This is a genomic window from Pararhizobium sp. DWP1-1-3, assembly GCF_049896125.1.
In the GTDB taxonomy this organism is placed as follows: Bacteria; Pseudomonadota; Alphaproteobacteria; order Rhizobiales; family Rhizobiaceae; genus Pararhizobium.
Genome location: NZ_JAFCTR010000006.1, coordinates 1 through 115,343 on the forward strand (window position 1 = coordinate 1; position 115,343 = coordinate 115,343).

Sequence of the window (115,343 nt, forward strand, 5' to 3'; positions counted from 1 at the left end):
CCCGTTCCCATTCCGAACACGGCCGTGAAACGCCCCTGCGCCAATGGTACTCCGTCTTAAGACGCGGGAGAGTAGGTCGCTGCCAGGTCTGCTAAAGGCAAGAAAAATACCAAATACACTCTCTTCTCCGAACAAACGCCGGCCCAGCCGATAAAACAGGCCGCCCTCAAGCGGCCTTTTTGCTTCGCTACAATGCCCGATAATGGAATACACGTTCAAAGGCGGTCTTCTCGCTCGAAGGCTGCCGGTTCCGCTAAAGGCCTCTGCCTGATACGGAACATCAAGGCGACAAATTCTGCGAATTTGCGCTGAAATGAACAAGGGAAGGCAAATACGGCCCAACCTGTAAGCGACAAACCTTCGGTTTGCGCTATTGACGAAAACCGCCATAAGGCGGTTTCCTTGTCGCGATATTCGGCTTCGCCGAATACGCTGGTGACGCGACAAATCCCGAAAGGGATTGCACGGTTCCGACATTCTGCCGCGCAGAATGCAGAGATACACAGACGCGATTTTGCTAACGCAAAACGCTGGTAACGCGACAAATCCCACAGGGATTTGCACGGATAACGCGGGGTGGAGCAGCCCGGTAGCTCGTCAGGCTCATAACCTGAAGGCCGCAGGTTCAAATCCTGCCCCCGCAACCAAATCGATACGAAAAACACACAAAAAGCCCGCCATCCGGAAACGGAGGCGGGCTTTGCTGCGTTCGGAGGATAAGCGAAGAGGCCGAAGGAGGGCAAAGGGCAGCGGAAAAGGATCAATCGCCTTTCAAGCCACCGAACAGACATAGCGTCTCGCACCCATCCCTCCGTCAGCGCCCGACAGGCTCACGCCATAACCCCACAAATGCCGCTGATGGCCGAGAAGGACGTTCGGCGGGGCAGGGGACGTCGGCAGTGCTGGTTTGCCAAGGGGTCCGTCTCACCTCAGTTGACGCGCGGTGTCCTGAGCGGAGAAACCGAACGGCGTTTGGATTTCGGTAGATCCCGACGATATTCGTCATCAGCCTGACAGACCGTAGAGGTTTTCAAGTTTTTCCCAATTCGCGTCCATCGCATAGGTCGGCGAGAGGAAAGGAATGCTGAAATGGCCGAAGCGGATCGACAGTTGGCGTTCGGCCGTATCCTCGTCTGCGCCGGCAATCCGGTTCAGATAGAGCACGGAGGCAAGACCGGTCCGGTCGGCGCCCGATTTGCAATGGATGAGGATGGGTTTCGGCGCATCGCGCAACAGGGTGACGAGGGTGTTTGTTTCCTCGATCGTCAAGGCTTGGGTGGCCGACATCCTGAAATCGATATGCTTGATGCCGAGGCTGCGGGCTGCCGCAACCTCATCCTTATACCAGGCCGCCCCCTGGCCACTTCCGCGCAGGTTGACAATGGTCTTGATGCCGTAGCGCTGCGCATAATCGGCCACATTCAGGGCCGTTGGCTGGTTTGAACGATAGAGTGCGCCCGGCACGACTTCGGCAAAATTACCGGTGGCCTGAATGGCGAACAGATAGGTTCCAAGCCCCACCGCTGCGGCGCAGCCTGCCATCAAAGCCGGCTTCCAAAATCCGTGCATCAAATCCACCAGCGGCCGTTGCGATGGGATCAGCTTTGCCGTTTGGGCTGACAACAGCCTGAACGGCGTGCGATGACGGTGGAAGTGGCGGTTTTGCAGTGGTCCGGCGAATGGGTTGGGTGTTTGCAGCAAACGCGCAGGATTTCGCGTTCTTCACAGCTAGGGCATCCGAATGTGTGAAATATATTTCATAGTATGAATTATATTGACTTTGCTCGGTTGTTGCGATTATCTGCCCATACCGGACTTCGAGGAGGAACTCCGGTCTTCATTGGATCATCGGGCCGCCGATCAGGCGCCGCCGGGTATTTGGGAGGGGCTTCGGCCTCAAGGAGGAATCTTGCGCAAATTTCTAAGCTCGACCGCATTGGCGGTCCTTGCATCGACGCTTTTCGCCGGCGCTGCCGCTGCTGAAACGGACAATCCGTTCCGCTGCAAGCCGGGCGAAAAATACGTCATGAACGTCATGGTCTCGGGCGTCGAATACTGGTTCCCGGTCTATGAAATGTTCAAGCAGGCGGGCCAGCAGCTCGGCTGCGAGACCGCCTATACCGGCACGCCGGAATATGACGTCAACAAGCAGATCGCCACGTTCGACCAGGCACTGGCCCAGAACCCAGCCGGTATCCTCGTCCATCCGATGAACTCCGACCCGTTCATCGAGCCGATCAACCGGGCGATCGACCAGGGCACGGCTGTCGTTACTTTCGCCGCCGATGCGCCGCTTTCCAAGCGCATCTCGTTCATCACCTCGGACAATACCCGCGAAGGCACCTATGCCGCCGACGCGATCGCCGAGAAGATGGGTGGCAAGGGCGAATATGCCGTTTTGGAAAATCCGGGCCAGGACAACCATGACAAGCGCATCGCCGCCTTCATCGCCCGCATGACTGAAAAATATCCGGACATGAAGCTGGTCGGCCGTGCTGCTTCCAACCAGGATCCGACCAAAGCCTATCAGGCGCTTTCGAGCCTCATCCAGGCCAATCCGAACCTCGGGGCCGTGTTCATGCCGGAGGCCAACTCGGCCATCGGCGCGTCGCAGGCCAACAAGGAAAGCGGCGGCAAGATCCTGGTGATGTGCGCGGACGTCAACGCCAACATTCTCGACATGATCAAGGCGGGCGAAGTGTTTGGCTCGATCAACCCGAACCAGGGCATGCAGGGTTACATGGGCTTCATGCTGCTCTGGCTTGCCAAACACCCGGAACTGATCGACCCGATGAACGACGCCAAGCGCGTCGGCTTCAACCCGATGAGCATTCCCTTCGTCGATAACGGCCTGTCGATCGTCACCGCCGACAATGCCGACGACTTCTACTGGGACAAGTACCTGAAGCGGCGTGGTACGAAGGGCATCGAGGAGTAAGCCCACTGCATAATCCTTAAATCGGTATCGATTTAAGGACAAATTATGCAGCAGGCCAAAGCGTACAGCGACCTTTGCGCGTCTGAAAGACGCGCGGCGCTGTAGGTGCCGGCTGTCCGGGGCTTCATGCCCCGGACAGCCGCCGCAAACGTAGGGAGAAGCATGCCATGGCGCCGATGCCGGTTCTGGAAATCCGCAATGTCAGCAAGCATTTTGGTGCTGTGAAGGCGTTGACGGACGTGAGCTTCAGTCTGGAAAAGGGCGAGGTTCATGCGCTGTGCGGCGAAAACGGCGCGGGCAAGTCGACGCTGATGAATATCATTGCAGGGGTGTTGCAGCCGACCGAGGGTGAAGTGCTCGTCGATGGCGCGCCGGTCAAGGTGACCTCGCCGGCCGTGGCGCAATCGCTCGGACTTGGCCTCGTGCATCAGGAAATCGCGCTCTGCCCCGATGCGACGGTGGCGGAAAACATGTTTATGGCGGCCACCAACCGCCGCCGCTCGCCGTTCATGAACTATGGCAGGCTGGAGCGGGAGGCTCAAGGTGTGATGAACCGCCTGGCGCCGATCGACGTGCGCCAGAAGGTGGCTGAGCTACCAATTTCCAGCCAGCAGCTGGTCGAGATCGCCAAGGCGCTGACGCTCGACTGCCGCGTGCTGATCTTCGACGAGCCGACGGCCGCACTAACGGAATCGGAAACCCAGGTGTTGTTCGGGATCATCCGTGATCTGAAGGCGCAGGGCATCTCGATCATCTATATCAGCCACCGCATGGCCGAAATTTTCAGCCTGTGCGACCGGGTGACCGTGTTTCGTGACGGGCGTTACGTCTCGACTGAAAAAGTCGCCGATCTGACGCCGGATGATATCGTCCGCCGCATGGTCGGGCGCGAGATCACCCAGCTCTATCCGGAAAAGCAGGCGCTGGCCGAGCAGACGGACGAGACCATTTTGAGCGTCCGCAATCTTGGTGATGGCGATCGCTTCAACAATGTCAGTTTCGAATTGCGCCAAGGCGAAATTCTTGGCGTCGGCGGGCTGATCGGCTCGGGCCGCACCGAGATTGCCGAGGGCATTTGCGGATTGCGGCCGGTGAGGGAAGGCGAGGTGCAACTGCATGGGCAGCGGCTGCGGGCGCGGTCCTATGCGCTGGCCGTACAGGCGGGCGTCGTCTATCTTTCGGAGGACCGCAAGGGGTCCGGCGTCTTCCTGGAGCTGTCCATCGCCCAGAACATTGCCGTGCTCGATCTGAAATCGCTGACCGGGCCGCTCGGCCTGTTGAATTCGAAGGCCGAGGCGGATCGTGCGCGGGATTTAACCAGGCGGCTCGGGGTGCGGATGGGCGGCATCGACATGCCGGTCTCGTCGCTGTCGGGCGGCAACCAGCAGAAGGTGGCGATTGCCAAGCAGCTGGCGGTCAATCCCAAGGTCATCCTGATGGACGAGCCGACGCGCGGCATCGATGTCGGCGCCAAATCGGAAATCCACCGGCTCTTACGCGATCTCGCCCGTTCCGGCATCGGCATCGTCGTCATCTCGTCGGAACTGCCGGAGCTTCTCGGTCTCTGCGACCGGGTACTGGTGATCCGCGAGGGTACGGTTGCCGGTGTGGTCGGGGGCGAGACGATGACCGAAGAGGCGATCATGCGGCTGGCATCGGGTGTCGGCGCTCACAATAATTCAAAGGCATCAGAGCATGCCGCATAAAGAACAAGCAGGGGCAGGAGACAAGGTCATGGCGGACGCTACGTTGGCAACGGCACATCAGGCACGGGCGCCGGGCTGGAAACGGCTGGGGACGATGCGCGAGGCGGGACTGATCGCGATCATCCTGGCGCTCTGCATCGCCATGAGCTTTGCCTCGCCGCATTTCCTGACGCTCGGCAATTTCCGGGCCATGCTGATGTCGTTTTCGGTGGAAGGCATCGTCGTCGTCGGCATGACCATCCTGTTGATCGTCGGCGGTATCGACCTGTCGGTCGGCTCGGTCGTCTGCTTTTCGATGGTGCTGTCGGGCTCGCTGTTCCTGATGGGGCTCGATCCCTGGAGCGCATCGCTGATCGGCATCATTGCCAGCGGCCTGATCGGCTGCGTCATGGGCTTCTTCGTCACGGTGGTGGGGCTCAACCACTTCATCACGTCACTTGCGGCGATGGTGATCGTGCGCGGCATCTGCCTGATCATCACCAAGGGCACGCCGCTGTCGCTGTTTACCTTGCCGCCGTCGTTCAAGGCGGTCGGGCAGGGGACGTTCTATGGTATCCCCTATGTGATCCTGATCTTCGTCGCCGTCGTCGTGCTGTTCGATTTCCTGCTGCGCCGGGCAACCGCTTTCCGCAAAGTGTTCTATACCGGCAGCAACGAGAAGGCGGCGCTCTATTCCGGCATCAAGACCAACCAGGTAAAATTCTGGGTGACGGTGCTCTGCGCCACATTGTCGGGTGTAGCAGGCGTCATCTACATGTCCCGCTTCGGGGCCGCGACCCCGACCTTCGGTGTCGGCATGGAACTCAACATCATCGCAGCTGCAGTGATCGGCGGCGCCTCGCTCAACGGCGGCTCGGGTACGATCCTCGGTGCGATCCTCGGTATCGCTCTGCTCTCGGTGGTTACAAGCTCGCTGATCCTGCTCGATGTCTCGGTCTATTGGCAAGACATGATCAAAGGCTGCATTCTGCTCGCTGCCGTCTCGATCGACCATTTCCTGCACAAGCGGAAGGCTGCCTGATATGTCGCCCAATAGGCCCATCGCCAAGCTCAAACCCGCCAATGCGCCGCGCGAGGAAATCGTCATCGCCCGGCAGATGCACCAGGCCCTGGTCCTGCATTTCCTCGAAGGCCTGACGCAGGCGCAGATCGCCGATCAGCTCGGCATCTCGCACGCCACCGTCAACCGGCTGATCAAGCGCGGCCGCCAGCTGGGCCTGGTCGAGATCAAGATCAAGTCGCCGGTCGAGCCGCTGGTCGATATGGAAGAGCAGCTTCGGGCATTGGGCGGCATCAGTCGCGCCGTGGTGGTGCCGACCGTATCGGACAATCCGCAGACGGCCCTTCAGGCAGTCGGCGAAGCGGCAGCCCGGCTGTTGCTGGAGGAAATCACGGACGGCGATACGATCTGCATTACCGGCGGCAAGGGCGTCAGCGCCGTGGTGGCCGGATTGCAGGCGCAGCGCCGTTTCGATGTCGAGGTGATCCCAGCGACCGGATGCGTCCAGGGCAAGCACTATACCGACGTCAACCACGTCTCGACGATGATGGCCGATCGGCTCGGCGGGCGCTCCTACCAGATCCATGCGCCACTGTTTGCCGATAGTGCGGCCGAGCGCGGCATGCTGATCAACATGCGCTCGGTTGCCGACGTGTTCAAACGGGCGCGCGAGGCAAAGATCGCGGTGGTCGGTATCGGTTCGATCCTGTCGGACGACTCGAGTTACTACGACCTGCATCCGTCCTCGAGCACCGACCGTGCCGCCATCGAGCGTTCCGGTGCATCCTGCGAATTGCTGGCGCATCTGCTCGATAACCAGGGGCAGGTTTGCGACTACAGCCTCAATCGGTCGCTGGTATCGCTGACGCTTCCGGAATTTGCCTCGATCCCCACCAAGATCGGTGTGGCGAGCGGGCCGAACAAGGCCGGGCCGATCCTCAGCGTATTGCGGGGCAATCATCTGGATACGCTGGTGACCGACGAGGCGACGGGTGCGCGGGTACTGGCATTGGCGAATGGCGAAGGAAAATGGGCATGAGCGGGCAACAGTTGACACGCGAAATCGGCAAATCCGGCGTTTCCGCCTCAGCGGTCGGGCTTGGAACCTGGGCGATCGGCGGCTGGATGTGGGGCGGGACGGATGAAAACGAGTCCATCGCCGCGATCCAGGCCTCGCTTGAGGCGGGCGTGACGCTGATCGATACGGCACCGGCTTACGGGCTGGGGCGCTCGGAAGAAATCGTCGGCAAGGCACTGGCTGGCCGCCGCGACAAGGCTGTGATCGCCACCAAATGCGGCCTTGTCTGGCATACGCAAAAAGGCCGCCATTTCTTCGATCAGGACGGCAAGCCGGTCCACCGCTATCTCGGCCGCGATGCGATCATGCACGAGGTCGAGGAAAGCCTGACGCGGCTCGGAACCGATTACATCGACCTCTACATCACCCATTGGCAGGACCCGACGACACCGGTCGAGGAGACGATGCGGGCGCTGGAAGATCTGCGCACATCCGGCAAGATCCGGGCGATCGGGGCGAGCAATGTCAGCAAGGACGATCTCAACGCCTATATTGCTGTTGGTGGTCTCGATGCGATCCAGGAGCGGTTCAGCATGATCGACCGTGAGATCGAGGTGGATCTGCTGCCGCTGACCCAAGCCAATGGCATTGCGACGCTCAGCTATTCGTCGCTGGCGCTGGGGCTGTTGTCCGGCGCCATCGGCCCGGACCGGGTATTTTCCGGCGACGACCAGCGCAAGGACAATCCGCGCTTTTCGGTCGGCAACCGGAAGAAGGCAACGGCGCTTGCCGATGCCATCCGGCCGGTCGCGGACAAACACGGCGCGAGCATCGCCCAGACCGTGATTGCGTGGACGCTGGCCCAGCCGGGGGTGACCTTTGCGCTCTGCGGGGCGCGCAATCCGGCGCAGGCAATCGACAATGCGCGGGCCGGGACCATCCGGCTGGATGCGGCCGACCTTGCCGCCATCGATACGGCCATAGCGGCGAAACTAACTGATATGGACAGGTAGCGGATCGCCATCATGGAACGTCAAGAGATATTGGACGGGCTGCGCCAAAGCCCGAAGGTGGACGTGTGTGTCATCGGCGGCGGCATCAACGGCATCAGCGTCTTCCGGGAGTTGGCGCTGCAAGGGCTCAGCGTGCTGCTGGTCGAGAAGCACGACTACTGCTCCGGCGCCAGTTCGGCACTGTCGCGCATGGTGCATGGCGGGCTGCGCTACCTGGAAAACGGCGAATTCAAGCTGGTGCAGGAATCGCTGGTCGAGCGCGACCGGCTGTTGCGCAACGCGCCGCATTACGTCGCGCCTTTGCCGACGACGGTGCCTGTCTTCGATATCTTTTCCGGCCTCGGCAATGGCATCGTCCGGTTTTTGGGCCTCAGCCGCCGTCCGAGCCGCCGCGGTGCGGTCGCCATCAAGGCAGGCCTGAGCATCTATGATTTCCTGACGCGCAAGAGGGCGATGATGCCGCGCCATCAGTTTCGCGGCCGCCGCACGACGCTTGAAAAATGGCCGGCACTGCATCCGGGCATCAAGAGTTCCGCCACCTATTTCGACGCCTGGGTCAGCCATCCGGAACGGCTGGGCATCGAACTGCTGCAGGATGGTCTTTCAGCAAAGTTCGGCGCGGCGGCACTGAACTATGCGAAGCTGCGGCGCACGGACGATGGCCGGTATCGCGTCGAGGACCAGATCGGCGGCACATCCGTTTCCGTCGAACCGGCGCTGATCATCAACGCCACCGGCGGCTGGATCGATATCGCCAATCAAGCGCTGTTTTCGCCGGGTGCGCGCCCCGCACCGCTGATGGGCGGCACCAAGGGATCGCATCTGATCATCGACAATGACGCGCTGCGCGATGCCCTTGCCGATCACATGATCTATTACGAGAACGAGGACGGGCGCATCTGTATCCTGTTTCCCTATCTCGGCAAGGTTCTTGTCGGCTCCACCGATATCCGCGTCGATGATCCGGAAACGGTGCGCTGCGAGGCGGATGAGCGGGACTACATCCTGCAGTCGCTCGCCTTCGTGCTGCCGGACATCAAGATCTGGCCCGAGGAGATCGTCTTCCAGTTTGCCGGCGTGCGGCCATTGCCGGCCAGCAAAGACAGCTTTACCGGCCGCATTCCGCGCGATCATTTCTGCACGGTCGTCGAGCCGAAAGATGGCGGCCCGCCGGTGCTGTGCATGATCGGCGGCAAGTGGACGACGTTCCGGTCGTTCGGGGAAATGGCGGCCGACATGGCGCTGGAAAGATTGGGCAGGCAGCGGCGTGTTGCGACAACCGACCGGCCAATTGGCGGCGGGCGGGCATTTCCTGCCAACGCACCGGTCTGGCTTGCGAGCGTCGCAACAGCCAAGGGCATTTCCGGCGAGCGTATGGCTGAGCTGTTTCGCCGGTACGGTACCGATGCCGAGGCCGTCGCCGGTTTTATCGCCGCAGGCCCGGATACGGCACTGCCCCATGCCGGTTACTCGGTGCGCGAATTGCTGTTTCTGATCCGCGATGAAGCCGTCGAACATCTCGACGATCTGCTTTTGCGGCGCACGACGTTGGCTGTCTCGGGCGAGCTTTCACTCGACATGATGGACGCTGTGCTTGATCTTTTGGCGCAGGAAAAGCGCTGGACACCAGCGCAGCGCGCCAGCGAGCGCGACCGGTTTCTCACCCTTCTCAACGGACGCCACGGCGTCGATGAAGACATGCTTTCCGCAAGGAACGAACCAAGGAGTACACAATGCGACACAACAGCAAAGTCCGGATGAACCGGCTGTTCGGCAACGGCCGCTGCCTCGACGTGGCGATCGATCACGGCGTCTGCAACGAGCCATCCTTCCTCAACGGATTGGAAGACATTCAGGCGGTGGTCAAGGCGCTGGTGTCTGCGGCACCCGACGCGATCCAGATGAATTACGGCCAGGCGGACCTGTTGCAGGACGTGCCAGGCAAGGACAAGCCGGCGCTGGTCATGCGCATCGACATGGGCAATCCCTATAACCGCATCCGCCACCGCGACATGTGGGCGGTGCTGCAGAACGAAGCCGAGCCGCTGATCGGAGCGCTTGAGATGGATGCGGCCTGCGTCGTCGTCAACCTGTTCATGCTGCCGGATGAGCCGGACCTGTTTCGCCAATGCGTGCAGAACATTTCCCGCGTGCGGGCGGATTGCGACAAATATGGCATGCCGCTGATGATAGAGCCTTTGGTGATGAAGCCGGTCACCGAAAAGGGCGGTTACATGGTCGATGGCGATGCCGACAAGATCGTCACCTTGACGCGGTTGGCGCGCGAGATGGGCGCCGATATCGTCAAGGCCGACCCGACCGACAATGCGGAGGATTTCCATCGCGTCGTCGAGGCAGCCCGCTGCCCGGTTCTGGTACGTGGCGGCGGTAAGGAAGATCTGCGTGCGGTGTTTGACAAATCTGCTGCCTTGATGCGGCAGGGCGCAATGGGCATGGTCTATGGGCGCAACATCTATCAGCACGCCAATCCGAGTGCCGTGGTGCGCGGGCTGATGGCGATCATCCATAAGAATGCCAGCGGCGAAGAGGCTTTTGCGGTCTATCAGCAGGGTTGATTGCGGCGCGTTTTTCTTCTCCCCACCGGGGAGAAGTGCCGCGCGTATGCGCGGCGATGAGGGGGCGGCGAGTTCAGAGCCTGTCGCGCCCTCATCCGGCCCTGCTGGCCACCTTCTCCCCGCTGGGGAGAAGAGGAAGTCAGGTCTGTGTTTTCGGCCGGAATCGCGCAAAACTCTGTCAGAACCTTGGGAGGGGTTTGGAATGAAGCAATATCTTTTGGGGCTGGATGCCGGAAACACGGTCATCAAGGCGGTGATTTTCGACCGGGCGGGCAACGAAATCGCGGCTGCGGCCGAAGAGGGGCATAGCCGCATGCCGAGCCCAGGGCATGTCGAGCGTGGTCTGGACGAGCTTTGGACCAATGCACGGCAGGTTATCCGTGCTTGTATCGAAAAGGCAAAGATCCAGCCGGACGAGATTGCCGCGATCGGTTGCGCCGGGCATGGCAACGGCCTCTATGCGCTCGATCGCGATGGTGCCCCGCTGCTCGGCATCCAGTCGATCGATACGCGGGCGGCCGGGCTGGTTGACGAATGGCGCGAATCTGGCGTCGGCGACCGGACCTATCCGATTGCCCGCCAGCGTCCGTGGCCATCGCAGACCCCGACACTGCTTGCATGGCTGAAGCGCCACCGGCCGGAGCAGTTCAGCCGGATCGGAACGGTATTCTTTTCCAAGGATTTCATCGTCAACCGCCTGACCGGCGAGCGTGTCAGCGAGGTGTCGGACATGTCCGGCGCCGGGCTGCTCGATCTTGCGGAGCGCCGTTATGACAAGGCGCTGATGGAGGCCTATGGCCTTGGTGATTGCATGGATCTCTTGCCGCCGCTGATCGAAAGCGCTGATATTGCCGGTACGGTCACCGAAGAGGTTGCCAAGCAAACCGGGCTTGCCGCCGGCACGCCGGTGGTCGGCGGGTTGTTCGATGTCGTCGCTTCGGCCCTTGGCTCGGGCGTTACGCGCACCGGCAGCGCCTCGATCATTGCCGGTACCTGGAGCATCAACCAGGTGATCATCGACGGTCCCGACCTCGATGGGCCGGTGTTCATGTCCTCGACTTTCGATCGCAGCCGCTACATGGCGATGGAAAACAGCGCCACTTCGGCCGCCAATCTTGAATGGCTGGTCAGGGAGTTCTTTGAGGGCGAGCATGGGGAAGACGTTTCGCCCTTCGATGCGGCTTGCGCGCTGGCAGGCGCAGTCGAGCCATCGGCAGACGATCCGCTCTACCATCCCTATCTCTACGGCGCCCAGCAGGATGGCCACGCACGCGCCGGGTTCTACGGCATTGCCGGCTGGCACACCAAGGGGCATCTGGTTAGCGCGCTGCTTGAGGGTGTTGCCTTCGGCCATCGCCATCATATCGAGACGATCCGCAAGGCGGGTGCGGTGTTCAACGAAGCAGTTCTCTCCGGCGGTGGGTCTCGCAGCCTGATCTGGCCGCAGATCTTTGCCGATGTGCTCGGCGTTCCCGTGACCGTTGCCCGTTCGCGGGAAACCGGTGCCCTGGGGGCGGCGATTGCCGCCGGAACCGGCGTCGGCATCTTTGCGGATTTTGAAGCGGGTGCGGCGGCCATGGTGCAGACCGAGCGGCATTATCGTCCGAACGTCTCGCTTGAGGCGCATTATATCAGGCGCTACGCTCTCTTTACGGATATTGCCGAAGCGATGGCGCCGCTCTGGCGGCGTCTGGCGGCGGTGCAGCCTGTTGGTGCTGGAGTGGCGGCGTGACCATGCGTGTGAATGATGCAGCGATCGATGCGGGGCGCTACGATTTCATCGTCGTTGGTGCGGGATCGGCGGGATGTGTTCTGGCCAACCGGCTTTCCGCCGATCCGAAGAACCGCGTGCTCTTGCTCGAGGCCGGCGGCAGCGACCGGTATCATTGGGTGCATGTGCCGATCGGTTATCTCTACTGCATGGGCAATCCGCGCACCGACTGGATGATGAAGACCGCAGCCGAAGCCGGATTGAACGGCCGGTCGTTGCCTTATCCGCGTGGAAAGGTGCTCGGCGGCTGCTCGTCGATCAACGGCATGATCTATATGCGCGGTCAGGCAGCGGATTACGACGGCTGGCGGCAGGCGGGCAATTCCGGCTGGGGCTGGGATGACGTGCTGCCCTATTTCCTCAAATCCGAGGATAATTATCGCGGCAAATCGCGGGTGCACGGGGCAGGCGGCGAATGGCGGGTGGAAAAACAGCGGCTGTCATGGCCGATCCTCGATGCGTTTCGCGATGCTGCCGAAGAACTCGGCATTCCGAAAACCGACGATTTCAACGATGGCGACAATGAGGGCTCGGGTTATTTCGAGGTCAACCAGCGCGGCGGCCTGCGCTGGAATACCACCAAGGCCTTCCTGCGCCCGGCGATGAAGCGGGCCAATCTGCGCGTGCTGACCGGGGCCGAAACCGAGCGGCTGGAATTCGACGGCAGGATGGTGACCGGCGTGCGGTTCCAGCTGAACGGACAGACCCATGTCGCCCACGCCAACCGGGAGGTCGTGCTGTCGGCAGGAGCAATCAACTCGCCGAAAATCCTGGAGCTTTCCGGGGTCGGCCGTCCGGATGTGTTGTCCCGTGCCGGAATCGAACCAACCCATGAACTTGCGGGTGTCGGCGAAAATCTGCAGGACCATCTGCAGATCCGCACGGTGTTTCGCATCGAGGGCGCCAAGACGCTGAACCAGCTCTATCACAACCTGTTCACCCGGGCAGGCATGGGGCTCGAATACATGCTGCGCCGGTCCGGGCCGCTGTCGATGGCGCCGAGCCAGCTCGGCATCTTCGCCAAGAGCGATCCCGCCTTGGCGACGGCCGACCTCGAATATCATGTGCAGCCCCTGAGTACCGACCGGCTCGGCGAGCCGCTGCATAAATATCCGGCCGTCACCGTTTCCGTCTGCAACCTGCGGCCGGAAAGCCGGGGGACGGTGCATGTTGCGGGGCCGGAGCTTTCCGCTGCCCCGGACATTCGGCCGAACTATCTTTCCACTGCCGGGGACCGGATCGTTGCGACCAATTCGATCCGCCACGCCCGGCGTCTGATGGAGACCGGTGCGATTGCCAAATACAGGCCGCAGGAGATGCTACCCGGCACGGAATACCAGAGCGACGAGGAGTTGATCCGCCGCGTCGGCGATATCGCCACGACGATTTTTCATCCGGTCGGCACCTGCAAGATGGGCAGCGATGCGATGGCCGTGGTCGATCCTCAATTGCGGGTGCATGGGCTGTCGAAATTGCGGGTGGTCGATGCGTCGATCATGCCGACGATCGTCTCGGGCAATACCAATTCCCCCGTGATCATGATTGCGGAGAAGGCGGCGGAGCTGATTGTTTCCGGCGTTTGAGGAGACCCGGCTGCAGGCGGCGGCGCTGCTTCAGTCCGGCGGGGACACAGGCAAACCTGATGGGCCGGAATTATACGGCATACCGGAAGTGTCGTCGAAGCTTCGATAGGCCATGCGTTTATACGCCTCGACCAGCGCGCGCCCTTCCGTTTCGCCGGTCGAGAGCGCCAGCCGCATGACGCATTCGCCGAAATACATCACCAGCAAGGCCGATACCTTGAGCCGGTCGAGATCTTCATCCGGCAAGGCGCGCTTCAGCGCTGTCGCGAGAAGAATTGCATTTTGCCGGCTTTCGACCAGTTCGATCTCCCGCAGGCTCTTGTCTGCCTGCATCGCCGACCAGATGTCGCGGATCACCGGCTCGGCCAGGAAGATGTCGTAATATTCGTCGATCAGCACGGAGAAGGCCTGACGCAGATCTTCAACCGTCTTCACATGGGCAAGGCCATCGGCGATGCAGGCGCGCGAGACGGCATTGTAGCGCTCGGCCAGCGTGCGGATGATTGCAGCCTTGTCGGGAAAATACTGGTACAGCGAGCCGATCGAAATGCCGCTCAATTCAGCGACTTCGCTCATCCGCATCGTGTCGCTGCCGCGCTCGGCAATCAGCCGGGAAGCGCTCGCCAGAATATGCTCGACCCTCTCGCGGCTGCGCTTTTGCGTCGGTGATTTGCGCATCGCCCCTTCCTCCTCCTGTGCCGGCGAGGGCGCTGTCTGGTCCACGGCCAAGATCTGTCCTTTCAGGTTTTCTTTGATCGAAATTTCGCTTGACGATCAAAATACGAGGGTTTATCACATTTGGCAAATGTGAGTATCACTCATATTGTTGAGATCAGCGGGAGCGAGACGATGAGCAACGAAACGATTTTGATCCTGGGTGGCAGCGGCAAGACCGGCCGCCGTGTGGCGGAGCGCCTGACGGCAGCAGGCAAAGATGTCCGGCTGGCGTCGCGCTCGACTGTTCCTGCGTTCGACTGGACAGATCCGTCGGGCTGGGCACCGGCGTTTGAAGGGGTCGATGCCGCCTATGTCAGCTACCAGCCGGATCTGGCCGTGCCGGGTGCCGTCGAGGCGATTGGTGCTTTGTCCCGGCTTGCGCTCAAAAAGGGCGTCCGGCATCTGGTCCTGCTTTCGGGACGTGGAGAAGACGAAGCCCTGGCGGCGGAAGAGGCATTGAAACAGTCCGGTATTGGCTACACCATCATCCGTGCCAGCTGGTTCTTTCAGAATTTCAGCGAGGCTTTCCTGCTTGACGGCATTCAGGCGGGTGAACTGGTTCTGCCGGTCGGCAATGTCAGGGAACCGTTCATCGATGCCGATGATATCGCCGATGTTGCGGTTGCGGCTTTGACGGGACCGGGACATGCCGGAAAAACCTATGAGGTGACGGGGGCGCAGTTGATGACATTCGGCGAGGCAGTGGCGGAGATCGCCCGGCAGACCGGACGCGATATCCACTTCACCACGGTCGATATCGGCGACTATGTCGCCATGCTGGAAGAAGCGCAGATTCCGGCAGATTATATCTGGCTGGTGCGATACCTTTTCACCACCGTGCTGGACGGCCGCAACGAGAGCGTGACGGATGATGTCCTGCAGGTGCTTGGCCGCCCGCCGCGCGGTTTTGCTGATTTTGCGCGTGAGGCTGCTGCAACGGGTGTCTGGGAGGGCCAGAAATGATTGCCGCACTTTTTCCCTGGCTGGTCTTTTCGGCCGTAATCGGGGCAGGGCTGAATGCGGGCCTGTTCTTCATCTTCTCGGTCTGCATCATGGCGGCGCTCGCCCGCTTGCCAGCTGAGCAGGGCATTGCCGCGATGCAGGCGATCAATGTGGTGATCCTCAATCCCTGGTTCCTCACCGCCTTCATGGGAACGGCGGTGCTGTCGCTCGTCCTCGCCGCCGGCGGCTTCGTCCAAGGCGGGCCGGCGCGTTTTTATCTGATTGCCGGTGGGCTGCTGTTTCTCGGTGGCGTGATCGCGGTGACGATGATCGTCAACGTGCCGATGAACAATGCGCTTGAGGCGTTGCAGCCGGGCAGCGAAGAGGCTGCTCGCCTGTGGACATCGACCACTCTCGTCGACTGGGTCCGGTGGAACCACGTGCGCACATTGTCGTCGATCGGCGCACTGGGGTGCTTCGTCCTGGCTTTTCGCGCGGCCTGACCATCAGCATAGTTTCCATCCCATTAAGGTTGGTTGTATTGCTGGCATTTTGGGAGGCATGAGTGGTTTTTGGTAAGGGGCAAAGCGCGGACACGAACGGGGGGTGGCGAAACCACTATCGGCGCATGCGTAGATGGGAAACGCGAAGTCTGGATGCCCTCCGAAATCGAGCTGAATCCGATTTTCATGAAACCATGGATTTTTCGTTGGCCTACTTTCTATGGTCTCACTCGTTGTTTGAATGGCTCTACGAAGACGGTGCCATGGATAAAGCAGAACTGTCTGAAAAGCTCAATCGCTATCCGGTATGGCCGCTTTGCAGAGATATCGCCAACCGAGTCCGGCATTTTGATCTTCGACACAGACCTACAGACAAGCACTGGTCCGCATATCGAGAATACTTGCCTTTTGAATCTCAGGTCGAGGGATGGGAGAAACATGCAGTCAATATCATGTTTGATGGAAGAAAATGGCGCATTGACGAAGCGATTTTTGCAGCGTCAAAGATGTGGGATGAAATACTTCAGGATCTATTGAACGAACCGCGTGTAGACGCGTGAGGGCAGAAGCGCGTCACGAAGGTTGAGCATATCGATTATCTTTTCCGTCGGCTCTTCAGCGTTACTCAGGTAATTCTCCGAGTGAATAATGGGATTTGCCTAGGGCAATACGCCTTGGAAAAGGTCGGCAGATTTGAAATTAATGTATCACACGTCAGTCCAGCGCATTGGCCCGCGTCTTCAGGATGGCCGAGAAGCGCGGGTCGAAGGCGCGGCTGATCGGCTCAGCCGCTGCACCCAGTGCGACGGACCACGGATCTGTCATGCCGAGTTGAAGACGGGGTATCGATCGGCCCGGGCGGTTGGCGTTGGATGGAAGCAGCGGGTGGATGGCCTGCAGAAGCTTGCGGGTCAGCGCCTCCGGTCCTGTGGAGCAGAGGATGACGGTCTGCGGATCGAAGACCGTCTCGATGATCTGCACGCCCCAGCGCAATTCTTCGGCGGCGGCATCGATCCATGAGGCCAAAGCCGGATCGCCGGTATTGACCAGCATGGTCAGCCGTTCCGGCAGGCCGGGATCGGACGGGTCGGCGCCGAGATGCTGGTAGAGCGAGGCAAGCGACGCGCGGTGTTCAAGCGACGTCTGGTCCGGACGCCGCAGTGTGGGGGGTAAAAGCACCATGCCGATTTCACCGGCATTGCCGTTGGTGCCGGCATAGAGTTCACCATTCAGAATGAGGCCAGCGCCGATACCGTAGCCGACATAGAGGCAGACGGCGTGATCGAGGCCGTGGGCGGCACCCACCATGCGCTCGGCGGTGGCGCAGGCGGCGGCGTCGTTCTGCAACGCCACTTCCAATCCGGTGCCGGCGGCCAGCGTTTCGAGCAGCGGAAAATTCTGCCAGGCGGCCATCATCCACTGATCGTCATTGTCGGTCGCAAGGCCAAACGGACCCGGCATGGCGACGCCGAGACCGACGAGCCGCTTCTCTGCCTGTTCCGCACTGCCGGCAAGTTCGGTGCGGACCTGTTCGATCAGGTCGAGAATGACCTTGGCGCCGGTGGCCGGGCCGCCCGGCGGCAGGTTGGCGTGGGCGCGCACCAGAACGGTGCCGACGAGATCCACCGCGATCGCCCGTGTCACGTGCCGGTCGATCTGCAGGCCGATGGCAAAGGCGCCGTCCGGCACCAGCCGGTAGGGGGTCGAGGGCTGGCCACGGCCGTTGCGCACGGCGGTGAGCGATACCACCAGTCCGTCCCGTTCCAGATCCTCGATGATGTTGGACACGGTCTGCTTGGTCAGCTTCGTTGCGCGGGCAAGATCGGCGCGCGACAATTGCCCGTTCAGCCGCAGCGCATCGATCATCACACGGCGGTTGTGGGCGCTGGTGCCCTCCTGATTGGTGCCGCTTTTGGCCCGGATCGGTCGCATCTCATTCATCCCGCGAAATCCTCTTGACACCATTAGATTATTCAACAAGACTTAAGTCAACGCAATTGACTTAATAAAGAAGCCGCAGAGCTTTTAGGGAACAAACGGCGGCACGGGACCAGTCCTAGTGGCCGCGCAACACTTCGACAAGGCATGCCGTAGACCGCTTTCAAGCGGTTTGGCGGAAAGGCGGGTGTTTTCGCGCGCCGACGAGACGACTGTTGTTATCACTGGAGAGAAGAACATGCTGAAAGCCAAACGCAATGCGCTGATGGGGGCCGCGCTGGTCGGCGCCTTTTTTGCAACAAACGCCTATGCCGAAACGACGCTCAATGCGTTGTTCATGGCGCAGGCCGCCTATAGCGAAGCCGATGTCCGGGCCATGACCGACGCCTTCGCCAAGGCCAATCCGGACGTCAAGGTCAATCTGGAATTCGTGCCTTACGAAGGCCTGCACGACAAGACCGTGTTGGCGCAAGGGTCGGGCGGCGGCTACGATGTCGTGCTGTTCGACGTGATCTGGCCGGCCGAATATGCCAGCAACAAGGTTCTGGTCGACGTGTCCTCGCGCGTCACCGACGACATGAAGAAGAACGTGCTGCCCGGTGCCTGGACGACGGTTCAATATGACGGCGCCTATTACGGCATGCCGTGGATTCTCGATACGAAATACCTGTTCTACAACAAGGAAATCCTCGAAAAAGCCGGCATCAAGACGCCGCCGAAGACCTGGGACGAACTGGCCGAACAGGCCAAGACCATCAAGGACAAGGGCCTTCTCGCCACCCCGATCGCCTGGAGCTGGTCGCAGGCGGAAGCGGCTATCTGCGACTATACCACGCTGGTCAGCGCCTATGGCGGCGATTTCCTGAAGGATGGCAAGCCCGACTTCCAGACCGGTGGCGGCCTCGATGCGCTGAAATACATGGTGTCGAGCTATTCCTCCGGCATCTCCAACCCGAATTCCAAGGAGTTTTTGGAGGAGGACGTCCGTAAGGTATTCGAGAACGGCGAAGCCGCTTTCGCGCTGAACTGGACCTACATGTACAATCTCGCCAATGCCGGCAAGGACAGCAAGGTTGCCGGTAAGGTCGGCGTCGTTCCGGCGCCGGGCGTTTCCGGCAAGAGCGAGGTTTCGGCCGTCAACGGCTCGATGGGCCTTGGGATCACTGCCACCAGCAAACATCCGGACGAGGCCTGGAAATACGTCACCTTCATGACCTCGCAGGCCGTGCAGAACCAGTATGCCAAGCTCAGCCTGCCGATCTGGGCATCGTCTTATGAAGACGCGGCCGTCAGCAAGGATCAGGAGGAACTGATCGCCGCTGCCAAGCTGTCGCTGGCTGCCATGTATCCGCGCCCGACGACGCCGAAGTACCAGGAGCTTTCCGTCGCGTTGCAGCAAGCCATCCAGGAAGCGCTGCTTGGCCAGACAAGTCCGGAGGATGCCCTGAAGACCGCCGCCGAGAATAGCGGTCTCTAAGACGCCGGGTCCGCCCTTCGTCTCGCATCCACCGATCTCCGGGCGGCACCCTCCCTGCCGCCCGGACCCCTTGATCGCCCCTTGTATCCCATGATTTTTTCAGGAAGAGTTGCCCCATGTCCGGGACATCGATGACCACACGTGCATGGCTGCTGATGCTGCCGCTGCTCGCCGTCATGATCGCCGTCATCGGCTGGCCGCTCGCCGATACGGTCGGGCTTTCCTTCACCGATGCCAAGCTGGTCGGCACGGCCGGCAATTTCGTCGGCGTCGACAATTACGTGAAGATGCTGACCAGCGCAAATTTCCAGCGCACGCTGACGACGACAACGATCTTTGCAGTCGTCTCGGTCTTTGCCGAAATGGTTCTCGGTGTTCTGGCGGCCCTTCTGCTCAATCAGCAATTTTACGGCCGCACCGTGCTGCGCGCTTTGATGATCCTGCCCTGGGCATTGCCGACCGTGGTCAATGCCACGCTCTGGCGGCTGATCTACAATCCGGAATATGGCGCGCTGAACGCTGCCTTGATGCAGATCGGCATGCTGGATGCCTACCGTTCCTGGCTGGGCGAACCGGGCACGGCGCTTACGTCGCTGATCATCGCCGATTGCTGGAAGAACTTTCCGCTGGTGGCGTTGATCGCGCTCGCCGCCCTGCAGGCCGTGCCGCGCGATATCACCGCCGCTTCGCTGGTCGATGGCGCTGGGCCGTTTGCCCGTTTCCGCTTCGTCATCCTGCCCTATCTCGCCGGACCGCTGATCGTGGCGCTGGTGCTTCGAACCATCGAGGCCTTCAAGGTGTTCGACATCATCTGGGTGATGACCCGCGGCGGACCCGCCAACAGCACGCGCACGCTGTCGATCCTCGTCTATCAGGAGGCGTTTTCCTTCCAGCGGGCAGGCTCCGGTGCCTCGCTGGCGCTGATCGTCACGCTCCTGGTGGCGGTTCTGGCGGCGGCCTATGCCGTGCTTGTCCGGCGAACTGCGGGGAGCACGGCATAATGGAGCGCAAGAGTTTTCTATTTTCCGTCTTCCTCCATGCCTGCGCGCTTTTGCTGGCGGTCATCATCCTTGCGCCGGTCGTCTGGCTGTTCATCATGAGCATCTCGCCGGCTGGCGATCTCACGGCCAAGCCGCTTGTCTGGTGGCCGCAGACGGTGGATTTTTCGCGCTATGGAATATTGCTGTCCAGCGTCGAAAACAGTGCCGGGGCTGCCTTCGTCGCGTCGCTGGTGAACAGTATCCTGGTTTCCGGCATGGCGACCTTTGCGGCGCTGGCGCTTGCCATTCCGGCCGCCTGGGCGGTGTCGCGGACGCCGTCGGTCGGCTGGTCGCTCTATATGGTGATCGCCACCTATATGCTGCCGCCGGTGGCGCTGGCGGTGCCGCTTTATTTCGGGCTTGCGCATCTCGGCCTGCTCAACAGCGTTTTCGGTCTGGCGCTGGTCTATCTGACCATCCTTGCGCCATTTACCACCTGGCTGATGAAATCCGGCTTCGATGCCATTCCGAAGGAGATCGAGGCGGCGGCGATGATGGATGGGGCGGGGTTGTTTGCCACCCTGCGGATCATCACCTTGCCGCTGGCGGCCCCTGTCATGGCGACGTCGGCGCTATTTGCCTTCCTGCTCGCCTGGGATGAATTCTTCTACGCGCTGCTGTTCACCTCGGACCTGCGCGCCAAAACGCTGACCGTTGCCATCGCAGATCTCGCCGGTGGCCGCGTTTCCGATTACGGACTGATCGCAACTGCGGGCGTGCTGGCCGCCCTGCCGCCCGTGGTGATCGGTCTTGTCATGCAACGCGCCCTGATTTCCGGGCTCACCAGCGGCGGCGTCAAGGGATGAACATGACCTCAAACGATGACCGCCCGATCGGGCTTCAGGCGATCGATCGCGAAATGGCAAGGCAGAATGCTGATGCCATCGCGTCCTTCGAGAGCGCAGACGACAGAGCCAAGGCGATCGCAAAATCGTTGCGCGAAACCGGCGGCCTGCTTTTGCTCGGCATGGGAGGGTCGCATGCCGTCAACCGGGCTGTCGAGCCGCTTTACCGGGCGCTTGGCATCGAAGCGATTGCCGTCACCCTCTCCGAACAGCTGGGTATGCCGCTTGCGATCGAAGGCCGTACTGTTTTGATTACCTCGCAATCGGGCGAGAGTGCTGAAGTTCTGCGCTGGTTTTCGGAAACCGGTGGATCGGAGGATACCTTCGGTCTGACGTTGGAAGGCACATCCTTTCTGGCTGGAGCCGCGCCTTGCCTCGTTGGCGCGGGCGGCACGGAACTCGCCTTTGCCGCGACGCGCAGCCTGACGGTCAGTTTCGCGCTGCATTTGGCGGTGCTCTCGGCGCTCGGGGAAAATCCGGCACCGGCGCTGGCCGTGCTTGCGGCGCCCGCCACCAACGATATCATCGCAGCGCTTGCCGCTTTTGAAAATGTCGCAACCGTGGTCACGTCGGGCCGCCGTCTGCAGGGGCTGGCGGAAGCGCTGGCATTGGGGCTGACCGAGCTGTCGCGCTATCCCTGTTTTTCGCTGGAGGGCGGACAGCTTCGGCATGGCCCGATGGAAATGCTCGGCCCGAAGGTCGGCGTCGTGCTGTTGCGCGGCAATGATGCGACCGCCGATCTGGTGACGGCGATGGCTGTGTCGGCGGTGGAGACGGGGGCTCCGGTCATCATGTTCGATGCGTCCGGTCAGCCGCCGGTGGAGGGGGCGACGACACTCAGCTTCGCACCGGCAACGGGGCTTGCGGCAATCTTCGCGATGCTGCCGGTGGCCCAGCGCTTCATGATCGCCTTTGCCGAAGCCCGCGTCGACAATGCCGGAACGCCGGTGCGTTCCACCAAGATTACCCGGAGCGAATGACATGCGTCCGCTTGCCGTGATCGGAAACGTCAATGTCGACCTGATCCTCGGGCCAGCGGAGCCCTGGCCGAAGGCCGGAACGGAGATCATCGTCGATCACGACGAATTGCGGGTCGGCGGCTCGGCTGGCAATGCAGCTCTTGCCTGGAAGGCGCTCGGGGTCGATTTCGATATCGCCGCCAATACCGGTACCGACGAATTCGGCCGCTGGCTGCGCGAGGCCTTTGGCCGCCAGGCGGAGAAATGGCCGATCCGCCCGGAGGGAACGACGCTCTCGGTCGGCATCACCCATCCCGACGGCGAGCGGACGTTTTTCACAACGCGCGGACATCTGCCGCGGTTTTCGCTCGATTGCGTGTTCGCAACTCTCGACGGTGTCCGGCTGTCCGGTGGCTTCGCGCTGCTCTGCGGCTCGTTCCTCACCGACGATCTGACCACGGATTACCCCTCTCTATTCGATTGGGCCGACACGCATAACATTACGCTGGCGCTTGATACCGGCTGGCCGCTCGATGGCTGGACGGAGAAAAACCGGCAGGCGACGCGCGGCTGGCTGTCGCGCTGTGGCTGCGCGCTGTTGAACGCGGTGGAATCGACAACACTGTCCGGCCTTGACGACCCCATTGAGGCCGCCCGTGAACTCAAGCGTCATATGCCGGCGAATGCGATCGTCGTCGTCAAGCGGGGTCCGGATGGGGCGTTGGCGATCGGTGCCGATGGCGCGCTGGTGTCCGTGACGGCACCGAGCGTTGCGGTTGTCGATACAATCGGCGCCGGTGATGTCTTCAATGCGGCGTTTCTGGCGGCGCTGGCAGACGGCAAGCCGCTTGCGGATTGTTTGCAGGCTGGAACAACTGTCGCCTCGCGCGCAATTTCCACGCTTCCCCGCAACTATGGTGGCCCTTTGGCGACTGCTACCGGAGAGACCGCATCATGAGCGCGCTCGAAATCGAGAATATCCGCAAGACCTATGGCGCCCTCGAGACCCTGAAGGGCATCGACATCTCGCTGGAAAGCGGCGAGTTCCTGGTGCTGCTTGGGTCGTCGGGTTGCGGCAAGTCGACCTTGCTCAACATCATCGCCGGCCTTGCCGACGCATCGGGTGGCGATATCCGGATCGGTGGCCGCTCGATCCTTGGGGTGCATCCGAAGGACCGCGACATCGCCATGGTGTTCCAGTCCTATGCGCTTTATCCGAACCTCTCCGTTCACCGCAACATCGGCTTCGGGCTGGAGATGCGCAAGGTGCCTGCGGCAGAGCGGGAGAAGGCAGTGCAGGAAACCGCCAAGCTGCTGCAGATCGAGAATTTGCTGGACCGCAAGCCCGGCCAGCTTTCCGGCGGCCAGCGTCAGCGCGTGGCGATCGGCCGGGCGCTGGTGCGCAAGCCGCAGGTCTTTTTGTTCGACGAACCACTGTCCAATCTCGACGCCAAGCTGCGGATGGAGACGCGCACCGAGCTGAAACGGCTGCACCAGATGCTCGGCACCACGATTGTCTACGTTACCCACGACCAGATCGAGGCGATGACGCTGGCGACGCGGATCGCGGTGATGCGCAACGGCCGGATCGAGCAGCTCGGCACGCCGGAGGAGGTCTATGACCATCCGGCAACGCTTTATGTCGCCGGTTTCGTCGGCTCGCCGCCGATGAATGTGCTGGATGGCGTGGTCACAAGCGAAGGCGTGCATCTGGACGGATCGGGTGCCATCATCGCCCTGCCGGCCCGGCTCAAGAATGCAGCACCATTGGGACGGCGGGTCAAGCTCGGCGTGCGCCCGGAAGCGCTTCAGCTGACAGGGGACGTGTCCGAGAGCCCGGTGCTCGACGTCGAGATCGAGGTTGTCGAACTGACCGGCCCGGAACTGGTGGTGACGGGCCGCGTCAGCGGCCAGCGGGTCACCGCTTGCCTGCCGCCGCGCACCAAGCTTACGGTCGGCATGAAGCACGCTTTCGGCTTCGACGAGGATGCGCTGCATCTATTCGACGCGCAGACCGAACTGGCGCTCGGCTGACCGGGGCTGCCGGTCCGCGCCGGTTGCAAACAACGCTGCAGGCCCGGTTCCCAAGCGTGATGCTATGTTCTAGAAACGCATCTGATGAAGATCGCATTCTATAGTCCGCTCAAATCCCCCAATCATCCCGTTCCCTCCGGCGACAGGTTGATGGCGCGCCTGTTGATGGCGGCGCTGGTTAAGGCGGGGCACGAGGTGGAGATCGCTTCGGAGCTGCGGGCTTTTTTGCCGGATGCTTCGGCGGATGCGATCGCGGCGCGGGCTGCGGCGATGAACGCGGAGCGGGCGCGGATTTCGGCGCTGTGGCGAGAGCGTGGCGCCCCGGATCTGTGGTTTTGCTACCATCCCTATTACAAGGCGCCGGATCTGCTTGGCCCGGAACTCGGCCGCGAATTTGGCCTGGGCTATGTCACGGCGGAAGCGTCCTATTCGGCACGGCGCAACAACGGGTTGTGGGCGGAGATGCAGCAGCATGTGCTGGATGCCGTGCAGCAGGCTGCGGTAAACATCTGCATGACCCGGCGTGATTTCGACGGGCTTGCGGCAGTGGCGCCCGAGGCATGTCTGGCCTTGCTGCCGCCGTTCATCGATCCGGCCTTGTTTCTCGAAAAACAGCCTAAGCCTGAACCCAGGCGGCTAATCACCGTGGCGATGATGCGGTCCGGCGACAAGATGGACAGCTATGTGATGCTGGCCGCTGCCCTGTCGCGGTTGAAACATCTGCCATGGCAATTGTCGGTGGTCGGTGACGGCCCGCGCGCTGCCGATGTTCGCGCCTTGTTTGCCGGGTTCGACGAAGACCGGGTCATCTGGCGTCGCCAACAGCCGGCAGCCGAGATCGCCGAGCTTCTGTCACGCTCTACGCTCTATGTCTGGCCGGGCTGCGGCGAGGCCTATGGACTTGCCTATCTCGAGGCGCAGGCCGCTGGTCTGCCCGTTGTCGCGCAAGAGATTGCCGGTGTGCCGGAGGTGGTGATACACGGCAAAACGGGCCTTTTGACACCGGTGGGGGATGTTGATGCCTATGCGCAGGCGATCGAGCGGCTGTTGACGGCTGATGATGAGCGGGCAGTGCTTGCACGTGCGGCAAGGTCCTTTGCCGGCGAGGAGCGTTCGCTCGACCGGGCGGCCGTGCGGTTGAGTGCCATTCTGGACGGATACATAGAACGGGCACAGCATGATGGATGAATTCAAAACAGTGATTGGCGGGGAACTGGACCGCTGGCACCAAGCGGGCAAGGTTGCGCAGTTCTGGCTGCGGGATGACGATGCCATCGAGCCGACTGGGCCGCTTGACCGGTTGCTGGACATATCGGCCGCGTTCGCCGTGCCGCTCACCCTGGCCGTCATTCCGGCTCATACCGGCGAGGCGCTCGCCGATAGGCTGCGGCGGGAACCGTTATGTTCCGTCGCAGTGCATGGCTGGTCGCACCGGAACCACGCAGGACCTGATGAAAAAAAGCAGGAGCTTGGCCGGCATCGCCCGGCGGCTGACGTGCTTGCCGAGTTGAAGCGGGGTTTTGATCAGCTCGCCGAATTGCACCGCGAGCAGTTCGTGCCGATGCTGATCCCGCCGTGGAACCGGATCGACGCGGCGCTGGTGCCGCAACTGACCGGGCTCGGCTATAGTGCGCTCTCCGTCTATGGACCGGAAAAGCCGGCTGCGTTGCCGCTGGTCAATACGCATGTGGATGTGATGGACTGGCATGGCACGCGGGGCGGGCGCGATCGGCAGGCGCTGGCCGTCGAGATCGCCGCGCGCTTGCGGTTCATGTTCGATCATGGCGGGGCGATGGGGCTTTTGACCCATCACCTGGTTCATGACGAAGCTGTCTGGGATTTCATGACGGCGCTGTTTACGGTGACGGCGGATCATCCCGCCTGCCGCTGGACGCCGGTTGCGGAAATCCTGCGACAACAGCACACGCCAGTCGGGTAAAATCGCCGTCTCAGAGATCGATGACCTGACCGTCGCGGGCGGTGATGGCGCCGGCGAAATCCTGTTCGGCGAGCCTCTGGATTTCGTCAAGCTCGCTGTCGGTGCGCAACGGCGAATGGTGGATGAAGGCTACCCGCTTGGCCTTTGCCGTCTTGGCAAGCCGGATGGCCTGCTGCCAGGAGGAATGGCCATAGCCGACATGGCGATGCATTTCATCGTCGGTGTACATGCAATCGTAGAGGAAGAGATCGGCGCCATCGATCAGGTCGAGCACGGCGGGATCGAGCGTGCCGGGCTTGTGTTCGGTGTCGGTGACGAGCGCCACCGCGCGGCCACCCCATTCGACGCGGTAACCGATCGCGCCGCCCGGATGGTTGAGGCTGCCGGTGCGGATCGTGACGCCGGGATAGGGGACCAGCGCATCGCCGGAGCGGAAGTCGCGACAGTTGATGCAGGCGCGGCAGATATCCGGTTCGACAGGGAACCATGGCGGCCGCATGAACTCGCCGATCATCTGGCGGGTGGACATGCGTCCGGCCAGGTGCCCGGACCACAGGGTCACCGAAGCATGCGGATCAAACAGGGCCGGCAGATAGGGCAGGCCGACAATATGGTCGTAATGGCAGTGGGTGAAGAACAGATTGAAATCGGAGACACCCTCGGACTTCAAGGCCTGGCCGGCGGGCATCAATCCGGAGCCTGCGTCGAACAATAGCCTGTGAGGACCGCATTGCATCTCGATGCAGATGGTGTTGCCGCCATAGCTCTGGAATTCGGCACCCGAGACCGGGAGGCTGCCGCGCACTCCCCATAACCGCACCCGAAACACGTTTTCGTTCACTCTCTCGCCTCAGTCACGAAAAGCCGTTTTGCCTTTCCGTCTGCAACTGTCCCATTTAATTCTTAAGGTCGTCTTTTTACCGGGCCCGATTAACCAAGCCTCATTTCCGCCATGTTAGCCAAACTGCCTGGGTTAAGCGAGACATCAATTCGCTTTTTCTTTCCATATGTGCCAGAGACGACAGGAAACGAATCCGGTTTGAACACGCAGACGGAAAATACTGAAAGAAATGCTGCCCTTAGAGTATCCGCGCATTGCCGTTATCGCCGACGCGCATTTCCATGATCTCTATGCCGATTACGGCTTTCCCGGCATTGCTCAAGATGATCGCCGGCTGACGTTCAGGCTGCTGGCCGACACGGCCCGCTCGACGCGCGTTTTCAACGAGAGCTACTTCGCATTCCACCACGCGCTCGACGATGTCGCCGAACGCGGCATCCGCCATGTCGTGCTGCTCGGCGATTATTCCGACGACGGACAGGTGGAGACCGTCAGCGGCGTGAAGCGGGTGCTCGACAGTTATGCGGCCCGGTTCGGCATGCGGTTTTATGCCACCGTCGGCAATCACGATATTTTTGGGGCGGACGGACGCCACCGTTCCAAGCGCTTCCTCAACGAAGACGGTGGCTACAGCATCCTCAGCAGCGACCCGCATCTGCGCGACCGTGGCGCGCATACAGTCATCGCCAGCGACCGGATGTATTGCAAGGGTTATCCGGACGGGCTCGATGCCATGGCGGATTTCGGATTTTACCCGCGCACCGGCGACCTGCATTGGGAAACGCCTTTCGGCATCGATGGCGATCCGGCGGCGCGGTTCTATGAGGTAAATTCGCCGGATGGAAACACCACGCGCCGGCTGATGGATGCGTCCTATCTGGTCGAACCCTTTGCCGGTGTCTGGCTGCTGATGATCGATGCCAATGTTTTCGTTCCCGTCGATGGGGTGACGCCCGGCGAGGAGGGCGATCTTGCCGACAGCACCGGTGCCGGCTGGAATGCGATGCTGGTTCACAAGCGGTTCGTTCTCGACTGGATGGCGGATGTTGCCCGGCGCGCGCGGCTTGAAGGCAAATGCTTGCTGGCGTTTTCGCACTATCCCGTTCTCGATCCGCTCGATGACACGGTCGAGGACGAGGTGGCGCTGCTCGGCCGGACAGGCATGGTGGAGCGCATTCCAAAGATCGATGTGGCAGAGGCGCTGATCGCTGCGGGCATCGATATCCATTTCAGCGGGCATCTGCATGTCAACGACACGGCGCAGTACCGCAGCGGCGGCCGTTTCCTGACCAATGTCGCCATGCCGTCGCTCGTTGCCTTTCCCGGAGCCTACAAGGTGCTGACGATCGATGATAAGCGTATCGATATCGAGACGGTCGGGATCGAGGCGATGCCGATCGATGACGATTTGCGGCAGGGCTATCGGCGGGAGGTTTTGCCGTCGCGGCTGGAAGCGGGCGGTTTGCTCGAGGTCGATGACTACGGCGGTTTCCTGTTCGCGCATCTCGGTCATCTGGTCGGACGGCGGTACCTCAAGCGGGAATGGCCGAAGGATATCGCAGCGATGATCCGCGCTCTCGATCTTGCCGATCTGGCGACGCTGGCGCTGATCGAAGAACCGGTGGCCGCTGTGGACGCAATGGCGGCAATCGCCGCTGCCCGCACGGACATGAGCCTGCAACAGCGGCTTTCGGCGCATTTGCTGAAACACGGATCCGAGATCGGGGCGCTGCACGGAATTTCCGCACTGGAATTTCTCGCGGACTGGTACCGGCTGCGGATGGGCAGCGAACTGGCGCTGGACTGGATCAACGAGCAGAAGATCGCGTCCTATCTGGCTGTGGGAAACCTGTTTGCCGATCGCGACGGAGACGGGCCGGATGCGGTACAGGCGCAGTTCACCCTGATATTCCGGATGTTCTCGAACTATATCTCCGGCCTGCCGTCGCGCAATTTCAGCATCGACCGTATCACCGGGGTGATCGAACCGACTTTACGGACATCCTAATCGGCCTTGCGTGCGCGGCTGCGGGCTTCGGACAGTTCGCTGGTCGTGTGGCTGAGGCGATCGGCCAGAACCCGCATGATCTCGATGGTGATTTCTGGAAAATCGGTAAGCAGCTTGAGGAAATGCTCCTTGCGGATGCGCAGGGCTTCCAGCGGCGTCGTCGTTTGCACCGTGGCTGTTCGCGACACGTCGCAGAGAATGGCGATCTCGCCGACGATGGAATTGGTCTCAACTTCGGCGATCTTGATCGGGCCAGTCGAGGAATCGACCAGGATATCCGCCTTGCCGGCCAGGACGACATAGGCCGCGTCGCCGGTATCGCCCTGATGGAAGATGGCTTCGCCGGGATCGTAGCTGACACGGTCGGACGTGAACGCGAGAAGCTTCAGCTTGCCCGGTTCGACATTCGAAAACAGCGGCACGCGCCGCAGCATTTGAACTTCATCCTTCAGAAGCATAATCGTGCCCATTCCCCATTTTCTTCCTCCCGGGTCATTCACTGGCGATGGTCGCCATCACCGTCATCGGGAAGACCGTCCTTGCCTGCATCCCCATCGCACGCATGGACTTCTTCACTGACATTATGATGACACAAGCTCTTTAAAGATACCGTTATTCTCGACCAGCGCTGCATGTGTTCCTTCTTCCACAAGGAAGCCCCTGTCGAAGACCAGAACACGATCGAACAGGCTGGAAAGTGCCGTGTTCGAAAGGACCCAGACGACAGCCGGATCGCGGCCGTCGCGGCGTACCAGCTTGAGCACATCGCGGACGATCTCGTCCTGCAGGCGATGGTCGAGGCCGGGCAGGGGCCTGTTGAAGATGTAATATTCCGAACGCCGGATCAGGGCGCGTGCCAGATTGAGTTTCTGGCGCTGCACCGCCGTCAAACGCTTGCCGCCGGCGCCGAGATTGAAATCGAGCCCGATATCGATGACCCGCTCCAAAAGGCCGAGAGAATTCAAAAGCGAGGTGACGATGGAGCGAATGCGCTTGGATCCGTCGGTATGCTTGTGGCTGATGCGGCCGAACAGGATGTTGTCCATCAGGCTTGCCGACGCCAGATAATGTTCCGGGTCATAGCGCTCGATATCGCCACGCATATTCTCCGGCAGCCCGTCATGGAATTGACGGCGGACATCGACGATCTTGGCCATCAGCTCGTCGGTCAAAAGACCGAAACGATGCCGTGGCTCGATATAGCGGAAACTCAGGCGAATGATCTGGCCGCGATCATCTTCGGATGCCGCGTCAAAGCCCTTGCCCTTCAGCTTCTGCAGCAGCAACTGGTATTCGGGAATGTCGTCCGCCGTCATGAAGGTCAGCTGCTGGAAGAACGGATGATCCGGCGGCAGATCGGCGAAAAGCTCGACCGCATTCTCGGCGATGCTGTAACCCATGTCGAACAGGATGCGATCGAGACCGGAGCGGCCGACGACGGATCGGAAATACGCGTTCTTGCCGATGGCCTTGCCGATCAGCGCCGGCCCGGTTGCCGTGCCGAACAACAGGTTTTCGCCGACCGTCGCCTCGGTATTGTAGGCACCCGGCTCGAACGAGACGACGAGGCTGCTGAGGCCCGCTTCTTCCAATTCCTCGCGAAGGGCGTGGCGCATCTCGACGATGCCCTCGGTCAGACCCGGATACTCGTTCGGAGACACGGTGCTGCGCAGGGCAAGGTCGAGAATGTCCTTCGACAATTGAACCGTATCAAGCACCGAGAGAACCGGCGCGAACAGATCGTCGCGGTTCGTCGCATTGGCCGCATCGTAGTCGATCCAGTCGCTGTTGACGTCATAGTCCGGATTTCCGGCCAGTTTCGCCTCGTTGATCTGCCATTTGCGATGCGCAGCGCCGCTGCCCTCATACACGGCGTCCTTCAGCGGCGCATGTTTGAGGCCGTAAAGCAGGTTGTCCCGCAAGCTGCCGTAGAAGAAATAGGCGTCCGAGGAAACATAGGAGATCGCCCGTCCGGTCACCGATTCCGGCAGTTCCAGAAGGTCCTCGCCGCCTGCCGTCACCTTGCCGCTCTCCGGCCATGTGAGGCGCGCGAACGCTTCCGCCAGCATGTCGCCGCCGCCGGCGGCGCCGCCGACGATCGCGACGGTCTCGCCGGGATGAATCTGCACCGACACCCGCTCCAGAAGCTTGGCGCCGCTATCGTCGGCAAGCGACAGATTGACCGCTGCCAGGGGGGGCTTCAACGAACCGGCATTCTTGATGGCGATCGCCTGAATGGCCGGGTCGATGGTGTTGTCGACGCTGAACTGCTCGACCACCTGGACATATTTCACCTGGACGTCCTGGCGGGTCTGGTCCCAGTCGATCAGGTCCTTCAGCGGACCGGGCAGGTCCTTGTAGGCACTGATCACGGCGATCAGCTGGCCGATATCGAGACGCCCCTGCAGCGCCAGATAACCGCCGATGCAATAGAACAGGAACGGGGTGAGCTGGGCGAGGAAGTTGTTGATGAACTTGACCAGGAATTTCCACTGGTAGAGGTCGTAGCGGATCTTGAAGATGCGGCCGAGACGCGAGGCGATATCGGCGCGCTCGAAGTTGGATGTGTCATAGGCGTGGATCGTGCCGATGCCATCGACGATCTCGCTGACCCGGCCAGCCAGTTCGCGGGCGGTGATCTGGCGTTCGCGGCCGAGTACCAGCAGGCGCCGGCGCATGCGCGGAATGATGATTGCCTGGACGCCGACCATGACGGCGGCGATCAGGCCGAGCCAGGTATTTTGCATGAAGATGAAGAACAGGGCCGTCAAGGCCTGCCCGCCGAGCAGCGCCGGCTGGACGAAAGCATCGCCGGTGAAGCCGCCGAGAGGCTCCACTTCGTCCTTGACCATGCTGGACACTTCCGCGCCCTTCATGCGTTTGAACTGGCCGGGCGGAAAACGCAGGATCCGGTCGACGAGTTCGAAGCGGATGCGGCGCAACAGGCGCTCGCCGAGCCGGCCCTTATAGGTGTTGATATAGAACTTGAAGAGACCGTTGATGATCACCAGCAGCAGGAAAACCATGCTGAGCGCAAACAGGGTCTGCATGCGGGTCAGATCGACGCCGTCAAACAGCGTCACGGTTCCAAGCCATGGCAGGTCGAAACTGATATTCATGAAGGTTTGGGTGGCGCCCGGCTGGTCGAACCCCTGGCCCTGGATCGGCCCGTTGACGATCTGCTTGGGCAGGTCGAACGACAGGAAATAGGGGATCATCGAGACGGCGACGACCAGAAGGATCCAGAGCTGCTGGCCTCTTGTGTGCGTCCAGATGTAGCGGGCTATGCTTTTTTCCATGGGGAGATTCAACTGGCCGTGTAGCGGGTGTCAAGGACGTAGAAGCGCCGGGCAGCATAGGGCGTGCCGGCGATCTCCGGGTCGTGCAGGTGAAGATCGAACTGTCCGCGGATCGTCACGGCCGGGCGGCTGACGATGTGCGGCACTTGGGAGGCGGCGCGTTCAAGCTCCGGCGCGTATTCGATCACGACGGTCTTGGCGTTTTCGATCAGCGAAAACAGCAGATCGCCGAGCGGATCCTTGCGGCCGAAGGGTTTTAGCGAATAGCCGAGCAGGACGAGCCCGTAGCTTCCCGGTTGATAATGATAGTCGATCTGCTGGAACTTGGCCGGAATATGCCGGACATGGCATTGTTGTCCGTTCAGTTCGTTCGCCTCATAGGCCTCGGTCTTCGGATCGACGGAGGTGACCGATAGCGGATGGTGGGTCAGATAAGGGGTGATGGGCCGGATATGGCCACCGATTTCCAGGATGTGCGGGCAGTCGCGCATGAAGTGGGCGGCAAAGACCTGCCGCATGGTTGCCCCCAACCCTGCCAGATGCGGTATGTCCTTTCCCGCCTCCATGGGCGGGGAACCGGAGGCGGCATCCTTCAGGTTGACTTGCATTCCTTGCACTCCAGAAAAGTCCAGACTACAACACGCGCATGATGAAAACCACCCGAGCAAACGAAGCAAACACAACAGATTGGCACGAGAGTGCCTTCGATATTATCCGCGGTCTGTCCGCCTATACGGGAAGCTCTCTGATAGAAGGCCTTGCGAAAGTGATCGCCAAATATCCGGATGCGGACCTCGGCACGGCCTTCAACCACAAGCAGGTTGGAAGCAAGATATGGGCACGTGAAAAGCTGTTTGAAAGCCATGGCGGAAAATATAAACACATCGTCCTGCTCGGTGGCTGGTACGGCGTGCTTCCGGCCATGTGTTTCGATGACAGCCGTTTCGACATCGACCTGTTCGAGAGCATCGACATCGACCCGCAAGTCGGCGAAATTGCCGAAACGCTGAATGCCAAGGCAGGTGAGCGTTTTCGCACGGTAACGCAGGATATGTATGCGCTGGATTACAGTACCCTCGGTGCCGATCTGGTCATCAATACCAGCTGCGAGCATATTGCCGATCTGCCGGGGTGGCTTGCGCTCTTGCCGCGCGGCACACAGGTTCTGTTGCAGTCGAACGACTATTTCAGCGAACCGACCCACATCAACTGCGTGCCGTCGCTGGAAGCCTTCAAGGAGCAGACATCGCTCAGGCATCTGGCTTTTGCCGGATCGCTGAAGATGAAGAAATACACCCGTTTCATGGTGATCGGCACGGTTTGATCCGTGATCAGATCAGTCCGCGCAAGATTTCGGCGGTGCGATGGGCTCCGTCGAGATCGAGGCTGTGGGGCGGGCGGTCCGTTGCTGCGAGCGCTGTTTCGATTGCCCGCGTCATGCTGTTGGCCGACAGATCGTCTTCCGTCAGCACATGCGCCAGTCCAAGCTTCTCAAGACGCTCGGCCCGAGCCGTCTGCTCTGTTTCACCACCGGCGGTGAAGGGGATGAGCAGGGCATGGCAGCCGGCGCGCAGAATATCGCACACCGTGTTGTAGCCGGCCTGCGAAATGGACAACCGCGCGCCAGCCAATAGGCTCGCGAAATCCGAACGGAAGCGGGTGACGCTGACATGGGCGGGCGCGTCGGCCGAAATCGCATCGAAATCGGACTGCGGCAGGTTGGGGCCGGTGATCAGCGCCCAGGACAACGGCTTGCCGATCCTCTTTGCCGCTTCCAGTGCTGCGCGGATCAAGGCATTGCCGACGGCGCCACCACCGGCCGAGACGATGACGTCGAAGCGGTCGGTTGGCTGCTGAGGGGCCGGGGCTGCCACCAGCCCGGTATAGATCACTTTATCGACGATATCGGCGGCCAGCGGAAACGTATCTTCCAAACGGGCGAAGTCCGGGTCGCCATGAACCAGTACCCGGTCGAAATATTTTTTTATGAGCGCAACGGTTTCCTCGTCGCGGCCCGGCTTGGAGCGCTCCTGCAGGATATCGCGCAGCGAGGTGACGACCAGCGGCTTGTCATCCATCGCCGCGAGCGCCTCAAGCAGCGGCAGAAGTTCGAAACGGACCTGGCGGCGGCCGAAGGGAAAGGCTTCGATGATGACGATATCGGGCTGACTTTGGTGAAAGGCAGCAAGTAGCCGTTCCTTGCGATTGTCCTTGAAGGCGTCATCGACCGGATTGCCGTCTATATCGGCGAGGCCTGAAAAACCGGCATCACCGGCGGTGATCGGCGGCAGGGCGACGTGATGGACGAGCGGGCCGGGAAACCCGGTGACTGGTGTGCCGCCTGTGACGACGGTCACATCGAAACCGTCTTCTGCCAGCGCGCGGGCGATGCGGCTTGCACGGGCAAGATGGCCAATACCCAGCAGGTGCTGGACGTAGAAAAAGGCGCGGGGGGCTGTGGGCTGGCTATCGGTCATTGCACACTCCGCCATTCACTCTCGAACAGGCCTTTCAGCTGGCGGATGCTGGTTTGATGATCGAAATGGCCGCGCACCTTGCGTTCGGCCGCTTCTCCAAGCTGCTTGCGCAGGGCCGGATCGCGGATGGCCTTTTCAAGCGCTGCGGCCAGCGCCTGCGGGTCTTCCGGCGGGACGACAAAGCCGTTTTCGCCGTCGGCGAGAAGCTCGGGTATGCCGGAAATATTCGTCGATAGGCAGACCAGCGCCTGGCTCGACGCCTCGACAATCACGTTCGGCAAGCCATCGCGGTCGCCATCGGCGGTGATGCGGCAAGCCAGCGCGAAGATATTGGCATCGCGATACTGTTGCAGCACTTCGGTTTGCGACAGCGATCCATGCCAGACGATTTTCTCTGCGATACCCAGCTCCGATGCCAACGCCTGCAGTGTCTTCAACAGATCGCCGCCGCCGATATGCACGAAACGCCAGTGGAGATCGGCAGGCAGAAGGCTCAGCGCCCGCAGCAGGATATCGAAGCCTTTCTTCTCGACTGCGCGGCCGACGCTGACGACGGTGACAGGGTGAGCCGGATCCGATCCGTCGGAGGCTTGGCGGTTGCCCTCGAACGGGCCGAAACGGCTGAGGTCGAGGCCGTGATAGCTGAGATGCACATGCGGCTTGCCGCCGGCAAGGTGGCGCAGGTGCTCAAAGCCGGTCCGCGTGCAGGTCACGGTCCAGCGGGTGCTGGCGAGTTTGCCGGCCAGCTCCCATTCCGGCGACGTCCAGATGTCCTTGGCATGAGCCGAGCAGGTCCAGCCGATGCCGGTGATCATGCTGGCATAGCGGGCGACGGAGGCCGGCGTGTGGATGAAATGCGCATGCAGCCATTCGCCGCCCTTTGGCCATTCGGTCGATAGCACCATCGCCTGGCCGAAGCGGCGAACCCGGTTGCGGGTCGGGTCGCGCCAGAGATCACTGAAGAATGCAGGCAAAGCGCGCCAGAAGCCCGGCTTGGGCAGGCAGCGGAGAAGCGCTCGAGCAACCCGGGCCGGCTCCTCGTGCAGATATTCCGGCAGGTAATGGACCGGCGCCTTGATTTCGTCATGGATGGGATGGCGCTTCTTGTCTGTCGGCTTGCGGAGCGCCACCAGTTCGAGGTCGAAGCCTGCCCGTTCCAGCCCAAGCAGTTCCTGGGCGATGAAGGTTTCCGACAGGCGCGGATATCCCTTCAGCACCACGACGATCTTGCGGCGCTCCGTCAATTCTGGCTCGATCCCTTGACGACCGTCAGGTGCTCGCGGTTGCGGCGGCCGAGCCATTCCCCGACGATCTGCGATATGTTCGCCAGGCCTTCGAGCGTCATGCCCTTGGCGCTCTTGGAGGGCGGGTCGCGATCCGGCAGTGCCTTCAGTGCGGCCGCAAAGCGCATGGGGTCGGCTGCTTCCTCCGGCAGAAGCATGTCGATCAGTCCAAGTTCTGCGGCGCGGCTGGCCCTAATAAGCTGCTCTTCGCGCGGCATCACTCTGGGAACAATCAATGCCGGTTTATCGAAGGACAGGATTTCGCAATAGGTGTTGTAGCCACCCATCGCCACAACGGCCTTTGCGCCGGCGATCAGTTCTTCCATGCGGTTGTCGAATTCGATCACCTCGAGATAGGGGATCTTCGCGCATTTCATCAGCAGCTTGTGGCGCTGCTTGACCGGCATATAGGGGCCAAGCACGATCAGCGACTTGTGCGTCAGGGTCGGGTCTTCCTGGTAGGCATCGACGACATCGTGGATCAGATCGGAGCCGTCGCCGCCGCCGCCGGTGGTGATCAGAATATAGTCGCCCTTCGGCTTGTGTTCGGATTCGACATCCTGGGAGACGCTTCTCTGCAGGAAGCCGACGAAATCCATCTTGGCACGCACGGCAGGGGGCACGTCGAGGCCGACCAGGGGATCGTAGAAATCCGGCGGGCCATAGACCCAGACGCTGTCGTAGAACTGGCCGATCTTGCGCATCACGTCGTTGCGCTTCCATTCCGCATCAAGTAGATGCGGCGCGTCCATGACCTCGCGCAGGCCGAGAACCAAGGTGGTTCCCTGTTTTTTCAGATAGGCGAGCGTCTCTTCGACTTCACCCTGAAGGCCCATCGGTTCCTTGTCGACGATGAAGATGTCAGGCTGGAAGGTCTCCGCCGTGTGGCGGATGATCGACCGGCGCATCTTCATCGTTTCGTGCAGGTCGATATGCCTGTCCATCGATGTGTATTCGCCGTTGCGCAGCTTGATGACGCTGGGGATCTTCACGAAATCGACGCGCGCCCGGTAGTCGAAGGCCCCGGCAATGGTCGCACCGGAGATGATCAGGATATTGACGCCGCGATAATCCTCGACCAGCGAGTGCGCGATTGTCCGGCACCGCCTGAGATGGCCAAGGCCGAACGTGTCGTGGCTGTACATCAGGATGCGGGCGTCTTCGATCCGGCGGGTCATGAGCGAAGCCTCTTGTCTCCCATGGCGTTGCCAATCTCCGCAAGGAGTGTCCTTAGCATATCGGTATCCACTTCACTTATACGGATCGGCAGCATCGCGCAGCCCGTCGCCCAGGAAATTGAACGCCAGAATCACGAGAATGACCGGAATGGTTGGAAACAATAGCCAGGGATAAAAAGCAATGACGCTGACGCTGCGGGCTTCGGTCAGAAGAATGCCCCAGCTGGTGATCGGCGGGCGAAGGCCAAGCCCGAGGAAGCTCAACGCCGTCTCGCCGAGGATCATGCCGGGAACAGCCAAGGTCGCCGTTGCGATCAGATGCGACATGAACCCGGGCACGAGGTGACGGCCGATGATGCGTCCCGAGCCAGCGCCCATCAACTGGGCCGCCTGCACATAGTCCTCTTCGCGCAGCGCCAAAAGCTTGGAGCGCACAGCGCGCGCAAGTCCTGTCCAGTCGAGCAGGCCAAGAATGGCGGTTATCCCCAGATAGATCAGGATCGGACTCCAGGTGACCGGCATGATGGCCGCAAGCGCCATCCATAGCGGAATGCTCGGTATCGATTGCAGCACCTCGATGATGCGCTGGGTGATAAGGTCGAAGATGCCGCCGTGATAACCCGCCAGCCCGCCGATGGTGATGCCCAGCACGAAGCTCATGGTGATGCCGAGCAGACCGATGGTCAAGGATATCCTCGCTCCGTAAAGGATACGTGACAGCACGTCGCGGCCGAGGCGGTCGCTACCCAGCAGGAACAGTTGTCCGTCCTTGGCGGGGCAGGCCAGATGGACGTTGGTCTCGACGAGCCCCCAGAATTTATAGCCATCGCCGCGGCAGAAGAAGCGGATCGGTTCGATCTTGTCGGGTTGCTCGGTGTAGATCCGGCGCAGCGTATCCATGTCGAGCGTCATCGTACGGCCATAGACAAACGGCCCGACAAATTTTCCGTCGTGGAACAGATGGACGCTTTGCGGCGGCGAATGGATGAAGTCGACGTTGCGGGTGTGCAGATTGTAGGGTGCCAGGAACTCGACGATGGCAATGGTCGCGTAGAGGAAGACAAGGAAATACAAGGAAAACAGCGCAAGCCGGTGTTTCTTGAATTTCCACCACATCAGCCGCAGTTGCGAGGCCTGATAGATCTTCGACTGCTCCTCCGTCATCACATCGACGGAATGCGGATCGAACGGTGCCGTCGAAACGTAGTGTGAAAGCGGCTCGCCGGATTGGGGAAGGGATACCGTCACTTGGTGCTACCGCCTTGCAGTCTGATGCGCGGGTCGAGGAATGCGAGCGCGATGTCGGAAATCAGCACGCCGATCACGGTGAGGAATGCCAGGAACATCAGGAACGAGCCGGCCAGGTACATATCCTGACTTTGCAACGCTTTTATCAGCATCGGTCCCGTCGTTTCGAGCGAAAGCACGATGGCCGTGATTTCGGCCCCGGAAATGATGGCCGGCAGGATCGAGCCGATATCCGAGATGAAGAAGTTGAGTGCCATGCGCAGCGGATATTTGACCAATGCCCGGAACGGATGCAAGCCCTTGGCGCGGGCGGTCACGACATATTGTTTTTGAAGTTCGTCGAGCAGGTTGGCGCGCAGGCGGCGGATCATGCCGGCCGTACCCGCCGTACCGACGATCAGCACGGGTATCCACAAGTGTTCGAGAATGGACTTCGCCTTCTCCCAGCTCATCGGTTCGGAAAGGTATTTCTGGTCCATCAGGTGGCCGATCGAGGTGCCGAACCAGATATTGGCGAAATACATCAGGATCAGCGCGAACATGAAGTTCGGAATAGCGATGCCGATCAGGCCGACAAATGTCAGGCCGTAGTCACCCCAGCTGTATTGATGGGTGGCGGAATAGATGCCGATCGGGAAGGCAATCAGCCAGGTGAACAGGATGGTGACGAAGGAGACCAGAACCGTCAGCCAGAGACGGTCGCCGACCACTTCATTGACCGGCAGCTGATATTCGAACGAATAGCCGTAATCGCCCTGCAGCAAGCCCGCGGCCCAATGGAAGTAGCGTATCACCGGTGGCTGATCGAAGCCGTACTCCTTGCGCAGCGCATCGATCTCAGCGGTGTCCACGGCTTCGCCCTGGGCGCGCAGTTCGGCAATATAGCTCTCGAAATAATCGCCAGGCGGCAATTCGATGATCGTGAACACCAGCGCGGAGATGATCACGAGCGTCGGGATCATCGCCAGGATACGCCAGAAAATGTAACGCACCATGCTCAGCTAACCTCTTCGCTGTACCAGAACGTATCTGGCATGTAGACCCCGAGATAGCAGGTCGGGTCGAAGCCGTAGAGGCCTTTTTCGGGAATATTTTGAATATGGGCAGAATGCATGACCGGCTGCAATGTTGCGTTGACGATGCCGATCGAAAAGACATTCTGCGTATAGATTGCCAGCATTTCGTGCCAGATGCGTGTCCGTTCCGCCGTATCGACCGTCTTTCGCCATTGCTTGACCAGATCGATCAGCTTGATCGCTTCAGGCAATTCCGGCGCAGCTCCGTTTTGCCCGATGGACAGATAATACATGCCCCAGACGGGCCATTGAAACTGGTCGTCTCTGCTCGGGGCAAGATCGCCGGGGTTCATATCGGCTGTGGGCACCCCATTTTCGATGCCCGACCACATCGACATCATAATCTCGCCACTCATCGTGCGGCTGCTGAAAACGTCGCGTTGCGAGGTCTTGATAAAGAGCGCCAAACCGATTTTTGCCCAATGGTCCTTGACCAGTTCGAGCACATCGGTCTCAAGGGTACTCTCGCCAGCGGTCTCGACAACGATCTGCGCTTCCCGCCCGTCGGGCAGGAGCCGTATGCCATCGCTGTTGCGTTGCGTCAGGCCGACCTCGTCGAGGAGCCTGTTTGCCTGATCCGGATCATGGCTTGCCCAAGCGGCCGCATATTCCGGCTTGAACAGCGGGCTCTCCTCCAGGATCGTGTCGGCGCTTTCCTTGGCAAGCCCGTAGAAGCTGACCATGTTGATTTCGTGCCGGTCGATCGCCAGCGACAGGGCGCGACGGACCCGCACGTCCCAGAACAGGTCGCGCCACACCTTGTCGCTGCAATTGAGATTGGGCAAGAGGGCAAGACGGGAGCCTTGTGTCCTTTTCCAAAGATTGACCTTCACCGGATAGCGTTTTTCGGCATCCTTGAAGAAGGCGTAATCGGAGAAATCGACGCCGGTGGACTGCAGGTCGGTTTCGCCGGCGCCGGTCTTGGCGGCGATGATCTCCGACGAGCTGATATTGAGCAGCCAGCGGTCGATATAGGGTAGTTGCAGGCCGTTTTCGTCGATCCTGTGGAAGAATGGATTGCGTTCGAACACGAATTGCTCGGCCGGTGGCGCGGTGCGCGGAATCCAGGGGTCCAGCGACGGCAGGTCGGGATTTTCAGGACGGTACTGACGCGACATCTTGATGTGAAGATCGGCCCATTTCTTGACGCGATACTGTTTCATCAGCGCCGACAGGCGGAAATCGTCCTGATACTTCTTGTGGAAGTGCCGCATATAGGCCGACGGCATCAGGATGACGACCGGCGAGGCGGCGGCAAGGCCCGGAAGGAAGTCCGGATTAGGGGTCTTCCAGGTGTAGCGGACGGTCAGCTCGTCGATGATCTCGAATGCCGGCCCTTCGCCGTCGGCGAGAAGCTCGCGCTGGATGCCGCCCTTGCGCAGATCCTTGTTGAGGATGACGTCTTCCCAGGTATAGCGGAAATCTTCAGACGTCAGGTAGCTGCCGTTCGACCAGCGGTGGCCGTCACGGATCTTGAAGGTGAAAATCCGGCCTTCCTGAACGTCGAAACTCTCCAGGATGTCGGGTTGGAACTGCAGGCCTTCGGTATAGCCGACCAGACGGGCATAGCCGTTGATCGTCATCATCCGGATGTCCTTCTGGCTGCCGATCAGCATGCGGGCAGTGCCGCCATATTTTCCGGGCCGCCGGCCCATGGCGGCGAGATTGACCCGCCGTGGGTTTTTCGGCAGGCGGTCGGGCAGATCAGGCAGGGCCTGAGCCCGCAGGTAGGGCCGCAGGAAAGGCGGCTCCGGGGTCGCCCGCGCGATGCCGGGCATCAGAGCGGTGGCAAGCAGGCCAAGGGTAGTGCGTCGTGTGATCATGATACGAGCTCCCTGACATCGGCGGTTTTTCGCGCCAGAACAAGATGGCCATTGCCGAGGTCTGCCGTCCCCAGCACATCTGTCTCGCCATCATCGGAAAAATGCTTGCCCCAGCTGCGCTTGTCGGCAGCGCCGCTTGGGTTGAGCATGGAAAAATCAAGCGGCCGGTCGAGATCGGGGAAGGGCACGGCGGCGAGCAGCGATTTCGTATAGGGGTGAACGGGCGCTTCCATCAGCGTCTCGCGCGGGGCGATTTCCACAATGCGGCCGCCGCACATCACTGCGATCCGGTCGGCCATGTAATCGACAACGGCCAGGTTGTGCGAGATGAACAGATAGGTAAGCCCCAGTTCCTTCTGCAGATCCTTGAGCAGGTTGAGGATCTGTGCCTGAACCGACACATCGAGTGCCGACACGGGTTCGTCGCAGATCAACAGGTCCGGTCCAAGTGCCAGCGCTCTGGCAATGCCGATGCGCTGGCGCTGGCCGCCGGAAAAACTATGCGGATAGCGATTGAGGTGGCGTTCGTTGAGGCCGATTGCCTTGAGCAGGGCCGTCACCGTCTCGACACGCGACTTGCCGTTGCCGCGTCCATGGATTTCCAGCGGTTCGCTCAGGATGTTCTGCACCGTCATGCGAGGCGACAGCGAGGAAACGGGATCCTGGAACACCATCTGGACCTTGGTGCGCAGGTCCAGCAATCCGGAACCTTCAGCGTTCAGCACGTCGATCGGGCCGCCGCTGCTGTTGAGCATCACCGCGCCCGTGTCGGGCGTGACGGCGCGCATCAGGATCTTGCTGAGCGTGGTCTTGCCGCAGCCGCTTTCGCCCACCAGTCCAAGACATTCGCCGCGCATGATATCGAAGCTGACGCCGTCGACCGCCTTGGTTGCGGGGGACGTATCCTTGCTCAGCCAGCTCGATTTGCGGGTGGTGAAGGTCTTGCTGATATTTCGCACCGACAGCAGGACTTCCGGCTTCAGGGCTTCGTCGGCTGCGACGATCGTCTTTTTTCCGAGCAGGCTGCTGGTGTTGACCGGAACCTCGCGCAGCGCCTTCAAGCGTTCGCCGGGCTTCATGTCGAAATGCGGAACGGCGGCCATCAGGCCCTTGAGGTAGGGATGCGAGGGATTGCGGAAAATCGCCTCGACCGGGCCTGCCTCCATGATCTCGCCGTGATAGATCACGACAACCTCGTCTGCGACATTGGCGACGACGCCGAGATCATGGGTAATCAACAGCATCGCCATGTTCAGCTTGGTCTGCAGTCCACGCAGCAATTGCAGGATCTGCGCCTGGATGGTCACGTCAAGCGCGGTCGTCGGCTCGTCGGCGATCAGAAGCGAAGGATTGCAGATCAGCGCCATGGCGATCATGGCGCGCTGGCGCATGCCGCCCGACAGTTCGAAAGGATACATGTCGTAAGCGCGCGCCGGCTTCTGGAAGCCGACCAGGCCGAGCATTTCTTCGGTGCGTTCGCGCCGCTCGCGGCTGGACATGGGGCTATGGATTTTCAGGGATTCGCTGATCTGGTTGCCGATCGTGTGCAGCGGCGACAGCGAGGTCATCGGCTCCTGGAATATCTTGCCGATGCGGTTGCCGCGCAGATTGCGGATTTCCCGTCCATCGCGGGGCATGGCCAGAAGATCGACCGGCTGCTCGCCATGGGCCGGATCGCAAAACAGGATGCGGCCGCTACATGCAGCCGTCTTCGGCAGGATGCCCATCACCGCCTGGCTGATCACGGATTTTCCCGAGCCTGACTCGCCGACCAGCGCAGTCACCTTGCCTGGCAGGACGCGCAGGCTGGCATTGCGCACGGCATCGATCTGCCCACCGAGCATCGCGAACGAGATACTCAAATTCTCGATCCGCAGCAGGTCCGCGCCTGATTTCATGCCAGCCAGTGTCCTTGTTTCATGGCGGCCCGCGATCTTGCGGAGCGCGCTTCCGGGTTGACGCCCGGTTCCTCGTAAAAGGAGACTATCCCACGGAAATTGACGTGTCCATGACCTTCGGCCGGTAAAGTTCGCACGGATATACTCGCGGCGGCGGCCGGCCGGCGCGATCGGGAAATGTCAATCATTCGAGCGGGATGGTTCTGTTCTCTGTCCCGCCGGTCAATCGCTGCGGATATGCGTCCAATGGGCGATCTTTACTGCAGCAGTTTGTTCCACAGCAGGTCGCGCGGTTGCGGTTTCTTGCTGTTACGATACAGCAGCATGACCTGCTCTGCCTCGGATCGCGTTGCCATCGCGTCGTTGCGAATGGTCTCGCCATCATCGAGTTTCATATTATCCTCACCCGGCAGAAGCACGGTGACTTTCTGGCCCACGCCGCGCAGTTTCTCCTGGCCGAGTTTTACCCAGTCGCCGCCGCAATAGGTGGCAAAGGCCTGGCTCGCGACGATCGGCTGGGTGTATTTCTTGGTCAGCTCCTGCAGCCGTTCGACTTCGTTGACGGCAGCGCCGAAGGCTGAGAATGTCAGCCGGTCGTTGAGACCGACATTGCCGAACATGACATTGCCGACGTGCAATCCGATGCCGTAGCGGACTTCGGGTAAGTCCTTCTTCTGACGGCCGGCATTGAGTTCGGCCATGTGCGCAGCCGCCTGGCGGACGGCAGCCATCGCCGCAAGGGCTGCGACCTGTGACGGCTCGCGATGGCGGCCGCAGGGATAGACGGCAAGAAAGCCGTCGCCGACGAAACTCAGGATTTCACCGCCGTTACGGCTGAACGGGGTGGCGATCGCATCGAAGAACTGGTTGAGCGTATCGATATAGACCTGCCGGCCCTCCTTTTCCGCAAGCACGGTCGACTGGCGCATGTCGGCCATGACCAGGGCTGCCCGGATGGTTTCACCATCGCCGCGCCGGGTCTGGCCGGACAGCACCCGCTTGCCGGCGTTGGCGCCGAGATAGGTGGTCAGCATATTGTCGGCGAGCTTGCCGAGAACGGCCATCTTTGCAGCAACGGCCAGATTGTTCTGGATGCGCAGCAGTGCCTCGATCACATTGTCGCCGAACCCACCATGGGCATCGGTGGACCAGGAGCCGATCATGCCCTGACCGGAGGTTTCGCCGAAAGACTGGACGAAGGCGAGATAGTCGGTGACGCCCATTTCCTTCAGCTCGTCGAAAATCGGGAATTCGGAAGGACCCGTGGGGTCGATCTGACGGCGCATGTACTCAAGATTGTTGCTCAGCAGATAATAGTAGGGGCTGAGCAGAAACCGGTCCGGCTTATCGTCGGTCGGGTCGGTACGATAGCCCTCGACGGTCACGCCCTGGCCACGCAGCCAGGTGAAACCCAACGCGTCGTAGAGGGGATGCAGCATCGAAAAACTCAGGTGGACGCGATTGAGCGGCAGGCCGGAGGCAGCCAATCTTTCACAAAAACCGGTCACGACGGTCTCCAGCGTTTCGCCGTTGAGGGCGGCTTGCTGCAGCCAGTGCGATACGCGGTCCAAAAGGTGAGTTGAAACGGTGGTTGTATTGATGTTCATCGCGTGGCGTGTCGCTTTCTCAACGAAATCCCGGTGATGGCCGGATGTCCGGTCTGCGTCTCGATAGGTCAGGCGTTTGCACCCTCTGCATATAAGAGGTGAAAACGGCAAAAACAGATTGAAAGGCGGCAACAACCGTAGATTTGTTCCGGCGGCGGCAAAAGGCGTGACTGGCACGGTCCTTGACTTCAGGCAAATTAATCCTCAACTGACCGGCATCCGCAAAGGCGCCGTCGCGCGTCACGATCAGTCGAGAACACGCATTTGACCGTCCATTCTTCCGTGAGCGAGGCTCTCCTTTCGAAGATCGCAGATTGTAGCGCCCGTGCCGGCGTGATCGGGCTCGGCTATGTCGGCCTGCCACTGGCGATCACCGCCGCCCGCAACGGCTTTACCGTCACCGGCTTTGATATCGACCCGCAGAAGATCGTCGCCATCGAGGCCGGACGCTCCTATATCGCCGCGGTTCCGGATGCTGTTTTGGCAACGGAGACGGCGGAAGGCCGTTTTCATGCCACAACCGATTTTGGCCAGCTTTCCGCCTGCGACGTCATCGTCATCTGCGTCCCAACGCCGCTGACCAAGCATCGCGACCCGGATCTGTCGTTCATCACCCGCACCTGCGACCGCATTGCCGAGACGCTGAAGCCCGGTCAGTTGATCGTGCTGGAATCGACCACCTATCCCGGCACGACGGATGAAGTCGTCCGGCCAATCCTGGAAAAGACCGGCCTCAAATCGGCGCGGGATTTCTTCCTTGGGTTCTCGCCGGAACGCGAGGATCCGGGCAACCGCGATTTCCATACGTCGAGCATCCCGAAGGTCGTGGCCGGTGACGGTGAGGCGGCCGCAGACCTGATGAAGGCGTTTTACGGCGCCGTCGTGCAGACGGTCGTGCCGGTTTCGTCACCGGCGACGGCCGAGGCGGTGAAGCTGACCGAGAACATTTTTCGCGCCGTCAACATCGCCCTCGTCAACGAGCTGAAGGTCGTCTACGAGGCGATGGGCATCGACATCTGGGAAGTGATCGATGCGGCCAAGACCAAGCCGTTCGGCTATATGCCGTTCTATCCCGGCCCCGGTCTCGGCGGCCATTGCATCCCGATCGATCCGTTTTATCTGACCTGGAAGTCGCGCGAATACGAATTGCCGACCCGTTTCATCGAGCTTGCCGGTGAAATCAATTCGGCGATGCCGAAGCACGTGGTCGGGCGGCTCGCCGAAGCGCTGGATATCCATCTCGGCAAGGCGCTTAGCCGGTCGAAGGTGCTGGTGATCGGTCTCGCCTACAAGAAGAACGTGCCGGATATCCGTGAAAGCCCGTCGCTGAAATTGATCGAACTGATCGAGGAGCGGGGCGGGCGGGCTGACTATCACGATCCGCATGTGACCGAGATTCCGAAGACACGCGAATACATGGCGTTGAAGGGGCGCATGTCACTGCCGCTGGACGAACAATCGGTCAAAGGCTTCGATGCCGTTCTGATTGCCACCGATCATGATGCGGTCGATTATGCCGCACTGGCCCGTTGGGCGCCGCTGATCGTCGATACACGCAACGCCTTTGCCCGGCGTGGCATCGACGGCGGCACGATCCTTAAGGCCTGACCGGTTTCAGGGCGTCGCAGCGATGGCGGTAGCCGCAGACATATGTTTCTTCATCCGGCTGGCGGCCATGGCGTAACCGCCGGACGCGCCATCGATGAAGTGCATGTGATCGCGGCTGAGCGGTGTCGGCACGATGCAGGTCATCAGCGCCGAATCCTGGCGGTGCAGGCCGAAGCGGCAGATGCCGGCACTTGCCGCAGCCTCAAGCCGGGCCTCGATCTGGCGGAACCTGTCCGGATCGACGTCGATGGTCATTTTCAGGCCATCGTCGAATTTGCGGAAATCCGTGTTGCGGGCAACATCCTGCCGGTAGGCCTTCGGGTCGAAACGGCCGAGCGTCAGGCCAAGACGATAGAGGCCGACCGTCAGCAGGTATTGCGCCAGGATGAACAGCCGATGGGTGAAACGTTTCCCCTTTGGCGCCGTTTTCGTTTCGGCCGACAGTCCCGCAGCCGACAGTCCGATCTGCGGCCCCTCGGCCGCAACGGGGTGCCCCTCCCGTTCTTCGCCGGCGGCGAGCGTGACGATGTCGGAAATCAGCTTCTGAAAAGCATCGGCGTTGCCTGTTCCAGCCGGAACGGCGATGATTGAAACAATGTCGCCATGGCGGGACTGGATCGGGTTCCATCGGCAGGAAAGGCCGACAAGGTCCGGCCGGGCACCCGGCTGCGCCGTGGGAACGGCAAACAGCCCCTCCTTCATCCGGGCCTCTGCCCAGCTGGAGCCGCCGCCGGCAAACATTGCGTAGGAGACGTCCGTATTGACCTGAAACCGGGCAACCCGGACTTCAAGTCCAGCTGCGATGACATCTGCAACCGGAACAAGGGCGGCGCGCAGCGTCAGCTGCAACTCTTCGCCGACCCAGGCTTGCACGGCCGAGAGCGCGTCGCGCGCCTTGTCCACGCCCGAGGGAGGAACCGCGACCATTGCGCCGTCGCCGCCGAAGACGAAGGGCAGATCGTTGTTTCCCAGCGCATTCAGGATGGCCGAGATGACACTGGCGCCGGCCATGTTGACCGCCTTGTAGCGCCCGGCCTCGATCGCGCCGGTGGAATCGACGATGTCTGCGGTCGCCAGCGCCCAATCTGCCGGCAATGCCCGGTAGTTGTCGCTGTTGGCGACGCCTTCGAATTCGACGAAGACCGGAAGCGCGGCGAAGAAAGTTTCACTGGAAAGCTGGCTCATGGCCGAAGGCTAACATATTCGCGCCGGGCAGGCGAAGCGGTTTGACGCCCGGTGACGGAAAAGCCCGGCAGAAACGGCATCATCACATTCCATCACAGATAGGAATTCGGCGCAAAATTCCCGCCGGCGCGGTCGACCCATCGCCGCCTCTCGTGTTAAGCGATGCAACCGGCATGATTTGAATGAATGGATGAAATAGATGAGTCGCCTTGATGGTTTTATCTCCCGCATGCACTCCCAGCGTGCTGTTCTCAACCATATCAAGGAGGCTTCGATGATCGCGCCGGAGGGCGTGATCCTGGAGATCGGGCTTGGCAACGGCCGGACCTACGACCATATCCGCGAACTGTTTCCAAACAACCGCATCATCGCTTTCGACCGGGCCGTCGGCTCGCATCCCGGCTCGACGCCGCCCGAAGCCGATCTTATCCTTGGCGACATCAAGGAGACGATTGCCCAGTTTTCCGGCCGGGACGTCGCGTTTGCGCATGCCGATATCGGTACGGCCTATCCGGAAAAGGATGCCAAGACCCTGACCTGGTTGCCGAGGTCGATCGCCGCAGCGTTAAAGACCGGCGGCGTTGCCGCAAGCGGGCTGCCGCTCGATCATCCCGATCTCGAGCCTCTGCCGCTGCCGGCCGGTGCCGATGCGGGCCGGACTTACTTCTACCGGAAACGCTGAACGGCTTGCCGGTCGCCCGCCTTGTTGGCGGGCGCTTAGGGCAGCAGCAAAACGTCGAACTGGTCCTGCCCGATGGGCAGGGCAGTGACCTTCATCTCGACCTGGCTGTCTTCGTAAAAGACGATGCAGTCCTCGTAGAAACCAGCCAGATAATCGACGAATGCTTGAGATCCCACTGGTCCATAAAAGACCGGCGAAAATTCCATGTAGAACGGCACGCGCCGTTGCAGCAGCGGTCGCATCGAGCGGGCAGCGACCGGCTCATAGCCCTCGATGTCCATCCAGACCAGCCCGACTTCTTCCTGTGCAACGCCGGCCTCAGTCAGCACTGCGGTGACAGGCTGGACCGGAACCTTGATCTCGATATCCCGGTCGCTCTGGCGAAGCGCACTGCTCTTGCCGTGATTGTCCCTGTGCATGAAGAAATCGAGCGTGCCTTGGCTTTCGCCCGCAGCGGTATTGATTGCGGTGATCTGCTCGCTCAATCCATTCTGGTCGATATTGGTGCGCAAAAGCTTGAAGTTGCGCGGATCCGGCTCGACAGTGACGATATGGCGAAACGCGTCACTCAGCGCGAAATAGACGGTCTGGGTGCCGATATTGCCGCCGAGTTCGAGAAGGACCTTTTCCGGTTGCAGCAGACTTCTTTGCCGTAGGACGGACAGCAGCCGCTCGACATTCTCGCGCTGGAAATGGCCCTTGCGGTAGATTTTCCGGCCGATGTAGTCATGCGGGGAAAAAGTCATCAGATGGTCGCCGCAATCGGCGGTCATAGACAGAATTTTCGGGCTGACGGCGTTGACGAGCATTTCGCGGCCGATACGGGTGGCGAGAAACCGCTTTGCCATGCGATTGCGCCATTTGCGCAACCGGCGCTTCCAGGATTTCGTCACTTGCATGCCTTGCCCGTCTCCATCGTGTGCTGATCTTGTTCAACACGAGATTGAGCGGGAAATGAAGGCGTTTCTGCGAAAACGGCGGTCTATGCCGGTTTTGCCGTCGTGCCGCGTCGCACCAGCGGGCCATCGACCTTGATGGTCATCGGGCGCGGCTGCTTGCCGTGAATGGCCATGTCGATGAGGATTTCGGCAGCCTTCTGGCCCATCTCGTAATTGGGTAGGACGAGCGTCGAGAGGGGCGGATGGGTGTAGCGGGCCAGTTCCTGGTCGTCATAACCCATGACGGACAGGTCTTCCGGTACCCGCAGGCCCTTTTCCGCCGCCGCTTCCATGACGCCGATCGCCATCAGGTCGTTGCCGCAGAGGATCGCCGAGGGCGGATTGGGCATGGACAGAAGATCGAGCCCGGCCTCGTAGCCACGCAACGGCAGCCAGTCGCCGTCGCGGACCAGTGTTTCGTCAAAGGCGATATCGGCGGTGGCGAGCGCCTGCTTGTAGCCCTTCAAGCGATCCATCGCCGCATCCATCCACGGCTCGCCATTGATGAAGCCGATGCGCCTGTGGCCAAGGCTGGTCAGATGCGCGGTTGCCGTAAAGCCGCCGGCGACTTCTCCGGGCACGATGGCCATATGCTGGCGTGGCTCGGAATAGCAGTTGAGCAGGACGGTCGGGATGCCCTTCAGCTGCGGCGGCACGGTGACCTTGCGGGTGAAGATCGTCGCATAGATGACGCCGGCGATGGAGCGGTCGCGCAAGATCGAGCGCAGCACCGCATCCTGCAGGTCCGGGTTGGAGCGGGTCGCGTGCGCCGACACCAGAAGCCCCTGTTCGAACGCATAGTCGCGGATGCCGTCGAGGCTGACGACCGGATGCGGGCTGGTGGAGATTTCATCGACGATGAAGGCGATGGTGTCCTTCTCGACATGCGGGGTCGTGTCCACCTCGTTGCGTGTCATTGGTAATTTATAACCAATTTTATGAGCAGCTTCACGCACGCGCATCTGGGTCTCGGCCGAAATGCGGGCTCCAGACATCTCGTTGAGAATCAGAGAGACGCTCGATTGTGACACGCCGGCAATCCTGGCCACGTCCGTCATGGTTGGCCGGCCTGTGTCCCCCTGCCTCTCGGAGGCGCTGTTCCGCCCGCTTGCTCTTGCCATCGTCCCGTCTCGCTTCCATCCCGGTTTCTGCTGCGATGCAGAATTATTTTTGTGCGCATGCTAATAAATTAGCGCTTGACTGATAATATTATTAGCGCAAGATTTGCGTATGTGAAGCGGAAAATGCTCACTGCCCGGTAGAGGAGTACCGGTAAATTTCGGAGGAGAAAATACCGATGTCCACGATTTCACGTCGCACGTTCATGCTTGCCGCAACGGCCATGGGCGCCATCGCGCTTGCCGGCTCCATTGCCTATGCGGAGCTTCCGGCTTTGGCCAAGAAAGACACCTACAAGGTCGGCTTCGCGCAGACCGAATCCAACAATCCCTGGCGCATCGCACAGACCAACAGCATGAAGTCAGAGGCTGAAAAGCTCGGCTACCAGCTGGTCTATACCGATGCTGCTGGTTCCGCTGCGAAGCAGGTGGCCGACGTCAACTCGATGATCGCACAGGGCGTCGATGTCATCTTCCTCGCGCCACGCGAAGAAAAGCCGCTGATCCCCGCCGTCATGGCTGCGAAGAAGGCCGGCATCCCTGTCATCCTGCTTGACCGCAACGTCGATCAGTCTCTCGCCAAGGCCGGCGAAGACTACGTGACATTCATCGGTTCAGACTTCATCGCGGAAGGCAAGCGCGTCGCTGAATGGCTGGCCAAGAACGCCAACGGCAAGTCGAAGATCATCGAACTCGAAGGCACGACCGGTTCGTCGCCGGCCAATGACCGCAAGAAGGGTTTCGACGAAGCGATCAAGGCTGCCGGCGGTTTCGAGATCCTGGCGTCCCAGACCGGCGACTTTGCCCGCGACAAGGGCCGCCAAGTTGCCGAAGCGCTCCTACAGGCGCATCCGGACGCGGATATCATCTATGCGCACAATGACGAAATGGCGATCGGCGCGATCGCCGCCATCGAGGCAGCCGGCAAGGTGCCGGGCAAGGATATTCTCGTACTCTCGATCGACGGAGGCAAGGAAGCCGTGCAGGCTGTGATCGACGGGACAATCGCGGTCGTGGTAGAATGCAATCCGCGCTTCGGACCGAAGGGTTTCGAGATCATGCAGAAGTACGCCGCGGGTGAAAAAATCGAGCCCAAGGTAATCAACGACGACAAGTTGTACGATTCGTCCAACGCCGCCGCGGAATTGGCAACCGCCTATTGATTTCCCAGGACTGCCGCTTCCGGCCGGGGTGGCATCGCCATTCCGGCCGGCTTTTCATGTCTGCTTATTGAGGATGGATGGAACATGCTGCTGTCCATGCAGGATATTTCCAAGGCGTTTTCCGGCGTCGCTGCTCTGCGCTCGGCCTCGCTTGAGATCGCTTCGGGCGAGGTCATGGCGCTGGTCGGCCAGAACGGCGCCGGAAAATCGACGCTGATCAAGATTTTGACCGGGGCCTACCAGCGCGATACAGGGGTGATCCGTTTCGAAGATGAGGACGTTGTCTTTGCAACGCCCGGCGCCAGCCAGGCCAAAGGCATCGCGACGATCTATCAGGAAATCAATCTGGCGCCGCAGCGCTCGGTCGCCGAGAATATCTATCTGTCGCGCGAGCCGCGAACGGGGTTTGGGCTGCTCGACCGGCGGGCGATGCGCGACGGTGCCGCTGCTGTGCTGAAAACCTTCAATCTCGATATCGACGTTGACATGCCTGTCGGTCATTTCAGTGCCGCGACCCGGCAGATGATCGCCATTGCCCGTGCAGTGACGCAAAAGGCGCGGCTGGTGATCATGGACGAGCCGACATCGTCGCTGGACGAACGCGAGGTTAGCATTCTGTTCGAGACGATCCGCACGTTGAAAAGGAATGGCGTCGCCGTGCTGTTCATCGGCCACCGGCTCGATGAACTCTATGAGATCTGCGACCGCGTCACCATCATGCGCGATGGCCAGACGGTGGCGCAGAGCGTCATGGCCGCGATGCCGAAGATGGAGCTTGTCCGCCACATGCTCGGCAAGGAGCTCGCCGCCTTTCAGGCGATTGCCCGCGACATCGGTGACGACGAGGCAAAACCCGTGCGTCTTTCCGTCGAAGGTGCGGGGTCCGGTGTCCGCGTCCGCGATGTCAGCGTCACCGTGCGCGAAGGCGAGATTTCCGGGCTTGCCGGTCTGCTCGGCTCGGGCCGCACGGAAACCGCGCGGATCATCTTCGGTGTCGATAAGCTGGAAAAAGGGTCGATCCGCATCGACGGCAAGGCGCGCAACTATTCCGAGCCGGCCGACGCGATCGCCGATGGCATCGGGCTGGTCTCCGAGGATCGCAAGATCGACGGCATCATTCCCGACATGAGCATCCGCGAGAACATGACGCTGGCGCTGCTGCCGAAACTGAAGAAGGCCGGCATTGTCGATCGCGCCCGCCAGCAGGAGATCGTCATGCGCTACATCAAGGCGCTCGGCGTCAAATGCGCTTCGCCGGATCAGCCGATCAAGGAACTGTCGGGCGGCAATCAGCAGAAGGTTCTTCTCGCCCGCTGGCTCTGCACCGATCCGCGCATCCTGATCGTCGATGAGCCGACGCGCGGCATCGACATCGGCGCCAAGGCGGAAATCCTCAAGCTGTTGCGCAGGTTGGCCGATGAGGGCTTGAGCGTCCTGATGATCTCCTCTGAACTGGAGGAGCTTCTGGCTGCGGCAGACCGCGTCACGGTGTTGAGCGACGGCCGGTCCGTTGCCGTCCTGAAGCGCGACGAACTCAGTGAGACGGCGCTTCTTTCCGCCATGGCCCATCAGGTGAATTGATATGACGACGATCGACACATCCGCTCCGGGCGAGCGTGCCGCCCGCCCGAACATGGCGCAGTTTCTCAGCCGCTATGGCACATTTGCGGCCTTCATCCTGCTCGTTGTTTTCAACCTGATCGCCACGCCGAATTTCCTCTCCTGGCAGACGCTCAACGTCAATCTCACCCAGGTCGCAACCATCGTTATCGTTGCCGTCGGCATGACATTGGTGATTGCAACGGGCGGCATCGACCTGTCTGTCGGCTCGCTGATGGCGATCGCCGGCACTGCGGCGCCGATGATCTTCATGGGGCAGCTGCTGCCGATCGAGAACATGGGCATCCTGATTATTCTCTCGTTCATCCTGCCCGTACTGCTGGTCATGGCGTTCGGCTGGTTCAACGGCATGCTGGTGACGCGGTTTTCGATCCAGCCGATCATCGCCACGCTGGTGCTGTTCATCGCCGGACGGGGGATTGCCCAGGTCGCCACCAACGGCAATCTGCAGGTGTTCAAGAACCCGGATTTCCAGTTCATCGCCATGGGCCGCATTGCCGGTGTTCCGGCGCAGGTGATCATCATGATCATCGTCGCGGTGCTCGCCCATTGCCTGATCCGCTATACCGTTATCGGCCGCCAGATCATTGCCGTCGGTGGCAACGAGAAGGCGGCGCGGCTGACCGGCATTCCGGTGCGGCGGGTCAAGACCTTCGTCTACGTCATTAGTGGCGCTCTTGCCGGTGTTGCAGGCTTGATCGTGGTCGCCCGCAATTCGGCGAGCGACGCCAATCTGGTCGGGCTCGGCATGGAACTCGATGCGATCGCCGCCGTCGCGGTCGGCGGGTCGCTTCTGACCGGGGGCAGGGCCAACATCATCGGCACGGTGCTCGGCGCCTTCGTCATCCAGCTGGTGCGCTATACGCTTCTGGCCAACGGCGTGCCCGACGCGGCCGCGCTGATCGTCAAGGCAGGGCTGATCGTCATCGCCGTGTTCATCCAGCAACGTGCCAAGGGGTAACGGACCATGCTCAAAACCCTCTCGCGGCCCTTCATCGCCAGATCCTCCGGCGACTTCGCCCGTCTCGGCGTGCTTCTGGCGCTGGCCGGCCTGATCCTGTTCGGCGCCCTGCGCTACGACAATTTCATCTCGCCGTTCAATATTCTCAGCTTCCTGCGCTACAATTCGATGTTCGCGCTGATCGCGCTCGGCATGGCCTTCGTCATCATCACCGGCGGCATCGACCTTTCGGTTGGCGGCGTCGCGGCGATGGCCAGCGTCGTTGCCGCCTATCTGTCGCCCTATGGCTGGATTCCGGGGCTTGCCGGCGGCATGATCGCCGGGCTGATTGCCGGCTCGATCAACGGCCTGATCATCACCAGGATGCGTATCCAGCCGTTTATCGCGACGCTGGCGATGATGCTGGCGGCTTACGGTACGGCGCTGCTTCTGGCCAACAACCAGTCGGTCTCGGTGTCTTATGATACCGGCTTCACCACCATCGGGCAGGACGATTTTCTCGGCTTCCCGATCCCGGCCTGGATTGCGGCGCTCGCCTACGTGCTCGGCTGGATCTTTCTCGAGCGGCATCCGGCCGGGCGCCATGTGCTGGCGATCGGCGACGGCGAGGCGACGGCCAACCTGATGGGATTGAAGGTCGAGAAGACGCTGTTTGGTGTCTATGCGTTGTCCGGGCTGCTTGCCGGGCTTGCCGGCGTCATCCTCGCTTCCCAGTTCGGGGCAGGGCAACCGACCGAAGGCGTGGGCTGGGAACTGTTCGCCATTGCGTCTGTCGTCGTCGGCGGTACGCTTTTGACCGGTGGGTCCGGTTCGGTCGGTGCGACCTTGGCGGGCGCTCTGCTGCTTGCCATGGTGTTCAACATCCTCAATTTCGAAAACGGCCTCGGCTGGATTTCGCTCTCTGCCTATTGGCAGTCCGTCATCCGCGGCGCCTTCCTTCTGGTCGTCGTGGTGCTGCAGGCCCGTTTGATGAAGAAAACCGAGGCGTAAACCTCTCTTCCATCCATCTCAACGACAAGCGCGTCCGGGCAACCGGGCGCGTTTTGCGTTTGTCCACATGGAAGCCTGTGCTGTCGCAAGCGCATATCGAATTGGTGCGCCGCCGCATCGAACCTGCTTGACAAATTTTTCAGGCCATGAAAATTCTTTCATCAATAGATAAAAATATCATGCCGTGAAAAAAATGGCAGAGGCGAGGGCGGAGACATGGTTCTGGGCGGAGGTTCACTTCGGGACGACGAGTCGAGCATGGCAACGCGTGCGGCATGGCTGCATTACGCCGGCGGGCTGACCCAGTCGGAAGTTGCCAAACGTCTCGGCCTGACCTCTCTCAAAGCCCACCGCCTGATCACCAGGGCCAATCAGGAAGGCCTGGTAAAGGTCTATATCGACGGCGAGGTCTCCGAATGCGTCGAACTGGAGCAGAAGCTTTCCGCTCGCTACGGCCTCGACTATTGCGAAGTCGTTCCGGATTTCGATCCGGAGGAGTTGCCGCTGAAGGCGCTCGGTATTTCCGGCGCGCAGTTCCTCAAGCGTCAGATCGAGAAGGACGGCTCCCTGCTGATCGGCATGGGCCATGGGCGGACGCTGGCCGCCTGCGTCGAATATCTGCCGCGCACCTCCAACAAGGATGTCCGCTTCGTCTCGCTGCTCGGTGGCCTGACGCGGCGGTTCTCCGCCAATCCGCATGACGTTATCCACCGGCTGGCCGAGCGCACCGGCGCCGAAGCCTACGTGATGCCGGTGCCGTTCTTCGCCAATTCGATCGAGGATCGCGACGTGCTGTTCAACCAGCGCGGGGTCCGGGAGATTTTCGATCTCGCCGGTAGCGCCGATCTGCTGCTCGTCGGTATCGGTACCGTCGAGCGGGAAGCATCGCTGGTGGCGACCGGCATGATCGAGAAGGGTGAACTCGAGGAAATCAAGAATGGCGGCGGTGCCGGCGAATTGCTAGGTCATTTCTTCGACGACAAGGGCCAGCCGATCGAGACCTCGCTGTCCAACCGCACGTTTACGCTGAGCCGCGAGGCTTTGAAAAACCGCCGCACCGTCGCGGTTGCCGGTGGCAAGGTCAAAGCCCGCGCCATCCGCGCCGTGCTGGAAAGCCGGTTTCTCAGCGGTCTGATCACCGACGAGAAGACGGCGCAGACATTGATGGAGGATGCCGCCTGAAACGGCGCTGTCCCGGCACCGGGAATGGGGGCTGACGACTGATCCTGGGAGTGGTTCGGTTCAAGCCTTTCGCAACGCAAGCGTCCAGGCTCTGTGCCACGGGGTGCAAGCGCTGCGATCTGGAGGAAATACCGGTCGGGTAAGCCGGTACGGCTCAATCGATTGAGCATGTTTTGCCCGTGAAGGAGGAGAAGACCAATGCATGAGAAAGAAAAAGACCTGATCAGTGCATTCCTGCGTGGAGAGGTGGACCGCCGCGGAATGCTCAAGGGCCTGGGCGCCATGGGCGTCACGGCCGGTGCTGCCGGCACGCTGCTCAACATGATGTCCACCAGGGCAATGGCTGCCGATTTCGACTGGAAGAAGCACTCCGGCAAGACCGTCAAGCTGCTGCTCAACAAGCATCCCTATGCCGATGCGATGATTGCCAACCTGCAGGCCTTCAAGGACCTGACGGGCATGGACGTCAAATATGACGTGTTCCCGGAAGACGTCTATTTCGACAAGGTGACTGCGGCCCTGTCGTCCGGCTCCACCGAATATGATGCGTTCATGACCGGCGCCTACATGACCTGGACCTATGGTCCGGCCGGCTGGATCACCGACCTCAAGGAATGGATCAACGATCCGGAAAAAACCAATCCGAACTATGCCTGGGATGATTTCCTCCCCGGTGTGAAGAATTCCTGCGCCTGGAACGGCCAGCCCGGCGGCGCGCTCGGCTCCGACGATGCCAAGCAGTGGTGCATTCCGTGGGCGTTCGAGCAGAACAACATCACCTATAACAAGGCGATGTTCGACAAGGCCGGCGTTTCCGTGCCGAAGAATCTTGACGACATGATCTCTGTTGCCGCCAAGCTGCAGAAGGATGTCGGTGGTATCTACGGCGTCGGCGTGCGCGGTTCGCGCTCCTGGGCGACGATCCATCCGGGCTTCCTGTCGGCCTATTCTAACTTCAACGAAAAAGACCTGAACGTCACCGATGGCAAACTGTCGGCGGCAATGGGCACGGCCGGCTCGAAGGCCTTTCACGCCAAATGGGTGCAGATGATCCAGGAAAGCGGACCGAAGGACTGGTCGACCTATACGTGGTACCAGGTCGGTACCGATCTTGGCGCCGGCGCCTCGGCGATGATCTTCGACGCCGATTGCCTGGGCTACTTCATGAACGGCGGCGACAACAAGATGGCCGGTCAGCTGTCCTATGCCGCCTTCACCGCCAATCCGGATGCGACGGCATCGACGCCGAACATCTGGATCTGGTCGCTCGCCATGTCCAACTTCTCCAAGGACAAGGACGCTACCTGGTACTTCCTGCAATGGGCGTCCGGTCCGGAGCACGCGATCTTCGGCGCCACCAAGATGGACTTCGTCGATCCGGTCCGCCAGTCGGTCTGGAAGGACGAGGCCTTCCGCACCAAGCTCGACAAGTATCCGGGCTATGTCGATATGTTCGATGCGTCCGCCGCCGGCGCTTCGATCAAGTTCACACCGCAGCCATTGTTCTTCGACGTCACCACCGAATGGGCGGCGACGTTGCAGAAGATGGTCGCCAAGGAAGTGCCTGTCGACGAAGGTCTCGACCAGCTGGTCGAGAGCATCGATCGCCAGCTGAAGGAAGCCGGCCTCGGCTGATCTGCCTCCCAAGCAGAGCCCGGCGCTTGAAAGAGCGCCGGGCACCCGCACACCGGCTGAAAGCCGCCTTGAGACAACCTGAGATGCCGATGGACTGGCGCGGGATGATCCGCGTGCCGCGCGCTTTCTTCAAAGACAAAGAACGGAGCTCGACATGGCTTCAACAGCCCCCCTCCGCAAGCCGGCTTCAGGTTTCCGCATCAGCCGGAAGATGCTGCCCTATGTGCTGAGCCTGCCGGCATTGCTCGTCTGCATCGGCATCCTGATTCCCTTCTTTACGGCGGTGATCTATTCCTTCCAGCGCTACCGGTTGAGCCAGCCCTGGGCACGGCAATTCAACTGGGGTGAGAACTACCTCAACTTCTTCACCGACCCGGCCTTCTGGAATACGCTGAAAGTGTCGCTGCTCTACGCCGGCATTACCGTGACGCTGGAGCTGCTGCTCGGCCTCGGTATCGCTCTGCTGTTGCAGCGCCGCTCGACCGTCAACAATTTCATCTCGATCATGCTGCTCCTGCCACTGATGATCGCGCCGGCGCTGGCCGCGCTGATGTGGAAGCTGATGACCAATCCGAGCTTCGGTATTCTGAGCTACCTTGCAAGCCTGATCGGCCTGCATGATTTCCGCTGGGCCTCGTCGCCGAGCACGGCGCTGCTAACAGTCGTTCTCGTCGATATATGGGTCTACACGCCCTTCATCATGATCCTTCTGCTTGCCGGCCTGCGTTCGCTGCCGACCCAGCCGTTCGAGGCGGCAGCCCTTGATGGCGTGCCGAGGACCTTCGTGTTCTTCCGCATCACTCTGCCGATGCTGACGCCCTACATCCTGACGGCGACGCTGTTTAGGCTGCTCGACTCAATCCAGCAGTTCGATATCATCTACGCGATGACGCAAGGGGGGCCGGGCAACACGCTGACCGTTTTCCAGGTAGAAGCCTATCTCAACTTCTTCCAGTCGACCAATGTCGGGCGCTCCGCGGCTTTGATGGTCATCCTCTGGGCGATCACCTACTTCCTGTCGAACATCTTCATCAAGAACTGGCTGCGGCTGCGCGAACGCGCCCGTGGCGAAGCGTGAGGGGAACACCATGGAAACCACATCCACGCTTGAAAAGACACTGCGGCTGATCGCGCTGACGCTGGTCGTCATCTTCTTCATGTTCCCGATCTTCTGGATCTTCCTGATGTCGTTCCAGACCAATGAAACGATCCTGGCGATCCCGCCGTCGATCATCTTCACGCCGACGCTGTCCAACTATGCAGCGTTGATCACCGGCAAGCTGACGACGGCGGCCGGTACGCTCGACATCGCCTTCATGCGCAATCTCGGCAACTCGATCTTCTTGTCGGTGACATCGGTTGCGCTGGCGCTCGTGCTTGGCGTGCCGGCCGCCTATGCTTTTGCCCGCCACAAGTTCAAGGGTTCCGAAGACATCGCCTTTACGCTCCTGTCCTTCCGGTTCGCGCCGCCGCTGCTCGTGCTTTTGCCGCTGACCCAGTATTTCCAGTGGCTTGGACTGTCCGACACCTATTTCGGCCTGATCTGGGTCTACCAGCTGATCTGCCTGCCGCTCATCCTGTGGATCGTGCGTGGCTATTTCGAGGATATCTCGGCCGATGTGGAATATGCCTATCGCATCGCCGGTCATTCCTGGTTTGCCACCTTCCGCAAGATCGCCCTGCCGCTGGCAGGCCCCGGGATCGCCGCCGCCGGCCTGCTCGCCTTCATCTTCGCCTGGAACAACTTCGTTTTCGCGCTGGTGCTGGCCTCGGCCGACAAGCAGCCGGTGACCGTCGGGGCGCTTGCCTTCGTCACCTCATCCGGCATCCAGTATGGCCAGATTGCCTCGGCCATCGTGCTTTCGGTGACGCCGACGCTTGCACTTGCACTCTACGCCCAGCGCTACCTCGTCGAAGGCCTGTCGCTCGGCGCGGTGAAGGGATAAATCATGACGACACTTCAGCTTAAAAACATCGTCAAACGCTACAAGACCAACACGGTCCTCGACAACCTGTCGCTGGATGTGGCCGATGGCGAAACGCTGGTCCTGTTCGGCCCATCGGGGGCGGGCAAGACCGTGCTGCTCCGGCTGGTCGCCGGTGTGATCGATCCCGAGGAGGGGCAGATCCTGATCGGTGGCGAGGATGTCGCCGATATCGATGCCGAACATCGCGGCATCGGCATGGCCTTCCAGAATTTTGCCCTGTTCCCGCATATGAGCGCCTTCGACAATATCGCCAGCCCGCTAACGGCGACGAATGCGACCAAGGATGCGATCTCGGCAGGTGTGCACAAGGTCGCCAAGCTTTTGAAGATCGACCATGTTCTGTCGCATCACCCGAAGGCTCTTTCGAACGGCCAGAAACAGCGCACGGCGCTGGCCCGGGCGCTTGCCGGCTCGCCGCCGCTGCTTTTGCTCGACGATCCCTTGCGCAATGTCGATGCCAAGCTGCGGTTCGAGATGCGTCTGGAGCTGCCGCGTTTGCTCGCCGCGCAAGGCGCAACGGTCGTCTATGTGACGCAAGACTACAAGGAAGCGATGGCGCTCGGCGACCGGATCGCCGTGATGTCGCAAGGGCGTATCCGCCAGATCGGCACGCCGGAGGATATCTATAATGCACCCGCCGATATCGAGATCGCCCGGCTGTTTGGCGATCCGACGATCAATCTTCTCGATGTCACGCCGAAATCCGGGGGCGATGGGGTCTATGTCGAGCTTTCGAATGTGAAGGTGGCACTGCCCGGCATGCCCTCAAGCGTCGTCGGCAAGACCTGCGTCATCGGTCTGAGGCCTGAGACTATCGCCTTTACCGATGCCGGTACACTTGGCGCCATTCCGGTGACGGTGGAGGCCGAAACGCCGCTCAACGAAAAAACCGTCACGCTGGTTCTGACGGCGCGTGGCCGGGAAATCCTGGTGTCGCGGCCGGCGGGAACACCAGGTCCCGCATCCGGCGCCGCCCATATCGCCGTCAATGGCCAGGCGGCGTTCCTGTTCGACAAGGAGAGTGGCGGGCTGATCCGGTCTGCCGCCATCCCGATGACACGCAATGGAGAAGCGGCATGAGCGAGACCGCACTGTTCATCAAGGGCGTCGACAAGTTTTATGGCCCGATCGATCATGGCGTCCATGCCGTCAAGCAGCTCAGCATGGATGTGAAGAAGGGCGAGATCATCGCGCTTCTAGGCTCGTCCGGCTGCGGCAAGACCTCGACCTTGCGCATGATCGCCGGTTTCGAGGCCGTGTCGCGCGGGACGATCTCGATGAAGGGCAGGGAGGTGCAGACCTTTGCGCCGGTCAAGCGCAATGTCGCCATGGCGTTCGAAGGCTATTCGCTTTATCCGCCTTTGACGGTGCGCGAAAACATCGCATTTGCGCTGAAAGCCGCCAAGCTTTCCCAGAGCGTCGTCGATGAGAAAGTCGCCAATATCGCCAAGCTGTTGGAGATCGAGGATATCATGGGCCGCTATCCGAGCTCGATCTCGGGCGGCCAGCAGCAGCGTGCGTCGCTTGGCCGGGCGCTGATCCGCAATGCCGACCTGCACCTGCTCGATGAGCCGATGGGGCAGCTGGAGCCGCAGCTGCGCGCCCTTCTGCGCGGCCGCATCAAGCATTTCATCAAGGAACGCGGCCTCACCGCCATTCTCGTCACCCACGACCAGACGGAGGCCAATGCGCTGGCCGACCGGATCGCCGTCATGGAGGGCGGCGTGCTGCAGCAGTTCGATACGCCGCAGATGATCAAGGAACGCCCGGCCAACCTGTTTACCGGCACATTTGTCGGCGAGCCGCCGATGAACGTGTTTTCGGCGGGCATTTCCGGCTCGGGCGATACCGTATCCTTCGGTCTGAACGAAGGCGTGAGGCTCGACTACAAGGCGTCGGATTTTTCGCATGAGGTGCGGGCCGAACTGATGAAGCGCAGCAAAGTCGTGCTCGGCATCCGGCCCTATGCCGTCCGCCGCAGCGAAGGTGGCGTCGGAGCCAAGGTGGCCGTGAACCAGTGGCTGGGCGACCAGACCCATATCGCCACCGATTTTGCTGGCGGCACGATGGTGCTGGTCGAGCATGACCGCACCAACCTGGCGATCGGCGAGAATGTCGGTATCCGTCTTGATCCCTCAAGCCTGCATGTCTTCGACGGCGAGAGCGGCCGGGCCATCAGCCATGGGCAGGAGCTTGCCTGATGCGCGATATCCTGATCGGGATCGATGCGGGAACCTCCGTCATCAAGTCGGTCGCCTTCGACCTTGGCGGCAAGCAGATCGCGTTTTCAGCCATTCCGAACAGCTATGAAAGCGAGGGTGGCCGGGGCGTCGTCCAGGACCTTGACCGCACCTGGGCCGATACCGCCAAGACGCTCGCCGATCTCGCCGGTAAAGTCGAAAACCTCGCCAGCCGGGTTGCGGCGATCTCGGTGACCGGTCAGGGCGACGGCACCTGGCTGATCGATAAAAACGGCGATCCCGTCGGCAAGGGCTGGCTCTGGCTCGATGCCCGCGCCGGTGACACCGTCGAACGCCTGCGGCGCGATAGCGGCGATGCCGCCCGCTTTTCTCATACCGGCTCCGGCCTTGCCGCCTGCCAGATGGGTTCGCAGCTCCGGTGGATACTGGAAAATGCGCCTGAGATGATCGACGGCGCGACCACCGGGTTTCACTGCAAGGACTGGCTCTATTTCAAGCTGACCGACCAGCGGGCAACCGATCCATCCGAGGCCAATTTCACCTTCGGCAATTTCCGGACGCGGCAATATTCCGAGGATGTCATCGATTTTCTCGATCTCAGGGAGCAGCGCTACCTGCTGCCCGAAATCGTCGATGGTGCGGTGACGCGGCATGCGCTTAACGATACCGCCGCCGCGCTGACCGGCCTCCTGGCGGGAACGCCGGTGGTGCTTGGCTATGTCGATGTCGTCTGCACCTCGCTCGGGGCCGGTCTCTATGAACCGGGCACCGATACCAGCTGCTCGATCATCGGCTCGACCGGCATGCATATGCGGCTGGCGAAAAGCGCAGATGATGTTCAGCTCAACAGGGACCTGACCGGCTACACCATGTGCCTGCCGATATCAGGCCATTATGCGCAGATGCAGTCGAACATGGCGGCGACGCTGAATATCGACTGGATCCTGTCTCTGGCGGGCAGCGTGCTCAAGGGCATGGGGATCGAGAAGAGCAAGCCGGAGCTGCTTGGCCATGTCGAGGGCTGGCTGTCCGAAGCCAAGGAAACGTCGCTGCTGTTCCACCCCTATATTTCCGAGGCCGGCGAGCGCGGTCCGTTCGTCGATGCTTCGGCGCGGGCATCCTTTATCGGGCTTGATTTGAACCATGGCTTTGCCGACATGGTCCGCGCTGTGTTCAATGGCCTCGCGATGGCGTCGCGCGATTGTTACGTCGAGATGGGGCCGCTTCCGTCGCGGGTGCGGCTCACCGGCGGTGCTGCGCGCAGTGCATCCTTGCGGCGCATTCTCGGCGGGGCGCTCGGTTGCCCGGTGCAGACCAGCGAGCGCGAGGAGGCGGGTGCTGCCGGCACGGCGATGATCGCCGCCGTCTCGCTCGGCATCTACGGCTCGATGGAAGAGTGCGTCAAGGAATGGGTCACCCCCTACCAGCGGCCGGCGGAACCGGCCGACAAAGCCATGGCGGCGCGTTTTGATGCGGCGTTTCCACTCTACAGGCAATCGCGCCTGTCCCTTCGTCCGGTCTGGCACGCCCTGTCCCACGGCTTCGCCCCGGCATCTGAATAGGAAGACTGAAATGAAGAAAATCGCCATCATCGGAGACCGGTTCATGCTGCCGACGGTCTTTCGCGACAAGGTCGTGGAAGCCTGTGGCGACGGGCATGATATTCGTCTCCTCGAACAACCCTGGCCAGATGAGCCGATGGAGCATGGCTATGCCGTCGAAGGCATGGACGGCCTGAAGGAATATGTCGGCAAGGCCGACGATATCATCGCGTTCGTCGGCGACGCCGAGCTGGTGATCACCCAGCTGGCGCCGTTTTCCCGTGGCATGTTTTCCCAGCTGCCCGGCCTGAAGTTCATTGCCGTATCGCGTGGCGGACCGGTCAATATCGACATGAAGGCCGCGCGCGACGCCAACGTGCTGGTGGTCAACACGCCCGGCCGCAATGCCAGCGCGGTTGCCGAATTTACCCTCGGCGCCATCCTTGCCGAAACCCGGCTGATCCGTTCCGGTCACGAATCCCTGCGCAAGGGCGAATGGCGCGGCGAGCTCTACCGTGCCGACAAGACCGGCCGCGAGCTTTCGGAAATGACCGTCGGCGTCGTCGGCTACGGCAATATCGGCACCAAGGTGGTGCGCCTGCTGCGGGCGTTCGGAACCAAGGTGCTGGTCCACGATCCCTATGTCCAGCTCTCTGCCGACGACCGCAATGCCGGTGTCGAGCATGTCAGCTTCGACGATCTCCTGTCGCGCTCCGATGTCGTGACGCTGCATGCGCGGGTGTCGGAGGAGACACGGCATATGATGAATGCCGAGAGCTTCGCAAAAATGAAGCCGGGTGCGATCTTCGTCAACACGGCGCGCGGACCGCTCTGCGACTATGATGCGCTCTACGAGGCCCTGAGGAACGGCCCGCTCGGGTCTGCCATGCTGGAAACCTTTGCCGTCGAGCCGGTTCCTGCCGACTGGCCGTTGCTGCAATTGCCGAACGTGACGCTGACGCCGCATATTGCCGGGGCTTCGGTGCGCACGGTCACTTGCGCCGCTGAAATGGCGGCCGAAGAGGTGCGCCGCTATATCGCCGGCCTGCCGCCGGTCAATCCGTGCTGAGGGCGCAGCGATGACAGAGAATTACGTTCGCCAGTCGATCATCGACCATTGCCGCAAGATGAACGCGCTTGGGATCAACCAGGGCACATCCGGCAATATCAGCGCGCGCTATGAAGACCGGATGCTGATCACGCCGTCGGCCGCGCCCTATGACGAGATGACGCCGGACATGATCGCCTCGCTGCCGCTGGAGGGCGAGTACGGCGCCTGGGACGGCCCGCGCAAACCCTCGACCGAATGGCGCTTTCATCTCGATATCATGAGAAGCCGGCCCGAGGTTCACGCGGTCATTCACACACATGCGATCTATTCGACGATCCTGGCCATTGCGCACAAACCGATCCCGGCCTGCCACTACATGATCGCCGCCTTTGGTGGCGACGACGTCAAGGTCTGCGACTATGCGCGCTACGGCACCAAGGAGCTTTCGGACAATATCCTCAAGGCGATGGAGGGCCGCACTGCCTGCCTGATGGCCAATCACGGCATGCTCGCTACCGGCGCCAGCCTCGAAAAGGCAATGTGGGCGGCGGTCGAGCTGGAGACCATTGCCAAGCAATATTACCATGCACTCTTGATCGGCGGCGCCGTGGTGCTGTCTGCTGAGGAGATCGCCGGCGTCCGCAAGGGTTTTGCGAGCTATGGATTGCAGGATGGCGCGAAGAAGGCTGCGAACGGATGATCGCTTCGAGGGTTTCTTGGGCACCGCAGACGCGGTGCCGCTGGTCCCCGGCCCTCGTCCTGGGGTTAAACGCGAGGAGAGGATGACGGAGAGAAACGGAACCGGCGGGCGGGTGTTCGAGAGAGAAGCAGTGCAGCTTCGGCAGGAGAAACGATCGTGAGTGCTGAAACCGGCGTCATCGACCTGTTCATCATCGGTGGTGGCGTCAATGGCGCGGGTATTGCCCGCGATGCGGCCGGGCGGGGCATGTCGGTTGTTCTGTGCGAGAAGGACGATCTGGCCGAGGGTACCAGCTCGCGGTCCGGCAAGCTCGTGCATGGCGGTTTGCGCTATCTCGAATATTACGAATTCCGGCTGGTGCGCGAGGCGTTGATCGAGCGCGAAGTGCTATTGGAATCCGCACCGCATATCATCTGGCCGATGCGGTTCGTGCTGCCGCACAGCGCGTCCGACCGGCCTGCCTGGCTGGTGCGGCTCGGCCTGTTTCTCTACGATCATCTCGGTGGCCGCAAGCGTTTGCCGGGGACGCGCACGCTTGATCTGCGCATGGCGCCGGAAGGTGCGCCGATCAAGGCGGAGTACCGCAAGGCGTTCGAATATTCCGATTGCTGGGTGGATGATGCCCGCCTGGTGCTGCTCAACGCGCTCGATGCCAAGCAGCGCGGCGCGACGATCCATACCCGCACCGCCTGCACCTCGGTGCGCCGCAATGGCGATCTCTGGGATATCGAGATGACCGGGAGCGGCACGGGCCGCAAGAGCGAACTGAGGGCGCGGTGCGTGGTCAATACCGCGGGGCCATGGGTCAACGATGTCATCGGCCGCGTTGCCGGGCTGAATTCCCGCCGCAATGTCCGCCTCGTCAAGGGCGGCCATATCATCGTGCCGAAATTCTGGGAGGGACGGCAGGCCTATCTGGTGCAGAACCTGGACAAGCGGGTGATCTTCATCAACCCCTACGAAAACGACCTGGCGCTGATCGGCACCACCGATATTCCCTATGAGGGGCGTCCGGAAGACGTGAAGGCCGATGCCCGCGAGATCGATTACCTGATCCAATCGGTGAACCGCTATTTCAAGCAGCAGCTTGCCGAAAGCGATATCGTCCACAGCTTCTCCGGCGTGCGGCCGCTTTACGACGACAATGCCGAAAACCCATCCGCCGTGACGCGCGACTATGTTTTCGAAGTCGATGCGTTGAATGGCAAGGCGCCGCTGCTGTCCGTGTTCGGCGGCAAGATCACCACGTTCCGCAAGCTTTCGGAACACGCGCTGGAAAAGATCAGGCCGTTCTTCCCGGCGATGAAGCCGGGCTGGACCTCCAAGAGTGTCCTGCCGGGTGGCGATATGCCAAACGCGGATTTCGACCAGTTCCTCGGCGATCTTCGAGCCAGATACCGCTGGCTGCCGCTCGATCTCGCCAAACATTATGCAAGGCTTTACGGTACGCGCGCGCATGACCTGCTTGGCAATGCGGTGTCGCTCGACGATCTCGGTGCCGCCTTCGGCAAGCTGTTGCGCGAACGCGAGGCGCGGTTCCTGATCGAAACCGAATGGGCGCAGACGCCGCAGGACATTTTGGAACGCCGTACAAAACACGGATTGCACATGACACTGGCCGAGCGCGAGGCTTTTGCGTCCTGGTGTCTGCAGCAATCGCAGGCGGCCTGAGGAGAAACCATGATGAGAAGTTCTGAATTCGAAGCCCTTCTGGATGTCTCGGCCCGGGTCGGTGCGGACCCGGCGCTGGTGCAGGCGGCCGGCGGCAATACCTCGATCAAGGAAGGTGGCACGCTGTGGATCAAGGCGTCCGGCCTCTGGTTGATGCAGGCCCGGCAGCGCGACGTGATGGTGCCGGTGGCGCTCGATGCGTTGCTGGATGCGCTGGAGCGTGACGATCCGTCGACCGAAAAGGCGCAGGATTTCGTCATCAAGGATCGCAACCCGTCCGGCTTGCGGCCATCGATCGAAACGACCGTGCATGCGCTGATGCCGCAGAAGGTGGTGATCCACGTCCATTGCGTCGAGACCATCGCCACCGCAGTCCAGGTCAACGGCGAAACCGTCGCCGCATCCAAGCTTGCCGGTATTCCGCATGTCTTCGTGCCCTATGCGCGGCCTGGGCTGCCGCTCGCCAAGGCGATTGCCGCGCGGATCCGGCCGGATACCAGCGTGCTGATCCTTGGCAATCATGGACTTGCCGTTGCCGGTGAAACGGTGGCGGAGGCGGAACTGTTGCTGGCCGAGGTTTCGCGAAGGCTGGCCTTACCGCGCCGGGCGGCACCGGATGCGGATCTTACGGCCTTGTCGCGGCTTGCTGCGGGCAGTGGGTTTGTGCTGCCGGAGGACAGTCTGATCCATGACGGGGCAACTGATCTGGCCAGCTGCCGCATTGCTGCCGGTGGCAGCCTTTATCCGGACCATGTGATCTTTCTCGGGCGCGGCTCGTTTGTCGCTGCACCGGCCGATACGGCCGCCTCGATCGAGGCGCGTCATCGCACCGAGGGGCTGTCATTGCCGCCGGCGCTGCTGTTCCCGGGCAAGGGTATCCTGGTTTCCAGGGAAATCACGGCCGGCGCTCTGGCGCTGGCGCGCTGCCTCTCGGACGTACTTGGCCGGATCGGCGAGGGTGCGCGGCTGCGCTACCTGACGGATGCGGAAAATGCCGAGCTGCTGGGATGGGACGCCGAAAAGTACCGGCAGGAACTGAACCGGGCCGGGAAGGCGCTGCAATGATCGGTGCCGCAGGCAAATCGTTGGTGATCGGCATCGATATCGGCACATCCGGCGCCCGCGCCGTGGCGATGGACGCGGATTTCACCGTCGTCGCTTCCGGGTCGTCCAAACTTGCCGACTTCTCCGGTGATCACCGTGATCCGTTGGTGTGGTGGGAGGCTGTGAAGACGGCTTTGCTTCAGGTGCTTGACGGCGTTGACAGAGGCCATGTCCGGGCGATCGCGATCGATGGTACGTCGGGTACCGTGCTGCCGGTCAGTGCCGACGGTGCGCCGTTGGCCGTGCCGATGATGTATAACGATCCGGTCGGGGACGCGGATATCCTGGCCCGCATCAAAGACTATGCGCCGAAGGAAAGTGCAGCGCATGGGGCGACGTCGGGGCTGGCGAAAGTGCTGACGTTTCAGTCCATTCCAGATGTCTTTCGGATCATCCATCAGGCCGATTGGCTGGCCGGTCATTTCACCGGGCTCTACGATGTTTCCGATGAAAACAATGCGCTGAAGACCGGTTACGATCCCGTCGCGCGCACATGGCCGGACTGGATCGCAGCGACGGGAGCACGGCTCGATCTGTTGCCGGACGTGCTGCCTGCCGGCGTGCCCATCGCCGGGATCTCACAGGATGCAGCGGATGCCTTCGGTCTTGCGGATGATGTCGTCATCGTCGCAGGCACCACGGATGGCTGCGCCTCGTTTCTGGCAACGGGTGCAGATCAGCCGGGCGATGCCGTTTCTGCGCTGGGGACGACGCTGACGGTGAAGATGCTGTCCGACCGGCCGCTGTTTGCGCCGGACTATGGTCTTTACAGCCACCGGATCGGCGACATGTGGCTGGCTGGCGGGGCCTCCAATACAGGCGGAGTGGTGTTGTCTGCGCATTTCGACAATGAGCGGATCGCCGCGCTTTCAGTGGAAATCGATCCCGCCACCGATACAGGTCTCGACTATTACCCGCTGGTCAAGGACGGCGAGCGGTTTCCCGTCAACGACCCGGCGATGAAACCGCGCATGGCGCCTCGGCCGGACAGCGATGCCGAATTCCTGAAGGCGATCTTCGAGGGCATTGCGGGCGTCGAGGCGTTGGCCTATCAGCGGCTGGTGTCGCTTGGTAGTCCGTCTTTGCGCTCCATCCGCACGGTGGGCGGCGGGGCGAAGAATGCGGCCTGGACGGCGATCCGCAATCGGAAGATGCCTGTTCCCTTCTTGCCGGTGGCTTCGGAAGAGGCGGCAGCCGGGACGGCGCGGCTCGCGCTGATCGGCGCGAAATCGGCGGGTGTGTTATGACGGATGGGCCACTGACGATTTCCGGACTGAATGAGATCGAAGAGCGTTTCGATGCCTTTCTGATCGACCAGTTCGGCGTGCTGCGCGATGGCAAGGGACCGTACCCGCACGCTGTGGAGACGCTTCTCCGGCTGAAGCAGGCGGGCAAGACGATCATCATCCTGTCGAACTCCGGAAAACGCTCGGCAGAAAATGACCGCCGTCTTGCAGCACTCGGTTTCGACCCGCAGAGTTGGGACTGGTTCTTGACGTCCGGCGAGGTGGCCTGGCGTATCCTTCAGGCCGAAAGCCGGCAGCTGAGCAGCGGCATTGCCCGCAAATGCCTGCTGATCAGCCGCGACGGCGATACCTCGCCGATGGACGGGCTTGATCTGGCGCGGACAGACCGCGGCGAGGATGCGGATTTTCTTCTTTTGGCGGCAAGCGAAGGTGACGTGCATCCGCTGTCGTTCTACGAGGCGTTGCTGGCGCCTGCGGCCGCGCGCGGTGTGCCATGCCTGTGCACCAATCCGGACAAGATCATGCTGACGACGGAGGGTACAGCCTTCGGGGCAGGGCGCATCGCCGAGCTTTACGAAGAACTGGGGGGCACGGTGCGCTGGATCGGCAAGCCGTTCCCCGATATCTACGCCACGGCGCGAGAGTTTCTCGGATCAATCGCGCCGGAGAAAATCTGCTGTATCGGCGACAGTATCGAGCACGATATCGCCGGCGCTGCGGGTGCCGGGCTGAAATCAATCCTGGTCACGACCGGTATTCTGGAAACCGCGACAGATGCCGATCGTCAGACGCTGTTTGCCGAGCACGGCGCCACGCCCGATTTCATTCTGCCGTCATTCATCTGGTCGGAGAGGTAAGGCTTACCCCGTTCACGCCGTCTGAGCTTCTGCTCAAAACAGCGCGTCGGCGAAGAGGTCGTCGTCATTGGCTGCGGCGGCGACCGGTGTTGCGACGACGGTACCGGCTGGAATAATGGCCTGGTGGACGTTACGTTCCTGCGCCATCGTGTAGAGCTTGAAGATGCGCGGGCCAAGGCCGCCCAAAACATCGCCGAGATCGTCGATATCAGGCATTGTGTCACCGGCGAGATCGCAGAGATCGTCGGCACAGGTGGCGAGTACCTCGCCGAGATCGTTCTGGAAATCCAACTTGCTGATCGACACGCCAATCTTGCTGGCGACTTCCCGGCCATGTTCGGAGAGGACGGTCAGTTCGGTTTCCATGGCGTTGGCTGCCGCGCGGATGTTGCCGACGGCGTCGCTCAGGCGTTCGGCAAGACCCGGTCCGCCGGAACTATCGGTGGCGGCAATCGCGGATGCTGCATCTTCGAAACCCGTCAGCCCGCTGACGATCGCATCGGCGGATTCGTCGAGCTTGGCGGCAAAGATGCGCAACTCGCCGGTGACCACGTTGATCGACCGGCCTTCCTCGCCCATGCGGCTGCAGCGCAGGTTGGTGTTGAGCGCCATATAGTGGATGTCCATCTTGACGGCGCGGATATTCACGATGCCCGTCAACAGGTTGGCAGCGGTGGCCGTCGTCGACTGGCTGACATGATTGGCCTGCAGGCTGGCCGTTTCGACCTGCTTGACGATGGCGTGCGCCGCTGAAACGCTTTCCTCCAGCGCTCGCATGAAATTGCCGCCCTTGGCATCGTCCTCGTTCTGCATCTCGGCCCGCAGATTGAGAATGTCCTGCGTATCGTGGCTGAAGCTGGCGATGGTTTCGACGACGCTGCGGGAATCGCGCTGGAAGTTGTGGACCATATCGACCATCTGCGCGGCGGCGAGATGATGGATAAGGTTTCCCAGCCGCACTTGCGCATCGCGATCAAGAGTGCGGCCTTCGTCGCTGCCCAGGAATTCATCCAGGATCGTCAGTGTCGACTGCACATGCTCGATGCGCTGGCGGGTGATGTCGCCGATCTGCAGCGCGGACAGCGTGGTGGCAACCTTGCCCTGGACGCCACGGGCGAGGACGCCGACCTGCTTGGCGATCTCGCTGAGTTTTTTGCGATGTTCGCTGATCGTCTGGGCGTCGCGCTGCAGGGCGCCGACCACGGCCGGTACCGTCTGTTGGTAGCGTTGTGCGATGCCGGAGCCGAAGGTCTGGGCGGCCTTCAGTTCTTTCTCAAGGGAATTGAGCTGGCCGGCGAAATTGTTGACTTCGCTGGTTCCCGAGCGGATGCGGTCGAGGATTTCCTCGGCAAATCCGGCAAACTCGGCAATGCCCGCTCCGGTGATCTTCACCGTCACGGCGAAGGTTTGCAGATAGCGCATGGTCTCCTGCATGTCTGCCACATGCGTGCGCAGTCCGGCACCGGATGTGGAGAGAACCTGCAGGTTGGTCTGGCGCATGTTTTCCAGCTGCGGCAGCTCGGAGAGGCTCTTCACGGTCGCCAGCAGATCGGCCGTGGTGTCGCTGGCAGCACCGGCGTCGAGCGTCCTTGTGACGTTGTCCAGCGAGGCGAGGAGGCTGTTGAGAACGTCCATGACGGAAAGCAGAACGCTGCCGCCCTCGAGAAAGCGCTTCTCGACCTGGGTGCGCGCCGCTTCCAGCTTGCGGCCGATATCGGTGGCGCTGGTTACGCCGATGGGGTGGGCGCCGGTCTGGTGGGCCAAAGCTGTGCTGTATGTCAAAATAGCCCTCAACTCGAAACATGTGCGATCTTGCCTGCATCGATAGGCCAAGGATGGAAATGTCTGGTTAAGTGCCGGACTCGCCTGCGTTGTAACGGCGGCGCCGACACCCAGGCACAATCATTGCGTGAATTGCCGAGTTTTGTCCCGCCGCTGAGAATTGCCTAGCCTCAACCTATTGAATTCATATGATTTCTTATCCCTGAATCGATTGCCTATAAAAACTCTCAGGTAAGAATTCATAGTGAACAGACTCGTAATAAGTGCAGAATCCCACAACCTGAATTTACCGGGCGTTAAGGCTGGCGTGAGATTCCATGGGGGGAGAAAGTAGTATTAATCGCTACAGAGGACTGCAATGCCCCCCTTAATCGATGAATATATTCTGGTTGAGTTGCCAGACAAATTGAATATTAGAAATATATCTAATGTATATGATTTAATTCACCCCGCGATGGAATCCGGTAAATCACTATTGATTTCCATTCCGAAGAGCGCAGAGGCAGACTTAAGCTTCATTCAGCTTATCGAGTCCGCAAGAATACGTGCGAAAACTGCCGGAACGCACATTGTGATGTCAAGTCCGGCCGAAGGGGCCGTTCTCGACGTCCTGGAGCGCGGCGGCTTCGCACAAACGTTCTCTCCCGAAGACAAGAAATTCTGGTTGCATGAAGAGGCAATACAATGACCGCGAGAATATTGACCGTCGATGACTCCGCCAGCATCCGTTTGACGACGAAGGTTACCCTGTCCAATGCGGGCTACGAGATCATCGAAGCCGTCAACGGCGCCGAGGGCCTGGAAAAGGCAAAGTCGGGGCAGTTCGACCTGATCGTCACCGACCTGAACATGCCGGTCATGGACGGCCTGACGATGATCGAGCAACTGCGCAAGCTGCCGGCCCATACCGGCGTGCCGATCATCTTCCTGACGACGGAATCCGATGCCGATCTGAAGGCGCGGGCAAAGGCGGCCGGTGCCACTGGCTGGCTGACAAAACCGTTCGACCCGGAGAACCTGGTCAAGATCGTCAGGAAGGTTCTCGGACGATGAACATGACCGATCCCATTGCAGTGTTTCGAATGGAAGCGGCGGAACTGTTCGAGCAGATCGAGTCCGGCCTGCTCGATCTGACCCATCGCCTCGACGACAAGGACCAGATCGACGCGGTCTTTCGCGGTCTTCACACACTCAAGGGATCGGGGGCGATGTTCGGCTTCGATGCGCTCGCGGCCTTTACCCATCACTGCGAAACCGCTTTCGACCGGGTCCGCAAGGGCGAAAAGCCGGCAACAAGCGAGCTGATTGCCGCCGTTCTGGCCGCACAGGATCATATGCGGGCACTGGTCGACCGGCCGACGGACGATCACGGCAATATCGGCGACGTTCTCCTGCGCCAGTTGCAGCGCGCGGTCGAAGGCGATGCGCCGGTGGCAGCATCCGCCCAGGCAATACAAGCGGTGCCCGTGACCAAAGCTGTAAAAGGTGGTGCCAACACTTGGCGCATCCGTTTCAGCCTGCCGGTCAACGCGATGGTCAATGGGACCAATCCGCTGGGGCTGCTGGACGAGTTGCGCGATCTCGGCGAATGCCGCATCGCCGTGAATGCGTCCGCCGTGCCGTCGCTGGATGTGCTGGTCCCGACCGACCTGCATCTCTCCTGGGATGTCACGGTGACGACCGACCAGCCGCGTTCGGCGATCGATGATGTCTTTATCTTCGTGCTCGACGATATGCAGCTTGATGTCGAGACGCTGACGGATGGCGCGCCCGCCGCTGCGGAGCCAACGGTTCAGGCAGAACAGCCTGCACCGGTCGCTCAGCCGGTCGCGGCCGTCGTTCCTGAAGTGTCGGCAACGCCTGTTTCCGCACCGCTGGCTCCTGCCGTCGAGCGCGAAACGCCAAATGCCAATGATGCGCGCCAGGCGAAGGCTGCTGAAAATGTCCGTGTTCCCGCCGAGCGTCTCGATGAACTGATGGACCGCGTCGGAGAACTGGTGATCGCGCAATCGCGGTTGCGGCAGCTTGCCAGTTCCAGCATGGATCTGCAGCTGCGTTCGGTGTCGGAAGAAATCGAACGTCTCTCGGGCGAATTGCGCGACACGATGATGGTTCTGCGCATGGTGCCGGTCGGCAGCCTGTTCGGACGTTTCCGGCGCCTTGTGCATGACCTCGCCCGCGAAACCGGCAAGGTCATCGAGCTGGTTACCGAAGGCGAGACCACCGAAGTCGACAAGACTGTGATCGAACGGCTGGCCGATCCGCTGGTGCATCTGGTGCGCAACTCGATCGACCACGGTCTCGAAAGCCCGGAAGAACGCCGTGCAGCCGGCAAGGACGAGGCGGGCAAGATCATGCTCTCGGCCCGTCAGGCCGGTGGCGAGGTGATCATCACCATCAAGGACGACGGCCGCGGCATCAACCGCGAGAGGGTGCGGGCCAAGGCGGAATCCTCCGGCCTGATCCAGCCTGGTGCTGTGCTTTCCGATCAGGACCTGCTGCAGTTGATCTTTGCTCCCGGTTTCTCGACGGCGGCGCAGGTCACCAACCTTTCCGGCCGTGGCGTCGGCATGGACGTGGTCAAGAAGACGGTCGAGACCCTACGCGGTGCGATCGATATCACCAGCCATGCCGGTCAGGGATCGGACGTATCGCTGCGCATTCCGCTGACACTGGCGATTATCGATGGACTTTTGGTCCGCGTTGGCACCGGGCGCTACGTGATCCCGCTTTCGGCTGTCGAGGAATGCCTCGAACTGTCGCTCGAGGAAGATCTGCGCTCGCGTGGCCGCAGCTTCATCTCCCTGCGTGACAGTCTGGTGCCGTTCCTGCGGCTGCGCGATCTGTTCCGCACCGGCACCAAGCCGGATGCGCATCAGAAGGTCGTGGTCATTTCAACCGGGACCGAGCGCGTCGGCATGGTCGTCGACCAGATCATCGGCGACCATCAGACGGTGATCAAGTCGATGTCGAAGCTGCATCATGACGTCGCGACCTTCTCTGGCGCGACCATTCTCGGCGATGGCAGCGTCGCCCTCATTCTCGATGTCGCCCATCTGGTGGCGGCCGGTCAGCAACAGGAGGCGCAGGTGCGCGCGGCAGGATGATCGAAGCGGTTCAGACGAACGACAGACAGCTGCAATCCGATACGCGCTGGAACAGCGACGGCGAACTGGAAGTGCTGACATTCGACCTTCACGGCGAGACCTTTGCGCTGGAAGCGACGATGGTTCAGGAAATCCTCGACCTGTTGCCGGAAACGATGGTTCCAGGCGCCATGCCCTTCGTCGGCAGCGTCATCAATTTCCGCGGCAAGGTCATTCCGCTTGCCGATATTCGCCTCGCTTTCGGCATGGAGGCGGCGGAAACGACGATCGACAGCCGCATCATCGTGATCGAGCTCGATCTCCAAGGCGAGCCGACACTGGTCGGCCTTCGAACAGACAAGGTGAATGAAGTCACCACGCTTGCCAAGACATCCAGTGAGGCGCCACCCAGCGTCGGGATGCGGTGGCGGCCGGACTACATCAATTGCCTCGTCAAGCGGGGAGGGCAATTCATCATCCTTCCCAACCTGCAGGCGATTTTCTCATTCAGAAAAGAAACCTAGCATCGCGCAGGCTGGTTACGGATTGCGCGCAGGTTCATATTCAAGGAATTTGACAATGCGATTTACCATCAAGCTCAAATTGGCGATCGCCTTCGGGTTCGTCATAACCCTTTTGCTCGGAACGGCCGGTTACGGCATTCTCAGCCTCGGCAACCTCAATCAGACGGTCGAGGACGTGTTGCAGGGTCCGGCTGAGCGATTGAAGCTTGCCCAGCAGATCAACATCTACCAGCTGCAGGCGATCCGCCAGCAGAAGAACCTTCTGGCTGCGACATCGGAAAAGGAATCGATGGATGCGCGCACCAAGGGCGATCACAATCGCAAGCTTTTCGACGAAACCCTGACCGAAGCTGCAGCCAAGGCGACCGAGCAGGGCAAGCCGCGCTGGGTGAAACTGCAGTCGCTTTCGGTTCAGGCCAACGAGGCCGAAAGCCAGATCCGCAAGTTCCTCGATGCCGGCAATGCACCGGCGGCGCAGAACATTTCCGTCACCACGGCGCGCCAGAGCGCCAATGACATGGACGCCATTCTCGAAGAGATCGTCAAGCTCGAAGAAACCCGTCTTGCCGAAGCGCAGGCGGAAGCCGATGCACTGTATCAGGATACGCGTTTCATGATGACCGCGGCGGCAAGCCTTGCCGTGCTGATTGCGATTGCCGCCGCCATCTGGATTTCGTTGACGATCGGCAAGGGCCTGCGCCGTGCAACGGTCGCCGTTGCCGATGTCGCCGATGGCGATCTGACCAAGCTCGCCGAAATCACCAATCGCGACGAGATCGGGGCTCTTCTCGGCAATGTCAACGTGATGATCGAACGCTTGCGCGGCGTCGTGGCCGATGCGCTGTCGGCCTCCGACAATGTTTCGGCCGGTAGCCAGGAACTGTCGGCAAGCTCGGAACAGGTCAGCCAGGGCGCGACCGAGCAGGCGGCCTCTGCCGAAGAAGCCTCCGCCTCGATGGAAGAGATGGCCGCCAATATCAAGCAGAACGCCGACAATGCGGCGCAGACCGAAAAGATCGCCCGCCAGTCGTCGAAGGATGCCGAAGCCAGTGGCGAGGCCGTTGCCCGCGCCGTCAGCGCCATGCGCACGATCGCCGAAAAGATCGGCATCGTCCAGGAAATCGCCCGCCAGACCGATCTTCTCGCTCTGAACGCCGCTGTGGAAGCAGCCCGTGCCGGCGAGCATGGCAAGGGCTTTGCCGTCGTTGCCTCGGAAGTTCGCAAGCTCGCCGAACGCAGCCAGTCGGCTGCCGCCGAAATCGGCCAGATGTCCGGCGATACCGTCAAGGCTGCTGCCGAAGCCGGCGATATGCTGAACCGCCTGGTGCCGGATATCCGCAAAACCGCCGAACTGGTCTCCGAAATCTCCGCTGCCTGCCGCGAGCAGGACATCGGCTCGAGCCAGATCAATGAAGCGATCCAGCAGCTCGACAAGGTGACGCAGCAGAATGCCAGCGCATCCGAGCAGATGTCGGCAACCTCTGAAGAACTGGCCGCCCAGGCCGAAGAATTGCAGGCATCGATCGCCTTCTTCAAGGTCGATGGCGCAGGCCACGGTACCAGCGTCCGCAAGGTTGTTGCCCCGAAGGCGATGACCAAGGTGTCCACCACAAAGCCGGTTGCAAACCGCCGGCCGGTGGCTGCCGGACATTCGGTCGCCTCCCAGCAGGCACGCGCCAAGGGCTTTGCTCTCGATCTGTCGATGGGCGGGCCGGATGCCGAGGACCAGAATTTTCGCGAGAGCGCATAACCAATACCATCCGGCGGCCCTTATGGGGCCGCCGCAGTGTCCGCGTGTGTAGGCGCGGGCAGGAATTTTCCGAAACTACCGGTTTCGCGGACGTGAATCACTCACCGCACCGCCCTGCTGGCTCGGACACTCCTCCAATTGGGCACCCGTTCGGGATGCCCGTGTGTTTCCGACCCCAATGTAAGGACCCTTACGGTGCGCATAACTATCAAACTGAAACTCGCAATAGTATTTGCCGTCATCATTCTGTTGACCGGCGGGATGGCCACTCTGTCCATTCTCAACCTGTCCTCGCTGAATGCAGCGATTACGCAGATGGTCACTGGACCGATCGTCGACATGAAGACCGTCGCCGACCTCAGCGGTGCCTTCAACGGAACCGTGCGCGCCGAAAAAAACGCGATCCTCAACCAAAACCCGGCGGAAATTGCTGAATTCATCAAATCGATGAAAGAACGTCAGCAGGAGCTGGACGGATTGATAACATCACTTTCAAAGTCTGCGGATCCGGATGTCCAAGCGAAAGCTGAGGAAATTCGCGCAATCTATGAAAAATATGTCCCGCTTCAGTTGCGGGTGGCTGATCTTGCGACCCAGAACACGGTGGATTCGAACAATATGGCATCGGCCCTGACCATGGGCGAAGGCCGTACCATGATGAACCAGGCGCTGAAGGTCATCGATGATGTCAACGTCGTGGTGACCGGCAATGTTCGGGAAACCGATGAAGCAACGGATATTCAGTATCTGAACTCGCGCATGCTGCTGATCTCCGCGACCATCGCATTGACGCTGTTCTCCATCGCTGCCGCTGTCTGGATTTCGCTGAACATCTCGCGTGGACTGCGCCGCGCCGTCGAGCTTGCCGATGCCGTCAGCATTGGTGATCTCAACTATGAAATCGCCCACAAGAGCAATGACGAGATCAAGGATCTGGTCAATTCCATGCAGGTCATGACTTCCAATTTGCGCAACACGGCAAACCTTGCCGACAAGGTTGCCGACGGCGACCTGACGGTCGAGCCGGCACCGCTTTCGGAAAAGGACACGTTGGGTCTGGCGCTGCAGCGCATGGTCGAGCGCCTGCGCGGCGTCGTTGCCGATGCTCTTTCTGCATCTGACAATGTTTCGGCTGGTAGCCAGGAACTGTCGGCAAGCTCCGAGCAGATTTCCCAAGGTGCGACCGAGCAGGCGGCCTCTGCCGAAGAAGCCTCCGCTTCGATGGAAGAGATGGCGGCCAATATCAAGCAGAACGCCGACAATGCCGCCCAGACCGAAAAGATCGCCCGCCAGTCGTCGAAGGATGCCGAAGCCAGCGGCGAGGCCGTTGCCCGCGCTGTCAGCGCCATGCGCACGATCGCTGAAAAGATCGGTATCGTCCAGGAAATCGCCCGCCAGACCGACCTTCTCGCTCTGAACGCGGCTGTGGAAGCGGCCCGTGCCGGCGAGCATGGCAAGGGCTTTGCCGTCGTTGCCTCCGAAGTCCGCAAGCTTGCCGAACGCAGCCAGTCGGCTGCCGCCGAAATCGGTCAGATGTCCGGTGATACCGTCAAGGCTGCAGCCGAAGCCGGTGACATGCTCAACCGACTGGTTCCGGATATCCGCAAGACCGCAGAACTGGTCTCGGAAATCTCGGCTGCCTGCCGCGAGCAGGATATCGGCGCCAGCCAGATCAACGAAGCGATCCAGCAACTCGACAAGGTAACCCAGCAGAATGCCGGTGCCTCCGAGCAAATGTCGTCAACCTCTGAAGAGCTGGCAGCCCAGGCTGAAGAACTGCAGACCTCGATCGCCTTCTTCAAGGTCGATGGTGCTGGTGTTCGCGTCGGCAACAAGAAGCAGTCGCAGAAGTCCGCTGTCCGCACCTTTGGTCATACCGCTGCTCGCAAAGCGTCTGCCCCAGCCGCATCGAACAACAGCATCTCCGCCCAGCAGGCCCGTGCCAAGGGTTTTGCGCTCGACCTGTCGATGGGCGGGCCGGATGCAGCTGACGCCGATTTCCGGGAAAGTGCTTGATCATGGCAACAGCGTCGCTGGAATCGCAATTCGTCACGTTCAGCCTTGGCGAGGAGGTTTTTGCCGTCCCTGTCGAGGTGGTCCGGGAAATCCTCGACTACGAGGAAGCCTTCAAGATCCCGAACGGCCCCGACTATCTGCTCGGCCTGCGCGACGTGCGCGGGCAGGGCGTGCCGACCATCGATCTCAGGCTGAAACTCGGCCTGTCGAAAACCGTGCCAACACCCCATACGCGGGTGTTGGTGATGGATATCCCTCTGGAAAACCGGACACTTTCGCTCGGCCTCGTTGCCGACCGCGTCTTTGAAGTCACGCCATTCCGGCGTGACCAGATCGAAGCGGCACCCGATATTGGCATCCGCTGGCGCTCGGGCTACATCGCCGGTGTCGTGCGGCGTGAAGGCGGGTTCGTCGTTATCATCGATCTCGCCAGCCTGCTTTCGAGAGAAGAGACGGCCTTGCTGACCCTGCCGGGTACGGCAGGGCACGCCGCCTGAGGTTTTTTACATGAATGCCGCCGTCCGTCAGACCCAGTCGCTTTCCGATCATATCAGCAAGCGCAATTTCGATCGCCTCGCGCGGTTCATCTATGACTATAGCGGCATCAAGATGCCGCATAGCAAGCTGACGATGCTTGAAGGCCGCCTTCGCCGGCGCCTTCGGGCAACCAATATCGGCAGTTTCGACGATTATTGCGATTTTCTGTTCAATGAGGACGGGATCGAGCAGGAAGCCGTCTACCTGATCGATGCTGTGACGACGAACAAGACGGATTTCTTCCGCGAATCCAAGCATTTCGATTTCATGCGCGATGTTTCCCTGCCGGCGCTGGTCAACAAGGGACACCACAATCTGCGGGTCTGGAGTTCGGCCTGCTCGACCGGTGCCGAGCCCTATACGATCGCCATGGTGATGGCGGAGTTTGCCGAAGGGCGCTCCAATATCGACTATTCGATCCTCGCCACAGACCTTTCCACCGAGGTTCTGCAGGTTGCACGCCAGGGCATCTATGCCGACGATATCGTGGCACCAGTGCCTGCCGCCTTGCGGAAGAAATATGTGATGACGGCCAAGGAGCACGGTCGCCGCGAGGTTCGTATCACCTCAAAACTACGGTCCAGGGTTGGCTTCGGCCGCATGAACCTGATGGATGCCAAATATCCGATCGGCAATCCCATGCACATCATCTTCTGCCGCAACGTGCTGATCTATTTCGACAAGCCGACGCAATCGGATGTGCTGACGCGGTTGTGCGATTGCCTCCTGCCCGGCGGCTACATGTTCATCGGCCATTCGGAATCCATCACCGGCATCGATCTGCCGCTGAAGCAGGTCTCCAATACGGTTTTCCAGCGCACATGATCCGCAATCCCGGAATGGTCTTCCGGTCCATCCTCTGAAGAAACAGGCCGATATGGGAAAGAAAGTCCGCGTTCTGATCATTGACGACAGCGCCAGCGTCCGCCAGACTTTGACGGCGGTGCTGCAGCAGGATCCCGATATCGAGGTGATGGGGTCGGCATCCGATCCGTTCATGGCGGCGCGCAAGATCGCCGAGGATATCCCCGACGTCATCACGCTCGATGTGGAAATGCCGCGCATGGACGGCATCACCTTCCTGCGCAAGCTGATGGCGCAGCATCCGATCCCGGTGGTGATGTGCTCGTCGCTCACTGAAGCCGGATCGGAAACGCTGCTGCAGGCGCTGGAAGCCGGTGCCGTCGATATCATTCTGAAACCGAAGATCGGTGCTGCCGATCATCTGGCGGAAAGCGGCATGCGGATTTGCGAGGTCGTCAAGAGTGCTGCCCAGGCGCGGGTTTCCGGCGTTCGGCGATCGGCGGCCCAGGCAGGCGCGTCCAATCCGAACGCCCGGCTGACAGCGGATGCCATGCTGCCACCGCCGACTGGCCGGGCGATGGCCAAGACCACCGAAATGGTCGTCTGCGTCGGCGCATCCACCGGCGGAACCGAAGCGCTGAGAGAAATGCTGGAGGCATTGCCGGCCAATGCGCCGGGTATCGTCATTGTCCAGCATATGCCGGAAAAGTTTACTGCCGCCTTTGCCAAGCGGCTGAACAGCCTGTGCGAAGTCGAAGTCAAGGAAGCAGTCGATGGCGATCCGGTGCTACGCGGCCATGTGCTGATTGCGCCGGGCGACCAGCACATGCTGTTGGAGCGGCAGGGCGCGCGCTACTACGTTTCGGTCAAGACCGGGCCGCTGGTCTCGCGCCACCGGCCGTCGGTCGACGTGCTGTTCCGCTCGGCCGCCCGCGCTGCCGGTGGCAATGCCATGGGCATCATCATGACCGGCATGGGTGATGACGGCGCGCGCGGCATGCAGGAAATGAAACAGGCCGGCGCCTTCACGGTGGCACAGGACGAGGCGACCTCGATCGTCTTCGGCATGCCGAAGGAAGCGATTGCCCGCGGCGGCGTCGATCGGGTGGTGCCGCTCGACCAGATCGCCCGCGAGATCTTGATGGCGCAGTCGCGGTTTTAGGCGCAATCCGTGGGGCTGCCGCGCATGCTCTGAGTTGGCGGCGGCTTACCCCCCTCTGTCGGCGACGCCGACATCTCCCCCACAAGGGGGGAGATCAACCGCCAACTTTTGTGTCCTCAAGGGAAAAGAACAATCTCCCTCCTTGTGGGGGAGATGTCACGCAGTGACAGAGGGGGGTAGGCATCCGCAAACTCGGAATCTCTCAAATCCCCTGCGTCACCAGAAACGCCTTCATCCGCTCCACCGCCATATCCGGCATATCCAGCACATTGGCCTTGTCGGCGAGACGAAAAATGTCGGCGTAGTGCAGCACGCCGCGGGCGGATTGCATGCCGGCGGGCATGGTGAAATGCCGTTGATGGCCGTTCAGCCATGCAAGGAACACGACGCCCGCCTTGTAATATTGCGTCGGCGCCTCGAAGATTTTTCGTGACAAGGGCACGGTCGGCTCGATCACTGCGCGGAACGTTTCGACATCGCCTGATGCCAGCGAGGCCAGCGCCTTGGAGGCGGAGGGCGCGACGGCGTCGAAAATACCGAGCAGGGCATGGCTGTATTTCTGCCCGTCGCCTTCGATCAGTTCGGCATAATTGAAATCGTCGCCGGTGAAGCAGAGCACATCGTTGGGCAAGCGGTTACGCAGCGCGACTTCGCAGGCATTGTCGAGCAGCGAGATCTTGATGCCTTCGACCTTCGCCTTGTTCTCCTCGATGATCGACAGGACGGTATCGAGTGCGGTGTCGAAATTCTCCGAGCCCCAATAGCCTTTCAACTGCGGATCGAACATGTCGCCGAGCCAGTGCAGCACCACCTTGTCCTTGGTCTGCGACAGGATGCGGCCATAGACTTTTCGGTAATCATCCGGCGATGCGGCGATGCGGGCGAGCGCCCGGCTTGCCATCATGATCGACCGGCCGCCTTGCTGTTCGACGAAACCGACCTGGGTTTCATAGGCGCGGATGACGTCGTCGAGCGAGCGGGTATCGGCGGGTGAAAGATGATCGGTGCCGGCGCCACAGGCCAGATCCGCGCGCGGCACGGTGCGGGCTTCAGTCAGCGACCGGCGGATCAGTTCCTGTGCACCTGCCCAATCGAGACCCATGCCGCGCTGCGACGTATCCATGGCTTCGGCGATCTTGAAGCCGAGCGCCCAGAGGTGATGGCGAAACGCCATCGTCCGCTCCCAGTCGATCGCGGGGCAACCCCATGGGTCGAGATCGCGCAAGGGATCGGAGACGACGTGGGCTGCCGCATAGGCGATACGGTTGAAGGCGGGTGCCGTTTGTGGCCGCGCGATCGGCGTTCCCGTCAAGCGGTAGATCTCAAGCGAACCATCGGCGCGCGGCAGCGGCAGGGTGGCAGACATGCGGGCTCCTCCTTGGGTATTGCAAGCCGAATAATTTAGATCGTTCCAAATTTCAAGAGATAATTTGGTGGATAAGTTTCGCTGAGACGCCGTTAGGAGAGGGAATCAACGCACAGATCAAGCCCCGCCGTCTATCTTTCTTTAATGTCGATGAAGACGAATATGATTTCATATCAATAGTTTATGCTTCATCGGCTTTTGTCTCTGTGCTTTGGTTTCCGATCACGACGAGCGCGGCACGGCATATTTACGAAACCCGCTTGACAAAATTGGAACGTTCCAATTATTTTGCAGGCAGCGCTGAGGCAAGAAGACCTCGCCGGGAGGAAAATGTGGGTAAAGAACGGGTGACAGTCATCGATATTGCGCATGCCGCCGGCGTGTCGAAGTCGACCGTGTCGCTCGTGCTGCAGGCAAGTCCGCTGGTCAACGAGGTGACCCGCGCCAAGGTCAATGCCGTCATCCGCGAACTCGGCTATGTCTACAATCGCGGTGCGGCCAACCTGCGCCAGTCCAATTCCAAGTCGAAAATCATCGGCATTGTCGTCAACGACCTGACCAACAGCTTCTTTGCCGAGCTTGCCGTCGGCGTCGATATGGTCGTGCAATCGGCCGGCTACGTGCAGTTCCTCGCCAATACCGCCGAAAGCGTCGATCGCCAGCGCGAGGTCATCGCCTCGATGCGCGAGCACGGCATTTCCGGCCTGATCCTGTCGCCGGCGCGCGGTACGGATGCGGCCGATCTGAAGCCGCTGGTGACAAGCGGCATCCCGGTCGTCAATGTCGTCCGTCAGGTCGCCGGCGCGAAGGTTTCGTCGCTGGTATCCGACAATCATGCCGGCATGCGCGATGCGGTCCGCCATCTGGCCGGGCTTGGCCATCACCGCATCGCCTTTCTCGGCGGTTTTCCCGATACGGCCGTGTTCAACGAGCGGATGCAGGGCTATCGCGACGCGCTGTCGGACATGGACCTGGCCGTGCATGACGAGCTTGTTATCAGTTCGGCGCCATCCCGGGCAGGGGGCGTTGCCGCCATCGAGCGGGCGCTCATGTTGCGCGAGCGGCCGACGGCCGCCGTCTGCTTCAACGATGCGGTCGCCTTTGGTGTCTGCGACGGCTTGCGCGCCCATCGTCTCGATCCGGGCGAGGATTTTGCCGTGATCGGTTTCGACGATGTGATCGAGGCGCAGACGGCGGTGCCGGCGCTGACGACGATCTCCGTCGATCCGCAGGGCATGGGCCGCCGGGCGGCGCAGCTTCTTTTGAAACAGATCAATGCCGGACGGGCGGACGCCGAAGCGATCGTCAGTTCGGTGCGGCTGGTCGTGCGCCAAAGCTGTGGCGCCGCCATCGACAAACGCGAAAGGCTCTCCTTGTTATGACACGTTGGGGTTTGATCGGGGCAAGCACGATTGCCCATGAATGGGTGATCGACGCGATCCGCGCTGTCGGCGGCGAGATCGTTTCGGTGATGAGCACCAGCGCCGAGCGTGGTGCCAAATATGCCAGCGATCATGGTATCCCAAAGTCGGTGACCAGTATTGCCGAGCTTGTCGGTGACCCCGATGTTCAGGCTGTCTATATTTCGACCACCAATGAATTGCACCGCGACCAGGTGATCGCGGCGGCCAAGGCCGGCAAGCATATTCTCTGTGAAAAGCCGTTGGCGACCTCGCTTGAGGATGCGCGGATCATGGTCAAGGCCGCGCGGGATGCCGGCGTGGTCATGGCGACCAATCATCATCTGCGCGGCGCGGCTACGCACCGGGCGATGCGCGATGCAATTGCCGCAGGCCGGATCGGCCAGCCGCTGGCGGCCCGCGTCTGCCATGCCGGTTACCTGCCGGCGCATCTGCAGGGCTGGCGCCTCGACAAGCCGGAAGCGGGCGGCGGCGTCATTCTCGATATCACCGTGCACGATACCGATACCCTTCGCTTCGTGCTCGGCGATGATCCGGTCGAAGCGGTGGCGCTCGGCCAATATGGCGGCATGGCCAAGGCCGGGCTCGAAGATGCGGCGATGGGTGTTCTGCGCTTCAAATCCGGCCTGATCGCGCAGTTCCATGATGGGTTCACTACCAAATATGCGGTCACCGGCTTTGAAGTGCATGGCTCGGAGGGATCGTTGATCGGCCGCAACTGCATGACCCAGAAAGCGATTGGTACCGTGACCCTGCGCAACGCCGATGGCGAGACGGAGTTGCCGCTCGACCACCGCAATCTCTACGAAAACACGCTGATCGCCTTCGACGACGCGATCGCCGGCAAGGGCAAGCCGCTCTGCAGCGGCGAGGACGGTATCTGGTCACTGGCCACGGGGTTGGCGGTGATGCAGGCGGCCGCAAGCGGCAATGCCGTTACCATCGAACCGGGACTTTGACGTTATGGCACGGGACCTAGCCGAACGGGCGCATTTCCATACTGAGGCGGAGATCGTGGCTTCCCCCTTCTCCCCCGCGGGGAGAAGTGCCGAGCGGAGGCGAGGCGATGAGGGGGCCCCAGCGACGCTGGAGCCGGCAAAATTGCCTTCGGCCCCCCTCATCCGGCCCTGCGGGCCACCTTCTCCCCGCTGGGGAGAAGGGAGCATGCCGCATCTGACAACCATGATGATTTCCAAAGAGTTCTGCCTATGAGCAAGCATATCACCCCGGCTGAGGCAGCCGCTCTGATCCCCGATGGCGCGATCGTTTCCGTGTCGTCGTCGAGCGGACTTGGCTGCCCGGATTTGATGCTGAAGGCGATTGGCGAACGTTTCGATGCCACCGGCCATCCGCGCGACCTGACGACGCTGCATCCGATTGCCGCCGGCGATATGAGCGGCATCAAGGGTGTGGACTACATCGCCAAGAAGGGGCTTCTGAAAAAGATCATTGGCGGCTCCTATCCCTCCGGGCCTTCGACATCCGAGCCGCCGCTGATCTGGCAGATGATCGGCAATGAGGAGGTCGCCGCCTACAACATCCCGTCCGGCGTGCTGTTCGACATGCACCGCGAAGCCGCCGCCAAGCGTCCGGGCGTCTTGACCAAGATTGGCCTCGATACATTCGTCGATCCCGCCCGGCAGGGCTGTGCGATGAATGCGTCGGCCGCGGCCGAGCCGGTCGTCAAGAAGATCGCATTCGAGGGCGAGGATTGGCTGTATTTCAAGGCCATCGTACCGCAGGTGGCGATCATCCGGGCGACAACCGCCGACGAGCGCGGCAACCTGACCTATGAGCACGAGGGCGCCACTCTTGGTGGTCTCGATCAGGCACTGGCCGCGCGCAACAATGGCGGCATCGTCATTGCTCAGGTCAAGCGCATCACCAAATCCGGCTCGATGAAGCCGCATGATGTGCGCGTGCCCGGCATGCTGGTTGACTATGTCGTCGTCGATCCTGATCAGAAGCAGACGACGCTGACGGATTACGATCCGGCGATATCAGGCGAAATATTCCGGCCGCTCGACAGCTTTCGCGTACCCGAATTCAATATCCAGAAGGTCATTGCGCGGCGCGTCGCGCAGGAGCTTCAGGGCGGCTCATGCGTCAATCTCGGCTTCGGCATATCGGCCAATGTGCCGCGCATCCTGCTCGAAGAAGGCCTGCACGGCTCGGTCACCTGGGTGATCGAGCAGGGGGCTGTCGGTGGCGTGCCGCTGCTCGATTTCGCCTTTGGCTGTGCGTCGAATGCCGATGCCTTCATGCCGTCGCCCTATCAGTTCACTTACTTTCAGGGCGCCGGTTTCGATGCCTCGCTGCTGTCCTTCCTCGAGATCGACAAGTCCGGCTCGGTCAATGTCTCGAAGCTTTCCTTCCGGCCGCATGTGACGGCAGGGGCGGGCGGTTTCGTCGATATCACCGCGCGGGCAAAGAAGATCGTGTTTTCCGGCATGTTCAATGCCGGGGCCAAGCTCTCGATGGCCGGTAGCAAGCTGGTGATCGAGAAAGAGGGCAAGCTGAAGAAGCTGGTCAACGAGGTCGAGCACGTCACCTTCTCCGGCCGCCGCGCCGTCGAGCAGGGGCAGGACATTACCTATGTCACCGAGCGCTGCGTAATGAAGCTGACGCCTGATGGCATCATGCTGACCGAGATCGCGCCGGGTGTCGATCTGCAGGCGCATATTCTCGACCAGTCGGAATTTCCTCTGATCGTCTCCGATCAGCTGAAGGTCATGGACGCAGCGCTGTTCCATGAAGCGCCGATCGGCCTGACACTGCCGCAAAAGCCGATCCGCACGCTGGAAGGAGCGTCGCATGGCTGACGAGCGAATCCGCATCGAAATCGACGGTGCGATTGCCACGCTCACGGTTGCGCGGCCGGACAAGCTGAACGCGTTCGATATCGACATGCTCAAGGCGCTGTCGGCGGCCTGCGATACGGTCGAGGCCGATGCCAGTGTTCGCGTGGTCATATTGACGGGAGAGGGCAAGGCCTTTTCCGCCGGCGGCGACATCAAGGCCTGGGGGGCGATGAGCCCGAACGAGTTCGGCCATCAATGGGTGCGCTTCGGCCACCGCGTGTTCGAGCGGCTGGCGACCCTGCGTATGCCGGTGATTGCCGCGATCAACGGCCACACGCTCGGCGGCGGGCTGGAGCTGGCGGCAGCAGTGGATATCCGCATCGCCGAAACCCAGGTGAAGATCGGCCTGCCGGAAACCAGCCTTGGCATGGTGCCCGGCTGGTCGGGCACCCAGCGTCTGGTCAAGCGGTTTGGCGCGCAGACCGTGCGCCGGATGGTTCTGGGCGGCGAGATGTTTACGGCCGGTGAGGCGCACGTGCTGGGTCTGGTCGATGCGGTTGTGGCGACCGGAACGGTGCTGGACGCGGCAAAAGATTATGCAAATCGCATCGCCAAGCGGGGTCCGGCGGCGCTGGAAATCTGCAAGCTGATGATCGCATCTGCCAATGGCGAAGACAATGGAACCGCCGTCGAGGCGCTGGGTTCGATCCTGGCCGCCAAGACCGGCGACATGAAAGAGGGTGTGGCGGCTTTTGCCGGCAAGCGCACCGCGGAATTCAAGGGAGAATGGTAATGACGGTTCTGGTGAAGCCCAAGGCTTTGGTCGATGTGAAAGTGCGCGACTTCCAGATGCTGATCGACGGCAAATGGGTAAATGCGGCCGAGGGCAGGACGCTGGAGCGCATGGCGCCCGGCCATGGCGTCACCGTCAGCCGCTATCAAGCTGCGACGAAGGCCGATGCCGAACGCGCGATTGCCGCTGCACGCAAGGCTTTCGACGATGGCCCGTGGCCGCGGATGACGGCGTCGGAGCGTTCGCTGGTTCTGCTGAAGGCTGCCGACATGATCGCGGCGCGGGCCGATGAGCTGGCCTATCTTGATTGCATCGAGAGCGGCAAGCCGATCAGCCAGGCCAAGGCCGAACTCGGCGGTGCCGCCGATATCTGGCGCTATGCCGCAGCCCTTGCCCGGGACCTGCACGGCGAAAGCTACAATACGCTGGGCGACGGCACGCTCGGCGTCGTTCTGCGCGAGGCGATCGGCGTCGTTTCGATCATCACGCCGTGGAATTTTCCGTTCCTGATCGTCAGCCAGAAGCTGCCGTTTGCGCTGGCCGCCGGCTGCACCACGGTGGTCAAACCGTCGGAGCTGACCTCCGGTTCGACGCTGGTTCTGGGCGAAATCCTTGAGGCTGCCGGGGTTCCCGCCGGCGTCGTCAACATCATCACCGGCACCGGCCCGGATGTCGGCGCGATCATGACCTCGCATCCGGATGTCGACATGGTCTCCTTCACCGGTTCGACCGGCATCGGCAAGCTGACGATGACCAATGCGGCGCAGACCTTGAAAAAGGTGTCGCTGGAACTCGGCGGCAAGAACCCGCAGATCGTCTTTCCGGATGCCAATCTCGATGACTTCATCGATGCGGCAGTGTTCGGCGCCTATTTCAATGCCGGCGAATGCTGCAATGCCGGTTCGCGGCTGATCGTCCACAAGGATATCGCTGAGGACGTGATTGCCCGCATCGCCGCGATGTCGGCGAAGGTCAAGGTCGGCGATCCGCTTGATCCGGAAACCCAGGTCGGCGCGATCATCACGCCGCAGCATCTGGAAAAAATCGTTGGCTACGTCTCGGCAGCCTCCAGCCATGGCGCGACGGTTTCGCATGGCGGCACAGCGCTTGATCTCGGTTCCGGCCAGTTCATGTCGCCGACTATTCTTTCCGCTGTAACACCCGATATGGCCGTCGCCCGGGAAGAGGTTTTCGGGCCGGTTCTGTCCGTGCTGACCTTCGATACCACCGACGAGGCGATCAAGATCGCCAACTCCATCGATTACGGCCTGTCGGCCGGCGTCTGGAGCCGCGATTTCGATACCTGCCTGACCGTTGGCAGAAAAGTGCGGGCCGGCACGGTCTGGATGAACACCTTCATGGACGGCGCGTCGGAACTGCCTTTCGGCGGCTACCGCCAGTCCGGCCTCGGCCGCGAACTCGGCCGTCATGCGGTGGAGGATTACACCGAAACCAAGACGCTCAACATGCATATCGGCGGCCGCACCGGCTGGTGGATGCCGCGTTCGTAAGGGCGATTTGAACAGAGGTGATGAGAGGAAGGGAGGGCGTGATGCAGAGACTGAGTTTTGTGGAGCAGGGCGTTTCCTCCTCCGTCAGTGACCGCCAAAATCGAACCGAGATCGGGGACACTTACCCCCCTCTGTCACTGCGTGACATCTCCCCCACAAGGGGGGAGATCGTTCTTTTTCCTTATGCCGACAGGGCGAGCGGTCAATCTCCTCCCTTATGGGGGAGATGTCGGCGCCGCCGACAGAGGGGGGTATTCATTACGGGCACCTCAGCCGACCTCTCATACCGCCGGAAAATTAACCGCCGGCTTCAGCAGGACCTGCATGCCAGCCGTATCCTTGCCCGCGATCCTGGCCAAAAGCACGTGGCCCATCTGCTCGCCGGTATCGGTCAGATCTTCGTAGATCGTCTCGACCTTTGGCTGGATGTTGACCAGCAGTTTCGACGTCTGCTTGGCGACGATGTCGTACTCGACGCCGAGCGTCAGGCCGCGGTCGCTCATGCCGGTAATGGTTGCCAGCGCCGAGACTTCGCCGCCGCAGGTGAAGCCATCCGGAGCGCCGGGCTCGCCCGCGCGCCGGCTGATGAAGTCGCGAATATGGTCGATCGGACTGTCGAGATGGATCTCGTCGGGGATTTCGTAGGCGACGCCGGCCTCGCGGACAGCGGTCATGAAGCCGTGCAGCAGGTGCTGGGAAAATGTCATGCGCTTGGGCGGCAGGATGATCATCGGCTTATGGCGCCCACGCACGATCAGCCGCTTGGTCGCCTCGTAGGCGAAGGAAAAGTTGTCGTAGTCGACATAGGGATGCGGGGTGGAGAGCTCCGTTCTCCCGTGACAGACGAACGGAAAGTCGGTCTCGATCAGGAAGCGCACGCGCGGGTCGAACGGTTCGGTGCGCGAGAAGATCAGCCCGTCGGCCATGCTGTTGCGGACAATGTGGCGCACGGCGTCGAGATTGCTGTCGTTCAAGAAATTCGGCGTGACGATGATGTGATAGGGCGTGTCGGTCAGCGCCTTGGCAAGCCCCAGCATCAGCGAGGTTCCGTAGCCAAGGATTTCCTCGTGCGGATCGAGAAGCACGCTGATGACATTGGTGCGGCCGGTCTTCAGGCGCTGGGCCGCGCGGTCGGGCAGGTAGCCGACCTCGGCCGCCACCTCATGCACGCGCCGGCGGGTCTCGGCCGAGATCTGCGGGGCGTTGCTGAGCGCGCGCGACACGGTGGTGACCGCAAATCCGGTGAGATCGGCGATCGTGCGCAGGGTTGGCCTGACATGCCGGGCAGTGGTTTGGTCCGGCGCTGGGGATTTGGGAGTGTCTGCCAATGACCATCTTTCTCTACGCGGGCAGGAACTGCTTTGTAACGCGGCACAAACGGATGCGCAATGCAGGCTGTGCAAACGTTATAAATGAGTTTCAACGTTCAGTTCTTGCTGCGACGCAGCATGAAATTTATGCTTATAAAACAGCAAATTCAATGTGTTCTTCTTCCGTCGGTCAAAACGCATGCGACGGCTTGACTTGAGGGTATTTATAACGTTTTAAATTATCCAGCGGCGTGTGCCGCAGATTTATCGCACCCCCGTTTGGGAACGGGTGGGCACTCAACGGCGGGAGGAGATTCCGCCACGATGACTTGCAACCGGGAGGATTACGATGCGCAAGTTTATGACGACGACGGCAATGGCGGCTTTGATGGTGGCAGGCTGCGGGCTTGCTGCCCATGCCGAGGATGTCAAGGAAGTTCAGATGCTTCATTGGTGGACGTCGGGCGGCGAAGCGGCTGCTCTGAACGTTCTCAAGGGTGATCTTGCCAAGGAAGGCTTTGCCTGGAAGGACGTGCCGGTTGCCGGCGGTGGCGGCGATGCTGCGATGACCGCGCTGAAGGCCATGGTTGCCGCTGGCACCTATCCGACAGCCTCGCAGATGCTCGGCTATACCGTGCTCGACTATGCGGCTGCCGGCGTGATGGGCGACCTCACCGCAACAGCCGTCAAGGAAGGCTGGGACAAGTCGGTTCCGGCAGCGCTGCAGAAGTTCTCGGTCTATGATGGCAAGTGGGTTGCCGCTCCGGTCAACGTTCACTCGGTCAACTGGCTGTGGATCAACAAGTCTGTCATGGACAAGATCGGCGGTACCGAGCCGAAGACGTTCGAAGACCTGGTTGCCCTGCTCGACAAGGCCAAGGCTGCCGGCGTCATCCCGCTCGCGCTGGGCGGCCAGAACTGGCAGGAAGCCACGATGTTTGACTCGATCGTGCTCTCCACGGGTGGGCCTGAGTTCTACAAGAAGGCATTCAACGACCTCGACGAAGAATCGCTGAAGTCCGACACGATGAAGAAGTCGTTCGATAACCTCGCAACGATCATCAAATATGTCGATCCGAACTTCTCGGGCCGTGACTGGAACCTGGCAACCGCCATGGTCATCAAGGGCGACGCGCTCGTGCAGGTCATGGGCGACTGGGCAAAGGGCGAATTCGTCGCTGCCAAGAAGACCCCGGATACGGATTTCCTGTGCTACCGCTTCCCCGGCACCGACGGCAGCGTGATCTATAACTCCGACATGTTCGGCATGTTCAACGTTCCGGACGACCAGAAGGCCGCGCAGGTCGCACTGGCGACTGCAACGCTGTCTAAGAGCTTCCAGTCGGCGTTCAACGTCGTCAAGGGCTCGGTTCCGGCCCGGACCGACGTTCCGGACACGGATTTCGACGCTTGCGGCAAGAAGGGCATCGCCGACCTGAAGGCTGCCAATGACGGCGGCACGCTGTTCGGCTCGCTGGCCCAGGGTTACGGCGCACCTCCGGCCATCGCCAATGCCTACAAGGACGTGGTGTCCAAGTTCGTGCACGGCCAGATCAAGACCTCCGACGAAGCCGTGACGGAACTCGTCAAGGCGATCGACGACGCACGCTGATCTCCACCTGAACAGGACCCTTCCCCGCCAAGGCGGGGGAGGTCTCCAGACAAATGCCGATGACGGCCCTGGGAGGGGACGATTTCCATGAGCACTGTGATTACCCCCGAAATCAGCCTGTCGCCGGAGCGCTCGACGCGGATCTCCGTGCGCTCGCGCCTGCAGGATGCGCTGCCGAAGATCGTGCTGGCACCAAGCTTCGTCATCACGCTGGTCTTCGTCTATGGCTTCATCATCTGGACGGGCTATCTGTCCTTTACCAATTCCAAGACGTTTCCCTCGTATGCGATCACCGGTGCGCGCGCCTATCAAAGGCTGTGGCGCTGGACCTTCGAGAGCGACCCGCCATCGAGCTGGTACACGTCGATCACCAATATGGGTATTTTCGGTTTTCTCTATATCGGCATCTGCCTCGGCCTCGGCCTATTTCTGGCCATCCTGCTTGATCAGAAGATCCGCGGCGAGGGCCTGCTGCGGCCGATCTATCTCTATCCGATGGCGCTGTCCTTCATCGTCACCGGCGTCGCCTGGAAATGGTTCCTCGATCCGGGGCTCGGCCTTGAGCAGACCCTGCATCAATGGGGCTGGACCAGCTTTCACTTCGACTGGATCAAGAACAAGGATTTCGTCATCTACACGGTGGTCATCGCCGGTGTCTGGCAGGCTTCCGGCTTCGTCATGGCGATGTTCCTGGCCGGTCTGCGCGGTATCGACGGCGAGATCATGAAGGCAGCCCAGATCGATGGCGCGACCACGGTCCAGCTCTATCGACGCATCATCATTCCGCTGCTGCGTCCGGTCTTCCTCTCCGCCTTCATCGTGCTCGCCCATATGGCGATCAAGTCTTATGACCTTGTCGTGGCGCTGACATCCGGCGGTCCCGGAGGTTCTGGCTGGCTGCCGTCCAATTTCATGTACGAATACACGTTCAAGCGCAACGAAATGGCCGTCGGCTCGGCCAGCGCCATCATCATGCTGATGACGATCTCGGCGATCATCGTTCCCTATCTCTATTCCGAACTCAGGGAGAAATCACGATGAGCGCGATCGTCTCCTCGGGCACGGCGGCACGCCGCAGCAATGGCGCACGGGTGTTTCACCGCGTCGTCATCTATGGACTGCTGGCCTTCTTCGCCATCGTTTACCTCATGCCGCTGTTCGTCATGCTGGTCACATCCTTCAAGACGATGGACGAGATCCAGAACGGCAACATGCTTGCCCTGCCGAGTGCTCCGACCTTCGAACCATGGGTGAAAGCCTGGGGCGAGACCTGCGTCGGCCTCACCTGCGCCGGCATCAAGGGTTATTTCTGGAATTCGCTGAAGATGGTCATTCCGGCCGTGCTGATCTCGACCATCCTTGGTGCGTTGAACGGCTACGTTCTGACCAAATGGCGGTTTCGCGGCCATACGCTGGTCTTCGGCATGATGCTGTTTGCCTGCTTCATTCCCTTCCAGTCCGTGCTTCTGCCGATGGCGACCATTCTCGGCAGCCTCGGGCGCTTCGGCATCACGTTGCAAAACGCCACCGGCTTCCGCTTCGGTTTCGGCAATCCGACGGTCAACCTGGTGCTGGTCCACGTCATTTACGGTCTCGGCTTCACGACGCTGTTCTTCCGTAATTTCTACGAGGCTTTCCCGACCGAATTGGTGAAGGCCGCACAGGTCGATGGCGCCGGTTTTTTCCAGATCTTCCGGCGGATCATGCTGCCGAATTCGCTGCCGATCATCGTCGTCACGGTGATCTACCAGTTCACCAACATCTGGAACGACTTCCTGTTCGCCTCGGCTTACGCAGGCACCGGTGAATCGATGCCGATGACGGTGGCCCTGAACAACGTCGTCAACACTTCCACCGGGGTGGTCGAATATAACGTCAACATGGCCGCCGCGATGATCGCCGCCATGCCCACGCTTCTCGTTTACATTCTCGCCGGCCGCTATTTCGTACGCGGACTGATGGCGGGCGCGGTCAAAGGATAACACATGGCTTTCCTCGAAATATCCGGTCTCAGAAAGCGTTTCGGCTCTCTGGAAATCCTCAAGGGCATCGATCTTGAGCTCGAGAAGGGCGGCTTCCTGGTTCTCGTCGGTCCGTCCGGCTGCGGCAAGTCCACGCTGCTCAACACCATTGCCGGGCTTGAATCGATCACCGAAGGTTCGATCCGTGTCGATGGACGCGCCATCGACGACCTGCATCCGTCCAAGCGCGATATCGCCATGGTGTTCCAGTCTTACGCGCTCTACCCGAACATGACCGTCGCCGGGAATATTTCCTTCGGCATGGAGATGCGCGGCGTGCCCGTTGAGGAACGCAGACTAGCGATCGACAAGGTCGCCAAGGTTCTGCAGATCACCCATCTGCTCGATCGCAAGCCGAGCCAGCTATCCGGCGGCCAGCGCCAGCGCGTCGCCATGGGCCGGGCGCTGGTGCGCGATCCAAAACTGTTCCTGTTCGACGAACCGCTGTCCAACCTCGACGCCAAGCTGCGCGTCGATATGCGCATCGAAATCAAACGATTGCATCAGGCGACCGGCACGTCGATCGTCTACGTCACCCATGACCAGATCGAGGCGATGACGCTGGCGACCAAGATTGCCGTGATGCGCGACGGCGAAGTGCAGCAGTTTGGCACCCCCGCCGAGATCTACAACAATCCCAAGAACCTGTTCGTGGCGGATTTCATGGGCTCGCCGGCGATGAACCTTCTGACCGCGACGATCGAAGGCGGCGGCAACGACCTGCATGTTTCGCTGCTTCGCCCCGAGGCCGAACCCTTGCGCGTGCCGGTGCCGCAGATCGGTGGTCTGGCCGCCTATTCGGGCAAACAGGTGATTTTCGGCATCCGTCCGGAAGCCTTGACCGACCCGGACGGTGCGGACCGCAATGCGAAGTCGCTGTTTGAGGGTGAATGCCTGATCGATGTTGTGGAGCCTGCCGGTTCCGACACGTTCGCGGTGACCAAGCTCGGCGGCAAGGAAGTCGTCGCCCGCCTGCGTGCCGATGCGCGCATCGCGCCCGGCGAGACCGCCCGGCTTGCCTTCAATCTGGACAAGGCGGTGTTCTTCGATCCGCAAAGCCAGCAGCGCATCGGCTAAGTTCTGTCGTGATGAAGCAACCCGATATCGTCATCATCGGCTCCGGTATTGGCGGAGCAACGGTCGCGTCGGCTCTGGCGGGGTCCGGCGCGGATATTCTCATTCTCGAAGCTGGCGGTCATATCGAAGACCGGCCGGAAAACCGCGACCAGCGGGCGATCTTCCAGCGCGGTCATTTCCGGCCGAAGGAACTCTGGTACGAGACGGACGGCACGGGGTTCAATCCCGGCAACTACTACAATGTCGGCGGCAATTCGAAATTCTTCGGTGCGGTGCTGGTGCGCTACCGCCGCGAGGATTTTGCCGAGATGGCGCATCTGGAAGGTGTCTCGCCAGCCTGGCCATTTGCCTATGAAGAGCTCGAGCCGTGGTACAGCCGGGCGGAGCATCTCTATCAGGTGCGCGGGGCTCTTGGGCAGGACCCGACGGAGCCTGGACATTCGCAAGACTATGCTTTCCCGCCGGTGCCCGACGAGCCGCCGATCGCTTCGGTGCGCGGCAAGCTGAAGCGCAACGGGCTCAATCCCTATTCTTTGCCTCTGGGTATCGATATCGAAAAATGGCTCGCCAAGGCAAGGACGCCCTGGGACGCGCATCCCAACAGTTTCGACGGCAAGATGGATGCCGAAACGGCGGCGCTGACGGTGGCGTTGCAGCACTTAAACGTGCGGCTGCAGACCGGGTCGCGGGTGACGCGGCTGGAGACGGCGGCGGACGGCAAGCGCATCGAAACGGTGCGCTACATCAAGGACGGCGTCGAGCATACGGTCTCGCCAAAGCTGGTGATCCTGTCGGCCGGTGCCGTGCAGTCGTCCGTCCTGCTGCTGCGCTCCGCCAATACCCTGCATCCGAAGGGGCTGGCCAACAGCTCGGATCAGGTCGGCCGCAATTTCATGAACCACAATTCGAGCGCGGTTCTGGCAATCTCGCCATTCTTCAAGAATACCTCGGTCTACCAGAAGACCTTCGGCTTCAACGACTATTACCTCTCGGACGGCGAGGGCGGACCGCCGCTCGGCAATGTCCAGCTTCTCGGCCGCATCTCCGGGCCGATCCTGAAGGCGAACATTCCCTCCATGCCGGAATGGCTGCTCAACCAAGTGTCGGCGCATGCGATCGATTTCTACGCGATGAGCGAGGATATTCCGCATCCGGAAAGCCGCATCATGGTCAATGGCGAGCGGATCGTCCTGCAGTGGGTGCGGACCAACTGGGATGCGCACCTGATGCTGGTGAAGAAGCTGAAGCAGGCGCTGAGGGGCGCAGGTTTTCCGATCGTGCTGTCGCGGCCGTTCGACAAGCGCACGCCGTCGCATCAATGCGGCACGGTGCGCATGGGCAACGATCCGGCGTCGGCGCCGCTCGATGTCTACTGCCGCTCTTTCGATCACCAGAACCTCTTTGTCGTCGATGCCAGCTGCCTGCCGACTTCGGCTGCGGTCAATCCGGCCCTGACGGTTGCGGCGCAGGCGCTGCGTGTTGCCGATCATATCGTCGCGAAGGATTTGGCGGCATGAGCGATCGCAAGCGCCCTGTTGCCATTGTCACAGGCGGCCGTCGCGGCATCGGGCTGGGCATTGCCAGGGCGCTGGCGAAAGACGGGTTCGATATTGCCATTACGGGGATCGGCGATGCCGATCAGGTCTCGGGAGTGCTGGAGGACCTGGCGGCGCTCGGCGCCAAGGCAATCTTCCTGAAAGCGGATCTTTCCGACCTTTCCGGCCACCAGGCAACGGTCGATGCGGTCCTGGCGCAGTTTGGCGGGATCGATTGCCTCGTCAACAATGCCGGCATGGCATCGGTGGTGCGCGGCGATTTCCTCGATCTGGCACCGGACAATTTCGACACGATCATCGGCACCAATCTGCGTGGCACGGTGTTTTTCACGCAGGCCGTGGTGAAGTCCATGCTGGCAGGTGGTGCCAGCGGGCCTCGCTCGGTGATCAATATCACCTCTGTTTCGGCGGCGATGAGTTCGCCGGAGCGGCTGGACTACTGCATCAGCAAGGCCGGGCTCGCCGCCTTTTCGCAAGGGCTGGCGCTACGGCTCGCCGACACCGGTATCTCGGTGTTCGAGGTTCGGCCCGGCATCATCCGCTCCGACATGACCGCCGGCGTTTCCGCCAAATACGATGCGCTGATCGGCGGCGGGCTGGTGCCGATGAAGCGCTGGGGCGAGGCTGACGATATCGGCCGGATGGTTGCATCACTGGCAAACGGCAGCTTCGGTTTTGCCACCGGGACAGTGATCAATGCCGATGGTGGGCTGTCGATCGGACGGTTGTGAACTTTACCTCCCCCTTGAGGGGGGAGGTCGCGCGAAACGCGCGGGTGGGGGGTGATCCAATGGGACCGCAACAGGTCACCCCACCCCGGAGCGTTGCTCCGACCCTCCCCCTCAAGGGGAGGGTGAAGATAGATTTTTAAGGACGACGAGATGACCTACGATTACATCATCACAGGGGCCGGACCGGCCGGTTGCGTGCTTGCCAATCGCCTGACCGAAGACGCCGATGTGAAGGTGCTGCTGCTCGAAGCGGGTGGCAGCGACTGGAACCCGCTGTTCCATATGCCGGCCGGTTTTGCCAAGATGACCAAGGGCGTCGCCAGCTGGGGCTGGGAGACGGTGCCGCAGAAGCACATGAAGAACCGGGTGCTGCGCTACACGCAGGCCAAGGTGATCGGCGGCGGCTCGTCGATCAATGCGCAGCTTTACACGCGCGGCAACGCGGCGGATTACGATCTCTGGGCCAGCGAAGACGGCTGCACCGGCTGGGATTACCGCAATGTGCTGCCCTATTTCAAACGCTCGGAAGACAACCAGCGTTTTGCCGACGATTACCATTCCTACGGTGGGCCGCTCGGTGTTTCCATGCCGGTGTCGGGCCTGCCGATCTGCGATGCCTATATCCGCGCGGGGCAGGAACTGGGCATTCCCTACAACCACGATTTCAATGGCAGGCAGCAGGCGGGCGTCGGCTTCTATCAGCTGACCCAGCGCAACCGCCGCCGCTCGTCCGCGTCGCTTGCCTATCTCAATCCGATCAGGGATCGCAAGAACCTGACGGTTCGGCTCGGGGAGCGGGTGACGCGGATCGTTTTGGAGGGAACGCGCGCCGTCGGCGTCGAGGTTGCAACGGCAAAGGGACTGGAAATCATCCGGGCGGAGCGTGAGGTTCTGGTCTCGTCCGGCGCCATCGGATCGCCAAAGCTGCTGCAGCAGTCGGGCATCGGCCCCGCCGATCACCTGCGCTCCGTCGGCGTCGATGTGAAACATGACCTGCCGGGTGTCGGCAGCAATCTTCAGGACCATCTCGACCTGTTCGTGATTTCCGAATGCACCGGCGACCACACCTATGACGGCGTCGCAAAGCTTCACCGCACCCTTTGGGCGGGGCTGCAATATGTTCTGTTCCGCTCCGGCCCGGTCGCCTCGTCGCTGTTTGAGACCGGCGGCTTCTGGTATGCCGATCCGAATGCGCGCTCGCCGGATATCCAATTCCATCTGGGGCTGGGCTCCGGCATCGAGGCCGGTGTCGAGAAGCTGAAGAATGCCGGGGTGACGCTGAATTCCGCCTACTTACATCCGCGCTCGCGCGGCACCGTGCGCCTCTCGTCCTCCGACCCGGCGGCAGCACCGCTGATCGACCCGAACTACTGGAGCGATCCGCATGATCGCAAGATGTCGCTGGAGGGCTTGAAGATCGCCCGCGAAATCTTCCAGCAGCAGGCGCTGAAACCCTATATCATGGCCGAGCGGTTGCCGGGGCCGAAGGTGATGACCGATGACGAGCTGTTCGAGTATGGCTGCGCCAACGCCAAGACCGATCACCATCCGGTCGGGACCTGCAAGATGGGCACCGGCGCCGATGCGGTGGTCGGGCTGGATCTCAAGGTTCATGGGCTGGAGGGTTTGCGGGTTTGCGATAGTTCGGTCATGCCGCGTGTTCCCTCTTGCAATACCAACGGGCCGACGATCATGATGGGCGAAAAGGGTTCCGACATCATCCGCGAACGGCAACCGCTGCCGGCCACCATCTTCAGCCATGAGCGCAACGACCAGCGGCCGCGGGCGCGCGCCGATATCCGATAGGAACCTGCCATGATCCGCCATTGTGTTTTCATCCGCTTCCAGTCAACCGTCGCCGATACCGAGCGGCAGTCCATCCTGGCCGATATCGCCGCGCTGCAGGGGCTGATTCCCGGTTATCTGACCTTCACCGCCGGTGCCAATGTCAGCCCGGAGGGCCTTGGCAAGGGCTACAACAGTGGCTTCATCATCGATTTCGCCGATGTGGCGGCGCGCGATGCCTATCTCGCGCACCCCGCGCATGAAAAGGCCGGTGGCCGGATCGTGGCGGCGACCGAAGGCGGCGTCGACGGGGTCTTCGTCTATGATTTCGAGATTGCGGGCTGATTTTTGATGGTCGTTGAACCACGCGCCTTCCTGACGAGCCTGTTTGAGGCTGCCGTTGAAGCTGCCGATCCATTGGCGGCGATCCGCGCTCATTTGCCGGAGCGGCCCAAAGGCCGGACGATCGTCGTCGGCGCGGGCAAGGCGGCGAGCCAGATGGCGGCGGCGTTCGAAAGCCTGTGGAATGGGCCTCTGGAAGGCGCCGTGGTGGCGCGGCATGGCCCGATCGCGGCCTGCAAACGCATCCGCGTTCTGCAGTCGGCGCATCCGGTGCCGGACGAGGCAGGGCTTGCGGGATCGGCGGAATTGCTGCGGCTGGTCGAAGGGCTGACGCCGGACGATCTGGTGGTGGCGTTGATATCCGGTGGCGGGTCGTCGCTATTGCCGGCTCCGCCGCAAGGGCTAACGCTTACGGATGAAATCGCCGTCAACAAGGCGCTGCTTGCCTCCGGCGCGCCGATCTCGGCGATGAATGTGGTGCGCAAGCATGTCTCGCGGATCAAGGGTGGCCGGCTTGCCTTTGCGGCGGCACCAGCACGTGTCGTCAGCCTGATCGTCTCCGATGTCCCTGGCGACAATCCGGCCTTCGTTGCCTCCGGCCCGACGATCCCCGATCTTTCCACGCCTGCGGATGCTCTGGCGATCGTCAGCCGTTACGGGATGACATTGCCGGAAGCGGTGATGCGGCATCTGGGATCGAAGCATTCGGCAGCACCAAAGCCGGATCATCCTGCGTTCGCCAATCAGCAGCGCCACATTATTGCATCGGCCAGCGTCTCGCTGGAGGCTGCGGCGGCAAAAGCGCGGGCACTTGGCGTCGAAGCGGTGATCCTATCGGATGCGATCGAAGGGGAAGCCCGCGATATCGGCAGGATGCACGCGGCGATCGCCCGGGAAACGGCGCTGCGCAATCGTCCATTCGTAAAGCCCGTCATCATTCTCTCGGGTGGCGAGACGACGGTGACGATTTCGGGCGATACCTATGGCAAGGGCGGCCGCAACAGCGAGTTCCTGCTCTCGTTCGCGCTGGATATCGATGGTGTCGAGGGCATTCACGCGCTGGCTGCCGATACTGACGGCATCGATGGGTCAGAGGACAATGCCGGTGCCTTTGCCGATGGTTCCACCGCAAGCCGCATGCGGGCGGCCGGCGCCGATCCACGCGATCATCTCGCCCGCCACGATGCCTGGAGCGCGTTCAACGCCAGCGGCGATTTGTTCGCCCCGGGTCCGACGGGCACCAATGTCAACGATCTGCGGGCGATACTGGTTTTTTAGAGCACCGCTAAAACGGTTTCCCCGGCGATCCGGCCAATCTGCCGCCCGGTTACGCGGTAAACTGTGGATATTGCAAATATTACGCATATGGACTGGAACAATCGGGGCAGGGGGGGCGTTGGCTGGCTTCGAAGGGTTGATATTCCTGACTTCGGCGGATGCGCCAGTTCAGCACTATTTGTCCTACACGACGATCATGGGGCTGGTTGGTTGACGAAAATGTCCCATATTTCTTCGACTGTCCGGCCCGCCGGACAAGCCGCGCGGACCAAGGGCCAGAGCAGATGATATTCCCTACTCCGCAGAACGCACATGATGGACGAGAGTGTTGGAATGAGCTGTAAAATCCTGGTGGTCGAAGACGAAATCTTCGTTGCGACCGAAATCGAATATCTGGTCGCCGAGCTTGGGCATAGTCCGATCGGTATCGCGGCAGACAAGGCGTCGGCGTTCAATCTTGCGCCTTTTGCCGATATCGCCCTGGTCGACCTCAATCTTCGCGATGGACCGACGGGTACGGAAATCGGCCGCACGCTGGCCGAACAGCATGGCGTCACGGTTCTGTTCATGACTGCAAATCCGTCGCAGCTGGCCGATGGCGTGCCGGGAACTGTCGGTGTGATTTCAAAACCCGTCGGTGAAGACGAGCTTCGTCAGGTCGTCAGCTATGCCGTCGCAAAGCGCAATTCGCTTGCTGCCGACGTGCCGCCGCGTTTGCGGGTCTTTCAGTAATCACCCATGAAGCGTGGCATTACGGCCGCGCCGCCAGCTTGCTGCTGCGCAAAATCGAAGCCAGCGGCACCGATACACGCACGCGGACTCCGTCCTCGTCCCACGTCCGCTGGAATTGCCCGCCGAGCTGGCCTTCGACACTGATCTTCATCAGCCGCGACCCGAACCCTTCCTGCTCTGGCTGGTGGACGATGGCCGGGTTGCCACTTTCCTTCCATTCCAGCACGTAGTTTTCCTGATCGTGAAGACCGGCAATGGTCAGGCGGCCGTTGGGGTGCGAAAACGCGCCATATTTGGCCGAATTCGTCGCCAGCTCGTGCAGTAGCAGCGCCAGTGGCGTCGCGGCGCTGTCGCCGATGACGGTATCGTCGCCGGCAAAGACGATGCGATTGTCCATCTCCTCCAGGCCAAAGGGTTCGAGCAGCCGCTGCGAGAGGCCGAAGATGCTGGTTTCGAGATCGACCGGTCTTGAGGTCCTGCTGTGCGGGCGCACGAAATCATGGGCGCGTCCCATAGCTTCAATGCGCTTGCGCAGCAGATCGGCAAAATTTCGCGATTCGGGCGCTGAGCGGGCCGAAAGGCTGATGATGCCGCTGAGTACGGAAAATATATTCTTGATCCGGTGGCTGAGCTCATGGGCAACGATCTCGCGCTCGGCCTGAACCATCTTGGCATCGTGGATGTCGGTGCAGGTACCATACCAGCGGATGATTTCGCCGTTGTCATCGCGAATGGGCAGCGCACGTCCGAGCACCCAGCGATAGACGCCGCTATGGTGGCGGAGGCGATACTCAACCTGATAGGCGTCTCCCGTCTGCAGCGAATGGCGCCATACCGCCCAAGCGCGTTCCCCATCCTCCTCGTGGAACATGCCATTCCAACCCTCGCCGTCCGTCGATCCCTCCGGAACACCGGTGAATTCGTACCAGCGGGCATTGTAATAGTCGTGAAATCCATCCGGTAAGGTCGACCAAACCATTTGCGGCATGGCGTTGGCGAGTGTGCGGAAGCCTATTTCCGAGCGGGCATGTGCCTCGACGGCGTCCTTTTGCGCGGTGATATCGACCGATATGCCGGGGAACCGGATGCACTGTCCATTTTGATCGATCAACGGCTGCCCTTCGGCAAGGACCCAATTGATGCTGCCATCCTCCTGAACGAGGCGGTACTCCTTGGAAAAACGGCTGCCGGTTTGCATCGCGCTCTGCATGGCGCTGCCAACCGATTGGACATCGTCGGGATGGATCGCCCTGATGAAATCAGCGATGGGCGCGCCGTGGCTGGCAACCTGCGGATCGACACCGTAAAGGCGTGCGAATTTCTCGTCGGAATAAACCCGGTCCTCCGGCACATGCCAGTCCCAGGTGCCGACGATGGCGGAACTGCCCAATGCCAGCGAGAGTTGTTCGCGGCTTTGGGCCAGCTCCTGTTCGGCCATCACCCTCTTGGTGGTCTCGACCACGAGGGCGAGGACCGCGACGGTGCTGCCGTCATCGCCAAGGATGGGGCTATAGTCGAGATCGAGCCAGACGTTTTCGGCAACGCCGTTGCGGTGGAAGGTGAAGTTCTGGTCCTTGAAGGAAAGACTGTCCCCCTCGAAGATGCGGCCGATAATATCGGTATTGAACTCTGCAACCTCCGGCCATGCGGACAGGACGGACGCGCCGAAACATTGCGGATGCCGCCCGCCCGCGATGGCGATATAACCGTCATTGTAGAGCATGATGCCTTCGCGCCCGGCCAGCAACGCCATAGGGATGGGCGATGTCAAAATCATCCGGCAGGCAGCCTTCAGCGCATCGGGCCAGCTTTCGGCCGCGCCAAGCCCCGTCGTCTTCCAGTTGGTACCATTGAAACGGCCCAGCATTTCGCTGGCTGCGAGTTTGGCCGGGATACGTCCCACACGGGAAAACAAAGGCGAGTAACTATCCATACGCTCTCAGATGCTATGACATGCGGCTCAACAGGAAGGCAGAATATAGGGAGGGGCTGCCGGAAGTCATCCAGCCTCTTGTTATTTTATTTTACCGGCGGCCAGCGAACAAAAGACGCATATGGTGTTCACCCCCCTGCGGAGATGTTGCTGGATGTGGCAATTTCGCCTAGTATATTGATGTTGCGCGCATGCCGGAACAGCGTGACGCCAAGGCCCTGGTTAGGCCCCCCGTACCCTTTCGCCGTTGCATCCGCCCGTTGAATTGACTGCTCTTATACGTCCTGCCTGACGGAAATACCCCTATGGCCGGGGTTCGTCGGACTGTGTTTTCCAGAGCTGGAAACTGGAACAAATCCGCAGGATGTCCGTTCCTGCCGAGCGATGGAGGTGGCACATGTTCATTCGGTTGGGTTACGAAATAGGCATCAACTGCGGTCAGCCGACCCCGATGATGACGTTTCTGTCCGTTGATCGTGCCAGGCGCCACGATATCGTCAGCGAGCACGGTCCAATTTCAGATCCGGTGGTGAAAATGGGCGAAGTGACCGATCCCTTCGGCAATGTCTGCATGCGGATGGTTGTGCCTGCCGGCGGCCTGCGCCTCACCTACGATGCCGTCATCAAGGACAGTGGCCGCCCGGATGCGGTGAGCTGCAGCGCTCAGGCGGTGCCTGTCGAAAAACTGCCGCCCGAATGCCTGCCATATCTTTCCGCCAGCCGTTACTGCGAAACCGACCGCTTCGGCGCTCTTGCGTGGCGTCTGTTCGGCGAGATCGAGCCGGGCTGGGCTCGTGTGCAGGCGATCTGCGATTATGTCCATCAGCGCCTGACCTTCAGCTATGGTTACACGGCGACCCTGCGCACCGCGATGGAGGCGCATGAGGAGAGATCGGGGGTATGCCGGGACTATGCGCACCTTGCCGTGACGCTCTGCCGCTGCATGAATATGCCGGCGCGATATGTCAACGGCTACATGGGCGATCTCAGCGAGGCGGACAATCCGGCACCGATGGATTTCAACGCCTGGTTCGAAGTTTTTCTGGATGACCGCTGGTACACGTTCGACGCGCGCCACAACATGCCGCGTATCGGTCGCATTGCAGTCGCGCGGGGCCGCGACGCTGCCGATATCCCGTTGATCCAGACATTCGGAAAGCATGACCTAACGACATTCAAGGTGTGGACTTCGATCGGGACGGACAGTGGTTTGCCCAAGCGGCATAGCCAGGCGGACGTCTCTCTTTTGACGCCGTGGTTTAGCGAGCGCTGGTCCCGGCTGGTCCAGCAGAGGGAACTCGAGCGGTAACGTTGAGGGTTTGAGGATGTTTCGTCGAGTGGAAATGAGTCCCCAGGTTGGTTTTTCCACGCAGGCCGGCAAAAGCAGAAAATAATATCTATAAACTTGGTGTAAAATAGCGGAGAAAAGGACAAGGGACTGCAGCCATAACGGTGGCAGGCCATCTGCAGCAACTCAAGTGGAGGACAGAATGCAAAGTTCGAAGCCAGTCATGCAGAAAAGCCCGGTGAACTACGGCACGCATTCGGTGCCGCATTTTTCCTGGACCATGGCCACACAGGCCACAGCGTTGGCGGCCGCCTTCCTGTTCGTCACAGCGCTGGTTTGCGGCGCAATCTGAGCTTTCTGGTCACCTCATTGCCAATGGTTTTATAAAGCCTCCGCATCCCTGCGGATGCAGGGGCTTTATTTTTCAAGAGGCGCGGGAAAGATGCTCGTGGACGGCGAGCCAGTTGCCATCCTGTTGCTTTTCAAACACGATGGTCTCCCGCTCCTGGCTTGTGACGGCCTCGCCGCCGAATTCCACCTGTGTTTCAACGCTGTGCGTGAAGATCGCCACATTGCCGAGCAGTTGAAGATGGCGATCGCTGGAGCGGCAGGCGAGCACCTTGAAACCGTCGCGTGTCTCCCACAGTGACCATTCCGCTTCATAGGCCGCGCGGCTTCTCAGCGGGCGATCGAGATTATGGAAAATGAAGGTTGCATCCTTCGAAAACGCCGCGAAATAGCGCTCACGGTCATGTCTGGAAAAGGCATCAACGAGGCTGTCAGCGGCCGCAAGGACCGCAGTGTGTGTGTGTTCCATCCCAAATATCCTGCTTGTTATTGTATCTTCGGACCGCTGATCAGCGTTGCCAACGGCCGGTTCTGCCGGCCGACGATTTCCTTCAGCCGATCCAGCGTCATCGTCTCGTCCTTGACGAATTCGATGAACATCATGTTGAGATTGTTGAAGAACATCTGCCCCGCACCGACAGCGTCGATGCCGGGCATCACACCGCCGCGGAGCTGCAGCTTGGCGATCAGGGTGGAGACCTGGTCGCAGAGGCGGCCGTCGAGTTCGGTATAGCGCTTGCTGAACGGGCTTTCCGGCTGCTGGATCGAGATCGCCATGGCGGTACGCCACATTTCCTTGCTGAGATAAACCAGCGAGTGGTCGTAATACTGGCCGATCAGCACCTTCAGCGCTTCGCCGACCGTATCCGGCGGGTTGTCGAAGACGGTCTTGCCGGCGGCGAGCACTTCCTCGACTTCCATCGACACGGCGGCGACGAGAATGTCGCCCTTGTTCTCATAGTAATTGTAGAAGGTGCCGACGGAAACTTCCGCGCGCTCGGCAATATCCTCGATGCGGGCGCTGTCATAGCCGACTTCGCGGAAAAGGTCCGTGGCGGCCTGCAGGATGCGCCGGTTCCGGTCGGCTTTCTGTTTTGCGCGAAGCCCTGCCATTCCGCATCTTCCTTTTTTTGAATGCCCTCGAAATTGACATTGACTTAAAAATTGAACTCATTCAATCTTTTTGTGAAGGCGCCGCAATGAGCGCTGTAAACCAGAGGGCAACGCGATGATCACTTCCGTGAATGGCGCTTTCGCGCGTCGATTTTTCTCTTCCGTGGCGGCGATCTCGCTCGCTGCCGTCTCCACCGTCAGTACGCCGGCGCCGGCTTTTGCGACCGAGGAACTGAATGCGCTGGTCTGGTGCGATCATACAGACCCGGCGCTGGTCGAGCCGTTCGAAAAGGCCAATGACGTCAAGGTCAACCTCAAGGACTACGAGGGCACCGGCGCGGCATTGTCGATCCTTGAACAATCCCAGCCGGGCGATTGGGACGTGCTTGTCATCGACGGCGTCGATGTTCAGCGCGCCGTCGGCCTTGACCTGCTGGCCGAAATTCCAGCGGACAAGCTGCCGACCGCCGATATCTTTCCGGAAGTGCGGATGGAAGCCAACAATATGAAGGACGGCAAGACCTATGCCGTCACCGAAAAGTTCGGCTACAACACGATTTCCTATGACAAGACCAAGGTCGATCCGGCCGATATGAAGGATCTGTCGATCATCTGGTCGGACAAATACAAGGGCCGCATCGCGCTCTACGATTACTATCTGCCGATGATTGGTCTCGTCGCTCTCGGTCTTGGCAAGAAGACCTCCGAGCTTTCCGAAGCGGACATGCCGGCCATTGCCGAGAAATTGTCGGAAATGAAGAAAGTCTCCAAGCAGGTGAGCGACGTCGTTTCCTCGCAGACGGCGCTGGCGACCGGCGAAGTTGATATTCTTGTCGGCGGCGGCGAGTGGATCACGGCGGCACTGTCGGGCGAAAAACCGAACCTCGACTGGATCGTGCCGGATCAGGGTGCCGTCCGTTGGGCGCAGTCGATCGGCGTCATGAAGGCCTCGAAGAAGCAGGACTTGGCGCTGAAATTCGTCCAGTACATCGTCAGCCCCGAAGGGCAGGCGCGGCTTGCGACCTCGTCGTGCTACTGGGCGATGCCTGCCAATATGAAGGCCGGCGAACACCTGACGGATGCGCAGAAGGCAGCACTGCGCTGGAACGATCAGGCGGAATATCTGAAGAAGACCCAGCTCTATCCGATCCCGAGCGCCGAGCTTGACCAGAAGATGCAGGACGCCTGGACGGACATGATGCAGCAATAGGCTCTGGTTTTACCCTCCCCCTTGTGGGGAGGGTCGGAGCGAAGCGGAGGGGAGGGGTTCTTTATTTTTTAGAAGAAGAACCCCTCCCCAACCCTCCCCACAAGGGGGAGGGAGCCCGACCGAGCAAGCAAGACGCACCCTCATCCGCCCTTCAGGCACCGTCTCCCCGTTTTGACGGGCAGACGCACCAAGCGGCAACCTCGGTCGTTCCCTTTCCCTGCTTGCGGAGACAGGGCCAAGGGTGAGGGGCAATTTCGGAGCAGTTTATGTCCATCCTGACCCTCGAAGACACCGAACGCCGCAAGGCCTGGGGTTTTGTTGCTCCTGCGCTGCTGTGGACGATTGCCTTCTTCGTCGTGCCGTTCCTGTTCATGGCGGCGATGAGCCTGTGGTCGCGGCAGAGCGGCCAGATCGTCCGGGCCTGGAACCTCGACAATTACATTGCCTTCTTTGCCAAGGATTCACTGTTCAAGGGGCTGGTGAATTCGCTGGAAATCACCCTGATCGTCACGGTGATCTCGGTGCTTCTTGCCTACCCGCTCGCCTGGATCATCGCCGAGCGGGTACCGAAGCGTTTTCAGCGGCTGGCGTTGATCATGGCGGTGCTGCCGTTCTGGACGTCCTATGTGGTACGCTCCTATTCCTGGCTGCTGGTGCTGTCGCGGAACGGCGTCATCAATCAGACGCTGATGACGCTTGGCGTGATCAGCGAGCCGCTGGAAATCGCCAGCAACCGTACGGCGACCGTCATCGGCTTCGTGCATTTCTTTGTTATGCTGCTCACTTTGACGATCTACGCCAACCTGATCCAGCTGTCGCCGAACTACCGCCGGGCCGCCGCCGATCTCGGCGCCAATGCGCTGCAGACCTTCTGGCATGTCATCCTGCCTTTGACGCTGCCCGGCATCATGACGGGCGCCTTCCTGACCTTCGTGCTCTGCATCGGCGATTACGTCACGCCGCAGATCCTGGGCGGCAACAATGAGCTGGTGCTGCCGCAGATCATCATGCTGCAGCTCGGCCGCCGGGCCGATTTTCCGATGGCGGCGGCGCTTTCGATCATCCTGATGCTGGCGGTGACGGTTGCCTATGTACTCTGCGCCCGCTGGCTGAAGATCGAGAGGGCTTGAGATGCGCGATACGCTGACCAGGATCGCCTCCTTCGCCTATGCCGGCCTGATCTATGGGTTCATCTTCCTGCCCGTCGCGGTGCTGGTGCTGTTCTCGTTCCAGGACGGCCGCCTGCCGGTGCCGCCGTTCAACGGCTTTTCACTGCAATGGTACGAGGCGGTCTTTGCCGACCGCAAGCTGATGGCGGCGCTCGGCAATTCCTTTTTGGTGGCGATCGTCTCGTCGCTCATTGCTTGCCTGCTCGGCTTTCTCGCAGCCTACGCACTGGCCCGCTACAAGCTGCCGGGGTCGGCGCTGCAGCGCGGCCTGCTGATTGCGCCGATGACGGTGAGCTATCTGATCATCGCGCTTGGGCTTTTGACCGTGCTCAATACGTTCGGCATCAAACTGTCGCTTTGGACCGTCGGCATCGGCCATGTGGTGATCAACCTGCCTTTGTGTTTTGCCATCATCTATTCCTCGATGGGCGATCACCACATCAATATCGAGCGCGCCGCGCGTGATCTTGGTGCCAATGATTTCAAGGTGATGGTGCTGGTGACCGCGCCAATGCTGCTGCCGTCGATCCTGGCTGCCTTCTTCCTCTCGGTCACCTTCAGCTGGGACGAGTTCATCATCGCATTCCTGTTGTCGCGCTTCGACGTGACGCTGCCGGTTGAAATCTGGAGCCTGCTTCGCTCCGGCCTCAACCCGAAAACCAATGCCATCGGCTCGCTGGTCTTCCTCGTTTCCGTCGCGGTGCTGGCGGTTCTGGAACTGACCCTGTTCGGAAGGACGAAAAAATCATGACCGCTGCGGTTTCGGTTCACAACGCCACCAAGACTTTCGGTTCGTTTACCGCACTCGACGATGTCTCGCTCGATATCAGGGCCGGCGAGTTCATCGTCCTGCTTGGGCCATCCGGCTGCGGCAAGACCACGTTGCTCTCCATCCTCGGCGGCTTTCAGTCGCCGACCAAGGGTAAGGTGACAATCGCCGGCAGGGACATGACCAGCGTGCCGCCGGCAAAACGCCCGACGACGACGATGTTTCAGGATTACGCGCTGTTTCCGCATATGAAGCTGCGCGACAATGTCGGCTTTGGGCTCAGGATGCGCGGCATGGCGAAGGCCGAGCGCGACGAAAAGGCGGTCGGATTCCTCGATCTCGTCGGGCTGAAAACGTCCGCCGACAAGAAGCCGCATGAGCTTTCCGGCGGCCAGCGCCAGCGCGTCGCTCTTGCCCGGGCGCTGGCCGTCGATCCCGACGTGCTTTTACTCGATGAGCCGCTGGGGGCGCTCGATCTCAAACTGCGCCGCCAGATGCAGGACGAGTTGAAGGCGATCCAGAAGCGGGTCGGCACCACCTTCGTGCATGTCACCCACGATCAGGAAGAGGCGATGGCGATCGCCGACCGGATCGTGGTGATGAACCAGGGCCGGATCGAGGATTTCGGGCCGCCCGCCGATATCTACATGCGGCCGCGCTCGGTCTTTTCCGCCGGGTTCATGGGCGAGGTCAATTTCATTCCCGGCACGGTCAAAAGCGTGGACGCCTCTTCAGCGCTGGTCGAAACATCGGTTGGCTCGATGACGCTGCCGATCGCAAGCTTTACGGCGTCGGCACCAGCGCCCGGTCAGGCCGTGACGCTCTGCATCCGCCCGGAACATTTCCGCCGGGCAGGCGAGGCCGAAGGTCCGGTCGTCTCGCTCGGCGAGGCCAAGATCACCGGCAGCGCCTTTTTCGGCACGCATTACCGCTGCCATCTGAAACCTTCGGCAGCGGCGGATCTGACCGTGGTGGCGCATATGCCGCAATCGGCTGATGTGGCTGACGGCCAGATCGTCCCCCTTGCCGTCAGTCTTGCCGATATCGTAGCCTTGCCCGAGGGTACTTAACCCTCCCCTTGTGGGGAGGGTCGGAGCGAAGCGACGGGGAGGGGTTCTTTCTTTTTTAAAGGAAATCCCCTCCCCACAAGGGGGAGGGAGTTGACTGCGACCGCAGCAATGGCTGCGGCATCTCAAACGGATTTTGGCAATGCAACGGATCAGCGCGGACAAATGGTATCAGGTGCGGCGTCTCGACGACGACGTCACGGCCATTTCCGAACCCTTCATCCAGGAATTCTACCGCTGCAACATCTGGCATGTGCGGGGCCGGGATCGCGATATGCTGATCGACAGTGGCATGGGCGTCGTGTCGCTCAGGGACTATGTGCCGCTGGTCACCGAGCGGGATCTGATCGCCGTCGCCAGCCATACGCATTTCGATCATATCGGCTGCCACCATGAGTTCGAGTGCCGCGCCGTGCATTCGGCCGAGGCCGACCTGCTGGCCAATCCGACGCGGGAAAACACGCTTGCCGATCCCTATGTCACCGACGATATCTTCGACGCTTTGCCGCCAGAACCCTATTGCTCGAAATGCTATGCGGTGAAGAAGGCTCCGGCGACGCGCATTCTCGAAGACGGCGACATGGTCGATCTCGGAGACCGGGTGTTCGAGGTCATCCACACGCCCGGCCACTCGCCGGGCGGTATCGCGCTTTACGAGAAGGCGACCGAAATTCTGTTTTCCGGCGATATCCTCTATGACGGTCCGCTGATCGAAGATACCTATCATTCCAACGCTGGTGACTACCTCTCCTCCATGGAGCGGCTGTTGAAAATCCCCGCCCGCATCGTACACGGCGGTCATTTTCCCAGCTTCAGCGGTGAACGCTACCGCCAATTGATCACCGATTGGCTCAACGAAAAACAGAAGACGATCTGACGGGAAGGACAAGAAGCATGCTCGACAAACGCAAGTTCTACATCAACGGCGAATGGGTCGCCCCGCTCATTGCCAACGATCTCGAGGTCCTGAACCCGGCAACGGAAAAGCCGGTCGCGGTGATTTCCATGGGAAGTGCCGGCGATATCGACCGCGCCGTTGCCGCTGCCAAAAAGGCATTCGCAACCTACAGCCGGACCACGACGGAAGAGCGTCTGGCGCTTCTGGAAAAACTGCTTGAGATTTACAAGCGCCGCTACGAGGAAATGGCGCAGACCATCACGCTCGAGCTTGGCGCGCCGCTGTCGATGAGCCGCGAACAGCAGGCCGATGTCGGCGTTGGCCATCTCCAGGGGTTCATCGATGCGCTGAAGCGCCTGCACACCCGCGAAGTGCTACCGAATGGCGATGTCATGCTGCGCGAACCGGTCGGCGTCTGCGGCCTGATCACACCCTGGAACTGGCCGATCAACCAGATCGCGCTGAAGGTTGTTCCCGCACTTGCAACCGGCTCGACCTGCGTTTTAAAGCCTTCGGAATTCACGCCTCTGAACGCGATGCTCTATGCGGAAATGGTGCATGAGGCAGGCTTTCCGGCCGGCACGTTCAACCTCGTCAATGGCGACGGCCTGAATGTCGGTGCGGCACTCTCCAAACATAAGGATGTCGACATGATGTCGTTCACGGGCTCGACCCGCGCCGGCATCGCCGTCAGCAAGGACGCGGCCGAAACGGTCAAGCGTGTGACGCTGGAACTGGGCGGCAAGTCGCCGAACATTGTTTTCGAAGATGCCGACCTTGAAGACCGTGTTACCGGTAGTGTGCTGGAATGCTTCAACAATTCCGGCCAGTCCTGCGATGCGCCGACACGCCTGCTGGTGCAGAAGTCGGTCTATGACAAGGCGGTCGAGATAGCCACGCGGGTGGGCAAGGAGGCCAGGGTCGGCAATCCGGCCGAGGAAGGCAGCCATATCGGGCCGCTGGTCAGCGACGTGCAGTTCGGCCGGGTGCAGGCGCTGATCGAGGCGGGTATTGCCGAGGGCGCACGCGTTCTCGTCGGTGGTGCCGGCAAGCCGGAAGGTTTTGAGACCGGCTATTTCGTCAAGCCGACGATCTTTGCCGATGTCAACAATACCATGCGCATCGCCCGCGAAGAGGTTTTTGGCCCTGTCCTCGCCATCATGCCGTTCGAGACCGAAGAGGAAGCGATCGAGATTGCCAACGACACCAATTACGGTCTCGCCGCTTACGTCCAGACCGGTGATCCCAAGCGGGCCGAACGCGTGGCCTCGCGTCTTCGCGCCGGCATGGTCCACATCAATGGTGGTCCACATCGCTACGGCAGCCCGTTCGGCGGCTACAAGCAATCCGGCAACGGCCGCGAAGGCGGCATGTTCGGGCTTGAGGATTTCCTCGAGGTGAAAACGGTGCACCGGCCCGACGCGGCCTGAGATCGGCCTTAAGTCGCCGGATAAATCAATTCTTGCCGCCGGACGTTTGACGGCGGCAAGAAAGTTCAATGGATCTTTTTCACACCGGTAGCGCCGCTTCTCAACGGTTGAGCTTGCCCAAGAAACGCTCGACCGATTGTCCCGAAGGTGTTTCATGAGCGAGGCGAGGGTTGGCGAGGCCGTGACCAAGGGCATCGAACGGCCGCGTCTGCGAACCTCAGTTCACCGTTTCTGATCATTCCATGCACCGAAGTTGATGTTTCCCCGCAGATCGTTCTGATACCGTCGATGCGTTATCGCGGCATACAAATGTTGCGCCCCTTCGTATTGGACAGCATTCGTGTCGGACACCGCGCTCCCCTCATCGTCGAAACCAGCGTCGTCTTCCGCCAACCGGCTTGCGCTGATTGCGCTATTGATCGGTGGCGCTGCCATTGGCGGATCCCCCATCTTCGTGCGGTTGTCGGAAGTCGGGCCGATGGCGACGGCGTTCTGGCGGGTGGCGCTGGCGCTCTTGCCGCTTTTGATCTGGTCGAGGGCGACGGCGAATACCGTCACGGATCAGCGGCCGGCCGGATGGGCCGATTACGGTCTGCTGGTGCTGCCGGGTGTCTTTCTTGCCGTCGATCTCGCGGCGTGGCATCTGGCGCTGCACATGACCTCGGTTGCCAACGCGACGCTGCTTGCCAACCTGGCGCCGATCTTCGTGACGCTCGGCTCATGGCTCCTGTTCCGCGCCCGTGTTAGCGGTGTGTTCATCGTGGGTCTGGCGACAGCGCTGGCGGGCGTGGTGATCCTCAAGGGTGGGCCGATGGCTCTCGGGGATGGCCAACTGGCGGGTGACGCGACTGCAGCACTGGCTGCGGTGTTTTATGCCGGCTATATCCTGTCGATCGGCCGGTTGCGCAGCCGCTTTTCCACCAACCGCATCATGATCTGGAGCACGGGATCGGCAGCGATCTGCATGTTGCCGATCGCCTTCTTCTTCGAGGCCAGCTTCATGCCGACCGCTTTGTTCGGTTGGGCGATGCTTTTCGGGCTTGCCTTCATCAGCCATGCCGGCGGGCAGGGGCTGATCATCTATGCGCTCGCTTTCCTGCCGCCGGCGTTTTCATCTCTAACGCTGCTGTTGCAGCCGGTCGTTGCGGCGATTCTCGCCTGGCTGCTGCTCAGCGAGCCGGTCGGGCTGATGCAGGCTATGGGCGGGGCGATCGTGCTTGCCGGTATCCTGATCGCCCGCCGAGGCTGATTTTTCAGGTGCTCAGATACCCGGCAGATTGAAGCCCGACAGCCGTTCCTCGAGTTTCAGGATCGTCGGTGCATCGGCATTGGCGAAGGCGAAGCGCAAATAACCTTCCTGTCCCTCGCCGAAATAATCGCCCGGCAGGCAGACGATACCGGCAATCTTCGCCAGCTTTTCGGCGACGAATTCCGAGCGAATATCCTGATAGGGGTGGCGGATATAGGCGAAATAGGCGCCGATCGCCTGCAGTTTCCAGCCCTTCAGGTTGCTCATGACCTGCTTTAGCGCATCGGCGCGGGTGGCGATCTCGGCGCGGTTGCCGGCTCTCCATTCGCCAAGCGCCGGTATGGCCTTGGCAACGGCGGCCTGGGCCGAGCGCGGCGCGCAGATCTGCAGGTTGTCCATGATCTTGGCGACCTGCTCGACCACGGCCGGTCCCGCCGTGATGGCGCCAAGTCGATGGCCGGGAATGCAGAAGGATTTGGAGAAGCTGTAGAGGCAGATGAGACTGTCCTGCCACCCTTCGATGGACAGGAGGTCGTGCGGCGCGCCGCTGCCTCCGGGTAGGAAGTCGCGATAGGTCTCGTCAAGGATCAGCCAGGTACCGTTGGCCCGGCAAAGATCACAGATCCGGCGCAGCAGTGCTGGCGGATAGACGGAGCCGGTCGGATTGTTGGGCGTGACCAGCGCCAAAGCGCG

Annotated in this window: 100 protein-coding genes, 1 tRNA gene and 1 rRNA gene (1 of these 102 running past the window's edge); 77 read left to right on the top strand and 25 right to left on the bottom strand. The window is 61.0% G+C overall.

Features of this window, described 5'->3' with window-relative positions; all coding sequences use genetic code 11:
• Both rrf and ACP7BS_RS14180 read left to right on the top strand, forming a co-directional pair.
• Positions 1–88: ribosomal RNA gene (gene rrf / locus ACP7BS_RS14175) — 5S ribosomal RNA — on the top strand; the annotation flags it as partial.
• Between the two features lie 482 nt (positions 89–570).
• Positions 571–647 (top strand) — tRNA-Met (locus ACP7BS_RS14180).
• A gap of 358 nt (positions 648–1,005) precedes the next feature.
• Here the strand turns inward: ACP7BS_RS14180 and ACP7BS_RS14185 are convergent.
• Positions 1,006–1,569 carry a dual specificity protein phosphatase family protein gene (locus ACP7BS_RS14185; protein ID WP_426238614.1) on the bottom strand — a complete coding sequence of 188 codons (564 nt, stop codon included), beginning with the start codon at positions 1,567–1,569 and terminating at the stop codon, positions 1,006–1,008.
• Positions 1,570–1,909: 340 nt separating this feature from the next.
• Between ACP7BS_RS14185 and ACP7BS_RS14190 the strand changes: the two genes are divergently transcribed.
• From ACP7BS_RS14190 to ACP7BS_RS14230, 9 genes are all read left to right on the top strand, one after another.
• Positions 1,910–2,938: a substrate-binding domain-containing protein gene (locus ACP7BS_RS14190; protein ID WP_426238615.1), complete on the top strand. Its 1,029-nt coding sequence runs from the start codon at positions 1,910–1,912 to the stop codon at positions 2,936–2,938.
• A 167-nt stretch (positions 2,939–3,105) separates the two neighbouring features.
• Positions 3,106–4,644, top strand: a complete 1,539-nt coding sequence (locus ACP7BS_RS14195) for a sugar ABC transporter ATP-binding protein (protein WP_426238616.1) — start codon at positions 3,106–3,108, stop codon at positions 4,642–4,644.
• Positions 4,645–4,672: 28 nt separating this feature from the next.
• The gene (locus ACP7BS_RS14200; protein WP_426238617.1) at positions 4,673–5,665 is read left to right on the top strand and encodes an ABC transporter permease; all 993 of its coding nucleotides are present in this window, start codon (positions 4,673–4,675) and stop codon (positions 5,663–5,665) included.
• A 1-nt stretch (position 5,666) separates the two neighbouring features.
• Entirely contained in the window at positions 5,667–6,683 is a 1,017-nt protein-coding gene (locus tag ACP7BS_RS14205) for a sugar-binding transcriptional regulator (protein WP_426238618.1), read from the top strand.
• On the top strand, positions 6,680–7,675 hold the full coding sequence (locus ACP7BS_RS14210) for an aldo/keto reductase (RefSeq protein WP_426238619.1): 996 nt from the start codon (positions 6,680–6,682) through the stop codon (positions 7,673–7,675). The genes ACP7BS_RS14205 and ACP7BS_RS14210 overlap by 4 nt, the downstream gene beginning before the upstream one ends.
• 12 nt (positions 7,676–7,687) lie before the next feature.
• Entirely contained in the window at positions 7,688–9,436 is a 1,749-nt protein-coding gene (locus tag ACP7BS_RS14215) for an FAD-dependent oxidoreductase (protein ID WP_426238620.1), read from the top strand.
• Positions 9,409–10,251, top strand: coding sequence for a class I fructose-bisphosphate aldolase (locus ACP7BS_RS14220; RefSeq protein WP_426238621.1), 843 nt, complete (start codon positions 9,409–9,411; stop codon positions 10,249–10,251). The genes ACP7BS_RS14215 and ACP7BS_RS14220 overlap by 28 nt, the downstream gene beginning before the upstream one ends.
• Before the next feature lie 202 nt (positions 10,252–10,453).
• Positions 10,454–11,983 carry an FGGY-family carbohydrate kinase gene (locus ACP7BS_RS14225; protein WP_426238622.1) on the top strand — a complete coding sequence of 510 codons (1,530 nt, stop codon included), beginning with the start codon at positions 10,454–10,456 and terminating at the stop codon, positions 11,981–11,983.
• 2 nt (positions 11,984–11,985) lie between these two features.
• Entirely contained in the window at positions 11,986–13,605 is a 1,620-nt protein-coding gene (locus tag ACP7BS_RS14230; RefSeq protein ID WP_426238825.1) for a GMC family oxidoreductase, read from the top strand.
• A 30-nt stretch (positions 13,606–13,635) separates the two neighbouring features.
• Here ACP7BS_RS14230 and ACP7BS_RS14235 read toward each other — a convergent pair whose 3' ends face one another.
• Positions 13,636–14,283: a TetR family transcriptional regulator gene (locus ACP7BS_RS14235; RefSeq protein WP_426238623.1), complete on the bottom strand. Its 648-nt coding sequence runs from the start codon at positions 14,281–14,283 to the stop codon at positions 13,636–13,638.
• Positions 14,284–14,454: 171 nt separating this feature from the next.
• Here ACP7BS_RS14235 and ACP7BS_RS14240 point away from each other — a divergent pair, with 171 nt between their 5' ends.
• The 3 genes from ACP7BS_RS14240 (at position 14,455) to ACP7BS_RS14250 (ending at position 16,327) form a co-directional block, all read left to right on the top strand.
• On the top strand, positions 14,455–15,285 hold the full coding sequence (locus tag ACP7BS_RS14240; protein WP_426238624.1) for an NAD(P)H-binding protein: 831 nt from the start codon (positions 14,455–14,457) through the stop codon (positions 15,283–15,285).
• Positions 15,285–15,767 carry a DUF1772 domain-containing protein gene (locus ACP7BS_RS14245; protein WP_426238826.1) on the top strand — a complete coding sequence of 161 codons (483 nt, stop codon included), beginning with the start codon at positions 15,285–15,287 and terminating at the stop codon, positions 15,765–15,767. Before ACP7BS_RS14240 ends, ACP7BS_RS14245 begins: the two co-directional genes overlap by 1 nt.
• Positions 15,768–16,030: 263 nt before the next feature.
• Entirely contained in the window at positions 16,031–16,327 is a 297-nt protein-coding gene (locus ACP7BS_RS14250; RefSeq protein ID WP_426238625.1) for a hypothetical protein, read from the top strand.
• Between the two features lie 154 nt (positions 16,328–16,481).
• Here ACP7BS_RS14250 and ACP7BS_RS14255 read toward each other — a convergent pair whose 3' ends face one another.
• Positions 16,482–17,708, bottom strand: coding sequence for an ROK family transcriptional regulator (locus ACP7BS_RS14255; protein WP_426238626.1), 1,227 nt, complete (start codon positions 17,706–17,708; stop codon positions 16,482–16,484).
• Positions 17,709–17,943: 235 nt separating this feature from the next.
• Here ACP7BS_RS14255 and ACP7BS_RS14260 point away from each other — a divergent pair, with 235 nt between their 5' ends.
• The 8 genes from ACP7BS_RS14260 (at position 17,944) to ACP7BS_RS14295 (ending at position 25,999) form a co-directional block, all read left to right on the top strand.
• A complete protein-coding gene (locus ACP7BS_RS14260; RefSeq protein ID WP_426238627.1) occupies positions 17,944–19,182 on the top strand; it encodes an extracellular solute-binding protein in 1,239 nt (412 codons plus the stop codon).
• A 116-nt stretch (positions 19,183–19,298) separates the two neighbouring features.
• On the top strand, positions 19,299–20,183 hold the full coding sequence (locus ACP7BS_RS14265; protein WP_426238628.1) for a carbohydrate ABC transporter permease: 885 nt from the start codon (positions 19,299–19,301) through the stop codon (positions 20,181–20,183).
• Entirely contained in the window at positions 20,183–21,028 is an 846-nt protein-coding gene (locus tag ACP7BS_RS14270) for a carbohydrate ABC transporter permease (protein ID WP_426238629.1), read from the top strand. Before ACP7BS_RS14265 ends, ACP7BS_RS14270 begins: the two co-directional genes overlap by 1 nt.
• The gene (locus ACP7BS_RS14275) at positions 21,025–22,047 is read left to right on the top strand and encodes an SIS domain-containing protein (RefSeq protein ID WP_426238630.1); all 1,023 of its coding nucleotides are present in this window, start codon (positions 21,025–21,027) and stop codon (positions 22,045–22,047) included. Before ACP7BS_RS14270 ends, ACP7BS_RS14275 begins: the two co-directional genes overlap by 4 nt.
• A gap of 1 nt (position 22,048) precedes the next feature.
• Positions 22,049–22,984, top strand: coding sequence for a PfkB family carbohydrate kinase (locus tag ACP7BS_RS14280; RefSeq protein WP_426238631.1), 936 nt, complete (start codon positions 22,049–22,051; stop codon positions 22,982–22,984).
• Positions 22,981–24,060: an ABC transporter ATP-binding protein gene (locus ACP7BS_RS14285; protein ID WP_426238632.1), complete on the top strand. Its 1,080-nt coding sequence runs from the start codon at positions 22,981–22,983 to the stop codon at positions 24,058–24,060. Before ACP7BS_RS14280 ends, ACP7BS_RS14285 begins: the two co-directional genes overlap by 4 nt.
• Positions 24,061–24,144: 84 nt before the next feature.
• Positions 24,145–25,248 (top strand): glycosyltransferase family 4 protein, encoded by a 1,104-nt coding sequence (locus ACP7BS_RS14290; RefSeq protein WP_426238633.1) that lies wholly within the window; start codon positions 24,145–24,147, stop codon positions 25,246–25,248.
• A complete protein-coding gene (locus ACP7BS_RS14295) occupies positions 25,241–25,999 on the top strand; it encodes a polysaccharide deacetylase family protein (RefSeq protein ID WP_426238634.1) in 759 nt (252 codons plus the stop codon). Before ACP7BS_RS14290 ends, ACP7BS_RS14295 begins: the two co-directional genes overlap by 8 nt.
• Before the next feature lie 10 nt (positions 26,000–26,009).
• Here the strand turns inward: ACP7BS_RS14295 and ACP7BS_RS14300 are convergent, their stop codons facing one another.
• On the bottom strand, positions 26,010–26,840 hold the full coding sequence (locus ACP7BS_RS14300; protein ID WP_426232682.1) for an MBL fold metallo-hydrolase: 831 nt from the start codon (positions 26,838–26,840) through the stop codon (positions 26,010–26,012).
• 229 nt (positions 26,841–27,069) lie between these two features.
• Between ACP7BS_RS14300 and ACP7BS_RS14305 the strand changes: the two genes are divergently transcribed.
• Positions 27,070–28,848, top strand: coding sequence for a metallophosphoesterase family protein (locus tag ACP7BS_RS14305; RefSeq protein WP_426238635.1), 1,779 nt, complete (start codon positions 27,070–27,072; stop codon positions 28,846–28,848).
• On the opposite strand, the gene ACP7BS_RS14310 is transcribed toward ACP7BS_RS14305, so the two are convergent.
• The 3 genes from ACP7BS_RS14310 to ACP7BS_RS14320 form a co-directional block, all read right to left on the bottom strand.
• Positions 28,845–29,306 (bottom strand): cyclic nucleotide-binding domain-containing protein, encoded by a 462-nt coding sequence (locus tag ACP7BS_RS14310; protein ID WP_426232771.1) that lies wholly within the window; start codon positions 29,304–29,306, stop codon positions 28,845–28,847. The two genes, ACP7BS_RS14305 and ACP7BS_RS14310, sit on opposite strands and share 4 nt — an antisense overlap.
• Positions 29,307–29,429: 123 nt before the next feature.
• Entirely contained in the window at positions 29,430–32,147 is a 2,718-nt protein-coding gene (locus ACP7BS_RS14315; protein ID WP_426238636.1) for an ABC transporter transmembrane domain-containing protein, read from the bottom strand.
• A gap of 8 nt (positions 32,148–32,155) precedes the next feature.
• On the bottom strand, positions 32,156–32,755 hold the full coding sequence (locus tag ACP7BS_RS14320) for a hypothetical protein (RefSeq protein WP_426238637.1): 600 nt from the start codon (positions 32,753–32,755) through the stop codon (positions 32,156–32,158).
• 38 nt (positions 32,756–32,793) lie between these two features.
• Here ACP7BS_RS14320 and ACP7BS_RS14325 point away from each other — a divergent pair, with 38 nt between their 5' ends.
• On the top strand, positions 32,794–33,471 hold the full coding sequence (locus ACP7BS_RS14325; RefSeq protein WP_426238638.1) for a class I SAM-dependent methyltransferase: 678 nt from the start codon (positions 32,794–32,796) through the stop codon (positions 33,469–33,471).
• A gap of 7 nt (positions 33,472–33,478) precedes the next feature.
• On the opposite strand, the gene ACP7BS_RS14330 is transcribed toward ACP7BS_RS14325, so the two are convergent.
• The 8 genes from ACP7BS_RS14330 to ACP7BS_RS14365 all read right to left on the bottom strand — a co-directional run bounded on the left by ACP7BS_RS14330 (position 33,479) and on the right by ACP7BS_RS14365 (position 44,737).
• The gene (locus tag ACP7BS_RS14330) at positions 33,479–34,624 is read right to left on the bottom strand and encodes a glycosyltransferase family protein (protein ID WP_426238639.1); all 1,146 of its coding nucleotides are present in this window, start codon (positions 34,622–34,624) and stop codon (positions 33,479–33,481) included.
• Positions 34,621–35,868: a glycosyltransferase gene (locus tag ACP7BS_RS14335; protein ID WP_426238640.1), complete on the bottom strand. Its 1,248-nt coding sequence runs from the start codon at positions 35,866–35,868 to the stop codon at positions 34,621–34,623. The genes ACP7BS_RS14330 and ACP7BS_RS14335 overlap by 4 nt, the downstream gene beginning before the upstream one ends.
• On the bottom strand, positions 35,865–37,085 hold the full coding sequence (locus ACP7BS_RS14340) for a glycosyltransferase family protein (protein WP_426232696.1): 1,221 nt from the start codon (positions 37,083–37,085) through the stop codon (positions 35,865–35,867). Before ACP7BS_RS14340 ends, ACP7BS_RS14335 begins: the two co-directional genes overlap by 4 nt.
• Positions 37,086–37,157: 72 nt before the next feature.
• Positions 37,158–38,333: an ABC transporter permease gene (locus tag ACP7BS_RS14345; RefSeq protein WP_426238641.1), complete on the bottom strand. Its 1,176-nt coding sequence runs from the start codon at positions 38,331–38,333 to the stop codon at positions 37,158–37,160.
• On the bottom strand, positions 38,330–39,328 hold the full coding sequence (locus ACP7BS_RS14350) for an ABC transporter permease (RefSeq protein WP_426232699.1): 999 nt from the start codon (positions 39,326–39,328) through the stop codon (positions 38,330–38,332). The genes ACP7BS_RS14345 and ACP7BS_RS14350 overlap by 4 nt, the downstream gene beginning before the upstream one ends.
• A 2-nt stretch (positions 39,329–39,330) precedes the next feature.
• Positions 39,331–41,232 carry an ABC transporter substrate-binding protein gene (locus ACP7BS_RS14355; RefSeq protein WP_426232701.1) on the bottom strand — a complete coding sequence of 634 codons (1,902 nt, stop codon included), beginning with the start codon at positions 41,230–41,232 and terminating at the stop codon, positions 39,331–39,333.
• On the bottom strand, positions 41,229–43,130 hold the full coding sequence (locus ACP7BS_RS14360; protein WP_426238642.1) for an ABC transporter ATP-binding protein: 1,902 nt from the start codon (positions 43,128–43,130) through the stop codon (positions 41,229–41,231). The genes ACP7BS_RS14355 and ACP7BS_RS14360 overlap by 4 nt, the downstream gene beginning before the upstream one ends.
• 257 nt (positions 43,131–43,387) lie before the next feature.
• Positions 43,388–44,737, bottom strand: coding sequence for an adenylate/guanylate cyclase domain-containing protein (locus ACP7BS_RS14365; protein ID WP_426238643.1), 1,350 nt, complete (start codon positions 44,735–44,737; stop codon positions 43,388–43,390).
• A gap of 264 nt (positions 44,738–45,001) precedes the next feature.
• On the opposite strand from ACP7BS_RS14365, the gene ACP7BS_RS14370 reads away from it, so the two are divergent.
• Positions 45,002–46,345 (top strand): nucleotide sugar dehydrogenase, encoded by a 1,344-nt coding sequence (locus ACP7BS_RS14370; RefSeq protein ID WP_426238644.1) that lies wholly within the window; start codon positions 45,002–45,004, stop codon positions 46,343–46,345.
• Between the two features lie 6 nt (positions 46,346–46,351).
• Here the strand turns inward: ACP7BS_RS14370 and ACP7BS_RS14375 are convergent, their stop codons facing one another.
• Entirely contained in the window at positions 46,352–47,530 is a 1,179-nt protein-coding gene (locus ACP7BS_RS14375; protein ID WP_426238645.1) for a DUF3095 domain-containing protein, read from the bottom strand.
• 199 nt (positions 47,531–47,729) lie between these two features.
• On the opposite strand from ACP7BS_RS14375, the gene ACP7BS_RS14380 reads away from it, so the two are divergent.
• Complete coding sequence (locus ACP7BS_RS14380) at positions 47,730–48,212, top strand: class I SAM-dependent methyltransferase (RefSeq protein ID WP_426238646.1); 483 nt, start codon at positions 47,730–47,732, stop codon at positions 48,210–48,212.
• Between the two features lie 35 nt (positions 48,213–48,247).
• Here the strand turns inward: ACP7BS_RS14380 and ACP7BS_RS14385 are convergent, their stop codons facing one another.
• Together ACP7BS_RS14385 and ACP7BS_RS14390 are read right to left on the bottom strand one after the other, a co-directional pair.
• On the bottom strand, positions 48,248–49,111 hold the full coding sequence (locus tag ACP7BS_RS14385) for an FkbM family methyltransferase (RefSeq protein ID WP_426232712.1): 864 nt from the start codon (positions 49,109–49,111) through the stop codon (positions 48,248–48,250).
• Between the two features lie 83 nt (positions 49,112–49,194).
• Complete coding sequence (locus ACP7BS_RS14390) at positions 49,195–50,208, bottom strand: LacI family DNA-binding transcriptional regulator (RefSeq protein ID WP_426232713.1); 1,014 nt, start codon at positions 50,206–50,208, stop codon at positions 49,195–49,197.
• Positions 50,209–50,447: 239 nt separating this feature from the next.
• Here ACP7BS_RS14390 and ACP7BS_RS14395 point away from each other — a divergent pair, with 239 nt between their 5' ends.
• The 17 genes from ACP7BS_RS14395 to ACP7BS_RS14475 all read left to right on the top strand — a co-directional run bounded on the left by ACP7BS_RS14395 (position 50,448) and on the right by ACP7BS_RS14475 (position 70,179).
• The gene (locus tag ACP7BS_RS14395; protein ID WP_426238647.1) at positions 50,448–51,431 is read left to right on the top strand and encodes an ABC transporter substrate-binding protein; all 984 of its coding nucleotides are present in this window, start codon (positions 50,448–50,450) and stop codon (positions 51,429–51,431) included.
• Positions 51,432–51,515: 84 nt separating this feature from the next.
• Positions 51,516–53,012 carry a sugar ABC transporter ATP-binding protein gene (locus ACP7BS_RS14400; RefSeq protein WP_426238648.1) on the top strand — a complete coding sequence of 499 codons (1,497 nt, stop codon included), beginning with the start codon at positions 51,516–51,518 and terminating at the stop codon, positions 53,010–53,012.
• Position 53,013: 1 nt separating this feature from the next.
• Positions 53,014–54,012 (top strand): ABC transporter permease, encoded by a 999-nt coding sequence (locus ACP7BS_RS14405; RefSeq protein ID WP_426232719.1) that lies wholly within the window; start codon positions 53,014–53,016, stop codon positions 54,010–54,012.
• A gap of 6 nt (positions 54,013–54,018) precedes the next feature.
• Complete coding sequence (locus ACP7BS_RS14410) at positions 54,019–55,002, top strand: ABC transporter permease (RefSeq protein WP_426238649.1); 984 nt, start codon at positions 54,019–54,021, stop codon at positions 55,000–55,002.
• 216 nt (positions 55,003–55,218) lie between these two features.
• Positions 55,219–56,184, top strand: a complete 966-nt coding sequence (locus ACP7BS_RS14415) for a sugar-binding transcriptional regulator (RefSeq protein ID WP_426238650.1) — start codon at positions 55,219–55,221, stop codon at positions 56,182–56,184.
• A gap of 198 nt (positions 56,185–56,382) precedes the next feature.
• Positions 56,383–57,819: an extracellular solute-binding protein gene (locus ACP7BS_RS14420; RefSeq protein ID WP_426238651.1), complete on the top strand. Its 1,437-nt coding sequence runs from the start codon at positions 56,383–56,385 to the stop codon at positions 57,817–57,819.
• Positions 57,820–57,973: 154 nt separating this feature from the next.
• Positions 57,974–58,897 (top strand): carbohydrate ABC transporter permease, encoded by a 924-nt coding sequence (locus tag ACP7BS_RS14425; RefSeq protein ID WP_426126472.1) that lies wholly within the window; start codon positions 57,974–57,976, stop codon positions 58,895–58,897.
• Between the two features lie 10 nt (positions 58,898–58,907).
• Positions 58,908–59,765 carry a carbohydrate ABC transporter permease gene (locus ACP7BS_RS14430; RefSeq protein WP_209855567.1) on the top strand — a complete coding sequence of 286 codons (858 nt, stop codon included), beginning with the start codon at positions 58,908–58,910 and terminating at the stop codon, positions 59,763–59,765.
• A 3-nt stretch (positions 59,766–59,768) separates the two neighbouring features.
• Positions 59,769–60,887 carry an ABC transporter ATP-binding protein gene (locus ACP7BS_RS14435; protein ID WP_426238652.1) on the top strand — a complete coding sequence of 373 codons (1,119 nt, stop codon included), beginning with the start codon at positions 59,769–59,771 and terminating at the stop codon, positions 60,885–60,887.
• On the top strand, positions 60,884–62,008 hold the full coding sequence (locus ACP7BS_RS14440) for an ABC transporter ATP-binding protein (protein WP_426238653.1): 1,125 nt from the start codon (positions 60,884–60,886) through the stop codon (positions 62,006–62,008). Before ACP7BS_RS14435 ends, ACP7BS_RS14440 begins: the two co-directional genes overlap by 4 nt.
• The gene (locus ACP7BS_RS14445; protein ID WP_426238654.1) at positions 62,008–63,570 is read left to right on the top strand and encodes an FGGY-family carbohydrate kinase; all 1,563 of its coding nucleotides are present in this window, start codon (positions 62,008–62,010) and stop codon (positions 63,568–63,570) included. Before ACP7BS_RS14440 ends, ACP7BS_RS14445 begins: the two co-directional genes overlap by 1 nt.
• A gap of 10 nt (positions 63,571–63,580) precedes the next feature.
• Entirely contained in the window at positions 63,581–64,618 is a 1,038-nt protein-coding gene (locus tag ACP7BS_RS14450; protein ID WP_426238655.1) for a 2-hydroxyacid dehydrogenase, read from the top strand.
• Between the two features lie 10 nt (positions 64,619–64,628).
• The gene (locus ACP7BS_RS14455) at positions 64,629–65,300 is read left to right on the top strand and encodes a class II aldolase/adducin family protein (protein ID WP_426126482.1); all 672 of its coding nucleotides are present in this window, start codon (positions 64,629–64,631) and stop codon (positions 65,298–65,300) included.
• 156 nt (positions 65,301–65,456) lie between these two features.
• Positions 65,457–66,971 carry a glycerol-3-phosphate dehydrogenase gene (locus tag ACP7BS_RS14460; protein WP_426238656.1) on the top strand — a complete coding sequence of 505 codons (1,515 nt, stop codon included), beginning with the start codon at positions 65,457–65,459 and terminating at the stop codon, positions 66,969–66,971.
• A 9-nt stretch (positions 66,972–66,980) separates the two neighbouring features.
• Positions 66,981–68,036, top strand: coding sequence for a class II aldolase/adducin family protein (locus ACP7BS_RS14465; RefSeq protein ID WP_426238657.1), 1,056 nt, complete (start codon positions 66,981–66,983; stop codon positions 68,034–68,036).
• Positions 68,033–69,322 carry an FGGY-family carbohydrate kinase gene (locus tag ACP7BS_RS14470; protein WP_426238658.1) on the top strand — a complete coding sequence of 430 codons (1,290 nt, stop codon included), beginning with the start codon at positions 68,033–68,035 and terminating at the stop codon, positions 69,320–69,322. The genes ACP7BS_RS14465 and ACP7BS_RS14470 overlap by 4 nt, the downstream gene beginning before the upstream one ends.
• Complete coding sequence (locus tag ACP7BS_RS14475) at positions 69,319–70,179, top strand: TIGR01459 family HAD-type hydrolase (protein WP_426238659.1); 861 nt, start codon at positions 69,319–69,321, stop codon at positions 70,177–70,179. The genes ACP7BS_RS14470 and ACP7BS_RS14475 overlap by 4 nt, the downstream gene beginning before the upstream one ends.
• A gap of 33 nt (positions 70,180–70,212) precedes the next feature.
• Here the strand turns inward: ACP7BS_RS14475 and ACP7BS_RS14480 are convergent, their stop codons facing one another.
• The gene (locus ACP7BS_RS14480; protein ID WP_426238827.1) at positions 70,213–71,943 is read right to left on the bottom strand and encodes a chemotaxis protein; all 1,731 of its coding nucleotides are present in this window, start codon (positions 71,941–71,943) and stop codon (positions 70,213–70,215) included.
• Positions 71,944–72,319: 376 nt separating this feature from the next.
• Between ACP7BS_RS14480 and ACP7BS_RS14485 the strand changes: the two genes are divergently transcribed.
• From ACP7BS_RS14485 to ACP7BS_RS14525, 9 genes are all read left to right on the top strand, one after another.
• Positions 72,320–72,649 carry an STAS domain-containing protein gene (locus ACP7BS_RS14485; RefSeq protein ID WP_426238660.1) on the top strand — a complete coding sequence of 110 codons (330 nt, stop codon included), beginning with the start codon at positions 72,320–72,322 and terminating at the stop codon, positions 72,647–72,649.
• A complete protein-coding gene (locus ACP7BS_RS14490) occupies positions 72,646–73,014 on the top strand; it encodes a response regulator (RefSeq protein ID WP_426238661.1) in 369 nt (122 codons plus the stop codon). Before ACP7BS_RS14485 ends, ACP7BS_RS14490 begins: the two co-directional genes overlap by 4 nt.
• On the top strand, positions 73,011–75,068 hold the full coding sequence (locus ACP7BS_RS14495; RefSeq protein WP_426238662.1) for a chemotaxis protein CheA: 2,058 nt from the start codon (positions 73,011–73,013) through the stop codon (positions 75,066–75,068). Before ACP7BS_RS14490 ends, ACP7BS_RS14495 begins: the two co-directional genes overlap by 4 nt.
• Entirely contained in the window at positions 75,065–75,571 is a 507-nt protein-coding gene (locus ACP7BS_RS14500; protein WP_426238663.1) for a chemotaxis protein CheW, read from the top strand. The genes ACP7BS_RS14495 and ACP7BS_RS14500 overlap by 4 nt, the downstream gene beginning before the upstream one ends.
• 55 nt (positions 75,572–75,626) lie before the next feature.
• Positions 75,627–77,321, top strand: a complete 1,695-nt coding sequence (locus tag ACP7BS_RS14505; RefSeq protein WP_426238664.1) for a methyl-accepting chemotaxis protein — start codon at positions 75,627–75,629, stop codon at positions 77,319–77,321.
• A gap of 195 nt (positions 77,322–77,516) precedes the next feature.
• Positions 77,517–79,337 (top strand): methyl-accepting chemotaxis protein, encoded by a 1,821-nt coding sequence (locus tag ACP7BS_RS14510; protein ID WP_426238665.1) that lies wholly within the window; start codon positions 77,517–77,519, stop codon positions 79,335–79,337.
• Between the two features lie 2 nt (positions 79,338–79,339).
• Positions 79,340–79,834 (top strand): chemotaxis protein CheW, encoded by a 495-nt coding sequence (locus tag ACP7BS_RS14515; protein ID WP_426238666.1) that lies wholly within the window; start codon positions 79,340–79,342, stop codon positions 79,832–79,834.
• A gap of 10 nt (positions 79,835–79,844) precedes the next feature.
• Positions 79,845–80,699 (top strand): CheR family methyltransferase, encoded by an 855-nt coding sequence (locus ACP7BS_RS14520; RefSeq protein ID WP_426238667.1) that lies wholly within the window; start codon positions 79,845–79,847, stop codon positions 80,697–80,699.
• 52 nt (positions 80,700–80,751) lie between these two features.
• Complete coding sequence (locus ACP7BS_RS14525) at positions 80,752–81,840, top strand: protein-glutamate methylesterase/protein-glutamine glutaminase (protein WP_426238668.1); 1,089 nt, start codon at positions 80,752–80,754, stop codon at positions 81,838–81,840.
• 202 nt (positions 81,841–82,042) lie between these two features.
• Here ACP7BS_RS14525 and ACP7BS_RS14530 read toward each other — a convergent pair whose 3' ends face one another.
• Positions 82,043–83,206, bottom strand: coding sequence for a dihydrodipicolinate synthase family protein (locus tag ACP7BS_RS14530; RefSeq protein WP_426238669.1), 1,164 nt, complete (start codon positions 83,204–83,206; stop codon positions 82,043–82,045).
• 332 nt (positions 83,207–83,538) lie between these two features.
• Here ACP7BS_RS14530 and ACP7BS_RS14535 point away from each other — a divergent pair, with 332 nt between their 5' ends.
• The 5 genes from ACP7BS_RS14535 (at position 83,539) to ACP7BS_RS14555 (ending at position 89,732) form a co-directional block, all read left to right on the top strand.
• Positions 83,539–84,588: a LacI family DNA-binding transcriptional regulator gene (locus tag ACP7BS_RS14535; RefSeq protein ID WP_426238670.1), complete on the top strand. Its 1,050-nt coding sequence runs from the start codon at positions 83,539–83,541 to the stop codon at positions 84,586–84,588.
• Positions 84,585–85,586, top strand: coding sequence for a Gfo/Idh/MocA family protein (locus ACP7BS_RS14540; protein ID WP_426238671.1), 1,002 nt, complete (start codon positions 84,585–84,587; stop codon positions 85,584–85,586). The genes ACP7BS_RS14535 and ACP7BS_RS14540 overlap by 4 nt, the downstream gene beginning before the upstream one ends.
• A 249-nt stretch (positions 85,587–85,835) precedes the next feature.
• Entirely contained in the window at positions 85,836–87,449 is a 1,614-nt protein-coding gene (locus ACP7BS_RS14545; RefSeq protein WP_426238672.1) for an acyl CoA:acetate/3-ketoacid CoA transferase, read from the top strand.
• Positions 87,442–88,221, top strand: coding sequence for an enoyl-CoA hydratase/isomerase family protein (locus ACP7BS_RS14550; RefSeq protein ID WP_426238673.1), 780 nt, complete (start codon positions 87,442–87,444; stop codon positions 88,219–88,221). The genes ACP7BS_RS14545 and ACP7BS_RS14550 overlap by 8 nt, the downstream gene beginning before the upstream one ends.
• Positions 88,221–89,732 (top strand): aldehyde dehydrogenase family protein, encoded by a 1,512-nt coding sequence (locus ACP7BS_RS14555; RefSeq protein WP_426238674.1) that lies wholly within the window; start codon positions 88,221–88,223, stop codon positions 89,730–89,732. Before ACP7BS_RS14550 ends, ACP7BS_RS14555 begins: the two co-directional genes overlap by 1 nt.
• Positions 89,733–90,013: 281 nt before the next feature.
• On the opposite strand, the gene ACP7BS_RS14560 is transcribed toward ACP7BS_RS14555, so the two are convergent.
• A complete protein-coding gene (locus ACP7BS_RS14560) occupies positions 90,014–91,060 on the bottom strand; it encodes a LacI family transcriptional regulator (RefSeq protein WP_426238675.1) in 1,047 nt (348 codons plus the stop codon).
• Here ACP7BS_RS14560 and ACP7BS_RS14565 point away from each other — a divergent pair.
• The 11 genes from ACP7BS_RS14565 (at position 91,060) to ACP7BS_RS14615 (ending at position 102,176) form a co-directional block, all read left to right on the top strand.
• Complete coding sequence (locus tag ACP7BS_RS14565; RefSeq protein WP_426238676.1) at positions 91,060–91,260, top strand: hypothetical protein; 201 nt, start codon at positions 91,060–91,062, stop codon at positions 91,258–91,260. The two genes, ACP7BS_RS14560 and ACP7BS_RS14565, sit on opposite strands and share 1 nt — an antisense overlap.
• A 131-nt stretch (positions 91,261–91,391) precedes the next feature.
• Positions 91,392–92,654, top strand: coding sequence for an ABC transporter substrate-binding protein (locus ACP7BS_RS14570; protein WP_426226776.1), 1,263 nt, complete (start codon positions 91,392–91,394; stop codon positions 92,652–92,654).
• Between the two features lie 87 nt (positions 92,655–92,741).
• Positions 92,742–93,695 (top strand): carbohydrate ABC transporter permease, encoded by a 954-nt coding sequence (locus tag ACP7BS_RS14575; RefSeq protein WP_426238677.1) that lies wholly within the window; start codon positions 92,742–92,744, stop codon positions 93,693–93,695.
• On the top strand, positions 93,692–94,636 hold the full coding sequence (locus tag ACP7BS_RS14580) for a carbohydrate ABC transporter permease (protein ID WP_426226779.1): 945 nt from the start codon (positions 93,692–93,694) through the stop codon (positions 94,634–94,636). Before ACP7BS_RS14575 ends, ACP7BS_RS14580 begins: the two co-directional genes overlap by 4 nt.
• A gap of 3 nt (positions 94,637–94,639) precedes the next feature.
• Positions 94,640–95,752 carry an ABC transporter ATP-binding protein gene (locus ACP7BS_RS14585; RefSeq protein WP_426238678.1) on the top strand — a complete coding sequence of 371 codons (1,113 nt, stop codon included), beginning with the start codon at positions 94,640–94,642 and terminating at the stop codon, positions 95,750–95,752.
• Positions 95,753–95,760: 8 nt separating this feature from the next.
• Positions 95,761–97,269, top strand: a complete 1,509-nt coding sequence (locus ACP7BS_RS14590) for a GMC oxidoreductase (protein ID WP_426238679.1) — start codon at positions 95,761–95,763, stop codon at positions 97,267–97,269.
• The gene (locus ACP7BS_RS14595; protein ID WP_426238680.1) at positions 97,266–98,039 is read left to right on the top strand and encodes a 3-ketoacyl-ACP reductase; all 774 of its coding nucleotides are present in this window, start codon (positions 97,266–97,268) and stop codon (positions 98,037–98,039) included. The genes ACP7BS_RS14590 and ACP7BS_RS14595 overlap by 4 nt, the downstream gene beginning before the upstream one ends.
• Before the next feature lie 150 nt (positions 98,040–98,189).
• On the top strand, positions 98,190–99,845 hold the full coding sequence (locus ACP7BS_RS14600; RefSeq protein ID WP_426238681.1) for a GMC family oxidoreductase: 1,656 nt from the start codon (positions 98,190–98,192) through the stop codon (positions 99,843–99,845).
• Positions 99,846–99,854: 9 nt separating this feature from the next.
• Complete coding sequence (locus ACP7BS_RS14605; protein ID WP_426238682.1) at positions 99,855–100,169, top strand: Dabb family protein; 315 nt, start codon at positions 99,855–99,857, stop codon at positions 100,167–100,169.
• 6 nt (positions 100,170–100,175) lie between these two features.
• Complete coding sequence (locus tag ACP7BS_RS14610; RefSeq protein ID WP_426238683.1) at positions 100,176–101,444, top strand: glycerate kinase type-2 family protein; 1,269 nt, start codon at positions 100,176–100,178, stop codon at positions 101,442–101,444.
• Positions 101,445–101,777: 333 nt separating this feature from the next.
• Positions 101,778–102,176 carry a response regulator gene (locus ACP7BS_RS14615; RefSeq protein ID WP_426126529.1) on the top strand — a complete coding sequence of 133 codons (399 nt, stop codon included), beginning with the start codon at positions 101,778–101,780 and terminating at the stop codon, positions 102,174–102,176.
• Between the two features lie 19 nt (positions 102,177–102,195).
• Here the strand turns inward: ACP7BS_RS14615 and ACP7BS_RS14620 are convergent, their stop codons facing one another.
• A complete protein-coding gene (locus ACP7BS_RS14620; RefSeq protein ID WP_426238684.1) occupies positions 102,196–104,109 on the bottom strand; it encodes a sensor histidine kinase in 1,914 nt (637 codons plus the stop codon).
• 397 nt (positions 104,110–104,506) lie between these two features.
• Between ACP7BS_RS14620 and ACP7BS_RS14625 the strand changes: the two genes are divergently transcribed.
• Positions 104,507–105,418: a transglutaminase-like domain-containing protein gene (locus ACP7BS_RS14625; RefSeq protein WP_426238685.1), complete on the top strand. Its 912-nt coding sequence runs from the start codon at positions 104,507–104,509 to the stop codon at positions 105,416–105,418.
• 181 nt (positions 105,419–105,599) lie between these two features.
• Complete coding sequence (locus tag ACP7BS_RS14630) at positions 105,600–105,749, top strand: hypothetical protein (RefSeq protein WP_426226797.1); 150 nt, start codon at positions 105,600–105,602, stop codon at positions 105,747–105,749.
• Positions 105,750–105,821: 72 nt separating this feature from the next.
• On the opposite strand, the gene ACP7BS_RS14635 is transcribed toward ACP7BS_RS14630, so the two are convergent.
• Together ACP7BS_RS14635 and ACP7BS_RS14640 are read right to left on the bottom strand one after the other, a co-directional pair.
• Positions 105,822–106,214, bottom strand: coding sequence for a YybH family protein (locus tag ACP7BS_RS14635; protein WP_426238686.1), 393 nt, complete (start codon positions 106,212–106,214; stop codon positions 105,822–105,824).
• 17 nt (positions 106,215–106,231) lie between these two features.
• Positions 106,232–106,858 (bottom strand): TetR/AcrR family transcriptional regulator, encoded by a 627-nt coding sequence (locus ACP7BS_RS14640; protein ID WP_426238687.1) that lies wholly within the window; start codon positions 106,856–106,858, stop codon positions 106,232–106,234.
• Between the two features lie 115 nt (positions 106,859–106,973).
• On the opposite strand from ACP7BS_RS14640, the gene ACP7BS_RS14645 reads away from it, so the two are divergent.
• The 7 genes from ACP7BS_RS14645 (at position 106,974) to ACP7BS_RS14675 (ending at position 114,650) form a co-directional block, all read left to right on the top strand.
• Entirely contained in the window at positions 106,974–108,068 is a 1,095-nt protein-coding gene (locus ACP7BS_RS14645; RefSeq protein ID WP_426238688.1) for an ABC transporter substrate-binding protein, read from the top strand.
• A 266-nt stretch (positions 108,069–108,334) separates the two neighbouring features.
• The gene (locus ACP7BS_RS14650) at positions 108,335–109,198 is read left to right on the top strand and encodes an ABC transporter permease (RefSeq protein ID WP_426238689.1); all 864 of its coding nucleotides are present in this window, start codon (positions 108,335–108,337) and stop codon (positions 109,196–109,198) included.
• 1 nt (position 109,199) lies between these two features.
• Complete coding sequence (locus ACP7BS_RS14655) at positions 109,200–109,988, top strand: ABC transporter permease (RefSeq protein WP_426238690.1); 789 nt, start codon at positions 109,200–109,202, stop codon at positions 109,986–109,988.
• Positions 109,985–111,076 (top strand): ABC transporter ATP-binding protein, encoded by a 1,092-nt coding sequence (locus ACP7BS_RS14660; protein ID WP_426238691.1) that lies wholly within the window; start codon positions 109,985–109,987, stop codon positions 111,074–111,076. The genes ACP7BS_RS14655 and ACP7BS_RS14660 overlap by 4 nt, the downstream gene beginning before the upstream one ends.
• A 139-nt stretch (positions 111,077–111,215) precedes the next feature.
• Positions 111,216–111,950 (top strand): MBL fold metallo-hydrolase, encoded by a 735-nt coding sequence (locus ACP7BS_RS14665; RefSeq protein WP_426238692.1) that lies wholly within the window; start codon positions 111,216–111,218, stop codon positions 111,948–111,950.
• A gap of 17 nt (positions 111,951–111,967) precedes the next feature.
• Entirely contained in the window at positions 111,968–113,401 is a 1,434-nt protein-coding gene (locus ACP7BS_RS14670) for an aldehyde dehydrogenase family protein (protein WP_426238693.1), read from the top strand.
• 340 nt (positions 113,402–113,741) lie between these two features.
• The gene (locus tag ACP7BS_RS14675) at positions 113,742–114,650 is read left to right on the top strand and encodes a DMT family transporter (protein ID WP_426238694.1); all 909 of its coding nucleotides are present in this window, start codon (positions 113,742–113,744) and stop codon (positions 114,648–114,650) included.
• A 12-nt stretch (positions 114,651–114,662) separates the two neighbouring features.
• Here the strand turns inward: ACP7BS_RS14675 and ACP7BS_RS14680 are convergent, their stop codons facing one another.
• Positions 114,663–115,343 carry the 3' portion of an aminotransferase gene (locus ACP7BS_RS14680; RefSeq protein WP_426238695.1) on the bottom strand. The gene runs 498 nt beyond the window's last position, so the window shows 681 of its 1,179 coding nt (coding positions 499–1,179); the start codon falls outside the window, past its right edge; it ends in the stop codon at positions 114,663–114,665.

What these genes read in the sequence shown, in the direction of transcription:
- ACP7BS_RS14185 (WP_426238614.1), bottom strand. Translation starts at nt 1,569, where the DNA reads ATGCACGGATTTTGGAAGCCGGCTTTGATGGCAGGCTGCGCCGCAGCG.
- ACP7BS_RS14195 (WP_426238616.1), top strand. Translation starts at nt 3,106, where the DNA reads ATGGCGCCGATGCCGGTTCTGGAAATCCGCAATGTCAGCAAGCATTTT.
- ACP7BS_RS14200 (WP_426238617.1), top strand. Translation starts at nt 4,673, where the DNA reads ATGGCGGACGCTACGTTGGCAACGGCACATCAGGCACGGGCGCCGGGC.
- ACP7BS_RS14205 (WP_426238618.1), top strand. Translation starts at nt 5,667, where the DNA reads ATGTCGCCCAATAGGCCCATCGCCAAGCTCAAACCCGCCAATGCGCCG.
- ACP7BS_RS14210 (WP_426238619.1), top strand. Translation starts at nt 6,680, where the DNA reads ATGAGCGGGCAACAGTTGACACGCGAAATCGGCAAATCCGGCGTTTCC.
- ACP7BS_RS14215 (WP_426238620.1), top strand. Translation starts at nt 7,688, where the DNA reads ATGGAACGTCAAGAGATATTGGACGGGCTGCGCCAAAGCCCGAAGGTG.
- ACP7BS_RS14220 (WP_426238621.1), top strand. Translation starts at nt 9,409, where the DNA reads ATGCGACACAACAGCAAAGTCCGGATGAACCGGCTGTTCGGCAACGGC.
- ACP7BS_RS14225 (WP_426238622.1), top strand. Translation starts at nt 10,454, where the DNA reads ATGAAGCAATATCTTTTGGGGCTGGATGCCGGAAACACGGTCATCAAG.
- ACP7BS_RS14230 (WP_426238825.1), top strand. Translation starts at nt 11,986, where the DNA reads ATGCGTGTGAATGATGCAGCGATCGATGCGGGGCGCTACGATTTCATC.
- ACP7BS_RS14235 (WP_426238623.1), bottom strand. Translation starts at nt 14,283, where the DNA reads ATGCGCAAATCACCGACGCAAAAGCGCAGCCGCGAGAGGGTCGAGCAT.
- ACP7BS_RS14240 (WP_426238624.1), top strand. Translation starts at nt 14,455, where the DNA reads ATGAGCAACGAAACGATTTTGATCCTGGGTGGCAGCGGCAAGACCGGC.
- ACP7BS_RS14250 (WP_426238625.1), top strand. Translation starts at nt 16,031, where the DNA reads ATGGATAAAGCAGAACTGTCTGAAAAGCTCAATCGCTATCCGGTATGG.
- ACP7BS_RS14255 (WP_426238626.1), bottom strand. Translation starts at nt 17,708, where the DNA reads ATGAATGAGATGCGACCGATCCGGGCCAAAAGCGGCACCAATCAGGAG.
- ACP7BS_RS14260 (WP_426238627.1), top strand. Translation starts at nt 17,944, where the DNA reads ATGCTGAAAGCCAAACGCAATGCGCTGATGGGGGCCGCGCTGGTCGGC.
- ACP7BS_RS14265 (WP_426238628.1), top strand. Translation starts at nt 19,299, where the DNA reads ATGTCCGGGACATCGATGACCACACGTGCATGGCTGCTGATGCTGCCG.
- ACP7BS_RS14270 (WP_426238629.1), top strand. Translation starts at nt 20,183, where the DNA reads ATGGAGCGCAAGAGTTTTCTATTTTCCGTCTTCCTCCATGCCTGCGCG.
- ACP7BS_RS14275 (WP_426238630.1), top strand. Translation starts at nt 21,025, where the DNA reads ATGAACATGACCTCAAACGATGACCGCCCGATCGGGCTTCAGGCGATC.
- ACP7BS_RS14280 (WP_426238631.1), top strand. Translation starts at nt 22,049, where the DNA reads ATGCGTCCGCTTGCCGTGATCGGAAACGTCAATGTCGACCTGATCCTC.
- ACP7BS_RS14285 (WP_426238632.1), top strand. Translation starts at nt 22,981, where the DNA reads ATGAGCGCGCTCGAAATCGAGAATATCCGCAAGACCTATGGCGCCCTC.
- ACP7BS_RS14290 (WP_426238633.1), top strand. Translation starts at nt 24,145, where the DNA reads ATGAAGATCGCATTCTATAGTCCGCTCAAATCCCCCAATCATCCCGTT.
- ACP7BS_RS14295 (WP_426238634.1), top strand. Translation starts at nt 25,241, where the DNA reads ATGGATGAATTCAAAACAGTGATTGGCGGGGAACTGGACCGCTGGCAC.
- ACP7BS_RS14305 (WP_426238635.1), top strand. Translation starts at nt 27,070, where the DNA reads ATGCTGCCCTTAGAGTATCCGCGCATTGCCGTTATCGCCGACGCGCAT.
- ACP7BS_RS14310 (WP_426232771.1), bottom strand. Translation starts at nt 29,306, where the DNA reads ATGCTTCTGAAGGATGAAGTTCAAATGCTGCGGCGCGTGCCGCTGTTT.
- ACP7BS_RS14315 (WP_426238636.1), bottom strand. Translation starts at nt 32,147, where the DNA reads ATGGAAAAAAGCATAGCCCGCTACATCTGGACGCACACAAGAGGCCAG.
- ACP7BS_RS14320 (WP_426238637.1), bottom strand. Translation starts at nt 32,755, where the DNA reads ATGCAAGTCAACCTGAAGGATGCCGCCTCCGGTTCCCCGCCCATGGAG.
- ACP7BS_RS14325 (WP_426238638.1), top strand. Translation starts at nt 32,794, where the DNA reads ATGATGAAAACCACCCGAGCAAACGAAGCAAACACAACAGATTGGCAC.
- ACP7BS_RS14330 (WP_426238639.1), bottom strand. Translation starts at nt 34,624, where the DNA reads ATGACCGATAGCCAGCCCACAGCCCCCCGCGCCTTTTTCTACGTCCAG.
- ACP7BS_RS14340 (WP_426232696.1), bottom strand. Translation starts at nt 37,085, where the DNA reads ATGACCCGCCGGATCGAAGACGCCCGCATCCTGATGTACAGCCACGAC.
- ACP7BS_RS14350 (WP_426232699.1), bottom strand. Translation starts at nt 39,328, where the DNA reads ATGGTGCGTTACATTTTCTGGCGTATCCTGGCGATGATCCCGACGCTC.
- ACP7BS_RS14355 (WP_426232701.1), bottom strand. Translation starts at nt 41,232, where the DNA reads ATGATCACACGACGCACTACCCTTGGCCTGCTTGCCACCGCTCTGATG.
- ACP7BS_RS14360 (WP_426238642.1), bottom strand. Translation starts at nt 43,130, where the DNA reads ATGAAATCAGGCGCGGACCTGCTGCGGATCGAGAATTTGAGTATCTCG.
- ACP7BS_RS14365 (WP_426238643.1), bottom strand. Translation starts at nt 44,737, where the DNA reads ATGAACATCAATACAACCACCGTTTCAACTCACCTTTTGGACCGCGTA.
- ACP7BS_RS14375 (WP_426238645.1), bottom strand. Translation starts at nt 47,530, where the DNA reads ATGAGCCAGCTTTCCAGTGAAACTTTCTTCGCCGCGCTTCCGGTCTTC.
- ACP7BS_RS14380 (WP_426238646.1), top strand. Translation starts at nt 47,730, where the DNA reads ATGAGTCGCCTTGATGGTTTTATCTCCCGCATGCACTCCCAGCGTGCT.
- ACP7BS_RS14385 (WP_426232712.1), bottom strand. Translation starts at nt 49,111, where the DNA reads ATGCAAGTGACGAAATCCTGGAAGCGCCGGTTGCGCAAATGGCGCAAT.
- ACP7BS_RS14390 (WP_426232713.1), bottom strand. Translation starts at nt 50,208, where the DNA reads ATGACGGACGTGGCCAGGATTGCCGGCGTGTCACAATCGAGCGTCTCT.
- ACP7BS_RS14395 (WP_426238647.1), top strand. Translation starts at nt 50,448, where the DNA reads ATGTCCACGATTTCACGTCGCACGTTCATGCTTGCCGCAACGGCCATG.
- ACP7BS_RS14400 (WP_426238648.1), top strand. Translation starts at nt 51,516, where the DNA reads ATGCTGCTGTCCATGCAGGATATTTCCAAGGCGTTTTCCGGCGTCGCT.
- ACP7BS_RS14405 (WP_426232719.1), top strand. Translation starts at nt 53,014, where the DNA reads ATGACGACGATCGACACATCCGCTCCGGGCGAGCGTGCCGCCCGCCCG.
- ACP7BS_RS14410 (WP_426238649.1), top strand. Translation starts at nt 54,019, where the DNA reads ATGCTCAAAACCCTCTCGCGGCCCTTCATCGCCAGATCCTCCGGCGAC.
- ACP7BS_RS14415 (WP_426238650.1), top strand. Translation starts at nt 55,219, where the DNA reads ATGGTTCTGGGCGGAGGTTCACTTCGGGACGACGAGTCGAGCATGGCA.
- ACP7BS_RS14420 (WP_426238651.1), top strand. Translation starts at nt 56,383, where the DNA reads ATGCATGAGAAAGAAAAAGACCTGATCAGTGCATTCCTGCGTGGAGAG.
- ACP7BS_RS14425 (WP_426126472.1), top strand. Translation starts at nt 57,974, where the DNA reads ATGGCTTCAACAGCCCCCCTCCGCAAGCCGGCTTCAGGTTTCCGCATC.
- ACP7BS_RS14430 (WP_209855567.1), top strand. Translation starts at nt 58,908, where the DNA reads ATGGAAACCACATCCACGCTTGAAAAGACACTGCGGCTGATCGCGCTG.
- ACP7BS_RS14435 (WP_426238652.1), top strand. Translation starts at nt 59,769, where the DNA reads ATGACGACACTTCAGCTTAAAAACATCGTCAAACGCTACAAGACCAAC.
- ACP7BS_RS14440 (WP_426238653.1), top strand. Translation starts at nt 60,884, where the DNA reads ATGAGCGAGACCGCACTGTTCATCAAGGGCGTCGACAAGTTTTATGGC.
- ACP7BS_RS14445 (WP_426238654.1), top strand. Translation starts at nt 62,008, where the DNA reads ATGCGCGATATCCTGATCGGGATCGATGCGGGAACCTCCGTCATCAAG.
- ACP7BS_RS14450 (WP_426238655.1), top strand. Translation starts at nt 63,581, where the DNA reads ATGAAGAAAATCGCCATCATCGGAGACCGGTTCATGCTGCCGACGGTC.
- ACP7BS_RS14455 (WP_426126482.1), top strand. Translation starts at nt 64,629, where the DNA reads ATGACAGAGAATTACGTTCGCCAGTCGATCATCGACCATTGCCGCAAG.
- ACP7BS_RS14465 (WP_426238657.1), top strand. Translation starts at nt 66,981, where the DNA reads ATGATGAGAAGTTCTGAATTCGAAGCCCTTCTGGATGTCTCGGCCCGG.
- ACP7BS_RS14470 (WP_426238658.1), top strand. Translation starts at nt 68,033, where the DNA reads ATGATCGGTGCCGCAGGCAAATCGTTGGTGATCGGCATCGATATCGGC.
- ACP7BS_RS14475 (WP_426238659.1), top strand. Translation starts at nt 69,319, where the DNA reads ATGACGGATGGGCCACTGACGATTTCCGGACTGAATGAGATCGAAGAG.
- ACP7BS_RS14485 (WP_426238660.1), top strand. Translation starts at nt 72,320, where the DNA reads ATGCCCCCCTTAATCGATGAATATATTCTGGTTGAGTTGCCAGACAAA.
- ACP7BS_RS14490 (WP_426238661.1), top strand. Translation starts at nt 72,646, where the DNA reads ATGACCGCGAGAATATTGACCGTCGATGACTCCGCCAGCATCCGTTTG.
- ACP7BS_RS14495 (WP_426238662.1), top strand. Translation starts at nt 73,011, where the DNA reads ATGAACATGACCGATCCCATTGCAGTGTTTCGAATGGAAGCGGCGGAA.
- ACP7BS_RS14500 (WP_426238663.1), top strand. Translation starts at nt 75,065, where the DNA reads ATGATCGAAGCGGTTCAGACGAACGACAGACAGCTGCAATCCGATACG.
- ACP7BS_RS14505 (WP_426238664.1), top strand. Translation starts at nt 75,627, where the DNA reads ATGCGATTTACCATCAAGCTCAAATTGGCGATCGCCTTCGGGTTCGTC.
- ACP7BS_RS14515 (WP_426238666.1), top strand. Translation starts at nt 79,340, where the DNA reads ATGGCAACAGCGTCGCTGGAATCGCAATTCGTCACGTTCAGCCTTGGC.
- ACP7BS_RS14520 (WP_426238667.1), top strand. Translation starts at nt 79,845, where the DNA reads ATGAATGCCGCCGTCCGTCAGACCCAGTCGCTTTCCGATCATATCAGC.
- ACP7BS_RS14525 (WP_426238668.1), top strand. Translation starts at nt 80,752, where the DNA reads ATGGGAAAGAAAGTCCGCGTTCTGATCATTGACGACAGCGCCAGCGTC.
- ACP7BS_RS14530 (WP_426238669.1), bottom strand. Translation starts at nt 83,206, where the DNA reads ATGTCTGCCACCCTGCCGCTGCCGCGCGCCGATGGTTCGCTTGAGATC.
- ACP7BS_RS14540 (WP_426238671.1), top strand. Translation starts at nt 84,585, where the DNA reads ATGACACGTTGGGGTTTGATCGGGGCAAGCACGATTGCCCATGAATGG.
- ACP7BS_RS14545 (WP_426238672.1), top strand. Translation starts at nt 85,836, where the DNA reads ATGAGCAAGCATATCACCCCGGCTGAGGCAGCCGCTCTGATCCCCGAT.
- ACP7BS_RS14550 (WP_426238673.1), top strand. Translation starts at nt 87,442, where the DNA reads ATGGCTGACGAGCGAATCCGCATCGAAATCGACGGTGCGATTGCCACG.
- ACP7BS_RS14555 (WP_426238674.1), top strand. Translation starts at nt 88,221, where the DNA reads ATGACGGTTCTGGTGAAGCCCAAGGCTTTGGTCGATGTGAAAGTGCGC.
- ACP7BS_RS14565 (WP_426238676.1), top strand. Translation starts at nt 91,060, where the DNA reads ATGACCATCTTTCTCTACGCGGGCAGGAACTGCTTTGTAACGCGGCAC.
- ACP7BS_RS14570 (WP_426226776.1), top strand. Translation starts at nt 91,392, where the DNA reads ATGCGCAAGTTTATGACGACGACGGCAATGGCGGCTTTGATGGTGGCA.
- ACP7BS_RS14575 (WP_426238677.1), top strand. Translation starts at nt 92,742, where the DNA reads ATGAGCACTGTGATTACCCCCGAAATCAGCCTGTCGCCGGAGCGCTCG.
- ACP7BS_RS14580 (WP_426226779.1), top strand. Translation starts at nt 93,692, where the DNA reads ATGAGCGCGATCGTCTCCTCGGGCACGGCGGCACGCCGCAGCAATGGC.
- ACP7BS_RS14585 (WP_426238678.1), top strand. Translation starts at nt 94,640, where the DNA reads ATGGCTTTCCTCGAAATATCCGGTCTCAGAAAGCGTTTCGGCTCTCTG.
- ACP7BS_RS14595 (WP_426238680.1), top strand. Translation starts at nt 97,266, where the DNA reads ATGAGCGATCGCAAGCGCCCTGTTGCCATTGTCACAGGCGGCCGTCGC.
- ACP7BS_RS14600 (WP_426238681.1), top strand. Translation starts at nt 98,190, where the DNA reads ATGACCTACGATTACATCATCACAGGGGCCGGACCGGCCGGTTGCGTG.
- ACP7BS_RS14605 (WP_426238682.1), top strand. Translation starts at nt 99,855, where the DNA reads ATGATCCGCCATTGTGTTTTCATCCGCTTCCAGTCAACCGTCGCCGAT.
- ACP7BS_RS14610 (WP_426238683.1), top strand. Translation starts at nt 100,176, where the DNA reads ATGGTCGTTGAACCACGCGCCTTCCTGACGAGCCTGTTTGAGGCTGCC.
- ACP7BS_RS14615 (WP_426126529.1), top strand. Translation starts at nt 101,778, where the DNA reads ATGAGCTGTAAAATCCTGGTGGTCGAAGACGAAATCTTCGTTGCGACC.
- ACP7BS_RS14620 (WP_426238684.1), bottom strand. Translation starts at nt 104,109, where the DNA reads ATGGATAGTTACTCGCCTTTGTTTTCCCGTGTGGGACGTATCCCGGCC.
- ACP7BS_RS14625 (WP_426238685.1), top strand. Translation starts at nt 104,507, where the DNA reads ATGTTCATTCGGTTGGGTTACGAAATAGGCATCAACTGCGGTCAGCCG.
- ACP7BS_RS14630 (WP_426226797.1), top strand. Translation starts at nt 105,600, where the DNA reads ATGCAAAGTTCGAAGCCAGTCATGCAGAAAAGCCCGGTGAACTACGGC.
- ACP7BS_RS14635 (WP_426238686.1), bottom strand. Translation starts at nt 106,214, where the DNA reads ATGGAACACACACACACTGCGGTCCTTGCGGCCGCTGACAGCCTCGTT.
- ACP7BS_RS14640 (WP_426238687.1), bottom strand. Translation starts at nt 106,858, where the DNA reads ATGGCAGGGCTTCGCGCAAAACAGAAAGCCGACCGGAACCGGCGCATC.
- ACP7BS_RS14645 (WP_426238688.1), top strand. Translation starts at nt 106,974, where the DNA reads ATGATCACTTCCGTGAATGGCGCTTTCGCGCGTCGATTTTTCTCTTCC.
- ACP7BS_RS14650 (WP_426238689.1), top strand. Translation starts at nt 108,335, where the DNA reads ATGTCCATCCTGACCCTCGAAGACACCGAACGCCGCAAGGCCTGGGGT.
- ACP7BS_RS14655 (WP_426238690.1), top strand. Translation starts at nt 109,200, where the DNA reads ATGCGCGATACGCTGACCAGGATCGCCTCCTTCGCCTATGCCGGCCTG.
- ACP7BS_RS14660 (WP_426238691.1), top strand. Translation starts at nt 109,985, where the DNA reads ATGACCGCTGCGGTTTCGGTTCACAACGCCACCAAGACTTTCGGTTCG.
- ACP7BS_RS14665 (WP_426238692.1), top strand. Translation starts at nt 111,216, where the DNA reads ATGCAACGGATCAGCGCGGACAAATGGTATCAGGTGCGGCGTCTCGAC.
- ACP7BS_RS14670 (WP_426238693.1), top strand. Translation starts at nt 111,968, where the DNA reads ATGCTCGACAAACGCAAGTTCTACATCAACGGCGAATGGGTCGCCCCG.